General features: G+C 59.5%; 96 protein-coding genes and 13 pseudogenes. 63 read left to right on the top strand and 46 right to left on the bottom strand.

Features of this window, described 5'->3' with window-relative positions:
• Positions 1-392: 392 nt before the first annotated feature.
• The 10 genes and pseudogenes from NKJ67_RS15165 to NKJ67_RS15120 form a co-directional block, all read right to left on the bottom strand.
• Positions 393-905: pseudogene (locus tag NKJ67_RS15165) on the bottom strand (beta-barrel domain-containing protein); the annotation flags it as partial.
• A 612-nt stretch (positions 906-1,517) separates the two neighbouring features.
• Positions 1,518-1,779 (bottom strand): annotated as a pseudogene (locus NKJ67_RS15160) (hypothetical protein); the annotation flags it as partial.
• A gap of 30 nt (positions 1,780-1,809) precedes the next feature.
• On the bottom strand, positions 1,810-2,760 hold the full coding sequence (locus NKJ67_RS15155; protein ID WP_023766917.1) for a LysR family transcriptional regulator: 951 nt from the start codon (positions 2,758-2,760) through the stop codon (positions 1,810-1,812).
• A gap of 66 nt (positions 2,761-2,826) precedes the next feature.
• On the bottom strand, positions 2,827-3,615 hold the full coding sequence (locus NKJ67_RS15150) for an ABC transporter permease (RefSeq protein ID WP_023736275.1): 789 nt from the start codon (positions 3,613-3,615) through the stop codon (positions 2,827-2,829).
• A gap of 3 nt (positions 3,616-3,618) precedes the next feature.
• Entirely contained in the window at positions 3,619-4,530 is a 912-nt protein-coding gene (gene nodI, locus NKJ67_RS15145) for a nodulation factor ABC transporter ATP-binding protein NodI (protein WP_023766916.1), read from the bottom strand.
• 4 nt (positions 4,531-4,534) lie between these two features.
• Positions 4,535-4,819, bottom strand: a complete 285-nt coding sequence (locus NKJ67_RS15140) for a carbamoyltransferase N-terminal domain-containing protein (protein WP_352581814.1) — start codon at positions 4,817-4,819, stop codon at positions 4,535-4,537.
• Between the two features lie 35 nt (positions 4,820-4,854).
• Positions 4,855-5,463: a nodulation methyltransferase NodS gene (gene nodS, locus NKJ67_RS15135; protein ID WP_023736278.1), complete on the bottom strand. Its 609-nt coding sequence runs from the start codon at positions 5,461-5,463 to the stop codon at positions 4,855-4,857.
• A gap of 35 nt (positions 5,464-5,498) precedes the next feature.
• On the bottom strand, positions 5,499-6,857 hold the full coding sequence (gene nodC, locus NKJ67_RS15130) for a chitooligosaccharide synthase NodC (protein ID WP_352581813.1): 1,359 nt from the start codon (positions 6,855-6,857) through the stop codon (positions 5,499-5,501).
• Positions 6,858-6,871: 14 nt separating this feature from the next.
• Entirely contained in the window at positions 6,872-7,531 is a 660-nt protein-coding gene (gene nodB, locus NKJ67_RS15125) for a chitooligosaccharide deacetylase NodB (protein ID WP_023766912.1), read from the bottom strand.
• On the bottom strand, positions 7,528-8,121 hold the full coding sequence (locus tag NKJ67_RS15120) for a NodA family N-acyltransferase (RefSeq protein WP_023736281.1): 594 nt from the start codon (positions 8,119-8,121) through the stop codon (positions 7,528-7,530). Before NKJ67_RS15120 ends, nodB begins: the two co-directional genes overlap by 4 nt.
• A gap of 238 nt (positions 8,122-8,359) precedes the next feature.
• Here NKJ67_RS15120 and NKJ67_RS15115 point away from each other — a divergent pair, with 238 nt between their 5' ends.
• Complete coding sequence (locus NKJ67_RS15115; RefSeq protein WP_023736282.1) at positions 8,360-9,385, top strand: LysR family transcriptional regulator; 1,026 nt, start codon at positions 8,360-8,362, stop codon at positions 9,383-9,385.
• Between the two features lie 504 nt (positions 9,386-9,889).
• Here the strand turns inward: NKJ67_RS15115 and NKJ67_RS15110 are convergent.
• Positions 9,890-10,921 (bottom strand): LacI family DNA-binding transcriptional regulator, encoded by a 1,032-nt coding sequence (locus tag NKJ67_RS15110; RefSeq protein ID WP_023736284.1) that lies wholly within the window; start codon positions 10,919-10,921, stop codon positions 9,890-9,892.
• Positions 10,922-11,223: 302 nt separating this feature from the next.
• Positions 11,224-12,552: a dicarboxylate/amino acid:cation symporter gene (locus NKJ67_RS15105; protein WP_023736285.1), complete on the bottom strand. Its 1,329-nt coding sequence runs from the start codon at positions 12,550-12,552 to the stop codon at positions 11,224-11,226.
• 1,281 nt (positions 12,553-13,833) lie between these two features.
• Between NKJ67_RS15105 and nifA (NKJ67_RS15100) the strand changes: the two genes are divergently transcribed.
• From nifA (NKJ67_RS15100) to NKJ67_RS15090, 3 genes are all read left to right on the top strand, one after another.
• The gene (gene nifA, locus NKJ67_RS15100) at positions 13,834-15,600 is read left to right on the top strand and encodes a nif-specific transcriptional activator NifA (protein ID WP_050591526.1); all 1,767 of its coding nucleotides are present in this window, start codon (positions 13,834-13,836) and stop codon (positions 15,598-15,600) included.
• A gap of 218 nt (positions 15,601-15,818) precedes the next feature.
• Positions 15,819-16,958: a histidinol-phosphate transaminase gene (gene hisC / locus NKJ67_RS15095; protein ID WP_352441435.1), complete on the top strand. Its 1,140-nt coding sequence runs from the start codon at positions 15,819-15,821 to the stop codon at positions 16,956-16,958.
• 89 nt (positions 16,959-17,047) lie between these two features.
• Positions 17,048-18,088 carry an LLM class flavin-dependent oxidoreductase gene (locus NKJ67_RS15090; protein ID WP_023736289.1) on the top strand — a complete coding sequence of 347 codons (1,041 nt, stop codon included), beginning with the start codon at positions 17,048-17,050 and terminating at the stop codon, positions 18,086-18,088.
• Between the two features lie 600 nt (positions 18,089-18,688).
• Here NKJ67_RS15090 and NKJ67_RS15085 read toward each other — a convergent pair.
• The 7 genes from NKJ67_RS15085 to nifB all read right to left on the bottom strand — a co-directional run bounded on the left by NKJ67_RS15085 (position 18,689) and on the right by nifB (position 25,721).
• Positions 18,689-20,581, bottom strand: a complete 1,893-nt coding sequence (locus NKJ67_RS15085; RefSeq protein WP_352581875.1) for an ABC transporter ATP-binding protein — start codon at positions 20,579-20,581, stop codon at positions 18,689-18,691.
• Positions 20,582-20,603: 22 nt separating this feature from the next.
• A complete protein-coding gene (locus tag NKJ67_RS15080) occupies positions 20,604-22,448 on the bottom strand; it encodes an ABC transporter ATP-binding protein (protein WP_352581812.1) in 1,845 nt (614 codons plus the stop codon).
• A gap of 72 nt (positions 22,449-22,520) precedes the next feature.
• Positions 22,521-23,426: an SIR2 family NAD-dependent protein deacylase gene (locus NKJ67_RS15075; protein WP_352581811.1), complete on the bottom strand. Its 906-nt coding sequence runs from the start codon at positions 23,424-23,426 to the stop codon at positions 22,521-22,523.
• A gap of 33 nt (positions 23,427-23,459) precedes the next feature.
• Entirely contained in the window at positions 23,460-23,672 is a 213-nt protein-coding gene (gene nifT / locus NKJ67_RS15070) for a putative nitrogen fixation protein NifT (protein WP_023813715.1), read from the bottom strand.
• Positions 23,669-23,986, bottom strand: coding sequence for a nitrogen fixation protein NifZ (locus tag NKJ67_RS15065; protein WP_352581810.1), 318 nt, complete (start codon positions 23,984-23,986; stop codon positions 23,669-23,671). The genes nifT and NKJ67_RS15065 overlap by 4 nt, the downstream gene beginning before the upstream one ends.
• 96 nt (positions 23,987-24,082) lie before the next feature.
• The gene (locus NKJ67_RS15060) at positions 24,083-24,277 is read right to left on the bottom strand and encodes a 4Fe-4S dicluster domain-containing protein (protein WP_023672218.1); all 195 of its coding nucleotides are present in this window, start codon (positions 24,275-24,277) and stop codon (positions 24,083-24,085) included.
• Positions 24,278-24,308: 31 nt separating this feature from the next.
• On the bottom strand, positions 24,309-25,721 hold the full coding sequence (gene nifB / locus NKJ67_RS15055) for a nitrogenase cofactor biosynthesis protein NifB (protein ID WP_352581809.1): 1,413 nt from the start codon (positions 25,719-25,721) through the stop codon (positions 24,309-24,311).
• Here nifB and NKJ67_RS15050 point away from each other — a divergent pair.
• A complete protein-coding gene (locus tag NKJ67_RS15050) occupies positions 25,636-25,809 on the top strand; it encodes a hypothetical protein (protein ID WP_352581879.1) in 174 nt (57 codons plus the stop codon). The two genes, nifB and NKJ67_RS15050, sit on opposite strands and share 86 nt — an antisense overlap.
• Before the next feature lie 217 nt (positions 25,810-26,026).
• On the opposite strand, the gene nifA (NKJ67_RS15045) is transcribed toward NKJ67_RS15050, so the two are convergent.
• From nifA (NKJ67_RS15045) to NKJ67_RS15005, 9 genes are all read right to left on the bottom strand, one after another.
• The gene (gene nifA, locus NKJ67_RS15045; RefSeq protein ID WP_502905222.1) at positions 26,027-27,790 is read right to left on the bottom strand and encodes a nif-specific transcriptional activator NifA; all 1,764 of its coding nucleotides are present in this window, start codon (positions 27,788-27,790) and stop codon (positions 26,027-26,029) included.
• A gap of 179 nt (positions 27,791-27,969) precedes the next feature.
• Positions 27,970-28,269 (bottom strand): ferredoxin family protein, encoded by a 300-nt coding sequence (locus tag NKJ67_RS15040; RefSeq protein WP_023678245.1) that lies wholly within the window; start codon positions 28,267-28,269, stop codon positions 27,970-27,972.
• Positions 28,270-28,280: 11 nt separating this feature from the next.
• A complete protein-coding gene (locus tag NKJ67_RS15035) occupies positions 28,281-29,588 on the bottom strand; it encodes an FAD-binding protein (protein ID WP_023813709.1) in 1,308 nt (435 codons plus the stop codon).
• Positions 29,589-29,597: 9 nt separating this feature from the next.
• Complete coding sequence (locus NKJ67_RS15030; RefSeq protein WP_023766900.1) at positions 29,598-30,707, bottom strand: electron transfer flavoprotein subunit alpha/FixB family protein; 1,110 nt, start codon at positions 30,705-30,707, stop codon at positions 29,598-29,600.
• Between the two features lie 17 nt (positions 30,708-30,724).
• Positions 30,725-31,576 carry an electron transfer flavoprotein subunit beta/FixA family protein gene (locus NKJ67_RS15025; RefSeq protein ID WP_023795975.1) on the bottom strand — a complete coding sequence of 284 codons (852 nt, stop codon included), beginning with the start codon at positions 31,574-31,576 and terminating at the stop codon, positions 30,725-30,727.
• Between the two features lie 188 nt (positions 31,577-31,764).
• A complete protein-coding gene (nifW, locus tag NKJ67_RS15020; RefSeq protein WP_352581808.1) occupies positions 31,765-32,145 on the bottom strand; it encodes a nitrogenase stabilizing/protective protein NifW in 381 nt (126 codons plus the stop codon).
• A complete protein-coding gene (nifV, locus tag NKJ67_RS15015) occupies positions 32,142-33,350 on the bottom strand; it encodes a homocitrate synthase (RefSeq protein WP_352581873.1) in 1,209 nt (402 codons plus the stop codon). Before nifV ends, nifW begins: the two co-directional genes overlap by 4 nt.
• A 25-nt stretch (positions 33,351-33,375) precedes the next feature.
• On the bottom strand, positions 33,376-34,542 hold the full coding sequence (nifS, locus tag NKJ67_RS15010; RefSeq protein WP_352581807.1) for a cysteine desulfurase NifS: 1,167 nt from the start codon (positions 34,540-34,542) through the stop codon (positions 33,376-33,378).
• Positions 34,543-34,985: 443 nt separating this feature from the next.
• On the bottom strand, positions 34,986-35,306 hold the full coding sequence (locus NKJ67_RS15005) for a HesB/IscA family protein (protein ID WP_352581806.1): 321 nt from the start codon (positions 35,304-35,306) through the stop codon (positions 34,986-34,988).
• Positions 35,307-35,758: 452 nt separating this feature from the next.
• Here NKJ67_RS15005 and hemP point away from each other — a divergent pair, with 452 nt between their 5' ends.
• From hemP to NKJ67_RS35145, 6 genes and pseudogenes are all read left to right on the top strand, one after another.
• A complete protein-coding gene (gene hemP / locus NKJ67_RS15000; protein ID WP_352581805.1) occupies positions 35,759-36,001 on the top strand; it encodes a hemin uptake protein HemP in 243 nt (80 codons plus the stop codon).
• A gap of 27 nt (positions 36,002-36,028) precedes the next feature.
• Positions 36,029-37,096: a hemin-degrading factor gene (locus NKJ67_RS14995; protein WP_352581804.1), complete on the top strand. Its 1,068-nt coding sequence runs from the start codon at positions 36,029-36,031 to the stop codon at positions 37,094-37,096.
• A gap of 860 nt (positions 37,097-37,956) precedes the next feature.
• A complete protein-coding gene (locus tag NKJ67_RS14985) occupies positions 37,957-39,174 on the top strand; it encodes a cytochrome P450 (protein WP_352581803.1) in 1,218 nt (405 codons plus the stop codon).
• Between the two features lie 40 nt (positions 39,175-39,214).
• Positions 39,215-39,415, top strand: coding sequence for a ferredoxin (locus NKJ67_RS14980; RefSeq protein WP_352486899.1), 201 nt, complete (start codon positions 39,215-39,217; stop codon positions 39,413-39,415).
• A 331-nt stretch (positions 39,416-39,746) separates the two neighbouring features.
• Positions 39,747-40,355, top strand: coding sequence for a nitrogen fixation protein NifQ (locus NKJ67_RS14975; RefSeq protein ID WP_352581872.1), 609 nt, complete (start codon positions 39,747-39,749; stop codon positions 40,353-40,355).
• Positions 40,356-40,619: 264 nt separating this feature from the next.
• Positions 40,620-40,808, top strand: a pseudogene (locus tag NKJ67_RS35145) (ABC transporter permease); the annotation flags it as partial.
• A 385-nt stretch (positions 40,809-41,193) separates the two neighbouring features.
• On the opposite strand, the gene NKJ67_RS14965 reads toward NKJ67_RS35145, so the two are convergent.
• Positions 41,194-41,574: a hypothetical protein gene (locus NKJ67_RS14965; protein WP_023760385.1), complete on the bottom strand. Its 381-nt coding sequence runs from the start codon at positions 41,572-41,574 to the stop codon at positions 41,194-41,196.
• 727 nt (positions 41,575-42,301) lie between these two features.
• Positions 42,302-42,796 (bottom strand): hypothetical protein, encoded by a 495-nt coding sequence (locus NKJ67_RS14960; protein WP_031213832.1) that lies wholly within the window; start codon positions 42,794-42,796, stop codon positions 42,302-42,304.
• A 56-nt stretch (positions 42,797-42,852) separates the two neighbouring features.
• On the opposite strand from NKJ67_RS14960, the gene NKJ67_RS14955 reads away from it, so the two are divergent.
• Both NKJ67_RS14955 and NKJ67_RS14950 read left to right on the top strand, forming a co-directional pair.
• Positions 42,853-43,044, top strand: coding sequence for an NUDIX domain-containing protein (locus tag NKJ67_RS14955; protein WP_224660785.1), 192 nt, complete (start codon positions 42,853-42,855; stop codon positions 43,042-43,044).
• 202 nt (positions 43,045-43,246) lie between these two features.
• Positions 43,247-43,483, top strand: coding sequence for a hypothetical protein (locus NKJ67_RS14950; protein WP_023814011.1), 237 nt, complete (start codon positions 43,247-43,249; stop codon positions 43,481-43,483).
• Between the two features lie 150 nt (positions 43,484-43,633).
• On the opposite strand, the gene NKJ67_RS14945 is transcribed toward NKJ67_RS14950, so the two are convergent.
• Positions 43,634-44,569: an ImmA/IrrE family metallo-endopeptidase gene (locus tag NKJ67_RS14945; protein ID WP_352581802.1), complete on the bottom strand. Its 936-nt coding sequence runs from the start codon at positions 44,567-44,569 to the stop codon at positions 43,634-43,636.
• 239 nt (positions 44,570-44,808) lie between these two features.
• Between NKJ67_RS14945 and NKJ67_RS14940 the strand changes: the two genes are divergently transcribed.
• The 3 genes from NKJ67_RS14940 (at position 44,809) to NKJ67_RS14930 (ending at position 47,718) form a co-directional block, all read left to right on the top strand.
• A complete protein-coding gene (locus tag NKJ67_RS14940) occupies positions 44,809-44,952 on the top strand; it encodes a hypothetical protein (RefSeq protein ID WP_155930622.1) in 144 nt (47 codons plus the stop codon).
• 1,588 nt (positions 44,953-46,540) lie between these two features.
• Positions 46,541-46,927 (top strand): hypothetical protein, encoded by a 387-nt coding sequence (locus NKJ67_RS14935; protein WP_031260607.1) that lies wholly within the window; start codon positions 46,541-46,543, stop codon positions 46,925-46,927.
• Between the two features lie 68 nt (positions 46,928-46,995).
• Complete coding sequence (locus tag NKJ67_RS14930) at positions 46,996-47,718, top strand: thermonuclease family protein (RefSeq protein ID WP_352581871.1); 723 nt, start codon at positions 46,996-46,998, stop codon at positions 47,716-47,718.
• Between the two features lie 571 nt (positions 47,719-48,289).
• Here the strand turns inward: NKJ67_RS14930 and NKJ67_RS14925 are convergent.
• From NKJ67_RS14925 to NKJ67_RS14915, 3 genes are all read right to left on the bottom strand, one after another.
• On the bottom strand, positions 48,290-48,424 hold the full coding sequence (locus NKJ67_RS14925) for a hypothetical protein (RefSeq protein WP_023760395.1): 135 nt from the start codon (positions 48,422-48,424) through the stop codon (positions 48,290-48,292).
• Positions 48,421-48,858, bottom strand: a complete 438-nt coding sequence (locus tag NKJ67_RS14920; RefSeq protein ID WP_198032244.1) for a toxin-antitoxin system HicB family antitoxin — start codon at positions 48,856-48,858, stop codon at positions 48,421-48,423. Before NKJ67_RS14920 ends, NKJ67_RS14925 begins: the two co-directional genes overlap by 4 nt.
• 475 nt (positions 48,859-49,333) lie before the next feature.
• The gene (locus NKJ67_RS14915; protein ID WP_502905221.1) at positions 49,334-50,497 is read right to left on the bottom strand and encodes an IS256 family transposase; all 1,164 of its coding nucleotides are present in this window, start codon (positions 50,495-50,497) and stop codon (positions 49,334-49,336) included.
• Positions 50,498-51,661: 1,164 nt separating this feature from the next.
• On the opposite strand from NKJ67_RS14915, the gene NKJ67_RS14910 reads away from it, so the two are divergent.
• Complete coding sequence (locus tag NKJ67_RS14910; protein WP_352581801.1) at positions 51,662-52,216, top strand: hypothetical protein; 555 nt, start codon at positions 51,662-51,664, stop codon at positions 52,214-52,216.
• 129 nt (positions 52,217-52,345) lie between these two features.
• On the opposite strand, the gene NKJ67_RS14905 is transcribed toward NKJ67_RS14910, so the two are convergent.
• From NKJ67_RS14905 to NKJ67_RS14895, 3 genes are all read right to left on the bottom strand, one after another.
• A complete protein-coding gene (locus tag NKJ67_RS14905; protein WP_050589558.1) occupies positions 52,346-53,137 on the bottom strand; it encodes a hypothetical protein in 792 nt (263 codons plus the stop codon).
• A gap of 561 nt (positions 53,138-53,698) precedes the next feature.
• The gene (locus tag NKJ67_RS14900) at positions 53,699-54,157 is read right to left on the bottom strand and encodes a Ros/MucR family transcriptional regulator (RefSeq protein WP_084025495.1); all 459 of its coding nucleotides are present in this window, start codon (positions 54,155-54,157) and stop codon (positions 53,699-53,701) included.
• A gap of 184 nt (positions 54,158-54,341) precedes the next feature.
• Complete coding sequence (locus tag NKJ67_RS14895; RefSeq protein ID WP_352581800.1) at positions 54,342-57,104, bottom strand: UvrD-helicase domain-containing protein; 2,763 nt, start codon at positions 57,102-57,104, stop codon at positions 54,342-54,344.
• 274 nt (positions 57,105-57,378) lie between these two features.
• On the opposite strand from NKJ67_RS14895, the gene NKJ67_RS14890 reads away from it, so the two are divergent.
• Together NKJ67_RS14890 and NKJ67_RS14885 are read left to right on the top strand one after the other, a co-directional pair.
• Positions 57,379-57,924, top strand: a complete 546-nt coding sequence (locus NKJ67_RS14890; protein WP_352581799.1) for a DUF6650 family protein — start codon at positions 57,379-57,381, stop codon at positions 57,922-57,924.
• Positions 57,925-57,995: 71 nt separating this feature from the next.
• Positions 57,996-58,985: a hypothetical protein gene (locus tag NKJ67_RS14885; RefSeq protein ID WP_352581798.1), complete on the top strand. Its 990-nt coding sequence runs from the start codon at positions 57,996-57,998 to the stop codon at positions 58,983-58,985.
• Positions 58,986-59,150: 165 nt separating this feature from the next.
• Here the strand turns inward: NKJ67_RS14885 and NKJ67_RS14880 are convergent, their stop codons facing one another.
• Entirely contained in the window at positions 59,151-60,881 is a 1,731-nt protein-coding gene (locus tag NKJ67_RS14880) for a hypothetical protein (protein WP_023760404.1), read from the bottom strand.
• Positions 60,878-62,599, bottom strand: a complete 1,722-nt coding sequence (locus NKJ67_RS14875) for a HEAT repeat domain-containing protein (protein ID WP_352581797.1) — start codon at positions 62,597-62,599, stop codon at positions 60,878-60,880. Before NKJ67_RS14875 ends, NKJ67_RS14880 begins: the two co-directional genes overlap by 4 nt.
• A 401-nt stretch (positions 62,600-63,000) precedes the next feature.
• Between NKJ67_RS14875 and NKJ67_RS14870 the strand changes: the two genes are divergently transcribed.
• On the top strand, positions 63,001-63,411 hold the full coding sequence (locus tag NKJ67_RS14870) for a tyrosine-type recombinase/integrase (protein WP_352581796.1): 411 nt from the start codon (positions 63,001-63,003) through the stop codon (positions 63,409-63,411).
• A 348-nt stretch (positions 63,412-63,759) separates the two neighbouring features.
• Here the strand turns inward: NKJ67_RS14870 and NKJ67_RS14865 are convergent, their stop codons facing one another.
• The 4 genes from NKJ67_RS14865 to NKJ67_RS14845 form a co-directional block, all read right to left on the bottom strand.
• Positions 63,760-64,155: an XRE family transcriptional regulator gene (locus NKJ67_RS14865; protein ID WP_023760408.1), complete on the bottom strand. Its 396-nt coding sequence runs from the start codon at positions 64,153-64,155 to the stop codon at positions 63,760-63,762.
• A gap of 811 nt (positions 64,156-64,966) precedes the next feature.
• Complete coding sequence (locus NKJ67_RS14855) at positions 64,967-66,184, bottom strand: MFS transporter (RefSeq protein WP_352581795.1); 1,218 nt, start codon at positions 66,182-66,184, stop codon at positions 64,967-64,969.
• A 57-nt stretch (positions 66,185-66,241) separates the two neighbouring features.
• Positions 66,242-67,678 carry an RNA polymerase factor sigma-54 gene (gene rpoN / locus NKJ67_RS14850; protein ID WP_352581794.1) on the bottom strand — a complete coding sequence of 479 codons (1,437 nt, stop codon included), beginning with the start codon at positions 67,676-67,678 and terminating at the stop codon, positions 66,242-66,244.
• Between the two features lie 69 nt (positions 67,679-67,747).
• Positions 67,748-68,281 carry a peroxiredoxin gene (locus tag NKJ67_RS14845; RefSeq protein ID WP_352581793.1) on the bottom strand — a complete coding sequence of 178 codons (534 nt, stop codon included), beginning with the start codon at positions 68,279-68,281 and terminating at the stop codon, positions 67,748-67,750.
• Positions 68,282-69,917: 1,636 nt separating this feature from the next.
• Here NKJ67_RS14845 and NKJ67_RS14840 point away from each other — a divergent pair.
• The 31 genes and pseudogenes from NKJ67_RS14840 (at position 69,918) to NKJ67_RS35135 (ending at position 98,231) form a co-directional block, all read left to right on the top strand.
• On the top strand, positions 69,918-71,120 hold the full coding sequence (locus tag NKJ67_RS14840; protein WP_352581792.1) for a cytochrome P450: 1,203 nt from the start codon (positions 69,918-69,920) through the stop codon (positions 71,118-71,120).
• Positions 71,121-71,208: 88 nt separating this feature from the next.
• Positions 71,209-72,498: a cytochrome P450 gene (locus NKJ67_RS14835; RefSeq protein WP_352581869.1), complete on the top strand. Its 1,290-nt coding sequence runs from the start codon at positions 71,209-71,211 to the stop codon at positions 72,496-72,498.
• A pseudogene (locus NKJ67_RS35140) lies at positions 72,482-72,625 on the top strand (ferredoxin); the annotation flags it as partial. The gene NKJ67_RS14835 and the pseudogene NKJ67_RS35140, both read left to right, overlap by 17 nt.
• Positions 72,626-72,793: 168 nt before the next feature.
• Positions 72,794-73,636 carry an SDR family oxidoreductase gene (locus NKJ67_RS14825; protein ID WP_352575295.1) on the top strand — a complete coding sequence of 281 codons (843 nt, stop codon included), beginning with the start codon at positions 72,794-72,796 and terminating at the stop codon, positions 73,634-73,636.
• Positions 73,636-74,979, top strand: a complete 1,344-nt coding sequence (locus NKJ67_RS14820) for a cytochrome P450 (RefSeq protein ID WP_352581791.1) — start codon at positions 73,636-73,638, stop codon at positions 74,977-74,979. The genes NKJ67_RS14825 and NKJ67_RS14820 overlap by 1 nt, the downstream gene beginning before the upstream one ends.
• A 147-nt stretch (positions 74,980-75,126) precedes the next feature.
• Entirely contained in the window at positions 75,127-76,116 is a 990-nt protein-coding gene (locus NKJ67_RS14815; RefSeq protein WP_352446510.1) for a polyprenyl synthetase family protein, read from the top strand.
• Positions 76,117-76,262: 146 nt separating this feature from the next.
• On the top strand, positions 76,263-77,813 hold the full coding sequence (locus tag NKJ67_RS14810) for a hypothetical protein (protein WP_352581790.1): 1,551 nt from the start codon (positions 76,263-76,265) through the stop codon (positions 77,811-77,813).
• Positions 77,810-78,712: a terpene synthase family protein gene (locus NKJ67_RS14805; RefSeq protein WP_352581789.1), complete on the top strand. Its 903-nt coding sequence runs from the start codon at positions 77,810-77,812 to the stop codon at positions 78,710-78,712. Before NKJ67_RS14810 ends, NKJ67_RS14805 begins: the two co-directional genes overlap by 4 nt.
• 28 nt (positions 78,713-78,740) lie before the next feature.
• Entirely contained in the window at positions 78,741-79,844 is a 1,104-nt protein-coding gene (fni, locus tag NKJ67_RS14800) for a type 2 isopentenyl-diphosphate Delta-isomerase (RefSeq protein ID WP_502905223.1), read from the top strand.
• Positions 79,845-80,086: 242 nt separating this feature from the next.
• Positions 80,087-80,346 (top strand): annotated as a pseudogene (locus tag NKJ67_RS14795) (transposase); the annotation flags it as partial.
• 189 nt (positions 80,347-80,535) lie between these two features.
• On the top strand, positions 80,536-80,718 hold the full coding sequence (locus NKJ67_RS14790) for a hypothetical protein (protein ID WP_352575244.1): 183 nt from the start codon (positions 80,536-80,538) through the stop codon (positions 80,716-80,718).
• Between the two features lie 86 nt (positions 80,719-80,804).
• Positions 80,805-81,392, top strand: a complete 588-nt coding sequence (locus tag NKJ67_RS14785; RefSeq protein ID WP_352446515.1) for a hypothetical protein — start codon at positions 80,805-80,807, stop codon at positions 81,390-81,392.
• 355 nt (positions 81,393-81,747) lie between these two features.
• Positions 81,748-82,074: a helix-turn-helix domain-containing protein gene (locus NKJ67_RS14780; protein ID WP_352581788.1), complete on the top strand. Its 327-nt coding sequence runs from the start codon at positions 81,748-81,750 to the stop codon at positions 82,072-82,074.
• 111 nt (positions 82,075-82,185) lie between these two features.
• Positions 82,186-82,344 (top strand): annotated as a pseudogene (locus NKJ67_RS14775) (type II toxin-antitoxin system HipA family toxin); the annotation flags it as partial.
• 145 nt (positions 82,345-82,489) lie between these two features.
• Positions 82,490-83,301: pseudogene (locus NKJ67_RS14770) on the top strand (type II toxin-antitoxin system HipA family toxin).
• Positions 83,302-83,780: 479 nt separating this feature from the next.
• Positions 83,781-84,674, top strand: a complete 894-nt coding sequence (gene nifH / locus NKJ67_RS14765; protein WP_023763052.1) for a nitrogenase iron protein — start codon at positions 83,781-83,783, stop codon at positions 84,672-84,674.
• Between the two features lie 98 nt (positions 84,675-84,772).
• Complete coding sequence (nifD, locus tag NKJ67_RS14760; RefSeq protein ID WP_352581787.1) at positions 84,773-86,275, top strand: nitrogenase molybdenum-iron protein alpha chain; 1,503 nt, start codon at positions 84,773-84,775, stop codon at positions 86,273-86,275.
• Between the two features lie 126 nt (positions 86,276-86,401).
• The gene (gene nifK / locus NKJ67_RS14755) at positions 86,402-87,943 is read left to right on the top strand and encodes a nitrogenase molybdenum-iron protein subunit beta (RefSeq protein WP_352581786.1); all 1,542 of its coding nucleotides are present in this window, start codon (positions 86,402-86,404) and stop codon (positions 87,941-87,943) included.
• Positions 87,944-87,999: 56 nt separating this feature from the next.
• The gene (nifE, locus tag NKJ67_RS14750; RefSeq protein WP_352581785.1) at positions 88,000-89,490 is read left to right on the top strand and encodes a nitrogenase iron-molybdenum cofactor biosynthesis protein NifE; all 1,491 of its coding nucleotides are present in this window, start codon (positions 88,000-88,002) and stop codon (positions 89,488-89,490) included.
• A 9-nt stretch (positions 89,491-89,499) separates the two neighbouring features.
• Complete coding sequence (gene nifN, locus NKJ67_RS14745; protein WP_352581784.1) at positions 89,500-90,882, top strand: nitrogenase iron-molybdenum cofactor biosynthesis protein NifN; 1,383 nt, start codon at positions 89,500-89,502, stop codon at positions 90,880-90,882.
• Positions 90,848-91,345 carry a nitrogen fixation protein NifX gene (nifX, locus tag NKJ67_RS14740; RefSeq protein WP_352581783.1) on the top strand — a complete coding sequence of 166 codons (498 nt, stop codon included), beginning with the start codon at positions 90,848-90,850 and terminating at the stop codon, positions 91,343-91,345. Before nifN ends, nifX begins: the two co-directional genes overlap by 35 nt.
• Before the next feature lie 17 nt (positions 91,346-91,362).
• A complete protein-coding gene (locus NKJ67_RS14735) occupies positions 91,363-91,842 on the top strand; it encodes a NifX-associated nitrogen fixation protein (RefSeq protein ID WP_286461356.1) in 480 nt (159 codons plus the stop codon).
• Between the two features lie 27 nt (positions 91,843-91,869).
• The gene (locus NKJ67_RS14730; RefSeq protein WP_352545596.1) at positions 91,870-92,655 is read left to right on the top strand and encodes a response regulator transcription factor; all 786 of its coding nucleotides are present in this window, start codon (positions 91,870-91,872) and stop codon (positions 92,653-92,655) included.
• Between the two features lie 100 nt (positions 92,656-92,755).
• Positions 92,756-93,643, top strand: coding sequence for a universal stress protein (locus NKJ67_RS14725; protein ID WP_352581782.1), 888 nt, complete (start codon positions 92,756-92,758; stop codon positions 93,641-93,643).
• 885 nt (positions 93,644-94,528) lie between these two features.
• The gene (locus NKJ67_RS14720) at positions 94,529-95,809 is read left to right on the top strand and encodes a TlpA disulfide reductase family protein (RefSeq protein ID WP_502905219.1); all 1,281 of its coding nucleotides are present in this window, start codon (positions 94,529-94,531) and stop codon (positions 95,807-95,809) included.
• A gap of 357 nt (positions 95,810-96,166) precedes the next feature.
• Positions 96,167-96,500, top strand: a pseudogene (locus NKJ67_RS14715) (DUF269 domain-containing protein).
• A 25-nt stretch (positions 96,501-96,525) separates the two neighbouring features.
• Positions 96,526-96,726, top strand: a complete 201-nt coding sequence (locus NKJ67_RS14710; RefSeq protein WP_352581781.1) for a CCE_0567 family metalloprotein — start codon at positions 96,526-96,528, stop codon at positions 96,724-96,726.
• The gene (gene fdxB, locus NKJ67_RS14705; RefSeq protein ID WP_352581780.1) at positions 96,726-97,043 is read left to right on the top strand and encodes a ferredoxin III, nif-specific; all 318 of its coding nucleotides are present in this window, start codon (positions 96,726-96,728) and stop codon (positions 97,041-97,043) included. The genes NKJ67_RS14710 and fdxB overlap by 1 nt, the downstream gene beginning before the upstream one ends.
• Positions 97,044-97,071: 28 nt before the next feature.
• Positions 97,072-97,395: an exopolysaccharide production repressor protein gene (locus tag NKJ67_RS14700; protein WP_352581779.1), complete on the top strand. Its 324-nt coding sequence runs from the start codon at positions 97,072-97,074 to the stop codon at positions 97,393-97,395.
• Between the two features lie 298 nt (positions 97,396-97,693).
• A complete protein-coding gene (locus NKJ67_RS14695) occupies positions 97,694-98,044 on the top strand; it encodes a pyridoxal-phosphate dependent enzyme (RefSeq protein ID WP_502905217.1) in 351 nt (116 codons plus the stop codon).
• A 46-nt stretch (positions 98,045-98,090) separates the two neighbouring features.
• The gene (locus NKJ67_RS35135) at positions 98,091-98,231 is read left to right on the top strand and encodes a hypothetical protein (protein WP_502905216.1); all 141 of its coding nucleotides are present in this window, start codon (positions 98,091-98,093) and stop codon (positions 98,229-98,231) included.
• Here NKJ67_RS35135 and NKJ67_RS14690 read toward each other — a convergent pair.
• Positions 98,228-99,168 (bottom strand): annotated as a pseudogene (locus NKJ67_RS14690) (IS3 family transposase); the annotation flags it as partial. The gene NKJ67_RS35135 and the pseudogene NKJ67_RS14690 overlap by 4 nt on opposite strands.
• 752 nt (positions 99,169-99,920) lie before the next feature.
• Between NKJ67_RS14690 and NKJ67_RS14685 the strand changes: the two are divergent.
• The 12 genes and pseudogenes from NKJ67_RS14685 to NKJ67_RS35130 all read left to right on the top strand — a co-directional run.
• Complete coding sequence (locus NKJ67_RS14685) at positions 99,921-101,021, top strand: GHMP family kinase ATP-binding protein (protein WP_352581778.1); 1,101 nt, start codon at positions 99,921-99,923, stop codon at positions 101,019-101,021.
• A 24-nt stretch (positions 101,022-101,045) separates the two neighbouring features.
• Positions 101,046-102,104, top strand: a complete 1,059-nt coding sequence (locus NKJ67_RS14680; RefSeq protein WP_352581777.1) for a cysteine synthase family protein — start codon at positions 101,046-101,048, stop codon at positions 102,102-102,104.
• Positions 102,101-104,830: a lyase family protein gene (locus NKJ67_RS14675; RefSeq protein WP_352581776.1), complete on the top strand. Its 2,730-nt coding sequence runs from the start codon at positions 102,101-102,103 to the stop codon at positions 104,828-104,830. The genes NKJ67_RS14680 and NKJ67_RS14675 overlap by 4 nt, the downstream gene beginning before the upstream one ends.
• Positions 104,831-104,905: 75 nt before the next feature.
• A pseudogene (locus NKJ67_RS14670) lies at positions 104,906-106,170 on the top strand (IS256 family transposase).
• Positions 106,171-106,521: 351 nt separating this feature from the next.
• Positions 106,522-106,668 (top strand): hypothetical protein, encoded by a 147-nt coding sequence (locus NKJ67_RS14665; protein WP_352581775.1) that lies wholly within the window; start codon positions 106,522-106,524, stop codon positions 106,666-106,668.
• 265 nt (positions 106,669-106,933) lie between these two features.
• Entirely contained in the window at positions 106,934-108,169 is a 1,236-nt protein-coding gene (locus NKJ67_RS14660) for an ATP-grasp domain-containing protein (protein WP_352581774.1), read from the top strand.
• Between the two features lie 340 nt (positions 108,170-108,509).
• A complete protein-coding gene (locus NKJ67_RS14655; protein WP_352581773.1) occupies positions 108,510-108,737 on the top strand; it encodes a transposase in 228 nt (75 codons plus the stop codon).
• A 234-nt stretch (positions 108,738-108,971) separates the two neighbouring features.
• A complete protein-coding gene (locus NKJ67_RS14650) occupies positions 108,972-109,199 on the top strand; it encodes a transposase (RefSeq protein WP_352581772.1) in 228 nt (75 codons plus the stop codon).
• Positions 109,200-110,352: 1,153 nt separating this feature from the next.
• Positions 110,353-111,288: an ATP-binding protein gene (locus tag NKJ67_RS14645; protein WP_352581771.1), complete on the top strand. Its 936-nt coding sequence runs from the start codon at positions 110,353-110,355 to the stop codon at positions 111,286-111,288.
• Positions 111,289-111,414: 126 nt separating this feature from the next.
• Positions 111,415-111,885 (top strand): annotated as a pseudogene (tnpA, locus tag NKJ67_RS14640) (IS66-like element accessory protein TnpA); the annotation flags it as partial.
• A pseudogene (gene tnpC / locus NKJ67_RS14635) lies at positions 111,886-113,202 on the top strand (IS66 family transposase); the annotation flags it as partial.
• A 187-nt stretch (positions 113,203-113,389) separates the two neighbouring features.
• A pseudogene (locus NKJ67_RS35130) lies at positions 113,390-113,533 on the top strand (helix-turn-helix domain-containing protein); the annotation flags it as partial.
• 82 nt (positions 113,534-113,615) lie between these two features.
• On the opposite strand, the gene NKJ67_RS14625 reads toward NKJ67_RS35130, so the two are convergent.
• Positions 113,616-114,086, bottom strand: a complete 471-nt coding sequence (locus NKJ67_RS14625; RefSeq protein ID WP_352581769.1) for a GNAT family N-acetyltransferase — start codon at positions 114,084-114,086, stop codon at positions 113,616-113,618.
• A 294-nt stretch (positions 114,087-114,380) separates the two neighbouring features.
• Entirely contained in the window at positions 114,381-114,809 is a 429-nt protein-coding gene (gene panD / locus NKJ67_RS14620) for an aspartate 1-decarboxylase (protein ID WP_352581768.1), read from the bottom strand.
• Positions 114,810-115,343 lie beyond the last annotated feature (534 nt).

The raw sequence follows: 115,343 nt of genomic DNA, 5'->3' as shown, positions 1-115,343 counted from the left end.
TCAGCGATGAATGGGGGCCGGAGACGGTTCCTTCCCCGACACGCATGCTGCTACCGCGCAACAAGGGGAGGGCAATTTGCCGCCAATGGTCTCGTGATAGCGCCTTTCGCCGACAGGCTGTCGAAGTTGACCGAAGCCGAGCTGAAACGACAACTGACGGGTCCTCACAGCTGCGTTACGCATTCGCTCACCGTCAAGCCGGCCTCGGAAGAACAGGCATAGGGCTGTGTTGCCGAGTATCTCGCCAGCACTGCCCATTGCGAGCAATGGAACATTAGGGAGCGCGTTCGCGCGAGCCGAGAGTTCAAGGATCTCGGAACGACAGCTTCCGCACGTCGGCCGCACGGGCTCTACGCGACGCGGCCTACGCCAAGCTAACAGAATTACTTTCATTACTCGTGGAATGCCCGACTGATTTGGTCCGACAGCGGCTTCACAAAATAGGAAAGCGCCCTAGGCTCGCCCGTCTGGACCATCGCTTCGGCCGGCATGCCGGGCACGAGCGTCAGGTCCTTGAGCTTCGTCAGTTCCGCATGCGGAACCGATAGACGCACCAGGTAATACGAAATGCCGTTTTTTTCGTCCGTCGCCAGATCGGCTGCGATCCGGCTGACATATCCGTTCAATTCCGGCGTGGTTCTCAGATTGAAGGCTGACATCCGCAGCACGGCCTTGTGACCAAGCTGGATTTGGTCGATGTCCTTCGGGGTGATCCGTACTTCCAGCGCAAGATCGTCGCCTTCCGGCACGATTATCATGATCGGATCGGCGGGCGTAATCACTCCGCCGAGCGTATGAACTGCGAGTTGTTGAATGGTGCCTGACTGCGGCGCGACGATATCGATCCGTCGCAGTTCCTGTTCAGCCGCCACCTTGCGCTCACCATACTCCCCGACCTGCGCCTCGCTGGACGAGGACAAGTTCCGCTGGCCGCGGGTGGAGAACGGCGTGATCCGGCTTGCCGCGCCCAACTGATGGCGCTCGTCGAAGGCATGGACTGGCGCGCTTAAGCCGAACGGAGACGGCGTCCGACGTCGGCCGGATAGGCCGTGGCGAAGTGACTCAGGCGCAAAAGGCGGGCCTCTGGCCGTGCAAAATAAGCTTTTGTCGGCGTCATGTAGAGAAGCGCTTTGGCCCGTCTCCACGAAATCGTTCCGCTCAAGGCGATATTCGTCCCCATGGCGGCGGAGAAGGCCGAACTGCAACAACTCCGGAGCGAACACTCAAGGCCGAGATCGTCCGGATGGCGACACTCAACGAGCGTGCCCAGGAGAGGCTCGCCGACCTTCAGGGATCGTCAAGCAGCTGGAGCGCGGCGCTTCGGTCGCAGCTCCGAGAAGCTCGAACGTGCCCAGCAGGCCTTCGCCTTCGAATCCAGACCGGGCTCGGCGCGATTGAGTCCGAACTCGAGGCCGCAAGGCCGCAAGACCGACAGGCGAGCCGCGACGTGCTGCGCGACCGCGCAAGGCGTTCCCGGTGCATCTGGAGCGGGTCGAGATCGTCATCCGGCTCGACCCATGGGGGAAGAAGCGCTCCCGCAGCCAATCGTCCAGTCCGTCAAACGCCGTCGGCCGCAGGGGCTTGCGAAACGGAACAGTCCCGCCCTCGCTTAGATGCCGATGCACGGTGTTGCGCGCGCACCCGAATTCCTTCGCCCGTCGGTTCCCCGCCAACCTCATGCCGCCGCAGCATCGCTGCCACCTCTTCAGGCTGAAGGATCTGCTCTCCCTGCATCGTTCTCGACAATGCAGGAATCGCCCAATCCCAATCGCCATCCATGCCTCCTCTCATAACCGAGGGGTCAGTTTCTCAATTCGGCCGACAACTGAGACGTCCGGTGCTATTAGGCAGGGCAATCATACGAGATGCCTCCTGCAACATCATTTCCCGCATCCATAGGCTTGCCGGATCATTATTGTGAAGCGCAGGCCATTGGACGGCCTCCGTGAATGCGGCAGGAAGTGGCGGCGGAAGTTCGACAATCCGCAAGGGTGTTAATTTCGCGAAATGCTGCGCCAGCCGCAACGGCATAGTCCCGATGCGGCTGGTGCCTGATAGAAGGGGCGGGATCATGCTAAAGCCGTGTACGACGACCTCGATACGTCTCTCGAAACCGTTCTCGAGCAAATACCATTCCTCGATGGAGGGCTGCCGGGTGTCCCCGAATTTAAGCACAACCTGCCCCATCGACAAGTATCGGTCGAATGTAAGTGGCTCTGACAGCTGCTTGTTCGTGCCGCAGCCTACGCATACGAGCATATCTTCGAACAGGGCTGCGCGAGGATGTTTCGACATGAACACTTCCGGCATAATCAGAAAATCAACGTCGCCGCGCCGGAGAAGCTCCTCGGGGTCGTCGGAAATAGGCAGACATTCGAAGCGGACGGCGGGAGCTTCCCGCGCAGCACGCTTTACGATCTTCTTAAAAAATACGAGTGTGAGGTAATCGGAAAGGATGATGCGGAAGCGACGATCCGATCCGACCGGGTTAAAGGGGTCCCAGGAAATAATCGACAGCTGGATGTGCAGCAATGCCTCCCGGACTGCTGTGGCGAGCCCCTCCGCGCGCGGTGTCAAAATGAGTTCGCGGCCGTTCATCGTAAATAGCTCATCGCTGAAATAGGCGCGTAACCGACCGACGGCGGCGCTCATGGCCGGCTGACTCAGGTTAATACTGCGGGCTGCGGCGGTGACTTTACGCTCCCTGATCAAAGCGTCCAGCACAACGAGGAGATTTAGATCGAGTCCCTTAAAACGCATGCATTGACCTATCCGACACGTGGATGGGTATCGCCAAAACAATCAATTTCACGAATGGTGAGAGCGTCAACGCATCAGCCGACGACGAAACAGAGCAACCGATAGGAAGAACGGCAAAACCGTGTATATGCAAAGCGCGCCGATATGCAGGCCCATGCTGCCGGCGGGACGGCCAAGCATCGCCGGACGAATGAGGTCAATTGCATGTGCGAGCGGCAACAAGGAGGCGACGTCCTGAAAAGCGCCGGGCAATTGGTTGACCGGAAACATCGCGCCGCAAAGGAACAGCATGGGCGTTATAACAAGCGTATTATAAAATATGAAATATTCATAACTGGGCGCAAGCGCCGTGACGACCATCGCTAGACTCGCGAAGGCGAGGCCACTGAGAGCGATGACTGGCAGCAAGCAGAGGATGGATGGCCACGATGCGTAGCCTAGCGTGGTCGCAACAATAGTGATTGCTGTGCCCGCCATCAGGGCCTTGGTGGCTGCCCACGCCAATTCGCCGAGTAAGATATCGCCGAGCGTCAGCTGAGTGCATAGCATTCCTTCCCAGGTGCGCTGGTCGCCCATGCGGCCGAAACTCCCGTAAACCGTTTCAGCAGTCGCCGATGCCATCGCGCTTGTGGCAACCATGCCAGCCGCGAGAAACGCAATGTACGAAGTGCCCTCAACAGGACCTATCATTGTTCCGATTCCAAAGCCGAGACCGAACAGATAGATCATCGGATCGGCGAGGTTGCCGAGCACCGATGCAAGCCCGATTTTCTTCCATCCAAGATAGTTGCGGCGCCAAACCGCGACCCAATTCCACGCATTGGCGGGCATGCCCGCCGCATAACGTTCGCCCATTGTTCAGTCCTCCATCTCGCGCCCGGTTAGCCGCAAAAACACATCCTCGAGATTGGGAGGACGCTGCAGAAGGCGTAGACCCGCGCGCCCGCGTAGCTGCGCCAGCACCTGCTCCGGATCGGGTGCATAGCAAAAAAGCGTCTCACCGCTCACCTCAATGCGCTGTGCGTACGGCCGGATCAGCGCACCCAGTTCATGCGGATTGCCGCCGTAGACCTCGACCACGTCACAGCCGATCTGCTCGTCAATGAGTGCGGACGGGCGGCCTTCGGCGATCTTGCGCCCCTCCTCCATAACGCACAGCCGATCGCACAGCCGCTCGGCCTCTTCCATGAAATGGGTAGTCAAAAGAATAGTCTTGCCCCGCGCCAGCAGCGATCGCAGCCGTTCCCAGATCAGGTGGCGGGCCTGCGGATCGAGGCCGGTGGTCGGCTCGTCCATCACCAGCAAGTGCGGGTCATTGATCAGCGCACGCGCGAGCGTCAGGCGCCGCTTCATGCCGCCGGACAGTTCGGCGACGCGCGCATCCGCTTTGTTCTCGAGGCGGGCGAACTCAAGCAGCGATGGTATGACCGCATCGATCTGGCGTCTGCTCATCCGGAAGTAGCGCCCGAACACCAACAGGTTCTCGCGTACAGTGAACGTGGTATCAAGATTGTCGAACTGCGGGACCACGCCGATGCGCATACGTGCCAAACGCGCGCGCGCCGGCACTGGAACGCCGAGCACAGTAATCTTCCCCGCATCGGGCGATGTCATGCCGAGGACCATACGCGCAATCGTGCTTTTGCCCGCGCCGTTCGGTCCCAAGAGCCCGAAGCATTCCCCCGCCGCAACGCGGAACGACAGTCTGTCGACAACGAGCTTGTCATAAGTTTTGCTTACGTCAGTAAGATCGATCGCTACCATGGACATGGGTTCATTTTACCGAGAGGGACGCCAAGACTGCCGGTTGCTTGGTTGCCTGCCGGACCTGAAACTGTGACTCGTCTTCGCCATCCCAGCCGTCGATAACGAACTGATCGACATCACAAGGATTTAGCCCCTGTTCCGGTAAAGCGGCGACAATTGCGTATAAATTATCGATGGCTTGGTAACGCGGATCGTTGTGCCGCTTTTCCTGGTCAACGCAGAAGACGAGCCGTCCATCCTCGACCAGGGCGATCGCCCCATCATGGGTCAGCTTGATACCAAAGATGCGCATAGTGTCTCCAGGTTAACGGCGATAGATTCGATTCATCAGGAAGCGGAAAGCGGGTTTCGGAAACGGACGAGCAAGCAGTCTTCGTTGACCGACTCGCCCCGACACTCAAGACGCTCTACCTCGATCAACGTTTCGTTCAGCATGGCGATGACCGGCTCAGCACCAGCGGCGTGACCCCAGCGACGGCAATTAGCATCCCTTGCCGATCCGAAGATCAGATGCCCGCCAGGCGCAAGCACCCGCACCAGGTTTTTGACGGCCTCGCGCATCTCGGCTATGTCTTCGAGATAGTAGAGGACCTCCGCCACAACGATCAGGTCAAACAACTCGTCGGTCGAAAACTGTTGAACATCGGAGACTATCCAGTTGATGCGCGACGGCTCGTTTATCCGTTGACGTGCTCGAGCAATCGCTTGCGCCACGACATCGATGACGGTGAGCCCTTGGCAGTAGGGGGCTAGTTTTTCCGTGAATGCGCCGGCAGCGCACCCGACTTCGAGGGCATTTGAAATGGAGCCTTGGGCAAGCGCCAGCTGGAGCATTTGCGTGTGGCGCTTCCGCTCGAACGGATTGCCGTCGAGAAGCCACGGATCGTCTGCGGCCAATTCCCGATCAAGCAACTGATGATTCACGTTCTGGGTCAAACTCGTGCACCTCTCGTCCACTAGGTAATTAGCGATCACTCGTCGCCGCAAATGTTGCCCGACAGCACTAATTCCGAAGAATCCCGCGCAAGATTGAGCCTGCGAAGCGGAGCCGCATGCGGCGAGAATTCTGCCCTGCTGGAACCAGTGATCGGAGTTTGGGTGGGGGCCTGTTTTCCCCCAGTGTTCGATGTAGCGACAGCAGAGCCTCGCGACAGCCAATCGCTATTGCTCAATGTACACAGCGCGTAGGCTTTCAACGGAAGCAAGAGAAAGATGTTGATGAACGTGTGCAGCGAAAAGCCCAGAAATCGAAACTGTCGGGCACGAAATGCTACCACGCTGCATCGGAGCAGGGTCATGGACACAATCATCAGTCCTGTCCACCAAGGCACAGAGCCTGTCAGTGCGAAATGTGCGAGGCCCGTTAATACCGATATGGCGAGGAGTAGCGCGCCGAGATTCTGTCCGACCACGTCCAACGTGAGATAGCTATTCAGGCTGGGCAGCAAGCGCAGCCCAAGCAGCGTGTCCCGGAATGTGCTTCGTGCCCAACGGAGTTGTTGGCGCAGATACGGTCCTAGTCTGTTCGGGACGACTGTGGCCGCGATGGCGCTCGGAACGTACTCGGTTCGAAAGCCTGCTTTCAGCATCAGGATAGTAAGATGGCGATCCTCACCGAAGTCGCTTGGCTTGCCCCGAAAAAACTGCGACTCGTACTGGTCCAGTAACAAAAGGAGCGCAGACCGGCGGTACATGGCACATGGGCCGCAACAGCACATAACAGCACCGAAGCGAGCCTGCGCCGCGCGCTCCTCGTTGCAAGCCAGCCAGTACTCCATGTCTATCAGCCTGGTCAGCCAGCTCTCGGTCCGGTTACTGGCCGTCAACTGACCCATGACTGCGCCGACCGCTGAATCTCGCATCTTCGGTACAAGCTTGGCAATGACGTCGGACGCGAGTAACGTGTCTGAATCAACGTTAAGCACCAGATCCCCTGATGAGCGGCGTATCGCGGCGATCTGCGCCTTGCGCTTTCCAACATTCTCGGGAAGCAAAATGATGTCGAACCTAGGGTCGCGCGCGTAGGTTTCGTGGACAGTTCCTAAGGCTTCGCGATTTCCAGAACCGTCATCAACCACATAGACCCGAAGTCTTCCGGCGTATTCTTGGTCGGCAATGGAAGCCAGGCACTCTGAAAGCGTGCGCGGATCCTCGTTGAAGCAGGGGACGATGACATCCACGCTGGGCAGTTGATCGGAGCCGACGAGAACCTCCAACGCCGATGGGTCGTTTGTCGGCAGAGCATAAAGCCCCTGCATGCTCTTATAAGCAGTCGAGAGCAGCGCATAAAGCGATATGGCCACAGTGCTGGTTGTACCAAGAAGAGTCATGGGATCTCGTTTGTTCAGTGATGTTGAGGAAGTGAGCGGATTACAAATCCGCGCTCACGCAATGCTGGAATCAGCCGGGACAGCGCCGTGACCGTCTGGTCGCGCAGACCGGCGTGAGCGCCCCGGCCCAACTCGCCGGGAGGGCATCCGTCGTGCAAGAGTACGATTGCGCCCGGCCGGACAGAGGCGAGCACTTTATCGATAATCGCGTCGACCCCAGGGCGAGACCAATCTCGAGGGTCGACGGACCAATGGAGGGCCGCCAGCCCGGCGATCTGTGACGCTGTGAAGACTTCTTCACTCCAGGCGCCGTAGGGCGCGCGAACATAGCGCACGGAGGCCTGCGGGCACGCTCTCATGATGGCGTCGTTCGCTTCAAAGACCTCACGTTGCACTTCGCCGAAACCGCATTGGTACAAATCCGGATGAGACATCGTGTGGTTGCCTACCTCGTGCCCTTCTGCGATCATCCGTTGGATTAGATCTGGGTGCTCTAAGGCGTAGGCGCCGATGACGAAGAAAGTCGCCGGCACCCGCTGCTCTGCCAGCACATCGAGAATCTCCGGTGTGAAAAGTCGATTGGGACCGTCGTCAAACGTCAGATAAACGCTGCGACGGCCGGTGCCGTCAGAGCACTCACGGCGCACTTCGTACAAGCAATCGGGACGGCTCATAGCTCTGGTCCGTTCCGATCTATCATCGTGCCCGTGGGCCATTCGCTGATCGGCCGTCCAACCGGCAGAACAATGGTGAGTGCGTCATCGATGCGTGTGGGCGGCAGGTCGAGGCGGGCCTCTGGTCGGGTGGAGCGCACGCGAATTCCCGACAAAACGGCCAAAGGCCTGTATCGCCGCCCGAACCTCTCAACATGATTCCGCAGCGCGTCCCGGACCGTTCCGAAAGCGAATGGAACGCCAAGCTCCTGCAGTATTGGAAGCATGACATGGATTGAATGGGCGATTCCGAGACCCTCAAGGTCCGGGCGTACCCCGTACAGGCCCAGCTCAGCCACCAACAGGTCGACCGCGTCAACCTTGATGAAACGGCGCAGTATGCCCATGTGAGCCGCTACACCACTTGAATCATAGGCGATCACGCGGAGTTCAGGCCTGGCTCCGGCCCAGCTTCGACTACCTTCGAACGGTTCTGCGTTGGACGCCCCAGTCGGCCCGTACGTATCACGAAAGAACTCGGCGAGCTCAACGTGATCGGAGAGCTGCAATTCGTTTTCCCAGCACAACTTCCACTGCACCTGATGGCGCATTCAGGACCTCTCTTCATATTAGTTTTTTGCGGCCGCATTACCCGATTAAAGCGGCGCTGTTGGCTGCATTCAGCCGTTGTCGTTGGCGAAGGTGAGCCAGACGCTCTCTCGAAGTTACGGCCCGTGTCGTCGATTTGAGCTTGACGTCGCTCATTAACGTTCCTCTAATGCATGGCTCGTAAATTCGTAAAATTGATTGTTTGAATGATACGCATCCACGCGTTGGATAGAACATGACATGCGTTTCAAGGGACTCGATCTAAATCTCCTCGTTGTGCTGGACGCTCTGATGAGGGAGCGTAAAGTCACTGCCGCGGCTCGCAGTATCAACCTGAGCCAGCCGGCCATGAGCGCCGCCGTTGCTCGGTTACGCGCCTACTTCAACGATGAGCTATTTACGATGAACGGCCGCGAGCTCATTTTGACACCGCGCGCCGACGGGCTCGCCACAGCAGTCCGGGAGGCATTGCTGCACATCCAGCTATCGATTATTTCCTCCGACGCTTTCAACCCAGCGCAATCGGATCGTCTCTTCCGAATGATGCTTTCCGATTACATCACGCTCGTATTTTTTAAGAAGATCGTAGAGCGTGCTGCGCGGGAAGCTCCCGCCGTTCGCTTTGAATGTCTGCCTATTTGCGACGACCCCGAGGAGCTTCTCCGGCGCGGCGACCTTGATTTTCTGATTATGCCGGAAGTGTTCATGTCGAAACATCCTCGAGCAGTCCTGTTCGAAGATATGCTCGTATGCGTAGGCTGCGGCACGAACAAGCAGCTGTCAGAGCCACTTACATTCGAGCGATACTTGTCCATGGGGCATGTCGTGCTCAAATTCAGGCACACCCGGCAGCCCACCATGGAGGAATGGTATTTGCTCGAGCACGGTTTCGAGAGACGTGTCGAGGTCGTCGTACAGGGCTTTAGCCTGATCGCGCCCGTCCTGTCAGGCAGCAACCGCATCGGGACCATGCCCTTACGGCTGGCGCAGCATTTCGCAAAAACAACACCCCTGCGGATTGTCCAACTTCCGCCGCCACTTCCTCCTCCCGCATTCACGGAGGCCGTCCAATGGCCTGAGCTTCACAATACTGATCCGGCAAGCATGTGGATGCGGGAAATGATGTTGCAGGAGGCATCTAGCCTGGCGCCTTTGCCTGAAATCAATGAGCGTCTCGGGCACGCCGATCCGACCTTGCGGTTGTTGGTACCGACTGCCACCTCGATTTCGCGTGCGAAGTCCCGGAAGATGTTAAGCCCCACTTAAACACCGGGCCTTTGCCCAGCAGAGCGGCGCAGTTGATTGTCAAGTACGAGGGCCAGGAACGAGCAGAACACACGCCCGGGGTTGCTACTGAATTGACTGCCGCCTCCGATTTTGCTTGCGGAGTCCCAGAAGATGCTCAGCCCCACTTAAATGCCAACGTCGCAGGCCTTGCCGCGGCTTTTCACGCGCGGCCAGGCGAGGAGATGGCGGTCCACGTGGTCGATCATCTGTGCCAGCCTCGCTCGGCTACTGGCGTCGACGACAGTCCCCTGCACCGAGAAAGTCGGGCACTTGGCAATGAAGCCGGTCGAGCTTGACGCTGCGGACCCAGGCAATTGACCCCGCGCTTCTGCCTGAACGCGTGGCCGATCCGTTCATCTAATCGGCGCTACATTCTGCCCGGCTGAGGTCCGTGGGTGCGGCCACCCCGCGGGATGGGATCATCATTCAACTTTCTCTCGTTTATGAAAGGAAACTCCCCGCTCACGATAGAGTCCATGAGTTTCATATATTTTCCGGCAGATGGATGTCGAACGGGAGAAATGTCTGTCCGGGTGTTTCAGCGGTGCCGGTCTCGATAGCCCGCGTCATCAGCGTTATCAGCTCCCGGCAAAGTCGGCGCATTGGCGTGGCGACCGCCATCGTGACGATATTATCTGCGAGCGCCGCCCGAGACTCCGGCGTGATTTCATTCACGATCGCGACGAGATCGCGACTTTTGCCCTCTTCTCGGAGCGCGGAGATGGCGCCCTCCATGCCGCCGCCGGCGACATAGAAGCCGACGAGCTCGGGCTCTCGCTGCATGAGATCAAGCGTTGCCTCGTAGGTGATCTGCCGTTTCTCGAGGTTCATGACAGGATCCAGCACCTCGAACGTGGGCGCGTTCTCACGGCAATAGGAGCGAAAGCCGACGTCACGGAGCTCGTGCCCCTGGAAACGATGGCTGCCGACAAAAACCGCCACTTTGCCGGGCCGTTTTGCGACCTTCGACACCATCCAAGCGGCCGTGCGCCCCACCTTGCGGTTGTTAAGGCCGATATACCCCTGTCGCACGCCGGCGGCGAAGTCGGAAAGCAGCGAGAAAACCGGAATGCCTTTGGCCTTGAGGTCCTCAACCGCTGCTGTAATTTTCGGGTGGTCCGGTGCCACCATCGCGATCGCATGGCAGCGTGCGCCCAAATCCTTGAGCCGCGCGATCAGGTCGCTCGGCATATGTGACGGGGCGAATTCGACGAGCGGAATGCCGTGGAAGGACTGGGCCAAATTGACCGATGCTTCGACCTCGCGCGCAAAATCTTGGTAGAAATGCTGGGCCGGTTTTCTCAAGATGAAGCCCAGACGGTAGTGCGGTAGGTCTCGCCGCAAGCGCTGCTTGATTAGCCCGGCAGCATGATAGCCGATCGCGTGGGCGGCGTCGTGGACCCGCCGCGCGGTCTCCTCGCGCACCGGATGGCGGGCGTTCAGAACCCGATCGATCGTTGCTACGCTGACTCGGGCTTCGCGGGCGAGATCGGCAATTGTGGGGCGCTTGGTCATAGGTCCTATTCTGATCTTTTTGACGCCGGCCGGCTCTCTGTCGCCTAACGGGTTTCGGTTTCGGGTGGCAAAGTGAAAACGTCCCATACGAACGGCCAACAGCGTGTTGGACGAACATCATTCCAGACGTAAACCGGCCGGGTATACTGAAAGGCTCATTCGCTTAAAGGGCGGTGACGGTTTGCACTCACACATTTAGCGCTTCGGCTACATGGTCCGTGAGGAGCCGTTTAGAGGCTGCGGGTCGGTCGTTCAGTTCATGTGACCAGCTAGGCGACTTAACAGGTCGTGGACCGCCCACCTTACTTGGAGGAGGGTAGCCGGTTTGATGCCTTGGCAAGCTGATGACCGCAGAAGGCGGCTTTCATCTGTGCTCGGTCCAATTCTCCTTCCCAGCGGGCGACGACGAGGGATGCCACTGCGTTGCCGACGCAATTCGTCAGCGCCCGGCATTCGGACATGAAGCGGTCGATGCCGAGTATCAGTGCCATCCCAGCAACGGGAACACTCGGAACTACGGCGAGCGTAGCCGCCAGGGTGATGAAGCCCGCGCCTGTGACACCTGCAGCGCCCTTGGAGGAAAGCATTGCTACGAGCAGCAGCAGCACCTGATCGCCGATGGACAGATCCGTGTTCGTCGCCTGCGCGATGAAGAGGGCCGCCAGCGTCATGTAGATATTCGTGCCGTCCAGATTGAATGAGTATCCGGCCGGGATGACGAGACCCACAACCGAACGCCTGGCGCCCGCCTTCTCCATTTTCTGCATCAGCGAAGGGAGCGCCGCCTCCGAGGAGGACGTTGCGAGGACAAGCAGCAGCTCTTCCTTGATGTAGCGAATGAGAGAACAGATCGAGAAGCCGTTGTAGCGACAGACCGCGCCGAGAACCCCGAACACGAAGAGGAAGGCGGTGAAATAGAACGTCGCGACCAGCATCGCGAGGTTGACCACCGAACCGATGCCATATCTGCCGATGGTGAAGGCCATTGCGCCAAAAGCGCCGATCGGCGCGGCCTTCATCAGAATTCCAACGAGCTTGAAGACAGGCGCGATGAGCGCCTGAAGGAAGCAAACGACAGGCTTGCCCGGCTCGCCGGCCATCGCAAGCGCCATGCCGAACAGAACCGAGAAGAACAGCACCTGCAGGATGTCGCCTTCCGCGAAGGCACCGACGATCGTTGGCGGGATGATGTTCATCAGAAAGCCGGTGACCGACTGCTCGCTGGCTTTTGCGGCATAGGTATTCACGGCCTGGACATCGAGCGAGGCCGGATCAATGTTGAGGCCGGCGCCAGGCTGGACGACATTGGCGACGATGAGGCCGACGATCAGCGCGAGCGTCGAGAAGGTGAGGAAATAGACCATTGCTTTACCGGCGACCCGGCCGACCTTATGAAGATCGTTCATGCCGGCAATGCCGGTGGCAATTGTCAGGAAGATGACAGGCGCGATGATCATCTTGACCAGCTTGATGAAGGCATCACCCAGCGGCTTCAGGCTCTCGCCGGTCTCCGGATAAAAATAGCCAATTGCGACGCCGAGCGCGATGGCGGCAAGCACCTGGGCGTAGAGCTTGGTGTAGAAGGGTTTGCGGGGCGCGGGACTCGCGCCGCGGACTTGTGCAGCTGACACTGTTTCTCTCTCCCTGACCGGATCGAGGTGGCGTGACTTCTCCCGGGCTTCTCCCTATCGCGGCGCTCCGGTCGAACGCTGCACCAACGCCGCCGCAATACCCATGCCAGATGAATCCGCATGACCTGAACTGACGTGGGCTCGCCAATGATGGAGGAATGCGGTGTCAGACCAGCGGGATGGCCGCGGTCCGGCACGCCCTTGATGGGCTCTGGCAGAGTGCTGCCGGTCGATCCCTCTGGCTAGCGGTTTTGCTGCACAGAGCGTGGTGGGGTTCCTCGTTTTAGCCGGCTTTGGACCGGGCCGCATCGCTGGCGCCAGCGCGTACCAAATAGGTCGCCTGTTCATAAGCCCGTCCAGATGACAGGCTAACTTACCCCTGTTCGGAAGCGCTGTGAGAGGCGAGTTCCTCTCGCCGGAACGCCTGCGCCACATGACGAAATCCGTTGGTCTAGAGGAGGCCGAGAGCTTCGCTTTCCCTGACTAGCCGTGGCACCCATGATGGAATGAATGCGCTGGCACAAGGCGGGAACGACGAGGGTCCAGCACGACCCGTTGATGTTCACTGACAGAGTGCTGCCAGTCGATCCCTCTGGCTCGCGGTTCATCGGTGGCATCAGAGCCGAGAATGGCTGTGCTCTTTGCAGCGCTCCCGCTGCATGAAAGCCACGTCGAGACGTAGAGATTGACGCCCTTGGCGCTGACCACGACGATGCGATCTGGAAATTGCGAGCACCGCCTACCAAGCCGTACTCGACGCCAGCTTCGCGCCTTCACACGCGACACCGCCGCCGTATGATCAACTCGAGCAAAATGGCGGTTGCCGCAAACGACCAGTGCCGTTGGCGGTTATTATCACTTCCGCCCCTCCGTCGCGGGCGCTGGTGAATGGCACGGCCCGGCTTTTACACTCGGCGCGGTCAGCCGCTCGGGCACCGCATCGCCGGCGCAAGTATTTCCGTCGTTCAACGGCAAAAACAGAATTGATGAATTCTATCATATGCCGCGAGGTTTCCTTTCACGAATGAAAGAAAGCTCGATTGACTATCCCGCCTCGCTCCAGTCTGTTGAAAACAACGTGTGGTTGCCTTGGTGCAAGCCGAGACCATGGCCAAGCTTCGTGGAGGGGAGAGCCAAGCGATGCATCAGGGTTCGATCCGCTTTGCACTCGACCAAACGGCGGCGGCACGAGTTCACGTCGGAGTATTTTCGCGCTTGCTCGCGACGTCGCGGGCGCACATGCCGCCGGCCTACGTTTGATGGCGCGAGATCGAGGATCACATGCACCACAACATTCGCAAATCAGAACAAAATGCCAGCGAGTGCGGCATATCGCTGCCGGATGCGATAAGGGGTTGTCCAACGTCCGAGACGAATCCTGCGAATGGGGCATTGCACGAGCGCGCCCTCACCGGAATCTTCGAAATATCGAAAATACTCACCGGTCCCGCCCGGCTCGAACTCACGTTGGCCAAGGTCGTTGATCTCCTGCACTCGTTAGTGCAGATGCGGCACGGCATCATCACTCTCTGCGATGCCGAGGCCGGACTGGACATCACCGTGGCCAGCGACTGCGACACGAACAGCAATGAGCCCTCCCGGTCGCGCGTGCCGCGCAACGCCATCGATCAGATTGTGACGACGGACACGCCGCTCATCGCCGAGGACATAGCGATGCATCCGGCCTTCACTGCCGCTGACATTGAGGTGCTTGGGGCCTCCGACACCGTGTCGTTCATCGGCGTTCCCATTCGTGTTGATGGGAACGCCGTAGGCGCGCTGACTGTGGACAGGGCTTTGGAAAGCAGGTCAAGCTATCGGCTCGATTACGATGTCCGACTGCTCACCATGATTGCCAACATGGTGGGACAGACAGTCAAGTTGCACCGCTTCTGCGCGGGGGACCGCGAGCGACCGCCGGAGTTGGAAGATCGGCTGCAGACGAAATTTTCCGATGTTAAGCACCCTGCACCCCGGCGCAAAAAGGTTCATGTCGAGGGGATGATTGGTGACAGTCCGGCGATAAGCGCGCTGCTGGAGAAGATCGCGATCGTAGCCAAGGCAAAAACCACGGTTCTGTTGCGAGGCGAGTCCGGTACCGGGAAGGAGCTGGCTGCCAAGGCAATTCACGAGTTGTCGCCGCGCGCCAAGCGGCCCTTCGTTAAACTCAATTGTGCAGCGCTCCCAGAGACAGTCCTGGAATCCGAATTGTTCGGTCATGAGAAGGGTGCCTTCACAAGCGCATTCAATTCCCGCAAGGGGCGCTTTGAGCTCGCTGACAAGGGGACGTTGTTTCTGGATGAGATTGGCGAGATCTCGGCCTCGTTCCAGGCAAAGCTGCTGCGCGTGCTGCAGGAGCAGGAGTTTGAGCGCGTCGGCAGCAATCAGACCATCAAGGTCGATGTTCGCGTGATTGCCGCCACGAACAGGAACCTGGAAGAGGCGGTTGCAAGGAATGAGTTCCGCGCCGACCTATACTACCGCATCAACGTGGTTCCCTTGCTGGTACCAGCATTGCGCCAGAGGCGCAGCGATATTCCGCTGCTCGCAGCTGAGTTTCTCAAGAAGTTCAACGACGAGAACGGCTGTACGCTTACCTTCGATCCGTGTGCGATTGAAGTGCTGATGAAATGTGAGTTTCCCGGCAACATTCGCGAGCTTGAAAATTGCGTGCACCGGACAGCGATCCTGGCCGAGGGACTATCAATCGGGAGAAACGACTTTGCCTGCTCCCAAGGCCAATGCTTTGCCGAGGCGCTGTGGAAGTGCAGATCGGGCAAGGCCGCGATGCAACCAGCGCCGATCCTGCCGGAGTCAGCGAATCCGGCCACGCCGCCGGATGCGGCAGCCTGTTCGGCCGCGACCACAGTCCCGCGTGCCGGCGCAACACACCCAATTGGTGCGAGGACCCCCGACATAGAGCGCGTCATTGCTGCCATGGAAAGATGTGGCTGGGTGCAGGCAAAGGCAGCGCGCCTCCTTGGACTGACCCCGCGCCAGATTGGCTACGTGCTGAGGAAATACGGCGTCGAGATCAAGCGTATCTGAAACCGAGGAGATGAGCTGAGCTGCTTAGCGCCTTGCGGCAGCGATGCAGGTCCGCGTCCGCTTCCACTCGATTCATCGAGGACAGCCTGGCCGAATTCCCGTGTCTGCGTTGCGACCATCGTGTGAGAGGCAACGCTTCCATCGTCAATCCTGTCCGCCATGTTGCTCTCGTTGCGAGCTCATACGGATGCCCCTGGTGACTAAAACGGAGTTAAAATATGTCCGATGCAAAACTGCAAACTGTGCTTTCGGCTCTTCCGCCAGTGACGCGACAGTTAGATGCTCTGCCGTCCAACGGACCAGCACCGGACGGAAATTTTGTCAAGCTGAATACGAATGAGAACCCGTTTCCGTTGCCGCCAATCATAATGCAAAGTGCAGTGGCGGCCCTCAAGTGCCAGTATCTATATCCGGATGACGATAACATCAGCTTGAGGGAAGCGGCGTCCAGCACCTATGGCGTTTCCAGGGATCAGGTCATCGCAGGCAACGGGTCGTCTGAACTGCTCGGACTGATCTACAGAGCTTTCCTCGCGCCTGGCGACAAGGTTGCGATGATGTCGCCAGGGTTTTCGTTCAACCGCAAACTTGCCATGATTCAGGGCGCCGAGTTTCTCGAAATCGGATGTCAAGCTCATTCCCTGCCAATGGAGCAATTGCTTTCCGGTCCGGCAAAAGACGCCAAGTTCATTATGTTGGCCAATCCAAACAATCCGACCGGAACATTCCTCCCGATAAGCGATATCGAACGCCTCGTAGCACAATCAGACCGCTTGGTTGTCCTTGATGAAGCCTACGTCGACTTTGCACCCGATCATGGCCTGCGCCTCATCAACCAGTATCCGAACGTTCTGATCTTGAGGTCATTCTCGAAAAGCTATGCCGCCGCCGGCATTCGCGTCGGTTTCGGTTTCGGTCACCCTGAAATTATTGGCAGGCTGCGAAACATCCAGAACGTCTTCAACATGAACGTCATCGGGCATGCCGTTGGTATCAGCGTGCTTGCGCATCGCGGCGCCTACGCAGAGAACCACAAGCACATCAAGGATGAACGAGAGCGAGTGACAGTCGCGCTGTCGCAACTCGGATTTTCCGTAACGCCCTCCCGCGCAAATTTCTTGCTGGCCCGTGTGCCCGCGGGACAGGACGGCTCATGGTGGCAAGCAGCATTGGAAAGGCAAAAGATACTTGTCGCGTTTTTTCCGGACAAAGGCTTGGAACACTGCATCCGCGTCAGCATCGGCACAAAAGAGCAGATGGATGCATTTCTTGCTGCCGCTGGCGACATTGCTGGAAGCTTAACGGTGCCAAGCTCCAAGGGCAGGGAAGCGTCAGGCTCTGCTTCTTCGTTACGCTGACGTTAATCGGCGATCACACACATCTCTTCCGACTTGCTTGGTCATCCCAACAAGAGAACAGCCTGCTTTTAAAATCGGGGACTTATCGAGTGACAAACGTCTTTCCTTCAAACCTAGCGTTCGGCATCTTCGATCATCTGGACGAGGATGGCCGCGACATCGGTCGGCAGTACGAAGATCGCCTGATATTAGCAGAGGCGTGCGATCAGCTAGGGTTCTATGCCTATCATCTCGCAGAACACCACTGTACTCCCCATGGGAGAGGTCCATCGCCGAATCTGTTCTTATCGAGCGTCGCCCAGCGCACCCGGCGCTTGCGTCTCGGACCCTTGGTGATGCTGCTTGCGCTTTATCATCCGCTGCGTGCGTTCGAAGAGATCTGTATGCTGGACCAGTTGAGCGGTGGCAGGCTCGAACTGGGCATAGGGCGCGGTGCTCTCCCGATCGAATTGGGCTACTTCGGGATTGGTGCGGACGCGGTGCCGGGCCGTTATGCTGAAGCCAGCGAAATCCTCATGGAAATACTTGTTAATCCGATGAAGGTCGGCACGCTATGCTATCAAGGCCGCCATTTTGATCTCAATGACGTTCCTTTGACGCTAAGACCTCATCAGCGTCCACATCCGCCGACATGGGTCGCTGCCAATCGACCCGAGTCCGCAGCTTGGGCGGCTGCGAATGGAACCAATATCGCGTGTGTAGGACCTTCCTCTTCTGTTCGCAAAACTACTGATGCGTTCCGCGCCTATCGAGAGGACAACGCTGGCGCGGGGGATCAGGCGCAATTTATCGGATTGCTCCGCATGGTCGTGGTTGGGCGTTGTGACACACATGCCTATTCGCTCGCGGCACCTGCTTACGAACGCTGGCTCAAGAGCTTCCAATTCCTTTACGAGCTTAACGCTATCCCCACTCCACCAAACCTGCCGCTGACCTTCGATGCGGCAGTCGAGAGTGAATTGTGCGTGGTAGGATCAGCAGAATCTGTGCGAAAAGCTCTGTTAGGTCAGTTGGAAGAGGCAGGTGCCAACTACCTGCTTTGTCAACTGGCATTTGGAAATCTGCCGCTAGATGCTTCCCTGTACACTGCGACGACCATCCAATCCGAAATCATGGCTCGACTTGGCTGACCATGAAATTCGCAGTCTGAGGTTGAATCGTTGTACAGCGCTCCCTCACATCCACGTGCTCTAGCGTGCACGTGGTGGGGACGGGCAATCGGGAGGGAGGCCAAACTGACGACGAGCCGGCGGCACAGAATACCAGGTTTGTGCGTTGGCTGGCGTCTGGGCCATCTTGTGAACCTGCATGATCCTAAGGAGATGATGGCCGAGCGCGTCACAATGCAGGCACGCGTCTGCTCGTCGCGCTCGCGCTAGCCGTTGCCCATAGCCCGCCGCAGAGGTTCTTCTCGCCCGGGGCGGCGTCGGTGCGGCGCCTCCAGCTTCATCAGCGGCCCGGCGGTAGCAAAGCCGCCACTCGCTTCGGCGCTGTTGAGGGCGCGCTCGCGAGCGGCTTTGCTACGCCCAGCCACCACCAGGAGCGAGCTCGCCCGATGATGGGGTGCACTGCGGTCGGGATACGATGCTGGAGGAAATCGTTCGCAGCCGGTCTTCACGAACTGCGAGGAGTGCTTGTCCTTGAATGCTGCCTGCTGGCCGTCTGCGGTGCCTGAGTGGTCCGCCGACACGCCCGAAAGTCAACGCCACTACCACAAGGCCGCCAAAAAGTCAGGTCTGGGAGCCAGCTTGCACGGTGGTCTCGTGTTCGGGGATGTCGTCGAAGGAGGCATAGTTGAGATAGTAGAGTTTGGAATACAGGCCGCCCATGGCTATTAGCTCATCGTGGTTGCCAGTCGCAACAACTTGGCCATTCTGAAGCACGATGATGCGGTCGGCCCCCCGGATCGTGGCGAGGCGGTGGGCGATGACGAGGCCAGTCCGCCCTTCAAGCAGCTTGATCAGAGCCTTCTGAATCTGCAATTCCGTGTAGCTGTCGATGTTGGCGGTCGCTTCGTCGAGCACGAGGATCTTGGCGTCAGCGACGAGGGCCCGGGCGAAACTGATAAGCTGGCGCTGGCCAAGAGATAAGTTGTCGCCGCGTTCGCCAAGTTGGGTCTCATACCCGTCGGCGAGGCTCATGACGAAGTCATGCGCGCCGACCGCCGTCGCCGCCTCGATCACCTTGTCGCGCGTGGCTTCCGTCTTCTGGTATCGAATGTTCTCGAAGACCGTCCCGGTGAACAGGAATGGCTCCTGCAGCACCATGGCGACCTGGCGGCCGAGCGATTCTTGGGTGAGGTCGCGCACATCATGCCCGCCGACCAGCACCTGACCCTGCTGAACATCATAGAAGCGGTGGACCAGGGCCATCGCACTCGATTTGCCAGAACCGCTCGGTCCGACCAGTGCGACCGTCTCGCCGGGGTTGACCCTGAAGGAGACATTTTTCAGAACCGAACGGTTCGGATCGTAGCCGAATGTGACGTCCCTAAACTCGACCGAGCCGTCCATTTCGGGCGAAAGTACCTCGGCATTGGGTTTGTCCTGAACATCGATCTTGACATCGAGCACATCGGTCAGGCGCTTGCCTGAGGCCATGGCGCGCTGCATGATCGAATATTGCAAGGTGAGTGAGCGGATCGGGTCAAAGAAGCGCTGGATGTAAAACAGGTAGGCTACCAACACGCCCACATCTATACGGCTATTCACGACCATCGAGCCGCCGACCACAATAACGGCGGCCAAGGCGAGGCCCGTGAGGCCATCGACGATAGGCACCATGACCAGTGCATATCTGGCAGCGATCAGTTGGGTCCTGAGGTTGGCATGGGCCCGGTCGTCGAAAAGAATGAAATTCACCTGCTGGCGATCCATCGACTGTATGGTCCGCACGCCGTGAATGGCTTCGGCCAGCGCGCCATTGACGACGGAATTGGTTTCGTGTGCAGCCATGAAGGCGTCGCGGGCACGCGGCAGCCAGACAATGCGGACGATCACCAGGATCGGCAGAACCGACAGCGTCAGGAGGCCGAGGCGAAAGTCGAGCCACAGCATTACGAAAACGATGCCGAAGAGAAGCGCAACATCGCCTAGGGAATATACCGAGGTTTCCAGGAACTCCTGTATGGAGTTAACGTCGCCTTGCAGCCGCGACATCAGGCGTCCGACCTCAGTCTTGTCCATGAAAGAGAGCGAAACCTTTTGCAGATGGCCAAACATGGCGCGGCGGATGTCGAACAGGACAGTTTCGGCAATTTTCCCATCCAAGGTTTCCTGCATGTAACCGGCGGCGAAATTGACCAAAATCGCCGAAAGGAACGCGCCGACGGCCGCAAGCTGGGCTGAGCGATCGGTCCCTGCCGGGTTCATGCCGTTGTCGATCGCGTAGCGGATGATCAAGGGGATGAGAAGCTGCGTCCCGGTGAAGATCAGCATCGCGACAATCGTGACAACTACCTTTGCCCGATAGGGATGGACGAAGCCCCAGATCCGGCGGAGGATGCTCTTGTCGAAAGCCCGGCCGAACATCTCCTCCTCGATCCGGTGCGAGCCGACGACCGCGCGCGGAGGGCGTCTGCCGTCGTCACGGTCGGCTTCGAGTTCGCCGGGGCCCTGGTCCATCAGCGGGCGCCCCCATACTGGGTCATATGCTATCACCTGGGCGCGTCTGGAGATCGTAAAGGGCCCTGTAGCGTCCCCGCTTCGCCAGAAGCTCTTCATGCGTGCCGCGTTCTACGATTTCGCCGTTATCGACAAAAAGGATCTGATCGGCATGCAGAAGCGCACTCAGCCGGTGCGCGATGATGATCGTCACCCGATCCTTGGCGAAGCGCCGCGTCGCCGCGCGAATGCGCTGCTCGGTGCCGGCATCGATCGCGGCCATCGAGTCGTCGAAAACGACGACAGAGGGGCGCAGCATCATGGTGCGAGCAATCGTGAGACGCTGGCGCTGGCCGCCAGAGAGAGAGACGCCGCGTTCGCCCACGACCGTCTCATACCCTGCTGGGAGCCCGAGGATGTAGTTGTGGAGCTGGGCGAATTCGCCAGCGCGTTCAATTCGCTGTCTCTTCGCCCAGGGGTCGCCATAAGCGATGTTGTTCTCAATCGTGGTGGTGAACAGGAACGCATCCTGCTGTACAACGGCAACCGCCTTGCGAAGGCTCTCGAGGGTGACATTGCGTATGTCCTGGCCGTCCAACGTGATGGCGCCACCGGTCACGTCGTAAAAGCGGGGGATCAGATGAGCCATCGTCGATTTGCCGGAACCCTGCGGACCGACGATCGCGATCGTCTCGCCTCTCCGGGCCTCAAAGCTGAGGTTCTTCAGAATGGCGCGGTTTTCGACATTGGGGTACGCAAATGAGACATTGTGGAAGCGCAGAGTGCCGTCGCTTATCTCAAGCGGTCTGGCCTCGAGAGCATCCCTGATCGTGATCTCCTGATCGAGGAGACCGAAAAGCCGCGAACCGCAGCTGGAAGCGCGGGCAAAGGCATTGACCATGAGGCCGATCTGGCGGACTGGCATTTGCAGGATGGTCATGAAGGTCAGGAAGGTCGCCATCGTTCCGACGCTGATCTCGCCAGCGATGAGCTTGTTGCCACCGATCCAAAGCACCAATCCCATTGCGAAAAAGAAGGACAAGGTCATCGCCGACGTGCTGGGTACGTAGATGTCAACGAGATCGTTGGCGAGGCCGAGCGCGGTCTTGGAAGCGCGGTCGAACTTCAGCATCTCATAGGATTGAGCCGCAAAAGCGCGGACCACGCGGATGCCTGCGAGATTTTCCTTCATCACGCGGCTTAGTACCGAAAGGCGCTCATAGAGGTCGAGCCAGGTGGCGCGCAGCCTAAGCTGTGTGGTCGATGAGCGCCAGGCGACAAAAGGCACGAAGCTCAGCGCGACCAGGCCGAGCATGAGATCGATCGAGATCATCATGTAAGCGCCGATCCCGATCAGCATGGTGAGCAGGACCACGCGAACGAGCGCGGTGGAAAAATACATCCGCACGCCTTGGAGATCGAGCATTCCGATGGTGATCAGATCGCCTGAATGGACCCGATCGTGAAAGGAAAAGCTGAGACGCTGGATCTTGTCGTAGTAGGCGAGCCGCAGTTCGTACGCGACATGATGCCCGACGGCTTCGGCAAAATAGTTCTGCGCCATCGTGAAAAGGCCGCGTAGCGCGCTGACGGCGAGCAGCAGGAGAGCCGGGGTCCAGAGCGCTTGTCCTGCCGCGCTCCCGGCGACACCGCCCCCGATGGCTGTCTGGGCCTGGTCGACAGCCCGGCCGAGAAGCTGGGGAATGAGCAACTGGAGGATTGCCGCCATGATCGTCGAGCCCATAGCGAAGGCGACCTGCCAGGGATGCCGAAAATTCATACGCGTTATGCGCAACAGCGTACTCAAATCCCGGCCCCAGCGCGCCGCTTCAACATGGGTCAACGAATTCAGAGCGTCCGTTGCGCTGCCGACAGCATCACTGTTCACGGGTGTATTCCCGACTGCATTTTGCGCCTTCGAGGAAAGCCGAAGGACGCATCATCAAAGGCGACCGCCATTTTAATCCTGTCCACAACCTGCAGCCTTGCCCGTTCCCAGAAGCCGAGCCGCCGCTTGACTAAGTGGCATGTCGATCACCGTGATTCCGCTTGCCGCAAGGAAACGCGCTTCGTTTCTGGTCAGGGTTTCCGCGTCCATTACGGTGCAATAGGGACCGCGGGAGCGCTTCATGATCTGTCTGGCGTAGGTGCGCAGCATCTGATCGTTGAAGCGGCAGCCAACGAAGAAAAATCCACGGGTGATGCGCCGTTCCTTCACCACGTCAGGGATAGGTGTCTGGATATCAATTTCGGTCAGGACTTCGACATAGTCGGAATCTGCGACGAGAAAGTTTTGCGAGGGCCTACTACTCCCGTGAGGTGCATAGAGGACCGTCTTTGCCCCCGATCGGGCGTCGAGCTCCCTCCCGGACAAATCGTAGGTTTTTGTCCAAATGTTGCCGATTTCGTTCGCCCGCGTGACGCCTTGTATCTCAACGACGTCCGTTCGGCCGCTCTCCACGAGAGCCGTGCGCATCGCGCTGTCATACCAGCTGTCGATGATGAGGGAGAGCGGCAACCTTGCGAGCCAGGCGTGGAGGAGGGTTGGCCTCACCGGCGCTGCGAATATCTCGGTCATCCAAGCTTGAAGCGTCCGGCGATGCCGGCGCTGTTCGATGAACTGCGCAACCGACCACATATTGGTGCGGATCCTGGAAGGGGCGGGCGCCCGTGCATTGAGTGCCGCGGCAACGACCTCCGGATTATGCGGCACAGGCGGTTCCGCACAGTTGAACCCAAGAAGACCCGGACCGAGATAGGGGATCACCTCATCGGCGGCGAGCGCTGCCTTCGCCAGGTCAAGCAGCTTATCGGCAAAACTGTCCCGCACTATGACAAGGTGGCCCGATGTCAGGATCGTATTCATGCTCGTTTCCTCGCGACGCACTTAGCGGCAGCATCAGTCCTCTTCGGAAACCTTCCTGGCCTCGACAGTGATCGGCAGACGCGTATCCCGTGGGAGATCGGGTAAGACGAGCCGCCACCCGTTCCGGAGCGTGATAGTTCCGCCCCACAACTCTTCCTTCTCAAGCTTGATGATCGGCTCTTCGAGGTCTTTTTTGGGGACATACGCCGACAAGCCAGCATCGGTCCTGCGGATCATGACTTTCATCTGGCCGTCCCTTCATTGGAATTGCTTGCAGCACTGCAGGACTCGGCTTTCTCGAGGCTCATCAGTTCACGCGCTCGCATGCCGACGACGGTGCCACGGTCGATCCACTCGACCGCATAGATGAAGAACTGCTGGAGAAAGGTGCCGATGTCGCGCACATATCCCTCGTCGCCCTTGCGCACGAGATTTTCGCCGATCTCCCTGCCAGGATAGGTGCCGTCATTCTTTATGTGGCGAGTGGCACGTACCCGCTCTCCCGGCATGAATCGTGGAGGCCTGCGGATTTCGATCTCCTCTTCGCGTCCGAGCGACATGTCCGTTCCCTGATTTCTCTTGCGGCTGCAGGTTGTGAACAAGGCGTTGCAGGCGTCCTGCGTAGGCAGCCCCGCCCATGTCGGCAGCCCATGTGGTCACGCAGGAACGCAGGTCTTCGGCACCGGACATACCGAGGCACATTGCTGCGCATCGAAGACCCCCTCGCATTCGGTGCACTTCTGTGACTCGATCACGTAGCTCTCGCCTTTGAACTTGATCGCGCCGGAAGGACATTCGAATTCGCAGGCGCCGCATTGGGTGCATTGGGATGCGATGATCTTGAAAGCCATTTTAACTCCTGGTCCGAATGGATGAGACAGCTCAGGCCGTCGCCGCGAGTGCGGGGGCCCCTGACGCGGCGGTGTAAATCGCGCTGATTGCCGTCTCGATATAGTCATGGGCACAAGCGTCGGTGGCTCTGATTCCAGCGTCCGCGAGCTGATCCTGCGGGCAAGTTCCAATCCTGGCGCACAGCACGATATCTATGCCTTGAAGGGCTGCGACGATGCCACCGAGGGCGGCTTCCTTGCCCAAGCCGCCGAGGCAATACTTCTCCACCTTGCGATGCCCGACAAAGCTGATCCCTCTCGGCGAGGCTTCGTAAACCTGGAATTCCTTCGCATGGCCGAAATGTTCGTTGACGCGGCCGCCGCCCTTGGTCGCCACCGCGAAGAGGACGGCTTTGCCGGGCCTCGCTGCCTTGACCAATCCGATCGCTTCACTTCTGGCCGCCACGTGATCACGGCGCTCCTGCGCGACCAGCTCCCGATAGGCGTTACGCTTGCTGGCATCGTAGGTGACCTCGCCGGGAATCCGGTCGGCCCTGAATTCCTGGCCACGATCCTCGCCAAGCATGCCGACGGCATCTGCCCGGCACTGCCGGCAGTGGCGCATCAACTGGGCGCCGCCTTCGAGACGATCCTGAAGAGCCTTCAGCTCCATTGCGTTTGGGCCGCGCTGCCCACTCAGTCCGTAATGCGTGCCGTGCGCCGGGTCCGAAATCAGCGGCATGAGGTTGTGCAGGAACGCGCCTCGCTCCTTGACCCATCTATTCACCTCGATCAGATGCTCATCGTTCACGCCAGGAATCATCACCGAATTGATTTTGGTGAGGATGCCGCGCGCGGTCAGCATCTCCAGGCCCAACATCTGCCGCTCGTGCAGCATCCGGGCGGCTTCGAGGCCGACGTAGCGGCGATGGTCGTAAAAGATCCAAGGATAGATCTTTGTACCGACCTCAGGGTCGACCATGTTGATGGTGATCGTCACGTGATCGACATTCATGTCGGCAAGCTCATCGACATGGTCCGGTAGCGCGAGCCCATTCGTGGAGATGCAAAACTTGATGTCTGGGATTTCCCTGGCGACCCTGGCGAAGGTCGCCTTCGTCTTCTTCCAGTCGTAACAGGCATCGCCCGGTCCGGCGATGCCGAGCACGGAAAGCTGCGGCACCTCGCTGGCGACCGCGATCACCTTGCGTAGCGCCTGGTCGGGCGTCAGCTTTTCAGAGGCCACCCCAGGCCGGCTTTCGTTGGCGCAATCATATTTGCGATTGCAGTAGTTGCACTGGATATTGCAGCCCGGCGCGACCGCGACGTGCATGCGCGCGAAATAGTGATGCGCCTCTTCTGAAAAGCAGGGGTGATCCTTGATCTTCTCCCAGACAGCCGGATCCGTGTCGTCGGGCTTTGTCGACGAGCCGCAGGACGAAGAGGCGCAGCCACCAGCTTTCATGGTGCCAAGCAACTGGTCACCGAATGTCGTGCTGAGGCTCTCAAGCGAAATTGCCGGTGCGGACATGAACGGCTCCGTTGCTGCGTGATGTCGCAGTCCAAAGCGCAAGAGCTATGCCAGCTCAAAGAGCTGTTTCGGTTCACGAATAGGCTTGTCGTGTCAGATTCCTTCGGATTGCTCCGACAAACCTTTGTCGGGCTTACGACAGTGGACACGCAAATAGGGTCGCGAGGCTAGCAGCCTCGGGCGCGCAGAGTGTGAGCGAGACCACTCCGGGCTGCTTACGGTTGACGTCATCACGACGTCTAGAATTTCTTCACCACGATACCATGCCGGCGCAGGGCGTAGCCGACTTGCCGCGGCGTGAGGCCGAGGATACGAGCCGCCCTGGCCTGGACCCAACCGGCCTTGTCCATCGCGTCGATCACCCGGTCGCGTTCCGCCAGACGCGGGGGACAAGCGGGATCGTTCGGATCGCCGGCCGTAAGGGGAGATATCTTGCCTGCGGAGGCACCGATGCAACTGGCCGGCAGCCGCAATCCGACCGGCACTGCGTTGACCCGTGCGAGATCGTCGATGGCATTGCCGCCATTCGAGCGGTCGGCTCGCTTCCAGAGGAGCCAGGAAAGGCACTGGCCCTTCTTACAGGCGAAATCGGATGGAGTGATCGTCCTTGAGCGCGCAAGTGTGGCCGTCCTTTGGACGCAGTTCTCCAGCTCGCGGACGTTACCAGGGAAGTAACATTGCGAGATCAGGTCAAGCGCCGGCGCCGCGAAGGCTAGTGCGCGATCGTTCTCCTTGTTGAACCGGTTGAGGAAGGCGTTCGCAAGGCGTGGAATATCGCCGGTTCGCTCTCTGAGCGGAGGCAGGATAATTGGCACGACATTGATGCGGTAATAAAGGTCGGCCCTGAACTCCCCTTTTATGACGGCCGTCTCGAGGTCCTTGTTGGTGGCGCATATGAGGCGCACGTCGACCTGTAGCGTTTTGGTGCCGCCGACTCGCTCCAACTCGCCTTCCTGCAAGACACGCAACAGCTTGGCTTGAAAGGCCGGCGAAATCTCGCCGATTTCATCAAGTAGCAGCGTTCCCTCATTTGCCAATTCAAAACGACCGGCGCGCTGGGAGATAGCACCCGTGAAAGCGCCCTTTTCATGCCCAAACAGTTCTGACTCCAGAACGCTTTCAGACAGTGCGGCGCAGTTCAATTTGACGAAAGACTTCTTCCTCCGACGTGAGAGCTTATGGATGGCCTGCGCAAAGAATTCCTTGCCGGTGCCGCTTTCACCCCGAAGAAGCACGGTGGAATTGGTCCCTGCTACGACCGAGACGGTTTCGAGCACCTGCTTGAGTGCGGGGCTTTCCCCGATGATCCCGTCGATTTTGGCATCCGCATGCCGGGCAGGGTCGTAGGTCCTCCCCTCGTTGGGCGATTTCTCCGGTCCCGATTGCTCATGGCCACACCGCTGACGATCTGTACTCAGGGCGCGATGGAGGCGGATGGTCCGGCCGACAAGGTTGGCGACCATCGTCAGGAAATAAATGTCCTCGTCGTCGCGAAAGTCGGTGGCGCCGTCTCCGGCGCGGTCGATCGACAATGTCCCAAGGATATCATGATCAGCCTTTAGCGGGATACCGATAAAGGCAATTGGGATGGTTCCGATGCTCGAAGACGTTTGAAGGTCAGCCTGAAATAGTTGGGACTTGCGCACGTCCGGTATGAAGAGCGGCGTCCCCGTAGCGACGATTTGATCTGTTACGGCCTGTGGTATGACGCGGCGAGTGCCTGATTGACGTACGTGGGTATTGCCGGCAGTCGCGGCAATCTCCAGCTCTCCTTCAGCGTCCAGGACGACGATTGCTCCGTGACGCATCTGCAGAAATGAAGGCAGGACGTTCACGACATTGGCGAGCGTAATCTCCAGCTCGCTGGGGGCGGTCAGCACCTTCGATATCTCGTAGAGTCCTCTGAGCGCGATATCTGATTGGGGCATGCTTTTGATGGGCGGTTCAGGGCGGGTCTCCCGAGGTCCAACCTCGTCGACCCGATCTTGCGGTCCGTGGGTCATGGAAACACCTCAGGGGTTGTCGTCCAGAGTGCTCCTCCTTTTTTATCTGAATTCTGAAAGCACAGTATTCACGAGCTTCTCTTCGTCGAAGCGACGATCGAAGCAACGAAGATAGACTTGGCGTTGGGCGAGACCTAAACTGTATCAAGATCAACCCTCTTAATACGTGCGTGCGTCGGTCATCCGAATTTGAAGAGGACTCCGAAACCGCCGCGTGGATAGTTCCACTCGATCTCGCCACTGGTCTCACACAAAATCCGGCAGGTGCCGCACTCCATGCAGCCGTCAGCAGTGATCTCCACTTGACCTTTGTCGTTCAACTCATAACATTTCGCCGGGCAGACGTGGGTAAGCGCGAGCAAGTTCGCGCTTGGCCTCTCGTGCGGTCGCACTTTGATATGCGGGCGGCCGGAATCCACCAAGTAGCGGTTCTGGTAAAGCTTGTCCTCGACACGTGACTTTGTCACTGCGATCGTCATTTCGTCTCCCTTCAGCGCCACGCCAATGCAAGGCGGACCGCGTCGCTGACCAGCCCCCAACGCGAGCGCGCCTTGATGAAGGCCGCCGTGGTCGCCTTTTCCTTCTCGATCTTCGGCGTGCCGTCGACACGCATGAAGTTCTGCGCGGCTTGCGACATCAACCGCGGATAAGTTGTGAAGTAATTGCAGGAATTGGTGTGGAGCAAGGCCGGCATATCTTTGTATTTCTTTAGGTCCTTGACCACGAAGGACTTGTCCAGCATGGCTTTGTAAAGAGCGAGATTTCGTTTGGTCATAGGAGCGTTGCGGCTGTTGACCTCGATGATTGCCTCAGCCGCGATGCGGCCGGAGGTCATGGCGAGGTTCGAACCCTCGCGGTGAATGGCGTTGTTCAGTTGCGCGGCATCGCCGACCACGACCCAACCATCGCCAAACAGCTGCGGAATAGCCTTGTAGCCGCCTTCGGGAATGAGGTGTGCGGAATATTCTTTCACTTCCGAGCCGGCGATCAGCGGCCGGATCGAAGGATGGCTCTTTAAGGCATCAAGGAGAACGTAGGGGCTCTCGACCATCGCGGCAAAATCGGAGACGAGGCAGCCAATGCCCAGTGAGATCGACTCCTTGTTGGTGTAGAGGAAGCCGAGCCCGGCCATGCTGCGGGAGGTCGTGCCCACCGCCTCGATCACGCAGCCTTCATCGCCCTTGACGCCGAACCGCTGCTCAATGACCTCTTCGGGCAGGAAATGCATTTCCTTAACGGCGAGCGCCACGGTTTGTGGCTTCGGCATCTGGCGCAGGCCGGCTCGCGTGCCAAGCAGTCCGCAGACACCTTCTGCGAGAACGACCACGTTCGCGTAGATGGCTCCGCCGGCCCGATCTGTGCGGACGCCGACCACCCTGTCCTTGGCGTCACGGATGAGCTCCGTCACGGTCGTCTCGCACAGAACCGTCGCGCCGGCCTCGCGCACCTTACGCGAAAACCATTTGTCGAACTGGGCACGGATGATTGTGTATCGGTTGGGCTTGGCCTCATTGAAGTCGTCCGACCGATAGTGAATCCCGGTATGGGATGTGTCGTCCATCACCCAAAGCCGCTGTTCAACCAAATGCCGCTCGAGAGGCGCATCGTCCCTGAAATCCGGGATGATCTTCTCCAGCATGTTCGCGTACATGATGGCACCTTGGACATTCTTGGAGCCCGGATATTCACCGCGCTCCAACTGCAGCACCTTTAGGCCATGGCTGGCCATGGTGTAAGCAGCTGCGTTTCCGGACATGCCTGCCCCAACAACAATGGCGTCGAAGTTTTCCTCGATCATGTCCGTCCCTTAGCTCGCAAGCTTATCGCGACTGTGGGGCGACAGCCGCCGCGTGAAGGCTTCCGTCAGTGCGGGCAGGAAGCGGATCGCGTCGGTGACGATTCCGAGGTGAGCGAAATCGAATATCGGCGCGTTCGGGTCGGTGTTGATGGCCACGATGAGATCCGCCCCCTCGACGCCAACCCGATGCTGGACGGCGCCGGAAATCCCGGCCGCTATGTAAAGCTTCGGCCGGATGGTCTTGCCAGTTTGGCCGATCTGCCGATCAGCTGGCATCCAGCTCTTCTGGACTAACGGGCGCGAACAGCCATGCTCGGCGCCGATTGCTCGCGCGAGGTTCTTCACAAGCTGCAGGTTCTCCGCCGCGCCAAGACCAAGGCCTCCCGCAACCACGACGTCGGCATAGGCAAGGTTTGCCTTTGCCGACTGATTGTCCGGCAGGAAGCCGAGGACTTTGGTAGCGATCTCGTCCTCGGCAAGCGAGAGCTTGTGCCGGATGACACGCCCGACCGGTTTATCCGTCCGCTGCGGCATGGGCATGACTCTTGGCCGCACTGTCGCCATCTGAGGGCGGAAATTGAGCGTATAGATCGTGCACAACAAGGAACCGCCGAAAGTCGGACGCGTGGCGGCGAGCGAACTGTCGGTATCCACATCGAGTTCGGTGCAGTCGGCCGTGAGCCCTGTCTGCAAGGTCGTCGCCACGGAGCCGGCAAGATCCCTGCCGAGTGTGGTGGCACCGAGAAGAAGGATTTCGGGTTTGTGGGTATCGACCAGATCCGTCATCGCCTTGGTGAAAGGCTCGTTCCGATAGTCGGCGAGCAGGGGCGCCTCGGCGATGTAGACAAGGTCAGCACCATAAGCGAATGCCTCGGCAACGGCGTTCCCGACGGCCTCTCCCGGCGGTCCGAGCACGACGCCTGCAAGCTGGACCTGAAGCTTGTCTGCTAATTTGCGGCCTTCGCCGAGCAGCTCGAATGATACGGGATGGACCTGGCCGCGTTCGAGCTCGATGAAGACCCAGACGTGCCGGTAGTCCTTGAAATGGGCGGGCAGCTCCTTCTTTATGCCGGCGCGGCCGGCGGCAGGGCGAGGGGTTTCTCGGTTCGCGGTCGACATCGTTTTGCTCCTTGCCGTCACGCGCCGCCGTTAAAGGCGAGCTCATGTTCCAGCGCCGGCTGGCGGGTGAAGATTGCGGTGATGAGTTCGTCAGCGACATCGCGCAAGGCCTTCTCGGCGGTGTCGATTAGTGCCGCCTTTTCAGCTCGAGCAGGAGGGGCGAAAACACGCTTGACGACGGTCGGTGAGCCGCGCAGGCCGCATTTGGTGAGATCCTCAATGCCGGCGTCGGCCGCACTCCATTTCAAGACCTGGCTGCGCGCGGCGCACAAGGCGTCGTGGATCGAGCCCCGGCGGATCTCGTTTGTGCCTTCCAGCATGGTGATGAGGCAAGGCAGCCTGCTCTTCAGCATCTGTGTGCCGCCTTCGGAGCGGCGCTCGACCTTGATCTCGCCTGCAGCAAGATCAATAGAGGGGATCTTCGCGACATAGGTCAGCTGCAGGAGTCCGAGGCGCTTGGCGATGCCGGGCCCGACCTGGGCCGTGTCGCCATCGATCGTCTGCTTGCCGGTGAAGACGAGGTCTGGCGTGCCGAACGTCTCGCCGACCTTCGCGATTGCCTGGGAAAGGGCGAACGAGGTCGCCAGCGTGTCGGAGCCGGCAAAATAGCGGTCGGTCAAGAGCACCGCTCGGTCGGCGCCGTAGCCGAGCGCCTTGCGCAGCGCGTCCTCTGCCATGGGCGGACCCATGGTGAGCACAGTGACTTCGCCGCCATAGGCATCGCGCAGTCTGAGCGCTTCTTCGAGGGCGAACAGGTCGTAAGGGTTGATGATGGTCGGAACACCCTGGCGCATGATTGTGTTCGTCACCGGATGGACCCTTATCTGTGCCGAGTCCGGCACCTGCTTGATGCAGATTACGATGTGCATTGGCGGTTTCTCTAGGCTCCTGTCCGGTTGCGGGGCATTGCGGTTATCTCCTTGATCCGCATAATTCGTGCCAAGTCTCTTGCGCTGCCCCTTTCCTACAACTTCGGCTGGTTGCTTCTGACGGCGCTGTGGTGATGACCGGATTTGTCGGCTGCTCGACATTGTCGCGTCGCAACCCTTGTCGCCGCTCATTCTCGTCCGAACCGCTTCAGTACCGAGTCGAACGGGATAAAGGTGTGACCCGGCGCGGCAGGTTTGTTCGGATCGTGGTCTTTGAGCACCTTGAAGACCCGATGCGTGAGCGGCGAGGAAATCGCAAAGTCCTCGTAAGCGCGTTCGAGCGTCGCGCGCACCCTCGCGGCAATCACCTGGTCGGGCAGACCGGAGAAATCTTCTTCGGCAAGGTATTGGCCCACGCGCTTCATTATATGGAGCCGCGAGACATTCAGCACCTTGGGGTCATAGGAGACGCCAAGGACTGAGAAGAACTCCTCCGCGGCCGACAGGCGCTTCAGTCGTGCGAGGATGTCTGTGACATCGATGGGGCGGCTGTCAGCGGAACAATTCATTGCATTCTCCCTGGTCGCAAAACTGTGGCCTTTGCGCGCGCGCGCACGGCTGACCTGGACCCGCACAGCTCGAAGAGGGACGCCTCGCTGCACATTTTATCGTAGAGCTCGACCAGTTGAGTTGCAGTGAGCGTCGATTTGGTCTCGGCCGCCTCGCGCCGGACGCGGGCCACCATCGCGGCTGCCAGATCCGGGTCGAGATCGCGACCGCTTTCGCTCAGCACATGGGCAATCGCAGTGGCGCCGGAATGCTTGCCGATGACGATGCGCCGGCAGCGGCCCACGAGAGCCGGATCAAGCCCCTGATAAGTACGCGAGTCCTTCAGCAGCCCTGCGACGTGAATGCCGGATTCGTGGGTGAAAACATCGGCGCCGACGACCGGCTTAGTGGCCGCGGTCTGCCGGCGGGCGGCCCAAGCCACCTCGGCGGCGAGGCCGGGCAATGCGGTCAGCTCGATGCCGGTATCTGCGCCGCCGAAGACCGCCATCGCGGCGGCCACCTCTTCCAGCGCGGCATTGCCCGCACGCTCGCCGAGCCCCAGGACGGTGACGGAGGCATGGCGCGCGCCTGCGCGGATTGCGGCTAGCGTGTTGGCGCCAGCAAGTCCGAGATCGTTGTGCGCATGAAATTCAAGGTCGATTGGAGACTGCACCACCAGCTGGGCGACAAGTTCGAAGGTTGAAAACGGGTCGAGAACACCGACTGTGTCGGCCAGCCTCACGCGGCTTGCGCCGGCGCGTGCGGCCGTCTCGATGACGCGGGCGAGATGATCCCGATTGGCCCGCGAGGCATCCTCGCACCCCACCGCGACGAAGAAGCCGGCGGCGGCGGCGCGCCTGACCATATCATCGATGACCTGGAGCGCTCCCGCCTTGTCGAGGCCGAGCTTGGCGGCAAGTTGGATGTCCGACGCAGGCAGCGACAAATTGACGGCTTGGACGCCGCTCTCGATCGCTGCATCGAGATCCAACGACGTCATCCGGCACCAGGCCATGAGGCGAACCGGAAGACGCCGCGCTACCACGGCGCGAATTGTTTCGATCTCGTCGACGCCCATGACCGGCGTGCCGATCTCGATCTCTGTCACGCCGGCCGCCGCAAGAGACTCAGCGATCTCCAGCTTTTCCGTCGTGGTAAAGGCGACGCCCGGCGCCTGCTCGCCATCGCGCAAGGTCGTATCGTTGAGAGAGACATGACGGGTCATGACCGGCAGCCTGTTCTTCTGCCGCTCACGCATAGACCGGATTACCCGGCCCAGAACCGAAAAAGCTGCGCAGCTTCCCCACGATTGCCGGCATGACCTCGAGCACCCGGTCGATATCCTCTTCGCTGTTGTCCCGCGCCAAGGAGAAGCGGACTGCCGCGTGCGGCGTTTTCATCGCGCTTAGGACATGGCTTGGTTCCAGAGAGCCGGAGGTGCAGGCCGAGCCAGAAGAACACGCGATGCCAATGCGGCTGAGGAGAAGTGGAATTCCATCACTGTCGACATGTTCGAAGGAGATGTTTGCGGTGTTGGGCAACCGTTGCAGGGGATCACCAGTGACACAGGTGCTTGGGATGCGCTGGAGGATCCCGCCCTCCAGGCGATCGCGGAGCGACTTTACCCGTGTGGTCTCGTCGTCCATGAATTTCAAGGCGAGTTCGGCCGCCGTGCCGAGCCCGGCTATGCCGGGCGTATTCTCGGTGCCAGCACGCCGGTTGTGTTCTTGGTGACCCCCCTTGATCAGCGAATGGAAATTGACGCCACGTTTTACGAAAAGCGCGCCGATCCCTTTCGGCCCGTGCAGCTTGTGGCCGGAGAGCGACACCATGTCGATTGCGGTCGACTTCAGGTCCATCGGAAGCTTGCCGACCGCCTGCACAGCATCCGTATGGAAAAGGGCGCCCACTTCCTTGGCCAACTCGGCAAGCCTGGCCACGGGGAAGATCACACCAGTCTCGTTGTTCGCCCACATTATGGAAACGATTGCCACCCTTGGGGTCAGGGCGGCCATATAGGCGTCGAGGTCGAGCCGGCCACGGCAATCCACCGGGATCCTATGCACCTTGACGCGGCGGGTCTTTTCAAGATGCGCGCAAAGCGTCAGCACGGCGGGATGCTCGACCGCGGACGTAACGATCTCGGTTCGGTTGGGCGCCGCCTCGAGCGCTGAAAGAAGCGCTGCATTGTCGCTTTCTGTCCCACCTGAGGTGAAGGTGATCTCATCGTCGAACTCCGCGCCGATCAGCGCTTGCAACTGCCTCCGCGCCTTTCTCACCGCCGCACTGACTGAGGCGCCAAGAGCGTGCGCCGACGAAGGGTTGGCGAATTGATCCCTAAAGAACGGCAACATCGCTTGCAGGACCGCAGGATCGACCCGTGTGGTTGCGTTGTTGTCGAGATAGACAGGCTTCATAGGTGCGATCCTCAGTTAACCAGAATGACGCGAGCGCGGACCGACTCGTTGAGCCTCTGGCGCATGCCGTTGATGATCATGGGGCTGAACTGGCAGCCCGCGCAGACGCCCGGAGTGTTTGACGCAGACCGGATCTCCGTCGAGATGGACATGTTCGCAGTGGCCGCCGTCAGCCCGCAGGTAAGGACGCCCGAACGCGACAACGTTATCGATGAGCCGAATTTGGCACAGCAGCGCGATTTGTCCGCAAGCAGCTCGGGTGCCACCAGGGCCCGAGCTGTTTCGGGAGGCAACGTTCTTTGCATCCTAGGGAAGCGAATGGCTGTCCCGAAATCGGCTTTGACCTTACCTTGTTCTTTAGGACGGGGACATCTGTCGTGCCGGCCATATAAGTCTCCTCTGCCGCAAAATCAGTCCGACGGCCGCATAGGCGCTTCGGGCGTTTAACTGAAGGACTTGCCGCAACCGCACTTCTCGCGCGCATTGGGGTTATCGAAGACAAAGCCGGAAGATTCGAGCCCGGTCAGGAAGTCAACGGTCATGCCGGCGACATGTGGTTGGGAGCCCGCGTCCACGAACAGCTTGATCCCATTTGTGTCAGTGATCGCGTCGCCCTCGCGCGACACGCTCTCCAGGCCCATTAAGTATTTGAAGCCGGCGCAGCCGCCGGCCTCGACCATAATGCGAAAGCCTTCCGCCGGCTCGCTGGCGCGGGAAAGAGCAGTCTTGAAGGCGGCAACAGCGTTGTCGGTGAGCGTAATCATGGCTCCATTCTCCTCAGTCCGGGACCTGCTTGCGCATCACGTCGCATGCACCGTGCCAAAGCGAAAAAAACGTTTCAACACAGCGCGGCATCTCTGACACTGCCGTGCTTCTTGTGAGTGCATTGCTGCGAAGCTGTCGGCCAACGGACACGTCCTGTCGGGTTTGTCGGGTCCGCCCCACGGGGTGTGAGGCCCTGAGTTCTGGGCTGAATTCACATCAAACCAATGACCATCGTACAGAAGACTTCTTCTGAGCTTGCTTCGGCGCAATTGGCACGGTTTTTGAACCTCCATTTAGCGAGGCGGCAACGGACTGCCGATCCACAATCATGCCGTGGGTGCCCTCGCGATCGATGGGGCGAAGCAAGGGAGCAACATGTCAGGACCGGGTCAGATGCGCTTTGTTTGGCAAAGCAGCGGAGCCCGTGGCATCCGAATGCCGGATTGGCCGAGTGCGACGACACCCACAATCGCTCACCAGCGCCCAGTGGCCGCCGACCGGCTCGATTTCCATCGGCATGTGCCTGCTGGTGTCACTCGGGTCTCACCGCTCCGGCAGCACCCCCCGGTCTTCGCGCGGGTGCGACGACGCGCGCATGCTGTCCAGCGACACTTTGTTCACGGGCCAGCAGCAGATCAGGATCGAGCATTTCGGCGCGCCCTATCGGCTGAAGATTCCCGGGCAGGGCAGATGATCCTCTCGGTGGAAGCAGGGGTAAGACATGGACCAGCGCGAGAAACCGTCGCCCGACGAAATTCGGCGGGCGTGCAAAGACAATCCGAAAATCCGGGAGCATGATCTCGCAGCTCGATTGGGCATTTCGGAAGCCGAATTGGTCGCGGCGCATTGTGGTCACGGCGCGGTGCGCATCGAGCCGCGCGTCGATGATCTGCTGACCGGCCTCGAAGCGGTCGGCGAGGTGATGGCGCTCACCCGCAACGAAAGTGCCGTGCACCAAAAGATCGGCGTCTACGACAAAGTGGTCACCGGCAACCAGCATGCCATGGTGCTCGGCGACGAGATCGACCTGCGCATCTTCCCGAAAGCGTGGGCGTATGGCTTCGCCGTCGAGAAGCGCGAGGGAGCCGAGATCCGCCGCAGCCTGCAATTCTTTGATGCCGCCGGCGAGGCGATGCACAAAGTACATCTCAGGCCCGCCTCGAACCTGCACGCCTATCAGGATCTGACGGCAGAGCTCGTATCCTCCGACCAGGAGCCGATCATATCGGTCGAAGCGGGCGGTGCGCGCGATAACGCAGCGATTCCAGACCAAGCCGCCACGGCCGACGACCTACGCGAGCACTGGAGCCGGCTGAGCGACGTGCATCAGTTCTACCATATGTTGAAGACACTGAAGCTCAGCCGCTGCCAGGCAATGCGTATGGCCGACGAAGATTACGCTTGGCTGCTCAACAATGATGCCGTTGGCGCCCTGTTCCAACAGGCGGCCGAAGACGAGATGCCTATCATGTGCTTTGTCGGCAATCGTGGTTGCATCCAGATCCATTCCGGCCCGATCAAGTCGGTCAAGCAGATCGGGCCGCGGATCAATGTGCTCGACGAGACCTTCCATCTGCATCTGAGGACCCATCACATCCGCGAGGTCTGGGCCGTGCGCAAGCCGACGAGGGACGGTCACGTCACGTCCATTGAAGCCTATGGCGCCGACGGCAAGATGATCATCCAGTTCTTCGGCACGCGCAAGGAAGGCGAACGCGAGCGCAGCGACTGGCGGTTTCTGGCCGAGAGTCTGCCACGCATTCCCGGTCCGAGCGACAGGGATGTATAGAGTGCCGACAGGCCCTCGGATTGAACCGGCCGCCATAGGACTCGGCACCACGTTCCGACAGCGGCTCGCGAGGTCGTAGCGCATACGCGCGGTCACGTGATGCACGCCGGAACGGACCGCATCGATACAGTCAAGGTCGTCGCCGGCCGGACTGCTGCGCACGAGTGCATCGCCGTCTGACCGAAAATCCTTGCAGCGCCTGCGAGCGATAAAACGCATACGCCATCAACGCCGAACCGAAGCGCGGCTCGACCTTGTTGATATTCCGATCATCGCGCGCAAGCGCCGTCGGGTCTTGTCGGACCGCAGCCGATCCTTGCGCTGGATCGCGTCGTTGCTCAATCCGGGCCGTACGAGCGATCTCCTCGCTTGTCGACCGGAACGCTGTGCAGCAGCAGCCAGGCCGAACAGCTTGATGTCGCGGACTCGACAAAACCGATCACGGATGTCGGTTGTCGGACGTTGTCCTAAGAATGATGGACAGGTGATCCCAGCGGCGGGCCCAGTGCAGGCTGGCATCGCTTGGTGCAGCGCCATCGGTACGCCTATCCGGCACGCGACTTGCTTCGACAATTTGGTCAGCGGGGCGTCAGCAGTGCGTCACGGAGCTCAGCGGTGATTGACCACCTCTCAACCCTATCGGGGATAAGCGGCGGCTTTGCTTCATGACCGCAGAGCGGCGGAGATGCCCCTTCTGATCGACTTCGCAACCGATCTCATCCGCGCTGGTGCAGGTGGGCTGTATCAGGCGACAGAATCTAGAAGGCGCCCGACAAGAGACGTGCCCATGCTGGAAATCGACTTTATGAACAGCCGTGCAATCTCAATCGAGCCATGAACGCCAATGTAGAGAAAACAAAATGGCGACCAACCCCGTTCCAGATCATGTCCCACCCGAAATGGTGAGGGACTTCAGCCTGTTTACATCGCCAGGGATGCCACCAACACCCAACGGGGACCCACACGCAGCTGTCGCTTGCGTACATGACGGGCCTCCGATCTTTTACTCCCGCTACAACACGCAAGATGGCCGGGGTACCTGGGTCATCACCCGTGCCGCGGACCAGCGGAGGGTGCTGCAGGACGCAGAGACTTTTTCCAGCCATCGCAGCATCTTCTCCTCCATACTGGGTGAAAACTGGCCGACGATCCCGCTTGAGCTCGATCCACCGGCCCATGGCGTCTTTCGCTCACTGCTCAATCCGCTGCTTTCGCCAAAGCGGGTGTTGGCTTTGGAACCGGAGGTCCGCGAACGGGCGGTCGAGCTGATCAAAAGGATCGCCGCGTCGGGCACAAGCTGCGACGTGATGAAGGATTTTGCCTTTCCTTTCGCGGTGAGCACCTTTCTTCGCTTTCTGGGGTTGCCTGATGACCGACTCGATACATTCGTCGGCTGGGGGAAAGATCTGCTCCACGGCGACGATAAGGAACGACCTGTGGCTGCCCGGACGATCGTGGCATTCATCGACGAACTTGCAGCCATGCGCCGCCAGGAGGCGGTTGACGATTTCATGACCTTTATCGTGCAGGCACAGGTCGAGGGCCGCCGGCTGACGGACACCCAAGTCCGCGGCATCGGCGTGCTTGTCTTCGTCGCTGGGCTCGACACAGTCGCAGCAGCTATAGGCTTTGACTTGGCCTACCTCGCACGCAACCTCAAAGATCAGCAATTGCTGCGGAGCGAACCGGACCGCATCCCGCTCGCAACCGAAGAATTGCTGCGGGCCTATCCGCCCATTCAGTTGATCCGCGTGGCCACGAAGGATATCGACTTCGAAGGCGCGCCGATCCGGAAGGGGGACTATGTTTCCTGCGCCACCATGATTGCCAATCGTGACCCGGCGGAATTCGAATGCCCCAACACGATCGATTTGGAGCGGGAGGACAACCGCCACGCCGCCTTTGGTTATGGTCCCCACCGTTGCCTTGGCTCACACCTTGCCCGGCGGGAGATTGTCATTGGCCTGGAGGAGTGGCTGGCGCGCATCCCGGCTTTCAGGATCAAGCAGGGTACGGCACCGATAACCTCTGGCGGCCATGTGTTCGGGATCGAGAATTTGATCCTAGACTGGTCCTAGGCCCGCCCCGAGCCGGGGCACCGACAATGGAGGCAGCGCCATGCGCATCATCGTCCAAAATGCCAAATGCCAGGGTCACGCGCGATGCGCGGCGCAAGCGCCGGACATCTTCAAGCTTGATGACGAGGGTTACATCCTGCCTGGTGACATTGAAGTTGCGCAAGGGGAGGAGCTGCCTGCATCGCGAGGCGCGCGATCCTGTCCTGAACGTGCGCTGGAACTCACCCGCTGCGCGTTTTGAATCGGACTCATTCAACCGTGAGTCTGGCGGCTTGAACCATGTGGCCGCACTCAGCACGCGACCTCTGTCCCGCACGGTTCACGTCCAACTCTGCGGGGGCATTCCGGCGCCTGTGTTCCCCGTGAGGCGCAAACGGCAGGGCCGGGGTTCGCGAAACGCCTCCTTCCAATCACAGAATTTGCGACAGAGCCGAGTGGACCAGACGAAAATTTCCGAACTACTCGACCGCGAGGCGATCCGCGACTGCGTACACCCGAAGAACTGCCCGACCCATGTTGCGGCAGGCCGGGTCTCTGCATGAATTGATAGGGACAAACCAGGAGAACGCACCATATTTGCTCAACATTATGCCCGGCTCAGCACCGGCCAATCGCCGCAGATCGAGCTGGACCAGCATGTGCTTGCCTGTGTGCTTTCACGTGCGCTCGAGGAGATCGAGGCCGGCGAGGCGACTGTGACGGAGGCAACCGGACTTTCGCGCGCCGAGCTGCGCGATGTCCTGTCCCGCTGTTTTCCTGCTATTCCTATCAACGCGTTTGCCTTGAAAGAGGTGAGCGAGCCCGAGCCGGATCTGGAGGAAGAACTGCTGCATGGACTGCTGTTGGCGCATGCCCGTCCGGGGGACAAGGCGAGCGCCCGCTTCGCCAGGATCATCGCCCGGCGTGCCATGCGCAATGACCACCTCTGGCAGGAGCTTGGCCTTTTTAATCGGACCGAGCTCGGCCGCCTGCTCGCCTGGCATTTTCCGACGCTGGCGGCCGGCAACACCCAAAACATGAAATGGAAGAAATACTTCTACCGCAAGCTCTGCGAGGCCGAAGGTTTTTCGCTGTGCAGCGCGCCCAGTTGCCGGGAATGCAATGATGTCGAAAGCTGCTTCGGCCCGGAGGAAGGCGAAAGCCGCCTCACACGGATCAAGAACGGCATCGCCTCGGATTGAGAACCGCTTTCGTCTGTCGTACAGCCGCAGCGCTCGCGCCGCGCCATATGTCTCTTACGAACGTAGACTGACGCCTTCGGGGATTGAATGCTGTGCCTGCTGTCCGATTAGTCGCCATACTCACTTCGGCGGGCGCCGTCATGATGGCGGTGCGGGATGCGACCCGCACCATCGCCGCCGAGCAACTGGTGTTCTCCGGGCCGTTGCTGCTCGCCTGCCTGGCGGTTGCGGCGCCTGGGCGGCCGCGGTTCACCGCCGTCATTGTTCGCGCTGGTGCACAGTTTCGCCTCGATCACCCATTGGGGCGGCCAGATTGTCTCCGGCGTCGCCATCAATTTCGTTGCTGCCGGCTCCGCCATCATTCTCGGCCAGGTTCCGGCGGCGCGCGCGCTGGGGTTCCTGGAAGCTTTTCGAACTTTCTGCCTTGCGCCTCCAGCTGAATTTCGCGCGCTCATGAAGGAAGTTGACGGCCCTGGACATACAGTGATGCAAGCATGATCGAACCGCTTATTCGGGGGTTCGAGTCGGGAGAGGGCTACCGCCAATACAGCGCTGTTGTTGAAATAGTCTGCTAACGGACCATTCGCGGTGAGTTAATGCGATTAGATCTCGTTTTGCTTCAACCGAGTTGATGCGCTGATATCAAGGGGTTCAGATAGCCGCATCGGCAGAATTGCCTCTGTCCGCGCACCGTTCAGCTCGTTGCTATCTCATTCGGATGTGTAACGAGCGCCTACTCATCAAGGTTGGCCATGGAGCCTATCGCGTAACGGATCAGGAGGCGACATGACCAAGGTTCGGGGTGACGCGCAAGCAGCCAACGTGACGGCGACAGGCCCTAGTGATCGGAGCGAGCCGTGGGGATGAGATCCAGAGGCATCAGAAATTCGAACTCGTCCAGACAGCTATCGAAATCGCCATTGAAGGTTCGAACTGCTCTATCTTTGCCCACCAAGACGATCTGATATGCGTTCTCTGCCGGGTCAAGCGCCCACCAATAGCCCTCGCGAACTGTCGATGGATCGACGGCGCCCTCCGTTGGCCAGAGGCTGGCATCAAGCCATTGCAGTAGCTCGAATTCTATCAAGTCGAATGGATCGGCATCCCCAACACGATTGGCCATTTGGCCAAAGGAATAAGAACCTACGTCGATGATCTCGGGCCGATCATCCTCCTGCCGAATGCTAATCGCCCACCAATAGCCACTCTGTATCCGCATGACTCCATCTCCAAACGTGTTCGTTCGGCCGCCGACTGCGTGAGCAGGTCAGCGGGCCAGTTGATGTGTTCAAGGAGTTTTGTTGGGCAGCCGTGCTGCTCGTTGTCTACGACGTAAGGGCTCCCCCATCGTCGGTTATCACGCGGCTTAGCCAAGATGCCCAGGGCCGCTTCTCTCAAGGCACGGCATGGAATTTATCCGGCGCGGTCAGGCAGTCAAGAGCGCTACAAACCTAGGCTATGAAGCCAGGGTTAGCTGTCGCTTCGTTCCACAGCTTTCATCCACCGGCACACCTGACCAGTCCTGCCCACCCCACCCGAATCCATGATCACTGGAATGTAGCCAAAGTTAGACTCGCACTTCTGGACGTCGCTCAATATCTGTTGGCAGATCTCGACCGGTACGGGGGTAAAATCGAATGTTGGTCGCTCTAAGACGATGTACCCAGGTGCATTCTCATCTAACCAGTTTTGGAAGCTGAAGCCCTTTTTGTCGAACGAGTAGAACGACCATTCACTCATATGACCTTTGGGCTTTGTGCCAAGCACCGAAATAATGACCCGGCATGCTAGAGGCAAGCCGTGAAGCCAATCGATAATCTGCTGATCGGACACTTTTGCCGAGGCCGACGCCTCGTTCCCTGTTCGACCTGGTCGGGCAGCCGTACAAAACCTGGCGCCGCCGTGGGTCTGCGGGAGTTGCCAGTGCCGAAGCCGAAATGGTCTCCTCATGCTTTGGCAAACGATCCGTTTAGTGGACTTGCCGATGGTCGTTCACCATACACAGCCTCGATGCCCGTCTTCCGGATAGCCAGACCGACGGCTTTCTCTATCTCCCAAACCACCAGCCGCAATCGCTCCATGGTTCGCGCAGTCCTACGCGGCCCGTCCTTGTCAAGCTTGTAGTCGTATCGGATCTGCGTGTATTCGTTCGCGACCGTGCGCGAGCGGATGAAGTCTTCTACCTCGCTCGGCATCTCCAACCCGAGGTGTCTTCCTTCGTCCAGCATGTCCAAGAAATGATGCTGATAGCCCCGGATGTCAGCCGGTGTTTTTCCTTGGAGAAGGAGGAAGCTTCGCAGGTAGTGCTCTAACGCTTGAAAGTAGAGGAATCTGCGAGGATGATCGGAAATGCTCGGCCGAATTTGGGGGGAGACCAAGGCAAGAGCATCAGCGTTCGCCCGATACGTTTGGGCGAAAAGAAAGACGCCGAACGGCGTCATTCCCGATCCATATACCTTCGGCTTTTTGGCTGCACCGTCTCCCATGGTCAGCGAAGATGCCGCCTTCGGTCGCGGAGGGCAAGTCTCTCTCGAGTAAGCACAATCTAAAGGCGCGCTCGCGGGGCAGAGCTACTGGGCGACGCCCGGTGGAGGCTTGCAGCATGGGGGAGACGTTCGAACAGGCCGCAATCCGCGAACTGCGCGAGGAAACCGGAATCCTTGTGGATCGCGTCGCGCCCCAGGTGTGAGAGCGAGAATTTGTGCTTCATTTGCCCGACGGCGAACATGTCATCGCCGAGGAGCGATTCTTCCTGATACGGGCCGATAGTTCCACAGCCGAGCGGGAGTTCATTTGCGAGAGCAGCTAAGGCAGCTTTGAGTCTCTTGGTGCTCGGTGCCGTGGCGCCGCCAACAGGATTGGCGTAATCCGCATTGCGACGTGGGAACGATATGCCTGCTATTATCAGAGCCGCCACTATTGCCGACTTGCCGCGCATGGTCGATCTCTTGTTGGAGGATGCTAGGCAAAGACACGCTCTCAACCCGACACTCTGGGCGATTGCAGATGATGCACATGAGAGGGTGGAGGAGGCGGTGAGATTCGCTTTGGAGGCGGACAAGCAGCCATTCCGGCAGAAATGGCTCGTTGCCGAGGGGGATGACGCGCTCGCCGGTCTCCTTCTTTGACGGCATCGAAAGGTCAGGGGAGCTAGAAGGCGCTATTTTGAAGTTTGTAGTAGGGTCGACATTTCCCGACCGGCTTTGCACTGCCTAAGCGTAACTGCGAATCGGAACCTTGTTGAACCACGCGCCGCTGGCGGTCGACGGGTGGCATCGTTAGGGTTTGGCGAGACTCACTTTCTTTCCAATATGATCGCGCCATAAGCCGAGCCGCTTTATTCGATATTCAACAAGTTCCGGTGAGGTCCCGAAGAAGGATGCGATCTCGGGGGCACTTTTGCCATCCGAGACCATACGCTTGATCGCGTCTCGTGGAAGCAAAGTTGCCGATGCCAAGAAATAAGCGTCGTGCTCTTCAGCGCTATCATATGTTCGACCGAAGCAGCCAGCAATCTTAGCTATCTTGGTTAGCTTGTGCCCGGCAAGAATATGCCAATACTCCTCAAGTAGCGTCACTCTTTGTCTCTCAACGGTATGGTAGTCGTTTAAAAAGACAACCCAGCTATCCTGATCGGAATTCAAGGGAACGCTCATAGCGGACCACTCGCCGCGCGACGGTCCAACAAGCGTGTTTTTTGCCTTTCCGGAAATACAGGTGGATTCCCGCAATCGTTCTACCGTAACAGAATCAACAACCAAATAAAATGGATCCAGCGGATCGCTTTTCTTCAACCCTAACTCTTTTCGGAAATCTTCGGCCGTCTGCTCTAGCTCCTCCTTAGACATGGCGATAACTTCAGCATCTATCGGCGCGCTGCTCGGTTCTGATATATCACCCTTAGTGTAGTGCTGACGAAGACACACGGCTGCGTGCAGTAGGGTTTGCACAGTCCCGGAGGACGCGTTTTTGCCAGCGCGGAAGTGGACGAATGCCACCCGATCAAAGCCAAGCTCGTGTTCATCGGCATCAGGGCCGAGCCACTCGAGCAGCCTAATTTTGGAATTGTTGTCGGGCGATCCGTCGCCCCGCTCGATGCGGGCCAGCGTGGAGAAGCTGATCCCCACAATCCCCGATAATGCCCTTATACTAAGACCTTCGCGTTCCCGCTTCTCGCGGACCGCCCCGACGAGCTTTTCTTCGAATTCGTTCATGTTCACCATTGTGCGATCAGCACACCTTGACACACTCCGCTCCAGAATGCATCCTGTGCTGGTGACACAGACTCGCACATCGGCAAGCAAAATGGAAGTGTTGTTGACCAACGATGCGCGGGCTGAGTTGCAGCGGATTGGCGACGGTTTGGACGCGCGCCAGCCCGTGGGGGTAAGGGACCGGGGAATCGTAATTCTCGGCCCACAGCCCACATCACCGACTGTCCAGGAGAAAAGTAATGAGCAACAGCAAGGAGCGGGAGGACCCGCAGCCCGATCACGGCAAGGGTCCACCAGACGGCAAAGGTCGTCCGATCGATCACGGGCGCCCCGTGCCGGATCACGGATCGTCGGCCTCGCCGGCAACTACGCCGGGCAGCTAGAGAATGTGCAACGGGCATACCCCGGAGCAACTCTCCTCCCCGATGACCATGGAGTATGGCTTCTCGCTCGCAGCCAAGTCATAGATGGTTTAGCGCGAGAAGCCATATTCCTTATTGCCTTACCAGAAACACCAGCGGTCGAGCCGCGTGGATGGGCGTTCTGGGAGCAAGATGGGCAGGTCGAATGGATCGGCCCGCGACATACCAATTTCCCTGACGGCTCGGTCTGCGCTTATCACCCCATGCTCGACAAGGCTTGGTCGCCAGGTGGTGATTTGTGCACGTTGCTCGACCTTTATAGCGTATGGGCGCTTCGTCACCTTCATTTGGTGGTGTTTGATCGGTGGCCGGGACGCCAGTATGCGATGCCTGATGAACTGGGCCAATCTGATCCCTATTATCGGCTAACTCAGTTTAAGGAGGCCGAGCTTTGCAGCTGCGGATCAAATCGGCGCTATGGCGAATGCTGCCGGCCGCATGACCTGAAACTGCCCTTTCTGTCAATTCTGCACGCCTTCAAAAGGCGTAATCTCGGTCTCGGCATCCTTGGTCGAGCGCCCCCCGCCGAAATTCCAGCGTTGATCGCCCAAGGAGGACAAAAACCTCCACCTTCCATGTTAGAGGTTCACTCTGCTCTGCGGGCGCATGTCGCGGACGTCAGCCGGAATCCGTAGCTCTACATCCCGTAAGAGATGCACGATCGGGTCAGAGGGGGAAGCATGCCGCTCCTGACGAATCCCCAATGCCAGGTGCCGACGACTTCCGAGCCCTCGAACCAAGTCGAAAAGTTCAGCTTCGGAAAATGCAGCACGCGGGCCGCCCATCATATTTTCTCAATATCGTGGTCGCCTGGACCCTTTGCCCATGGGGTCCAGCCCTTGCATAGCCGTTGCGCCAATTCGCTGTTTCGCATCTTCATTCCTACGGAATGATGGATAAAATAACGGGGTATATCCGTCGGAATAGGGAAGTCTACGAACTGCCAGCAGGTGGAATTTGGCAGAATTTACCAGATTTGTTCATCACTCTTGCACCAAATTCAACTTTAGGAGATGCTAACTCGGCCTTGGGAGGGCTGGGGGATGAGAATAAAAGCATTTGTGGCACTTGGTGCCACGGCAGCGCTGGGCGGCTGCCAAACAAGCAATCAAGCTGACTACATGCAAATAGGCTACGGGCCTAGTTTCGACGTCGCCCACGCTCAATGCGAAATGCATAAGGGGTCGGTTGACCAAGGCTATATTGCTATCGGGTCCCCGGGCTTTGTTGCGGGGGCCGGAATCGGCAATGCCCTCGGCAACTTGGCTGCCGAAGACCAGTATATGAAGAACTGCCTCATCCTAAGCGGGTGGAAGCGTGCCCCGCATGGCCAGAGTGCCACGGCAGCTCCAGCCGTTGCTGGTGGCGCGCCACCGACACCCTATGGGATCCAGCGCGCACCTGGCAGCTGGATCAATACGGCGCTGCTGGACTGGTCAGACGCGAATAACAAGTGCGTCGCCGGCGACAAGGCCGCGTGTGGGACTCGAGCGAAGCTTGGTGCGCAACTGAGAGCCGCCGGCATAAACCCGGCGCCGGTCTAGGGGCCATGCAGTGGAACCTGGCGATCTGCCTTGGCATCGTTCTAGCATTGAGCGGCTGCGCAGCGGATTATCTCAATCACTACGACAGCGTGACGCTCTCTGCCGGCGACGCCAATCGCGCCAATAGCCTCGCCCAGACAGTCGACCCGTTCAACCCGAACAGTCAGAACACGCATATCGAGGGCGACGGCCAGCGAACAGCTGGAGTCATCCAGGCCTTTCGCGGAATCCCGCTGACACCGCCAGGCCAAGGTGCGCGCCAAGGTGGCGGCGGGGACTCTGGCAATCATCCATGCGATCTGCGCAATGGGGTTGACAGCCTAGGCCGGGCTTGCGGTGAACGTGCCGCCGAAGCGAAACCGGGCGGCCGCACCGGACATGAGGCGAACTAGCAATGCTGCGTAGAATGCGATCGCCTCGCCGGAGGCCACTTGGCGTGGTGCAAAGGCGCCTGATCTTGGTGACGGTGGCCGCGGCTGGCGCTCTGGCTGCGCAAACGGCCATGCAACACAGCGACCGCATACCTGAGTTCCATCTGCCGAACTGGACCACCGCGGGCTTGGCGACGATTGCCGGCGTGGCATCCGTCATCGACGGCGACACGATCGAAATCCACGGACAGCGCATCCGCTTCAACGGCATCGACGCGCCGGAGAGCCAGCAGCTTTGTAAAAATGCGAGCGGGGCCGACTATCCCTGCGGCCGGCGATCGGCACAGGCGCTTGACACCTTCCTGGCCGCGTCGAAGCCAGTGCAATGCACATTCGTGACCTGGGATCGCTATCACCGCTTTGTCGGCGACTGCCAGCGTGCCGATGGCGCCAGCGTGGGCGCTTGGATGGTCGAGCACGGCCAAGCGATCGACTGGCCCCGCTACAGCCATGGTGCCTATGCAGCGCAGCAGGGGAAGGCGGAAGCGGCGAAGGTCGGGCTGTGGGTCGGAAAGTTCCAAGCGCCGTGGGAATGGCGGGCCGGGCATGGAGACAATGCCCAACCGGCGGTGAGCCAACCGCTCGGCACCATCAGCCGTCAACAGGTAGCGCAAAGCTACTCATGCCAGCCGCGGCGGAAATGCTCGCAAATCAGCTCGTGCGACGAGGCTCAATGGTATCTCAGTAATTGTCCGTGGGGCGGCAAGCTCGACCGGGATGGCGACGGGCAGGCGTGCGAAACCTTATGCTAGGAATGGCGACGATGACAGCGAGACTAATTGGACTGGCTGTGGCTTTGTGCCTGCCCTTTCCGATGGTTGCGCTTGCGGCGGGAGAACCGACTGTGGTCTCCTGCAAGTTTGAGCACCTGCCTCCGATGCTGCTAACGTTCCGTGGCGGGATGGGAGCTAACGACAATACTCTGCAAGTCGGACAAACCCCGCCCGTTTCGTTAAGCGTCGGATCAAGTTTGATGGTTGCCGAAATAGGGGCACAGGAGCTGACGTTTTCCCTTCGAATGCCCACCTCTGTTTCAATAGCCGCGCCTGGGAATGACGTCATCACATACTACGGAGACTGCATTAGCTCCCTACAACCGCGAGGATAACCGGTGCGGCTACTTCTAAGGGCTGATGGAGCCGAGCGGCGCAACTGGCTGGATTTATTCTCGGCTCCGTTCGACCCTTCCGTTGAGGTGCTTAGTCAGGACGGGCAAGAGCATCTTGTTTTGAATGTGGCGCGGTTGGAGTCAAGCTCACGATCGAAGTGTTGTGAAAAAGCGGTGTGGCTCATTGGGAGCGACCCTCGGATGTGTGATGAAGCTTATGAGATAAGCCGATAAGCGCAATACGCGCCTATCGCGACTGCCGCGATGGCAATGATTATGGCGACCGCACCTTCGGCCGTCAGCCTGACCTTGAGGCTGGCACGCGAGGCAGAAATCTCAATCTTGCTCACGGCTTGTCTCCATCGCCGGCGCAGCCTTCGAGGCAGCGCACCATCCAGGCATTGAGGGACTGTTTGTTTGCCTCAGCTTTTGCCGCTAACCGCGTCCTCAAACTCTCCGGCATTCGCAAAGTGAATTTCACCTCGCCCGAGCCGGCTTCAGGCATTTCACCGAACAGTTTCTCTATGAGCTCGGGGTCCCAGCTCATATTCTTTTCGAGCCACTGACGGGCCTCGTCCGGAGTCAGCGGTGTGATCGTGTCGTGATCATCTTCGTTCTGACCATCCATGAAATTGTAGCGGAAGAATGCACCATGGCGGGTCTGGTAAAGGTAATCGCCATAGCTCCACCACTCCTCATTGGAGGTCCAACCGCCGATCTGGGTTGCCGTTTCGGTGTTGTAGGTTTTGCCATCGATAATCCGCTTACATTTTATCGGACGCATGAAGCGCTCCATCAGTTGCCGTCAACTGATAAGGTAGGTGACTTGCCGTCACCTGTCAACACTTGCCGTCACCTGATTTAGCATGACTCAATGTGACAATGTCCTTTATCAGTGATTGTGCGCGTAAAGTTCAACGCCGCTCTATCGTCTTAATGGTCCGCGCCATCTCTCGTTCTCACAGCATTGCTGCGCTTCTAAGCCATGCTGCAAAGGCGGGCTGGGGCGGAGCCACCGACACCAAAACCGGAAACCATACCTTCGGGCGACCGTCGACCGGATGAGGCGACGCTCGATGAAGTCAAGCGCTACTCATACAGAACTCTCGATTGCGACTAAGTTGCTTGCCAGGCAACGAGAAACCCCTGATAGAATGGTCAGGGGGATCAAAGTCATGCTTGAACGAGGGGATCGTGTCCCGCTGCGTGGTGTAGCTGACGGCTTGGTCGCCGCGCTCTCCGGCATGGGGCCGGGCTGATCAGCGTGCCACGGCTGGCAGGCTGATCAGAGGATCATCGCTCATTTGGCTGATGGTTTCCAGCGTCATGTATCTGGCGCGCTGCACGGCCCATTCGTCGTTCTGTTCGAGCAGGATAGCGCCAACCAGGCGGACGATGGCGCCATCATTTGGGAAGATGCCGACGACCTCGGTGCGCCGCTTGATCTCGCCGTTGAGGCGCTCGATCGGGTTGGTCGAGTGCAGCTTGGCGCGGTGCTCCTTGGGGAAGGTCATGTAGGCAAGCACGTCGGGCTCGGCGTCGTCCATGATTGTCGCCAGCTTCGGCACCTTCGGCCGGATCTGGTCGGCGACGGCGGGCCATTGCGTGCTTGCGGCCCCGGGCGTTTCCTGGGCGAAGGCGGTGGCGATGAAAGCGGAGACGACGCGGCGCCCGCTCTTGCCGGCATGGGCCAGCACGTTCCTCATGAAGTGGACGCGGCACCTCTGCCATGTCGCGCACAGCACCTTGGTGACGGCCGCCTTGATGCCTTCATGGGCATCGGAGACGACGAGCTTGACGCCGCGCAGGCCACGGCGGGTCAGCTTGCGCAGGAACTCCGTCCAGATCGGCTCGGCCTCAGACGTGCCGACCTCCATGCCCAGCACCTCGCGTCGGCCGTCCGCATTGACGCCGACAGCGATGATGACGGCGACCGAGACGATGCGGCCGCCGCGGCGCACCTTCAGGTAGGTGGCGTCGATCCACAGATATGGCCAGTCGCCCTCGATGGGTCTTTCAAGGAACGCTTTGACCTTGCCGTCGATCTCTTCGCAGAGCCGCGAGACCTGGCTTTTGGAGATGCCGCTCATGCCCATGGCCTTGACTAGGTCATCGACCGAGCGGGTCGAGATACCCTGGACGTAGGCCTCCTGGATGACGGCGGTCAGCGCCTTCTCGGCCATGCGGCGCGGTTCAAGGAAACCGGGGAAGTAGGAGCCCTTCCTGAGCTTGGGGATGCGCAGCTCGACGGTGCCGGCCCGCGTCTCCCAGTCGCGCTCGCGATAGCCGTTGCGCTGGGCCGTGCGCAACGGGTTCTTCTCGCTATAGGCGGCGCCGGTGGCGGCCCCAACCTCCAACTCCATCAGCCGCTCGGCGGCAAAGCTCTTCTCCACGAGCGGCAGTGAGGTAGCGGATTGCGGCAAGCTCAGAGCGCGCAGATCGCTTGAGCCGGCCGCGCGTTTTGCGCGGCGCGGCCGTTGCCGGGCTAGATGCGACGCTCATATCCGGCGGAAAATGCGCCTTGGCATTGGCCGGGATGAGGGTCTCTTCGAGAGTAACGGTAGTCATTTCAACTCCTCCGTAGAAATAACAAGTGTTGCTCGGAAGGCGCCAACCTCAAGAGGTTAGAAATGCCTCCGGGGGGCTTGCCGACCATAACGCTGTAGGTGATCGAACGGCCTCGGCCAAGGGACGGCGGCAGTCTTTGTGCTGTGCAACTACAGGCCGCATTGCGTTACGGATACACCTAAATGGGTCACTTTCTGTGAATGTACCCATCACCCACCACATGTGGCAACCGATTCGCTTGACGACACATTATATGGTACAGATGTCGCGAGAATCAGTTTTCGCGAGGTGCATCGAATTGAGTGCCGCGACACAACTCAACAAACCTATCGAGCCGGCAGGCCGCTGGGGTCGGCTTTCTGACGAGGAACTCCTCCGGATCAGGTTCACCACCGACGACCCGGAAGGCCTGGAGGGGCTGATCCAAAGTGTTCCCCCCGTCGATAGCCGGCCTTTCGTGGAGTTCGGATACGATTTTCGAGGCTCAAAGCGGTCAATGATCCGGTGTGCACATTGCAAGTACCCCAATCATCTCGCGGGATTTGTCATCCGCGTTGACGATGGCAGCCGCTTCCTATGTGGCCATAGGTGCGGGGCCAAGATCTATGGTGTAGACTTTGAGGCGTTGCACCGGGATTATTCCCAGGCGAGAGATCGTGCATCCCTTCTCCATAGAGTAGCGAAACTCAAACAGGCCTTGCCTGGGTTCGTTCGCTATCTGGCAGACCTGAAGCGGGATTCCGCCTTCCAGCAGTATAGCGATACCCGGCAAGCCCTGCGGAGCGGCATGCAGAGGCTATGGGGCGGCCTACGGGCAGCGACCGAGCGCAGCGGAGGTATCCTCCACATAGAAGAGCGGGTGCGCGACTTCGAAGCCGAAGCGCGGGATGAAGCCCGTTATGAAAGGGAGATGGAAGACTGGCAGCAAGCCACATTAACAGAGCGGAAGCGCTGGCGCCGGGAAGGTGCGGCGCCGCGGAAACCGCAGACACCAATCTATAAGACAGTACCCCGCCCGATTGGGTCAGTCGACTTTCTTCTCGTCTACCAACGCTCCGCGTCGCGATCTGGAGGACATCGCCGCTCAGTTCGAGAGCCTTGCCGTTGACCCGGTCAGTGCAATGTCGGCATTCGAGAAGCTGCATTATTTCGGCTACAATGCCAGGAAGGACGCCCGTGGCAGCTTCATGCGGTTGGCATTTGGGTTTGGCGACACCAGCAACAAAGGCATGGCCACGCTTCTCAAGCAAGTTTCCGTGCTGCTCGAGAGGATTGAGGAACAGATCGACCGCCTCGCCGAATTGCCTGCCTTCTTCCAACCTGCGAAGCTTGAATTGATTGCCAATTGGGGGACGGCACACCATCTTGGCGGACATTTCCGGGCCGAGCGGAGAACCTTGATTTTTGAGCACGATGCGGGGTCTATCCATCAAGTAGGGCTACCGGCAGGTTATAGCGTCCCCAGCAAGGCTGGCATCGAACTCTTGCGGGCTACGATGAGCGACAAACAGGGATTAGCTGACGGCATGGGAAGTCTCATCCCCGACTCTCCGGGACACGGTGATCTAACATAATGGATATTATGCGAGTTAAGTATTTGATCGATTTATAGCTTTTCGATCGGCGGTGTACTCTGTCACGATGCCATGAGCGGCGCCGAGCTTGCTGAACAGTCTGCGGGACTATCGGGCAGCGCCTGGTCGTCAGCCAAAAACGCCCACATTCGCGGCCGCCGAAGTGGCTGAATCACGGTTGGCATGCAACGTTCTGAGCCTGCTTGCGAGAGCATTTGTGAGAGCCGCTAGCCCTTCACCATTGTTGAGATAAGGAAGAAACCGATGGTGACGTAGGTCGAAAGGGATATCGTCGGCAGACTGGGTGATCGGAATGACCTGCTTACCCAGCGTGTGAGCAATCCCAGCTTCATAAAAGACGTTGGGATTTTTGCCGGTGAAATCGCAAACGACAACGAACGATCGGTAGATGAGACCGAAAATGTCCTGGATGACGGCCGACTCCTTCCAGATATTGTCGGCCCGTTCACAGCTCATGCCGCTTTGGCTGCAGGCTTGCTGAATCGCACTATATACGCCATTCAAGCCGGCGGAGAACGGCATCATCACCGAAACCAGATAGGGGTCTGGTAATTCGGCCGGCAAAGTGAAGGCAGATGGCTGAAAATAGATGCGAGGCCCGGTGTTGGCGGCGCTCGAGATCGTTTGGCCTCCGCCCCCAAATTTGCCGCCGATATAATTGTCAACTTCGGAAAAGTTGGCTTCCTCACGTTCAACAATGCGCATCAACACCTCCAAGGCACAGCCAGCGTAGTCGTCGTCCCCGAAGCTGAGGCTGCGCAGGAGCCGGGAGTGCGAGCTGATCAAGTCGTAGCAGCCCGTGAGAGTGCCAAGCTCCAGCCAGTTTTCATGCTTGAAGTGTTCAACCGCCACATCTTTTAGGACGAGGACTTTCCGTCGTGTTTGTGCGTCTACGTACATGGACTCGATTCTGATGTGAGAAGCCGGGATGGAGCACTACGCCGTGGATATACCAGAAAGGCAGGGCAATCTGCTCTAGATATCAAATTTAGCTCAATAGGCGCCAGCTACATGGCTTGCGGACGCAAGCGGCGCCGGATTCCAATCTGCTTGAAGGTGGCGGATACCCGATATCGGTCTAAGCTATTGACTTAAATGCATATTCCATAGCAAAACTTCTGCCGTTTTAGGGTAGGAAAGCGAATCCGAATCGACTGGGGTTGTTGGAAGCTTTCGAACTTTCTGCCTTGAGCCTCCAGCCGAATTGCGCGCGCTGATGAAGGAAATTGGCGGGTCTCGATCCGCAGTGTTGCGACTTTGATCGAAGCCCTTATCTCGGCGTTCCAGTCGTTCAGACCGCTACGTCGCGCGACCCACTATCGAGGAAGCACTCTTCTGCTATCGGGGACGCTCTGCATAGCTCGCAACGTCGCCGAAGATCGCTCGAAATTGGGTGCCATGGCCCACGTTCTCGATAGGCTAATGCCCATCGCGGCGCGCCCGAGGTTTGACCCGCCGCCTTTACGAAGCCCTTGGCTTTCGTTTTGCAGGCGCCTTTCGGGTCGGGGTAGGTTGCGGTTTGCGTCCAAGCCCCGCCGCCTTTGCTAGCGTAGATCTTTGGGCCGCGTAGTTCGGCGCAACCATCGGGTAGTCTGGCTTCAATCCCCACTTTTCGCGGTATTCGTTTGGAGTGAGTCCGTAGTGTACCGCGAGATGGCGTTTCAGCGATTTGAATTTCTTCCCGTCTTCAAGGCAGATGATGTGATCTGGCGTCACCGACCTTTTCGGATTGACGGCGGGTTCATGCTGAGACGGCTCGGGCACATTCGGCTGACCAAGGCCTGTAAGCGACGAATGTATCGACGCGATGAGGTCCGGCAACCCAGCGACGGGCAGGGGGTTTTGGCTGACATAGGCAGAGACAATGTCTGCAGTCAGCCCGACCAGATCAGCCGTTACGGCTTCGTTTTGATCACTCAAGTATTCGCTCCTGGTATGGGGTCAAATCCGCATCGCCCACTTTTCGTATATCGCAATTTTGAGCGATGCCGAGATAAATCTACCAGCCCCTCCTTTCCCCGTCCGGCCACATCTCAGCTCAATGGTCGTTAGGAGCGCGAAGTCGTAAAGGGTCCCTGTTCGCCGTCACAATGAGTGCAGGCGGTTACCGTCTACGGACTACGCTTTTCGGTTCAGTGTGTTTGCAATCCGGGAATTGATTGCACCCACGAAACTTCGATCCGTCTTCGTTGCGCCGCTCCACCAATTGGCCGACGAGGCAGGCTGGACATTGGCTCAATTCCGCTCCCTCAACCGTCTCGAAGCGAACTTCGTCGCCGGCGATCTCGCAAAGCTCCTTAATATAGCGGGATGGCTGACGGCGATTGGTAAGCATGTAGACGCCTCGGCTGGCACGCGTGAGCGCTACGTAGAACAGGCGTCGTTCTTCCGCGTAGGCGAAGGTCTCGGGTCGGGGAATGACCAAGTTCAGCAGCTCATCGTCTTCGATGCGGCTTGGTACGCCGTAATTGCCCTCGCTGACGTCGAGCAGGACCGTGTAGTCGGCCTCAAGGCCCTTTGCCCGGTGAAACGACAGCCCGGCCACCTCAATGTTGGCAAAGGACGGCGGCCTTCCTTCAAAAGGATCGAGGACGTTGTAGCGCCACAAAACCAGAACCTTAAGCTTGTCGCGCTTTTCGTCGCGCCACCGGTTGGCAATACCCCCCAGAGCGCCATCAAGCCGTTCGAGCAGGCGCTGACATGCCACCGCAAAGTCCGGCTTGTCGCGTTTATCATCGATGGGAATTACACGGATTGATCGCGAGACGGCCGGACGCGTCGAGCGGACGGACTTCTTGATCTGTTCGGGATTGCGCTGGACGAACTTGGCGGCTGTCTCGGCAATGAGCTGGTTACAGCGATACGTCTGCTCCAGGCGCCCCTGCCAACTGGTCCCGAAGTTCGCCTCGAACCGTGTGAAGATGGTGATGTCCGATCCGGCAAAACGATAAATTGACTGCCAGTCGTCTCCGACCGCGAACACCTTGCTGAACGCCTTTTGCTGTTTGAGCGCCTTGACGAGGTTAGCGCGAGGCTCGGAAATGTCCTGAAACTCGTCCACGAGAATGAGGGAATAGGGGCTTCGATACCGTCCGCTCTCAACCAACTGCACCGCGTCCGCGATCATCGAATCGAAATCGATCCGCCTGGTTTCCTCGAGCTTTCGGGAATATCCCTGGGTGATCGCCCAGACCAACCGAGCGAATAGCTTAGCGCGCTCCTTGTCATGCAGGGTCTTGGCGCGTTCGAGCAGCATGTCGAGCGTGAGGTGGCTAGCACGTATGTGCTTCAAGCAGGTCGATATCAGCTGGTGATAATGCTTGATAACGACCGGATCGAGCGCCTTGGTGATTTCGGCATAGCTCTTTCGCTCGACAGGTATTGAGCGACGCGCCAGTTCGGATTCTAGCGTGCTGAGCAGCGTCTCGTCGCTGGCTTGAGCCGAAGTGGTCTCGAAGAAATCGATCTCATTGCGGCGATATGCCTGCCGCTTGTTCTCGGCGTGGTTGGCGTAGTCCGCAAGGGGTGAGCATCCGTCCGCATCGAGCGCGAAATGCTCATGCACGGTTTCGGTCTGCGGATAGTAGAAATCTGGATGTAGATGGCGGACGCTGCCATCGTCTTCCTCCACCGCAATTTGCCGTTCGTATTCGAAGGCGACTGAATGCAGCCAAAGCCAGTTGGCGATCTTCTTCTCCTGCAACGACTTTACGATCACCGCGGACAAGGAACCGATCGTGGCGCTATCCTTTCCAAGGGTGTCCGATACGTAGCGCCGGTAGTCGGCCTCCCCGTCAAATACCTCTATCGGGATGTCGGCCTTGGGATGCACGACGAGAAGCTCGGCCCACATCCGGGCAAATTCCGGATCGCTCTCGACAAGGTTCTGGATTATCGCTTCGATAACCCTGGTTTCGCCTGCGGGATGATCCACCCAGTTGGCGAGCTGCGGCGGCCGACCCTCGACCTCCTCAATGATTCCGCGTCCCAGCGCATGAAATGTAGTGACCCGACACTCCAGGGCGTCCTCCGCGACCTGTAACTGGGCGGCGATCCTTGTCCTGAGTTCATCGGCTGCGTTTCTGTTGAAGGCCAGGAGCAGAATCTCGTCGGGCCGATAGAGTTGCTTGTCCAGGACGTATGCGACCTTGCCGACCATCGTCGCGGATTTGCCTGACCCTGCCGAGGCCACCAGCAGGTTGTTGTCCTCTAGGCGAATACAGGCCTCGCGCTGCTGGTTGGAGAACGAGCGCCGGTCGAGATCGTCGAAGAACGACTGGAACTTGATAAATTCCGAGCGGACGAAAGCCTCGTTGTAGGCATGGCGGACGCCTGGGTCGGTTATCATCGCGAACGAGGCCGGAAGGGAGGCCTTCAGTCCTGCCGGGATCATGTCCGGGTTTAGAAGCGGGTGAGATAGGGCCGCCGCTGCGGCGCCAGGGACTTCGGCGACAGCCCTGCCCAGATCGACCTGTGCAAGATACTGTCTGTTGCCTTCGGTAAGCTCACGAAGCCTTTCGTCGACCTCGTGCAGGCGATCCTTCTCGGTGGCGATCAGCCCAAAGAGGTGAGTGTTGATGAAGGAATGAAGGTCTGCGGCCAGTTGTGTGGCCGCGTCACCCGACAATGCCGATAATGAATCTGTTCTGCCACGAGCGCGAATCTCCACTGTGTGCCACAAGAGGGCCTTGCTTACGGAAATCGACACAATATCGAGGCAGCTAAGCTCTACCTCGCTATCTTGAGCCAGCCGGAAACGTCCCGATTTTTTCGGGTCTAGGGTCAGCTTCCATTTTCCCGCCGGAAACAGCCGCGCAAAGAAACCTGGGCGGTAGATCCGCGAGCGAGTAGATAGCAATTTGGTCAAGGCCACGTTCAATACGCTCGGTCGGCAAGAGCTCCTCAGGAGCGAATATCAGCAACAGATTGAGATGTTCCAAATCATCGTGGTTGGACATTGCTCGGGCCGCGATGCAAGCCGCGGCTCTCTTTCGTCGACCATCAAGGGAAACAACGCAACCTGGTCGGCGCGTCAACGGTCTCACTAGATTGTTGCGGCGAGTTACACCCTACCAAACGCCGGACTTTCATTTTACGTCCTGCCGCGCCAATGATGCGAATCTGGAGTGGAGGGGCAGTAGATGGCAATCGTTCGGCGAAGCTTCGACGCCATTCGCAGCAGGCTCACCGGCATCGGGTTCCTCAGTATTAGCGCGAGCTGGAATCCGCCAATCGCACAACGGACCGTGATCTTGCGGCTGTTCAATTTCTTGGAGAATCGGCGTGTGCTCTACGTTCCGATGCATTTCGAGGTTCCGGACCAAGTGGATCAGTCTGTGATTCAGATTCGCAATGAACTTACGCAAATCTTGAACGACCTTCCCGAGAATTCGCCAGCTGCACGGCGCGTCCGGCATCTACGCACAGCGTCCCGGCGTTTTCTGGAGGATGCGCCGCCTGACTACCGAAACATCGCCTATCGCCTGCGCAACGACGTCGATCATGGATTCCCGATCCGGCTGCATAACTATGGCGAGCGCCCGTTGACGCCTGGATATTTCGTTGCGCTGGGGGAGTTGCGGGCAATCTTCGGATTGCAGCTTTCGGCGCTCGCCGCCGAATTCGAGATAGACGTGGAGGAAGACCTTGCGTCAATCTTCCCCGATGCGGTCGAGCGTGACGATTGAATTTATAGCGCTAAAAGACTGACGCCATGCTGGCATGTGCGTGCGGATAAACGTCGAGCCTGGGGGATTATGTGACCGAACGCAGGGGTAGGGATACGACCGGCGAGTGGCCAGCTATTACCGAAAAGCATTGGTATGTGTTGTCTATCGTCAGTGCGATGTTCACGGCGGTCGCTATCGTAGCCGCTTTTCTGTTCATTTTCGGTGACGGTTTCGATGGCGAGCATGATACCCGCTTGGCCCAAGCTCTTGCCCCTTTCGGTGTTGCACTGTTCGCGCTGGTAACTTTTTGCACTGTTAGCTGGCGATGTTCCATTAGCGTTAGGCAGGCCAATCAAGCTGAGAACGAAGGGCGCGCAAGACTCCTTCAGGAGGGAGCTAAACTTTTGAGCGAGCCAAGCAAACCATCTCATGTGTCTGCCGGTGTCGCTACTCTAAGCGTGCTCATTCATAGCGGGCAAGGGGACTACGCTTGGAGTGCAATGAACCTGCTCGCTGATTTTGTCGAAGATCACATGCGCAGCTATCATGGCAACCGTCATCGAGAAGAGATTTCCGGCGTCATGCGGTCCGGAGATGAGGCGGGTTTTAACACCGGTCGAAGCATCACCTTCTGCGTTGTGGAACCCGAAGAGGATTACCACTACGACGACGATCCTGTATACTGGCACTACATTCCAGGATTTGCCTCGGTAAAATATTTTGGAGGGGAATTTCCGTTCGATGACGAATACGAAATTGATCGACTGGAAAATGCATCATTTAACGGCGTAACAATAGCGCGATGGAATCGCGTAACGATCGATGGTCGATTTGATAGGTCGACGTTCAAGAATTGCGCTATCACTCGTGTCGACTCGGTTGATTCACTAAACCATCATGCGAATTATAAACATGCTTTCGAGAAGTGTGATTTCTCGAATTGCATATTCGCGGATGAGAGAATGCTCGCGGTGGATTTTCGAGAGGGCGAAAATTACTTTCGTGCTGATGCCCCTCCTACACTCGCTGGCGGAACTGCCGCAATCGACTGGGCAGCGTTGCTGAACCGCAGAGAATGACTGAACATCTCGCTTCAACCCGCTAAACGACTGTGTGGCAACGAAATAATGCCGCTTCCCCCTTCGAGGCCCCGACAAAAACGATATCAGCGCACGTGATATTAGCAGTGTTGTAGAGAGGTGGAGATTGACCAAAGTCGGCGCACAACTTCACTTTTGTTTGGACTAATCGGAATCATTGCCCGAAGTGTCAATGGTGCTCTCATCCGGAAGCAGTGCCATCGTCCAAAAATGGGGTGGAATCGGCAATCGATATGTCAGGCAAGCCGTGAGAACGATCGGCCATAGTCCGTACCTCATTGCTGAAAGCCCATTGAATTCCTCACAGGCGATGATCTCCTTGCGAACCTGTTCAAGTAAAGCGTCCGGACCGTTGGTCGGCCCGAGGTGTGCAATACAAGAACCATGTACCTCCGAGTTCAAATATAAGTGCTCTTCTGAAGTCGTATCCGGTATCCATAGCTGCCAGGTACTGTGCGCCATGTCTTTAGCGTGGAAATCAGCCAAGATGGCGAAACTCTTCGCGTCTTGAAAGATCGCCAACCAAACGCCGAGTGTCGGATAAAGGATGCTGCCCAGCGTCGCTTCCTCTCGATAACCTTCGGCCGCTCTCGGGTGCATTGCAAGGTCGGCATACTCGCGGAAGACGCAGGGGTATTTACCGTTGGCTCGATAACTGAATATCGAAGACAGCGTGATTTGCTCAATCCACCGGCGTAGAAAATCAAAAGCCTTGCATTGCATTAGAAACAGGCCAACGACCGTAATCTCGATTGCGTGATCGTCTCGCAACGGGGTGTAGAGAGCTGGGTTATTTTGGATCGTTTTACAGATAATGTTCAGCGATTTCTGCAACTCGGAATCTAACGCGGTTTGAAAAGCTTGGTCAATTCCTTTGTACGTGAGGGATTTTGTATGAATTAGCCACAAGCCATTTATGGCCAGGCGCCCTAGTGCCTGAAACAATTTCAGATTGATGTCTACGCTAGCTGGAGATGGCACGGAAACGCCGAGACCATCATCAATAGCACAGTAGGGTAAGACATGGCGCTCTATGAACAATGCAGCTATAACGCGGTTTAGATGCATCATTTTTTGCACCACCTCCGCCAAACGTTTAGCGAGCTTGGACTTGCCGAAATGAGCACGACATAGATGCCACATTCGCAATGTGGCGATGGCGCTTGTCGAGTAGGCTGCTTCGAGGTTTTCCGCATCACGGCACCAGACAAAGACCGTCCAACTCGCAAGGTAAATTTGACGCACTAGCCGCAGACGATCGAGAAGGTTTTTCGGCTGTGTTTCGGCCAGTTGCCGCAGCAGGGCGTCGAAATGCGCTACACAGACGGTTGGCTCATCGACCATTGCGACGGCCTTTCGAAATGATGTCTGCATGGTCTTCGGGAATATGTTCTCGCGAAGCAGGCCTGTGGCGATCAGGTCAGCGATGTGATCGCCATTCCACTCCACGAACTCAAGCTTCCCGAGTTTTGTCTTCGTTTCGATAAAGCCTTCGACCTGCGGCCTCACATCCTCTTGCATGTCCCCACCGAAACAAAGCGCGACTATGACCGGCAAGTCCATGTAACGAAGGGGAACATGCTTGGGGATGTAGACTTCGATGATCTCTTCAAGCGAGGGGCGCAGTGCCTGATTTCCCCTTGTCCAGTTGTCCCGGGTCAGGTCGCCAGACTTGATCGAAAGGAGAAATAGCGACTTGTCGCCCGTTTGAGGATGGGGGCCAATCGCTGCCACATCTACGCCATATTGGCGAGTTCCGCGCTTAGGGCGTGAGACCACCGTGTAGCCGACTTCGCTCATGATGTCTGGCAATACCACGTCGAGTTCGTCCCTCTCATTGAGGGACGCCAGATATTGTTTCAGAAGAAGCTTCACTTCGGGCGCTCCTCGACGCGAAGCCGATAGATGAGATAGTTCAGGCGCGCCGGATAGAGAACATCCATATGTGGCAATGCGGATGATGTTTCAAAGCTTTGCAACTGCATCACATGCCGGATGGGCTCACCGGAGCTGTCGGGATAGACGTAGACGACAGATGAGCGCCCGTAGAGAAGGGTACTCTTGTGGAACAACCCTGCGAAGATAGAGCTTTCTTCGGCTATCCGGCCAATCTGTTTGCTGCGTTCGTGCGCGATTTCAGCTTGGACCCGCTGCTCCAACATGGACGGCTGCATCGCCCTATTTTGTGGCAATGCACGTAGCGGCGTTTGGTAGCTAGCGACCTGTTGCTGCATTCGTTCAATCGAGGCTTTGAGACCCTTGCCCGGATAGGCATTGTGAATTTCGTCAAAGAGGTCGAGGTCGGTTGGATAGTTGCGAAGCCAGAAGGATGTGATGTCCTTCTCTAGTAGCTTTCGTTTCTGCGGTTTCAAAGACGTCAGACATGCTGACAGAAGCGACACAGCTGGCCCATGGTTGAACATCAGATATGCATATATTTTATGTGCAAGATAAAAGACCTCAGCGTCTCTGAGCTTGAATTCGTGGATTTGAAAATCGTAAATTGACTTGTCCAAAGGGGGAAAGAATGCGTCGAGTTGGCTGCAGATTTTATAATCACCATCCAGCAGCCAACGTGTGACATACCAGCCGTGTGCATCACCAGCTGACGTTTGGATTTTGTGCACCAGCGAATCGAATTTCTTCAGAGGAGGAGCAGCCCTTTCCTGACTTAAGATAGCAGTCAATGTCTCGAAAACGAGATGGCGGTCCCGATCAATATCCATGCTGTAGAGTGCAGCGTCGGTCAGGTCGAGCGTCCTGGCATCGTCGCTTTGGACGGACTTCATCAACGCGAGTACCTTTTCTTTGAGTAAGGGAGGAAAGGCAGCGGGATGATAGGCAAGCCCAGCAATCAACTCGTTACGGGCATTTTCGTTTGATCGATCGGCTGCCTCTTCCAGTTTCGCGACAAGCAGAGCTGACTTATCGGTCTGCCTCTCAAGCAGGCGGATAATTGCAAAAGCAGCAGCGCGCTGGTCTTGGGGATCATCCGACGACATCAAATCAGCGAGCCGCTCGGTCGCAAGCGTGTCGTCTCCGTCAGAAGAGTCAAAGAAGCCGAGCACATAAGTCGCTTGGCGTCTAATGGAGGGCCATTTGCTTTTGGAGAAGGAAATGGCTGCATTCAGCGCTTCAGATGGTGCTGTCGCCCTCCACGCTTGGAGGACTGTGCCCAGGAAGTCGCTGTCCCGGTCTGTTTCCGTGATGATATTTGCCACTTGGTGAATTTGCGCTGGATTGGCCGCGCCCCATGCTTCGAAGCCTTGGGCTATATGGTAGGCGAGGTCGTCAGACGCCTTGTCCCCCAACGTATGAACAAGCGAAACCACGCGCTCCGTTGTATCTTGAATCTTGCTTAGAAAGCCCTCAATGACCTGCGCTATTCGCGATCTGTCTCGGTTTGAGAATTCCGCTACAGGAAGTGCCTCAAAGTACGAAATTCCGTCGAAGGTGTCATCATTGTGCATGTCCGCAAGGGCCGTGCCGACACCCCTGAGGGAATCGAAACTCACTGCCGACACTGTAGGCCAAAGCGAGCCGTCCGACACTGCCCGCTTCAGTTGTGCAATTGTAATAGGGTGATCACTCATTGGCTTTGTTCAACGTAAATTGGTTCTGCTGACCGCTAGGCGCACCGTCAGAACACGAGCTAAAGAAGAGGTTTCGAACGAACGTCGCAGTGCGCTATCGGTGATCGCAAGCTACCACACGGCTTGAACCGCCTGTTGGTCGAAATTGTCGGCAAAGGGTAACTGTACAGACTTCTAACATTTTGGATCTGACGGTCCTTCTAGGCGCCGTGCCGCTATCGCTGCTTTGAACTTCTTAAGGGCCTCGGCCTGAGATGGCGCGACTGCCATTTGACTTGAGCGGGAAGAGGCGTCGATCTGACCATGGAGTTCCGTTCAACGAGAGGAACTCGCCATGGCTACCCTGTCGACCGATGCACCAATCTCTCCGCTTCGCCAGCGCATGCAGCACGACATGCTTCATGCGTGGCCTGGGCTCCCATACCCAGCAGGACTACGTTCGTCACGTCCGGCGCTTCGCTGTGTTCCTTGGCCGCTCGCCCGACACGGCGACGGCTGCGGACATCCGTCGATTCCAGCTGCATCAGCATGAGAGCGGCGTCGGCCCTGCGACGATCAATGGCGCGGTCTCGGCACTGCGGTTCCTGTTCCTCGTGAGGCTGAAGCGGCGGGATCTGGCGCGTGCGCTGGTGATCATGAGGTATCAGCGCAAGCTGCCCGATGTGCTGAGCGTGGAGGAAGCGGCGCGGCTGCTCGAAGCCGCACCCGGCATCAAGTACAAGGCCGCGCTCGGCGTCGCCTATGGCGCGGGCCTGCGCGTGTTCAAGTTGCGCACCTCAAGATCGACGAAATCGACTCGACACGCATGCTGATCCGCGTCGAACAGGGCAAGGGACGCAGGGACCGCAACGCTATGCTCTCGCTGCAACTTCTGGAACTGCTCCGGCTGTGGTGGCGCGAAGGCAGGTGGCGCGGGGTGATGCTCCCCCATGGCTGACTGTTCCCCGGGGCGCAGCTTCACCGCGCCGATCTCATCGAGGCAATTACACCGCGCAGTCCAGGAGGCAGCCAAAGTCGCCGGCATCCGCAGCTCACACCTATGTCGGCCTCCGTTACCTTGCCGCGAGCTGGCTTAACTAGGACGTTGCTCATACCTCCTACTCCTCGCATCGACGAGACCATCTCGCCCATCGGTAGTCTTTAGCCGAAACAGAGTGAGGTCAGCCGGCGCGTGCGGCTTTTGTGCGATTACGTCCACCTGCCGCTCTTTTGACGCTATGCACGGAGACGGCTTTGGGAGCCACCACGTCGCCGAGCCGCTCTATACGGAGGGCCGCGCGTGAGGGAAGGCGAACGACGAGTTCGAGTTGCCCCCCGATCGCCTCGACGTAGCTTTTAAGAGTAGACAAGTACATGTCGGCTTGTTTCTCGATCTTCGAGACCGAAGGCTGCTTGATCTTGAGGACCGAAGCGATTTCGGCCTGGGCCTTTCCAGCGGCACGCCGCAAATCGCCGAGACTCTCGACTTCTCCCCTTAATTCTTCGAAACGCGCGTCGACCCGCTCCCGACGATCCTCGGGGAGCGCAGCGATTAGGTCGTCAAGCTTGCGTCCCATCACTTCTTCTCCTTCTTCGCCGCCCCCAAACGGTCGAGATGCCCTTGATAGCGCTTGTCCGCCTTGGCGATCAGACTTTTATAGAAGCGCTACTCACTCACGCCCGACTTATCGCCGGCGACGAGCAGGATCCTTCCGCTTCCGGTCGAATGCGAACGCAACCCGCCAGACACCATCATCAGCGTCGAAGCGAAGTTCTTTCATGTTCGCGAACGACGAGTCATTCAAGGTCCGCATGCGGTCGCCCCAGCTGGGGCCCGAACACACCGAGCAGCTTAGCCGAGGCCAATAGCTCATCTTGGACTGTCTGGTGCAACGCCTCGACTCCCCGTCGAACTCATCGCCAAAAACGGCTTCGCAAGTCATATATAGCTCCTAGGCTATGTGGTCAAGATCACAAGCTGCCGAACGATAGTCTGCGGCCGAAACAAGGTACGCGCGATCGACGATAATCCGGCCGCCGTTGACACGACTGGCAATTCGCGACCTGTCTGCGCTATCGAGCGGCATCGTCACCGGCGTTCTGACGGGCATGGCCGGCGCGTAGCTGTCGCTTGCCCAGAATGCCGGCTTGTCGTGAAAGGTATGACCGCCAGCAAGGGTTCCATCGCGCCGGCAGCGCTCACCGTCGCCAAATGGAAACCGGTGCCGGCGAGGTTCGCGTGTCTGGCGGCGAAGGTCGCCATGGCCCGGAGGTGAAGCCGGCGAGGCATCTGCGCTGGTCCATGCGTAATCGTGTGGAGAACCGCGCCGCGCCGTGCATCGCATCTCTCGTCCCGCTGCGCTGCTGAGGCCTTTTCTGTCAGGCGGTCTAGGTTTCGCGCTTCGGGCCGACCAGGAACACTATGAGGGCAGCGACGAACGTGGCAACAGCACTGTAGGCAATGGCGCTTGTAATCCCCGCATTCTCCACCAATAGTCCGCCGAAAATCGCGCCGGCTGCGATTGCCACTTGGAATACTGTGACCAGCAGCACACCGGCGCTTTGGGCCTGCTCGGGAACGGCCCTCCGTACCATCCACGTCTGCAATCCCACTGGCACGGCGCCGAAGGCAAACCCCCACGCGGCAACAGCAATCGCCGAGGCCAAGGCCGATGCTCCCGCCGTCAGCAGCGAAACAGCGGCTATCGCTATGAGCAGCGGTGCAAGGGCCGCGACTGCCTTGAGACTGTACTCGGCCAGAAGCCCGCCGGCCAGATTGCCGAAGAATCCGCTGATGCCAAAAGCCAGCAACACAAGCGAGATCGTCTCGACATCCAGCGCGGGAATCTTCTCGAGGAAGGCGCGGATATAGGTGATTCCGGCGAAGTGGCCGGAAGCGACCAGCAGGACGACCAAAAGCGCAATTTTGACCATCGGAATCTTGGCCACATCCAGCAGGCTTCGGAAGCTAGCCACTCCAATCGGAGGCAGTCTCGGAATGGTTATGAGTTGCACGAGCAGTGTAGCGGCGGCGCCGGCTGCGGCGAGCATGAAGGCGCTTCGCCATCCCCAGATATCGCCGACGTAAGCGCCGATTGGAGCTGCGCAGACGGTAGCTACGGAAACGCCGGTAAGGATGATCGACATAGCGCGCGGCAGGAGGTGGCTTGGAACGAGCCGCATCGCCAGTGCTGCCGACATCGACCAGAAGCCTCCGAGCGCTATGCCGAGCACGACGCGTGCAGTCAGGAGAACCGCCAGCGACCACGCGCCGGCCGCCAGAACGTCCGACAGGATCAGCAGCAGCGTCATGGTCCACATGACGGTCCTGCGGTCCAGGCGCTTTGTGATGATCGCCACCGTCGGCGCCGAGATCGCCCCGACGATAGCTGTCGCCGTCATCGCCTGTCCAGCCGCTCCCTCGCTAATACCGAGATCATGCGCGAGGGGCGTGAGCAGGCTGACAGGCAGAAACTCTGCCGTGACCAGCCCGAATGTGCCCAAGGAAAGCGAAATGACCGCACCCCATGCGGGACCAGACGGTGGGACGGGCTTTTCTGGGTCGTGCAGAACAGCGTCCATGACGCCTGCTGCGGATTGGGTCATGAACGAAGTCTCCACTTTGATGCAATGCAACGTGATGTTGGCTGCCTTGACCCAAATCTAAAAACACAAGCGCATTTCCCGGCGGCGTTGCACGGAGGAGGGGATGTTCATTGCTTCGCGATATTTTGTGACGGTGCGGCGCGCAACATCGATGCCGGTTTCCTTCAGCCGGACAGCGATGTCCTCATCGGAAAGCACGTCGCCGGGAGATTCTGCGGCAATGATCGCTTTGATCCGATGCCGGACAGCTTCGGCGGAGTGCGCATCGCCGCCTTGGCAGGACGCGATCGCGACGGTGAAAAAATACTTCAGTTCAAAGACTCCGCGCGGGGTAAGCATGTACTTGTTCGAGGTCACCCGGCTTACTGTCGACTCGTGCACGCCGATCGCGTCAGCGACGGTTCTAAGATTGAGAGGCCGCAGGTGGGTGACGCCATGTTCCAAAAAGGCATCCTGCTGACGCACGATTTCAGCCGCAACCTTAACAATCGTCTTGGCGCGCTGATCGAGGCTGCGGATTAGCCAGTTCGCGTTTTGCAAGCATTCGTCGAGAAATGCTTGATCTTTCGAATTTTGGGCAGTTTGACGCGTGACTTCGGCATAGTAGGTTTGGTTGATCAGCAGCTTCGGCAGCGTGGCGGGATCAAGTTCGATCTGCCACCCGCCTTGCGGCGAGGGCGTGACCCAGACGTCGGGTATGATTGATTCAGACGCACCGGATTGGAATCTGTTCCCAGGCTTGGGATCGAGCGCCCGAATCTCATGCATCATGTCGAGAAGGTCTTCTTCATCGACGCCGCAATGCTGCTTCAGCGCCTCAAAATCGCGTCGCGCAAGCATTTCAAGATTGGCAACCAAAGCTGCCATTGCCGGGTCGAGCCGGTTTCGCTGGCGCAATTGGATCTCGAGGCATTCTCTGAGATTTCGCGCAAAAACTCCCGGTGGATCAAATTGCTGCAACGTCCCGAGAACCCGTTCCACAACAGCCTCACGGACATTCAGGCTCTCGGCCAGCTCCAAAAGGTTTGCCCGAAGATAGCCAGTGTCTTCCAGATCGGCGGCAAGCTGGCCAGCGATCAGCCGCTCCTGTGGTGTGAACGCAGTGAGGGCGATCTGACGAGCGACATGGTCGTGCAATGTTTCGGCGAGGGTGGCAAACTCGTCGAGGGAAGGGCCATTGCCCGGCGGGTTGTTGGTCGTGTTGCGAAGTGATTTCCACTGCCCGAGCCGTTCAGGCGACCCTGGCCCGGTCGGTCCTTCAACGGAGTTTGCGCCAGGGCCGATGGGTTGATCCGATCCCGAAATCGAAACATCGTCAAAAGGCCCGCCATCGTTTGATGCAGATTCCAAGAGCGGGTTCTTCTCGATTTCCCGCTCCACGAACTGATGCAGTTCAGTATGCGCCAGTTGCAGCAGGCGAATCGACTCAATGAGTTGAGGCGATGCGACCATGGATTGCTTCTGGCGCTGAAGCAGGCTTGCTGAGGATTGCATGGTGAGCGCGATAATCCTGTCGAGGAGCCTCTTGGGGCCGGCACTGGCACCAGTGAGACGTTTTCTAGGTCAAGCGGCGGCTTTCAGCGTTTCGAGAACGTTTTGCGGGGATGAGACGCCATAGGGGTCGGCCTCGCAGTTGTCGGAGAAACCTTCCTCCTCGAACCAGTGCTCCACCACGCCATTGTTGATCAGGGCGGCGTAGCGCCAAGAGCGCATCCCGAAGCCGAGATTGTCCTTGGCGACCAGCATGCCCATTTTGCGTGTGAACTCGCCTGAGCCATCGGGGATGAGCTCGACCTGCTTCAGGCCCAAGGACTTCCCCCACGCATTCATCACGAAGGCGTCGTTGACTGAGAGGCAGTAAATCGCGTCAATTCCCTCCTTCTCAAACTCATCATAGAGCTCTTCGAACTGGGGCAATTGGTAGGTCGAGCAGGTTGGTGTGAAGGCGCCAGGCAGCGAGAACAGGATGACCCGCCTGCCGGCAAAGTAGTCGTCAGATGTCTTTTCTTCCCAGCGATATGGATTTGGCCCCTGGACTGACTTATCGTGAACGCGCGTGAGAAAGGTGACGAAGGGAACTTTCTTTTGAACTGTCATCAAGTTGCTCCTAAAGAAGAAAACTGCCGTTGAATTCTGGCATAGGCTGGCGCAATTCCGAGCAAAGGCTCGTATGCTCGGGCACGGAATGAGGGCCTCGGCGGCTCGCAACTTCCTTTTCCATCCCGACGTATGGGAACGTCTTGGCGGCTGGTCTTGGCCACGCGAACGCAATCGATCTGAGCGAGCTGGAGACCGTCGAGCCGCTTGCTTTCCACGGCTATGGCGCCGGAAGCGGGATCGGTCACCCGCGATCGTGCCCGGGGAAAAGGGATAGCGGCCGGAAGTAGCCAATATCGCAAGCATGTGGCGACCTGAAATGTCACTTCACGCAGACTCGGGTCACTGGACTGGTTCAGCGTGTTGTCGATATGTGGCAGTGACCCGCCGGCCTTGGCTTGGGTGACCCTTTGACGGGGCCCTTGGGCACTCCCATGCTGAACAGAACCGGTAAACGGCATTTGCGCGAGCGGCCCGTGTTGGCGTGCCGGCATCGGACCAGCCATGCGCAAAGCGGCCACCGAGAACGGCCTTCCGGAGGAGACGATGTCCCGATGTTCAGCGGGAACGGGCACCGTCTCCTCAGGCCACTGTCTAGAGCTTCGCGCGTCGGGCATGGTGCAAGTCGCTTTCATCGTAATTTGATGGTGCTCTAACCAGGAGCAGCAAGCGGCGTGCCATTTCAAATAGAGGTGCTGTTGGACCGCGCCCTTCTTCTCGGAGGCCGTGTCTTAGAAGACCGGGAGCGCGCTATGCCGCCTCGTCACATAGGCAACAACGATGCTGTATGGTGCGGATATTCGGCGCTTCAGCCCCGGCTGGGCAAAGAAGAACCGGAAGCCGAGCCGATGCACCACCTGAGGCTGGCGGGCACTCCAGTCGTAGCGTGTGCCGCTAGCGTTCATGGGTGCGCAGCACGGCTATCGCGAACACGCGCCTCTCGCAGCAACATGAGCGCGCGCTCTTGGGCAAGCGCCTTGGCGCCGTGAGGATCGAATTCCCCAATCGTGTCTGTTTGCCGCCCTCTTATGTTCGAAACTGGACCAGAATGTCGCAGGCCCGACCTAAAGGTCGCCCGAGGCGTTCTGTCCGACACTGTTCCGTCGCCTTTGTTGGGCCGCGACACCGGCTTATTTCGCCTAGTTCTTCTCTGGCCTCAGGCTAAGCCGCTGAGAAGCTGCCACGATTTTTTTCTGCTGCGGCCAAATTGGCACGAGATTTGAAGCACCTTCGTTGCGGGCCGGGAGCCGCCGACCGACTTTCATTTCGTGGATGACACGAATGGAACGAAGAAAGAAAAGCAAAATGTCAAATCTGCGTCGGATAGCGTCTATGGGCAGGGGGCCTCGGCGAAAGCCCTTACCCAACAGCTCGCCGCCCTTGTCGACGCTTGCGCAGGAAATCTTGACCGGCGGCGAGTCAAAGGCCCACCACACGGACTTTATCCTGACCTCGAAGGTACAGGATAATGTTCTGCATCTCGCCGCGCGATGTGCCTAGACAGTTACGCGTTAGCCGATCTTGATAATCGGTCTGCCTCCGGACGACGTCGTCTACATGCCGTCTTAGGTCTTCGCTGCCGCAGCGTCCGCCGGTCACCTTCCGCCCTTCCATCGCTACCGAGTGAAGTGCCATCATGCCCGAAGAACCTTTGCCGACGCTGCCGATGTGGCGCGTCGATCACATTGAGCCCTCGACCGAGATGTTGGCGCTGCGGGCCAACGGTCCGATCCACCGCGTGCGCTTCCCGTCCGGGCACGAAGGCTGGTGGGTCACAGGCTATGACGAGGCCAAGGCGGTGTTGTCCGACGCGGCGTTCCGGCCCGCGGGAATGCCGCCGGCCGCATTCACCCCGGATTCGGTGATTCTCGGTTCGCCAGGATGGCTGGTCTCGCACGAGGGGGGCGAGCATACACGGCTACGCACGATCGTGGCGCCGGCCTTCAGCAACGGCAGGGTGAAGCAGCTCGCGCAGCAGGTCGAGGCGATCGCCGCGCAGTTGTTTGAGACGCTGGCGGCCCAGCCCCAGCCCGCCGATCTGCGGCGCCACCTCTCCTTTCCGCTTCCGGCCATGGTCATTGGCGCGCTGATGGGCGTGCTCTACGAGGACCACGCCTTTTTCGCCGGGCTGTCCGACGAGGCGATGACGCACCAGCATGAAAGTGGCCCGCGAAGCGCGTCGCGCTTGGCCTGGGAAGAACTCCGCGCCTACATTCGCGGCAAGATGTGGGACAAGCGCCAGGATCCGGGCGACAACGTGCTGACGGATCTGCTCGCGGCGGTCGACCAGGGCAAGGCGACCGAGGAAGAGGCGATCGGCCTGGCGGCGGGCATGCTGGTGGCGGGGCACGAGAGCACCGTCGCGCAGATCGAATTCGGCCTGCTGGCCATGTTCCGCCATCCGCAACAGCGCGAACGCCTGATCGGCGATCCATCCCTGGTGGACAAGGCGGTAGAGGAAATCCTGCGCATGTACCCGCCGGGCGCCGGCTGGGACGGCATCATGCGCTATCCGAGGACCGACGTGACCATCGCGGGCGTGCATGTTCCCGCGGAGAGCAAGGTGCTGGTCGGCCTGCCGGCGACGTCGTTCGATCCGCGCCATTTCGACGACCCGGAAATCTTCGACATAGGACGTGACGAAAACCCGCACCTGGCGTTCTCCTACGGGCCGCACAACTGCGTCGGCTTGGCGCTGGCCAGGCTGGAACTCAAGGCGGTGTTCGGTTCGATCTTCCAGCGCTTTCCCGCGCTGCGCCTGGCCGTGGCGCCCGAAGAACTGAAGTTGCGCAAGGAGATCATCACTGGTGGGTTCGAGGAGTTCCCGGTGCTCTGGTGATGCTCGGATGCCACCAGGAATCGCGATGTTCTCGAATTGCCGGCGCGCCTGCCGCGCGATCAGATCAGCCAGCCAACAGGTGACCAAGATGGACGTGCAAGAAACCACGGCAGCATGCCGGGATGCCTTCGCCGAACTGGCGTCGCCAGCGTGCATTCAGGACCCGTACCCATTCATGCGGTGGTTGCGCGAGCACGATCCGGTACATCGCGCGGCGTCGGGCCTCTTTCTGTTGAGCCGCCACGCCGACATCTACTGGGTGCTCAAGGCCACGGGCGATGCTTTTCGGGGGCCGGCGCCAGGCGAACTGGCGCGCTATTTCCCCCGGGCGGCGACCAGCCTGTCGCTAAGTCTGCTGGCGTCCACTTTAGCGATGAAGGAACCTCCAACGCATACGCGTCTGCGCCGGCTGATCTCGCGCGATTTCACCATCGGCCAGATCGACAAGCTGAGGCCGACCATCGCTCGCATCGTCGCAGCGCGCCTGGACGGCATGGCGCCCGCGCTGGAGCGCGGGGAGGCGGTGGACCTGCATCAGGAATTCGCGCTGGCCTTGCCCATGCTGGTTTTCGGCGAACTGTTCGGCATGCCCCCGGATGACATTCTCGGGCTCATCACCGGCATCAGCGCCATTCTGGAAGGCCTGAGCCCGCACGCCAGCGATCCCCAGCTCGCCGCGGGGGACGCGGCCAGCGCCAGGGTGCAGGCCTACTTCGGCGACCTCATACAGCGCAAGCGCACCGATTCCCGCCACGACATCGTGTCAATGCTGGTCGGCGCACACGACGACGATGCCGAGACGCTGTCGAATGCGGAATTGATCAGCATGCTTTGGGGCATGCTGCTGGGCGGCTTCGCCACCACTGCCGCGGCCATCGGCCATGCGGTCCTGGCGATGCTGGCGTATCCCGAACAGCGGCACTGGCTGAAGGGAGATGCCGTGGGGGTGAAGGCTTTCGTCGAAGAAGCCCTGCGCTATGACGCGCCCGCCATGTTCAGCTCCATTCCGCGTATCGCCCAGCGCGACATCGAACTGGGCGGCGTGGTGATCCCGAAGAACGCGGACGTGCGCGTGCTGATCGCGGCCGGCAATCGCGACCCGGACGCCTTCGCCGATCCCGATCGCTTCGATGCCGTGCGGTTCTACGGCACCAGTCCTGGCATGTCGATCGACGGGAAGATCATGCTGACCTTCGGCCACGGCATCCACTTCTGCCTTGGTGCGCAACTGGCCCGGGTGCAGTTGGCCGAGAGCCTGCCGCGGATCCAGGCGCGCTTCCCCACGCTGGCATTGGCCGAGCAGCCGACCCGGGAGCCCTCCGCGTTCCTTAGGACGTTCCGCGCGCTGCCGGTACGGCTGCATGGGCAGGAGGGCTGAGATGCGCGTCCTGGTCGATCAGGATCTGTGCGGAACGACCGGGCAGTGCGTGCTGACGCTGCCGGGCACCTTTCGCCAGCGCGAACCGGACGGCGTGGCCGAAGTGTGCGTTGCGACGGTCCCGCAGGCGCTGCACGCCGCCGTGCGGCTTGCGGCGAACCAGTGCCCGGTCGCCGCCATTCGGGTCATCGAAAGCGACGCTGGCCATGACGAGTGCGCCAGCGCCGACCCGGCGCCTTCTCCGACGCAGGCCCAGCGGCATGCCGCGAAAGACCAATGCAATTCAGGAGACACGATGGGAAGGTTTGAAGGCAAGGTGGCCGTGGTGACCGGCGCCGGCGCCGGCATCGGCAAGGCATGCGCTCTCGCCATCGCGCGCGGAGGCGGCAGAGTGGTGGTGGCCGACATTGATGGCCCGGCGGCCATCGCCTGCACCGCGCAGATCGCGGCCGAAGCAGGCCACGCGCTGGCCATAGCCATGGACATCGCCGATGAGCAGGCGGTGGCAGCGCTGTTCGAGACGGCGGAGCGGCACTTCGGGGGGGTCGAGCTGCTGGTGAACAATGCGAGCGCCATGCATCTGACCCCGCGCGACCGCGCCATCCTCGACCTGGACCTGGCAGTCTGGGACCAGACAATGGCGACCAATCTGCGCGGCACGCTGCTCTGCTGCCGGCAGGCCATCCCACGGATGATCGCCCGTGGCGGTGGCGCAATCGTCAACATGTCGTCGTGCCAAGGGCTCAGCGGTGACACGGCGCAGACGTCCTACGCCGCGTCGAAGGCGGCGATGAACATGCTCTCGGCTTCGCTCGCCACCCAGTACGGTCACTCTCAGATACGCTGCAACGCGGTTGCGCCGGGTCTTATCATGACCGAGCGTCTCCTCGCCAAGCTGGACGAGTGCATGCAACGGCATCTGCGCCGGCACCAGCTCCTGCAGCGCGTCGGCCGCCCCGAGGATGTGGCCGCGCTGGTGGCGTTCCTGCTCTCCGACGATGCTGCGTTCATCACCGGCCAGCTCGTGTGCATCGACGGCGGCATGCTGGCGCATGTCCCGACATATGCCGACGGTGGCAACAGCTGCGCCGCGCGCCCTGCAGGCGACACCGAATCGGCGGCGGCGGCGCGCTGCTGATGGACATGCTGCTCAACCCACTCAACCGCCGGCACCGGCTGCGATGCGACATCCCGGTCATGCCTGGCGCTTTCCCCCTGGTCGGGCATCTTCCCGCCATTGTCTGCGACCTGCCGCGCCTGCTGCGGCGCGCGCAACGCACGCTGGGCAGCCACTTCTGGCTGGATTTCGGCCCTGCCGGACATCTCATGACCTGTGTGGATCCGGACGCATTCTCACTGCTCAGGCACAAGGACGTGTCCTCGGCGCTGATCGAAGAGATCGCGCCCGAATTGCTTGGCGGAACGTTGGTTGCGCTGGACGGCGGCGCGCACCGGCAGGCGCGCGATGCCATCAAGGCAGCGTTCTTGCCCAGGGGGCTGACCCAGGCCGGGATCGGCGACCTGTTCGCGCCCGTCATCCAGGCGCGGGTGCAGGCATGGCGCGCCCGCGGCGAGGTACTCATCCTGCGCGAAACCGGCGACCTGATGCTGAAGCTCATCTTCAGCCTCATGGGAATCCCCGCGCAGGACCTGCCGGGATGGCATCGCAAGTACCGGCAATTGCTGCAGTTGATCGTCGCGCCACCGGTCGACCTGCCCGGATTGCCTTTGCGGCGCGGCCGTGCCGCCCGCGACTGGATCGACGCGCAGTTGCGCCAGTTCGTCCGCGACGCACGCGCGCATGCCGCGCGCACCGGGTTGATCAACGACATGGTGAGCGCCTTCGACCGCAGCGACGGTCCGCTCTCCGATGACGTCCTGGTCGCGAATATTCGCTTGCTGCTGCTTGCCGGTCACGACACCACTGCCTCGACGATGGCCTGGATTGTAATCGAGCTGGCGCGGCAGCCTGTGCTGTGGGACGCCCTGGTTGAGGAGGCGCAACGTGTGGGCGCGGTGCCGACCCGGCACGCGGACCTGGCGCAGTGTCCGGTCGCCGAGGCGCTGTTCCGCGAGACACTGCGCCTGCATCCGGCGACCACGCTCCTGCCGCGTCGCGCGCTGCAGGAATTGCAACTCGGCCAACGGCGCATTCCCGCAGGCACCCATCTATGCATCCCGCTGCTGCATTTCTCGACCTCGGCGCTGCTGCACGAGGCGCCTGATCAGTTCCGCCTGGCGCGGTGGCTGCTACGCACAGAGCCGATCCGGCCGGTTGACATGCTGCAGTTCGGTACCGGCCCACACGTCTGCATCGGCTACCACCTGGTATGGCTGGAAATGGTGCAGTTCTGCATCGCCTTGGCGCTGACCATGCACAAGGCCGGGGTGCGGCCGCAGTTGCTGAGCGACGTCGAAAAAGGCCGGCGCTATTACCCTACCGCACATCCGTCAATGAAAATTCGAATAGGCTTTTCATGAGCTGGCACGGCATGCCCTGTGTGGCAAGGCAGCGGCGCCGGCGGGGCGCGGCATTGCTGCACTCAGCGCACGCACTCGTGTGACGCCGGCAACACCGTGACGACTTGCGCTCGCCGTGGCCGTCTCAGCTACAAGGACATCAACAACATGCAGACCGGTTCCACTCCACGCGACCGAATTGGCGTTTCCGCATTCGGCGGATTGGGCGCGCAGGCGCGCGGCGCCTCTGGCGGGCTGCTCCCGGAGATCTGGATGCAGGACGGCGCAAAGCGGGTCGAACAGGCTCTGGGGCGTCTGCTCTGCGCCGAAGACGACGGTAAGACAGAGCTGATGGCGGCCATGCGCTACGCCACCTTGCATGGCGGGAAGCGCACCCGCGCCTTGCTCTGTCTGGCTGCCGGCGCACTGGCGGGCACGCCGGCGCACATGCTCGACGACGTCGGCGCCGCCATCGAGATGATGCACGCCTGTACCCTGGTCCACGACGACCTGCCCGCGATGGACGACGACGTGCTTCGCCGCGGCCTTCCGACCGTGCACGTAAAGTTCGGCGAAGCCACTGCGATCCTGGTCGGCGATGCGCTGCAGGCCCACGCCTTCCTCACCCTGGCGAGCCTGGATGCGCCGGGCGACAACCGTATCGCGCTCGTGCGCGAACTGGCGCAGGCGGTGTCCGCCGAGGGTGCCGCAGGCGGGCAGGCCATCGATCTGTCGCTGGTCGGAAAGCACGCCGGGCTGGACAGGATCCTGGCGATGCACGGGATGAAAACCGGAGCGCTAGTGCGCGCGTCGGTTCGCATGGGCGCGCTATACTCCATCGCGGAGGATGCCGCGCACGCTGCGCTGTATGCTGCGCTCGATCGCTACACCGCCTGTTTCGGCCTGGCGTTGCAGGTGGCCGACGACATTCTCGACGCGACGGCGGATACCGCGACTCTTGGCAAGACCCCCGGTAAGGACGCGGCGGCGCAAAAGCCGACCTGCGCGTCGATCATGGGGCTGCAGGCTGCGCGCCAGTTCGCCCTGTACTTGTTGCACGACGCCGGGGAGGCCATCGCCCCTCTGGGGCCGCGTGCGGAAGGGTTGGCGCAGATGCTGCAGCGGGCCAACGTCTATCTGTCCGCGCCATACGCATGAGCGGGCCCATCCGTAAGGACTCGCCCCTGTGCTGCTGCGATCGGCCGGCGGGCGCAGCATGCTGCACTGTGTCCGTGTCGGCGGCGACGTGCGCGGCGTCTGCCCGTTTCTGTTCTCGTTAGCCCTCTGCAGAAGGAACATACCGCGTGAACGCGCTGTCCGAACAGATCCTTTCCGAAATGCGCCACCTGCTGAGCGATATGAGCGACGGCGGCAGTGTCGGTCCGTCCGTCTACGACACGGCGCGAGCTCTGCAGTTCGACGGCAACGTCACCGGTCGGCACGACGCATACGCGTGGCTCATCGCGCAGCAACAGGCCGATGGCGGATGGGGAAGTGCGGACTTCCCGCTGTTTCGCCATGCGCCCACGTGGGCGGCGTTGCTGGCATTGCAGCGTGCCGATCCTCTTCCTGGCGCTGCCGACGCAGTCGAGGCTGCAACCCAATTCATCGAGCGCCAGCCCGATCCCTACGCGCATGCGGTGCCGGAAGACGCGCCCATCGGCGCGGAGCTGATCCTGCCGCAGTTGTGCGACGAGGCCGCATCCTTGCTGGGTGGCGTGGCGTTTCCGCGCCACCCGGCGCTGTTGCCGTTGCGGCAAGCACGCCTGGCCAAGCTGGGGCCAGTTGCGACGTTGCCGAGCGGCCATCCGTTGCTGCACTCCTGGGAAGCCTGGGGGACGTCGCCGGCCACCGCATGCCCGGACGACGACGGCAGCATCGGCATTAGTCCGGCCGCCACCGCGGCGTGGCGTGCGCAAGCCGTGACACAGGGAAGAACGCCGCAGGTCGGGCGCACCGACGGGTATCTGCAGGCGGCATCGCGGGCGACGCGCACCGGCATCGAAGGTGTCGTTCCCAACGTCTGGCCAATCAATGTGTTCGAGCCATGCTGGTCGCTGTACACGCTGCATCTGGCCGGTCTGTTCGCGCATCCCGCGCTCGCCGAGGCGGTGCAAGTGATCATCGCGCAGCTCGACGCCCGCCTCGGCGTGCGCGGTCTGGGCCCGGCCTTGCACTTCGCGGCCGATGCGGACGACACCGCCGTTGCATTGTGCGTCCTTCGCCTTGCAGGCCGCGACCCGGCGGTCGACGCGTTGCGCCATTTCGAAACCGGCGAGCTGTTCGTCACCTTCCCCGGCGAGCGCAATGCCTCGGTGTCGACCAACATCCATGCCCTGCATGCGTTGCGAATGTTGGGAAAGCCCGCCGCCCGCACCAGCGCCTACGTCGAGGCCAATCGCAACCCGCACGGTCTATGGGACAACGAAAAATGGCACATTTCGTGGCTGTATCCAACCGCGCATGCGGTCGCTGCGCTCGCGCAAGGCAACCCCCACTGGCGCGACGAGCGCGCGCTGGCCGGGCTGCTGCGGACGCAGCGCGACGACGGCGGCTGGGGCGCGGGTCGCGCGTCCACATTCGAGGAAACCGCCTATGCGCTGTTCGCGTTGCACGTGATGGACGGGAGCGAAGCGCCGGCAGGGCGCCGGCGCATCGCGCAGGCGGTGGCGCGTGCGCTGAAGTGGATGCTCGCCCGCCACGCAGCGCACGCACTGCCCCAGACACCGCTGTGGATCGGCAAGGAACTGTATTGCCCCACTCGGGTGGTGCGCGTGGCCGAACTCGCCGGGTTGTGGCTGGCGCTTTGTTGGGGGCGGCACGTCTCGGCCGAGGGAGCAGGAGCGGGGCCATGATCCAGACCGATCGCGCGCTGCAGCAGGTGCTGGAGTGGGGGCGTTCCCTGACCGGGTTCGCCGACGAGCATGCCATAGAAGCGGTCAGGGGCGGCCAGTACATCCTGCAGCGCATCCAGCCGAGCCTGCGCGACACCAGCGCCCGCACCGGCCGCGATCCGCTGGACGAAACGCTGATCGTGGCGTTCTATCGCGAACTGGCGCTGCTCTTCTGGCTCGACGATTGCAACGACCTTGGCCTGATCGCGCCGGAGCAGCTCGCCGCGGTGGAGCAGGCGCTGGGGCAGGGTGTGCCGTGCGCGCTTCCCGGATTCGAGGGCTGTGCTGTGCTTCGCACTTCGCTCGCCGCGCTCGCCTACGATCGTCGCGACTATGCTCAGCTTCTCCACGATACCCGGTGCTACTGCGCGGCGCTGCGCGCCGGACACGCGCAGGCGGCAGGGGCGCAGCGCTGGTCGTACGCCGAGTACTTGCACAACGGCATCGATTCGATCGCCTACACGAACGTGTTCTGTTGCCTGTCCTTGCTGTGGGGGCTGGACATGGCGACCTTGCGCGCGCATCCGGCGTTTCGCCAGGTTCTGCGGCTCATCTCCGCGATAGGGCGCTTGCAGAACGACCTGCATGGACGCGAAAAGGATAGATCGGCCGGCGAGGCCGACAACGCGGCGATCCTGCTGCTGCAGCGCTATCCGGCCATGCCTGTGGTGGAGTTCCTCAACGACGAGCTGGCCGGCCACACACGCATGCTGCACCGGGTGATGGCGCAAGAACGCTTTCCCCCGCCGTGGGGACCGCTGATCGAAGCCATGGCGGCCATCCGCGCGCAGTACTACGAGACCTCAACCAGTCGCTACCGCAGCGACGCTGCGGGCGGAGGCCAGCGTGCGCCGGCCTGAACGCGCGGGAGACGGCGGCGTGAGCGCGCTGCCGTCGGTCCGATCCGACGCAACGCCGTCGCCCGATGACGCGGAAGGAGCGAGCATCAGCGACACCAACCTGAGCCGGCGCAAGGACGACCACCTGGACATCGTGCTGGATCCGCGAACGGCACGGGCCAAGGCCGCTGGCTGGGAGTACATTCGTTTCGAACACTGTGCATTGCCCGAGTTGGACCTGACGCAGATCGACCTCAGCGCCTCGCTGCTGGGCAAGACCATGCGCGCGCCTCTGCTGATCAGCTCCATGACCGGCGGCATGCCACGCGCCGAGGCCATTAACCGCCATCTGAGCGAGGCAGCGCAAGCCTTGGGGATCGCCATGTGCGTCGGTTCGCAGCGCGTAAGCCTGCAATCCCGCAACTCCCAGGGGCTGACGCGCGCGCTACGCCGCCTCGCCCCAGACGTTCCCTTGCTGGCCAATATCGGCGCCGCGCAACTGCGCCAGCCCGACGGCCTGGACCTCGCGCGCCGGGCGGTGGATGCACTGGAGGCCGATGGACTCATCGTCCATCTCAATCCGCTGCAGGAAGCAGTACAGCCGGAGGGCGACCGCGACTGGCGCGGCGTCCTGGCGCAGATCGCTCGCGCCGCGCGCAGCGTCGGCGTGCCGATCGTGGCCAAGGAAGTGGGGTCGGGCCTGTCCGCCTCGGTGGCCTGTGCGCTCGTCGAGGCGGGCGTGGCGGTGATCGATGTCGCCGGCGCCGGCGGCACCAGCTGGGCCGCGGTGGAGGGCGAGCGCGCCCCCGATGCCGCCGACCGCGCAGTGGCAATGGCATTCGCGGATTGGGGGATTGCGACCCCGGCCAGCGTGCAGGCGGTCCGTCGGGCCCTGCCAGCGGTGAAGCTGATCGCGTCGGGCGGGATCAGCGACGGCGTCGACGTGGCCAAGGCCATCCGCTTGGGCGCGGACATCGCCGGGCAGGCAGCCGGCGTGCTGCGCGCGGCTACGCAATCCAGCGAGGCCGTTGTCGCGCATTTCGAGATCGTTATCCGCCAGTTGGCCGTCGCCTGCTTCTGCACCGGCTCGGCTGATCTGGTGGCGTTGCGTCAGGCGCGCTTGTTGGCCTCGGCGCATCTGCCCGCCGGTTGATGTCAGCCTCGATCGCACGTGGCGACGGGCGCCTAGTCTCACTGAGTCAGAAAGTCTCGCGCGCTGGTCGCGGGCTTGTTCGGGTGCTGCTTTGTGATCAGGGAGGCGCCCCGCCGTAGCCGACTGGGGCATCTGAGAGTGAAGCCGCATTCGACGCCATGTCGCGCTTTGATCGGGGTGATCGGTCACTCCAACCGAGTTGAGCCCCTGAAGGGGCCGGGGGTGCTGGAGGCCGGCTACGCTTGGACCGCATCAACCACTCGGAAAGCTACAGCGACGGCCACGGCAAGCATACCAACATGGTGGAGAGCTATTTCAGCCGCCTTCGCCGCATAGTCGCCGCCGGCACCACCCCGTTTCGCACCGCTATCTCTACCAGTACGCCATCATGCAGCATGGCTGGAAGATCACCCTCGCAATTCCAACGGTGATAACGCATTTAGGCTGCTTGGCGGAGCGATGCAGCATGGAGTGGCGTACGTGGAAACGTTATTGGCAGCGAAACGTGGACAAAAATAATTCGCAAATTCCCGCATTTCGCCAAATTAGCAACCAAATTGCTACGTACGCATTTATGACGCACCAGATTGCACGTTGCATGTTTGCAGAAAATTGACAAATATGTGCGTTGCTTGTATGGCGCGCCCAACTAGCATTTACCCCGCTGGGCCAGGGAACGGGAGAACGACGCATGATGATGGAGAAAGGTGTAAAGCCGAAGATCGCTGAAAGATGCGCTCTTCCGCGTGACATTTCAAGATTCAAGAAACTGCACGAAAACGGTCGCGCGGTTATCAAGCCGAATCCTGACAAGACTCTCGGTTATGTGTCTACCGCTGAATTGGTGAATGAAACGGTGAAAACCGCTTCGTAACCCTGATTTCTATTTGCTTTTAGAGGGCGAAGGTTTACCAACCTTCGCCCTCTTGCTGTTTGGGGCGGCTGGGAGTTCGATTTGAAATGATTCCGTTTGATGAGACAAAATTGGATGAATGGCTCTCCGACTACGAGTCGTTCAATTACGCGTTCCGTCAATTTTGCTACGCGAATTTCAAGGTCCATGAGCTCGACGCGCAATTCATTCCCAACGTTATAAAGCAAATTCACGCCCAGTGGGTCAGCGACAACGAAAAGTGGCTGAATGAAGAGACGCCCGAACATACGACTAGGCTATCGCACGTAAAAATTCTCGCCTTGCTTCTTTATAATCTGAACGCGGAACCGTTTCTCGGCAATTTCTTCGATCACGAATATCAGGAAGACGTCCCTTACGCTTTCAAGGGAACCGACGAGGAAAAGGCCGCTGCGCGCCGCGATCTCATAGATGGCCGTGAAGCAATTTTGGCTTTGGACTTCTGCCTTCTGATCATCAACTGGTTTGAGAAGAACCGGATGGATCGCGCGATCCCGTACCGACAGCCGATGACGCCCGACATGCGCCACGATCTTCTCGGGTACCTTTTGAATGGCAGCGTTGACCGCAAGGCCCTTTACCTGATTTTGAAGGCCATGTATCTTCGGCCAAGCAAGGGCGGCTCCGCCAATTAGCAATCCTTCCCTCTTTTAACGCTCTCCGCTGCCTTGGCTTTCCGCTTCCGCGAACCTTCGTGGAATTGACGCCCTGTCTAATCGGCTCGACAAGGAACGCGTCCGTCCCAGCCCTTCGGCCTGAACGACCCGCTGGGCCGTCTCTTTGTTTGACTTGCTGCCTTCCGCCGCGGGCTTCATGATAACCCTGCAAAGCTCTCCGCCGAAGCGCTTGGGTTTGCGCCGCAATGGCCTGATCCGTGACGGGTCGCCCGTGGCTATATGATACGCGAACAGATCATAGAAGTTGTGACTTGCTTGTCGGAGATACCTTTGCGTATCATCGCGCATTCGAAAAGATCGTTTACGTATCATAATGGATTCTCAATCGGAAATTCTTCTCGAAATTGGTGGGCTTTTCAGGCAGGCTAGGCTGGCGGCTGCGATGACGCAGGAGCAGGTCGCTGATTTGGCGGGTATATCCCGTCCCCGATATCGCGACATCGAAAAGGGAGCCGCAGCCGCGCGTGCGACAACGCTCATGAATATCGCTCGAGCGCTCGGTCTGGAAATGATGCTGGTTCCGCAAGCCATGGTGCCGGCTGTTCAGGCTCTATTGCGTCCGCATGATAATGACGATCGACCGGCCTTTGTTTCTCAACCTGACGATGACGATCATACCTCCAGTCTTTCGCGCACCTAAGACGATCCCGTCGCTGGACGTGCTCTTGAAGGCAGTGAAGATCGGCACAATCGTCAGGACGCCGGGCGATATGCATTCAACTTCGATGAGGCCTACTGCGCGACGGGCGGCTTTCCGGTTGTCAGCCTCTCGTTTCGGGCAGCGACGGGAGTATTGCGGAAAGATCCGAAGCCTGTGCCAAGCGCCTTGCCCGCTTTCTTCGCGAACCTCCTGCCGGAGGAGAAATTGTGCGAGGCGATGGAAAGGCACCACGAAGGTAATGTGCGGCCAGGCAATGATTCCGACCTTTTAGCGGCGCTGGGCGCCGATCTGCCGGGAGCCGTACGGGCGTTGCCCAGTGACGGCGCGATAGCGGGTTTCGCAGGATGCTTCAAAGGATCAGCCCAAGGCACGGTTCTCGCTTGCCGGCGTGCAGATGAAGCTGTCGGTCATGAAGAACATTGGAAAAGGCGGCGGCCTTACCTTGCCGATGGACGACGAGCAGGGCCGGTACATTGCCAAGTTCCCTTCGACGGCCTTCCCGGGCTTTTCCGAGAACGAATTCGCCAACCTGGCGCTGGCAGCAGCAATCGGCATGGACGTTCCTGAATGCGAACTGGTCGAGAAGTCCGATTTTGAGGGCGTTCCCGAAGAATTCAACACGCTGTCTGACGGCAAGGTCCTTCTCGTCAAACGCTTCGACGCGGCGCCGGTGGCGAGAGGATACACATCGAGGATTTCGCTCAGGTCTTCGGTGTCTACCCCTCGCGCAAATATGAGGGGGCTGCTTATCACGACATAGCCTTGGCTCTTGGCGTGGCCGTCTCGCCTACGGCGGCTCTCGAGTTCGTCCGCCGCCTGGCACTGACCGTCATCACCGGCAATGGCGACATGCACCTGAAGAACTGGTCTTTGATCTATCCCGGTAACGGCGACAAGCCGGCGCTTGCACCAATCTACGACCTCCTATCCACCGTGCCATATATTCCCACCGACGCCATGGGGCTGTCGCTTGGAGGAGAGCGCTCGTTCAAGGCGCTAGCAGCACCGCGATGGAAAGCATTTGCGAACCGTGCACGGCTTCCGGAGCCAGCAGTCCTGAAGGCAGTGGTCGAGACGGTCAAACTCGTCAACGAGTACTGGTGGCATCTGCCTGAGCGCGACGTTGTCGCAGCGAAAGTGCTCGAGCGGATCGACGAACATGTGAAGGCGATGACGCCGATACTGAACTCCTGTGCCGACAAGTGAGCCGAGACCCCGCGAATTGCTGATATAGCGGGACCATCCGCCTGTGGCACCGGATGAGTGGCCGCGGACCGATGGTATGCCAGCGTCGCGCGCAGGATTCTACGCAGTCTCGACGAGGACACGCGAGACGAAGCACGTCAGCTCGCTGGCACAAAAAGTTTCGCAGCTTCCCGCAAGTAGGTTGAGATGCTGTTCGTCCACTTCAACACAACGACGCGGTGCAAACGAATTCGGTGACTGAGGATCGCGATCCGACGCTTTGTGTCGCCAATGTCGCGTCCGCTACACGGGCTGTTCCGACGATCCTTTCTTGGAACTCAAGCTAAATCCCTGAAAAGCAACCATGAAATTATTCTTCGGTTGGATCAGCCAAATTGGCATGAGTCTTGAGATCCTTAGGTGCGAGGCGGCTACAGCTGCCCGACCGGCATTCAAGTCGCGGCAGCCGCGATGAATGGGAACGAAGGAAGGAAAGCTACATGTCAGGTTTGCGTCAGATCGCCTTTTACGGCAAGGGCGGCATCGGCAAGTCCACCACCTCCCAAAATACGCTCGCAGCCCTGGTCGACCTCGGGCAGAGAATCCTCATCGTCGGCTGCGACCCCAAAGCCGACTCCACCCGCCTGATCCTGAACGCGAAGGCGCAGGATACGGTCCTGCATCTCGCGGCAGAGGAAGGTTCGGTGGAAGACCTGGAACTCGCGGACGTGCTCAAGGTCGGCTACAAAGGCATCAAATGCGTGGAGTCGGGCGGACCGGAGCCAGGTGTCGGCTGCGCCGGCCGCGGCGTGATCACCTCGATCAACTTCCTCGAGGAGAACGGCGCCTACGACGATGTCGACTATGTCTCCTACGACGTGCTCGGGGATGTGGTGTGTGGCGGTTTCGCGATGCCGATCCGCGAGAACAAGGCCCAGGAAATCTATATCGTCATGTCCGGCGAGATGATGGCGCTCTATGCCGCCAATAACATCGCCAAGGGCATCCTGAAATACGCCCATTCGGGCGGCGTGCGGCTCGGCGGCCTGATCTGCAACGAGCGCCAAACCGACCGCGAGCTCGACCTCGCCGAGGCGCTTGCTTCCAGGCTCAATTCCAAACTTATCCACTTCGTGCCGCGCGACAACATCGTCCAGCACGCCGAGCTCAGGAAGATGTCTGTCATTCAGTATGCGCCGGACTCCAAGCAGGCCGGGGAATACAGGGCGCTGGCCGAGAAGATTCACGGGAATTCGGGCCAGGGCACCATCCCGACCCCGATCACCATGGAGGAGCTCGAGGACATGCTGCTCGACTTCGGCATCATGAAGACCGACGAGCAGATGCTTGCCGAGCTTCAGGTCAAGGAAGCGGCCAAAACTGCCGCACAGTAGCGACTGCTGCCGACATGAGGCGCCGCCTTACCTGGTGCGCCTTTCAAAGAACGGCGCCTCGTCGGTGAGGCGTCACCCTGAACCTTGAAAGGGGTCCCATGAGCCTGGAATACGAGAATGACGGTGGCCTCCATGCGAGGCTTATCGAGGAAGTGCTGTCGCAATATCCTGACAAGTCGGCGAAGCGCCGCAAAAAGCACCTCAGCGTCGCAAAGCGCGGCGACGAGGCTGGCGAGGAAAGCGAGGTCCTTTCCGAATGCGAGGTCAAATCGAACATCAAGTCCATCCCCGGCGTGATGACGATTCGCGGCTGCGCGTATGCCGGCTCGAAAGGCGTGGTGTGGGGTCCAGTCAAGGATATGGTCCATATCTCCCACGGCCCGGTCGGCTGCGGACAATATTCCTGGTCGCAACGCCGAAACTACTACGTCGGCACGACCGGCATCGACACATTCGTCACCATGCAGTTCACCTCCGATTTCCAGGAGAAGGACATTGTTTTCGGCGGCGACAAGAAGCTCGAACGGATCATCGACGAGATCGAGGAACTGTTTCCGCTGAACAAGGGCATGACTGTGCAATCCGAATGCCCGATCGGCCTGATTGGCGACGACACCGAAGCTGTGTCCCGCAACAAGGCCAAGGAGCACGAAAAGACAATCGTGCCGGTGCGCTGCGAGGGCTTCCGCGGCGTCTCGCAATCCCTCGGCCACCACATCGCCAACGACGCGATCCGCGACTGGGTGTTCGAGAAGAAGGAAGTGGAGTTCGAGGCCGGCCCGTACGATGTCAATGTGGTCGGCGACTACAATATCGGCGGCGACGCTTGGGCTTCGCGCATCCTGCTTGAGGAGATGGGCCTGCGCGTGGTCGGCAACTGGTCGGGCGACGCTACGCTGGCCGAAATAGAGCGGGCGCCAAAGGCGAAGCTAAATCTCATCCATTGCTACAGGTCGATGAACTACATCTGCCGGCACATGGAGGAAAAGTATGGCATCGCCTGGATGGAGTACAACTTCTTCGGCCCCTCCCAGACCGAAGCCTCTCTGCGCAAGATAGCCAAGCACTTCGGGCCGGAAATCGAGGCCAAGGCCGAGGCGGTCATCGCCAAATACCGGCCGCTGGTCGAAGCGGTCATAGCCAAGTACCGGCCGCGCCTCGAAGGCAGGACGGTGATGCTCTATGTCGGCGGGCTGCGCCCCCGTCACGTCGTCACGGCATATGAGGACCTGGGCATGGTGATCGTCGGCACTGGCTACGAATTTGGCCATAACGACGACTATCAGCGCACCGGCCATTACGTGAAGAAGGGCACGCTGATCTATGACGACGTGACTGGCTACGAGCTGGAGAAGTTCATCGAGGGGATCCGTCCTGATCTCGTGGGCTCCGGCATCAAAGAAAAGTACCCGGTCCAGAAGATGGGCATACCGTTCCGTCAAATGCATTCCTGGGATTATTCCGGCCCGTATCACGGCTACGACGGCTTCGCCATCTTCGCCCGCGACATGGATCTGGCCATCAACAACCCGGTCTGGAACCTCTACGACGCCCCCTGGAAGAAAAAAGCCGAGCCGTCGGCAGCGATCGCAGCCGAATGAAAACCTGGCCTCCCGTAAGCCGGGAGGCCGTTAAACGCCTGTGGCCCTTGTCCGCGGGAGACTTGAAACGTTTCGACGTCCCTGTGCCGCCGTATGGCGGGCCAGATGGAGAAGAGGTAACCACCCATGCCGCAGTCGGCTGAAAAAGTTCTCGACCACGCACCCCTGTTCCGCGAGCCGGAATACAGGCAGATGCTTGCCGAGAAGAGGCTGAATTTCGAATGTCCGCACCCGGACCAGGTCGTTACCGACCAACGCGAATTCACCAAGACGTGGGAATACCGCGAAAAGAACCTTGCTCGCGAAGCGCTTGTCGTGAACCCCGCCAAAGCGTGCCAGCCGCTCGGCGCGGTGTTCGCGGCCGCAGGCTTCGAGCGAACCATGTCCTTCGTCCACGGCAGCCAGGGCTGCGTGGCCTATTACCGCTCGCACCTGTCGCGCCATTTCAAGGAGCCTGCTTCGGCGGTTTCCTCCTCGATGACCGAGGACGCGGCAGTGTTCGGCGGCCTGAAGAACCTGGTCGACGGGCTCGCCAACACGTACCAACTCTACGACCCAAAGATGATCGCCGTCTCGACTACTTGTATGGCGGAGGTCATTGGCGATGACCTGCACAGCTTCATCGAGAACGCCAAGGACGAAGGCTCGGTCCCGCGCGACTTCGACGTCCCATTCGCCCATACGCCGGCCTTCGTCGGCAGCCATGTCGACGGCTATGACGTTGCGGTCAAGGGCATTTTGGAGCATTTCTGGAAAGGCGAGGAGCGAACGGAAGCCGAGGGGACCATCAACGTCATTCCGGGTTTCGACGGCTTCTGTGTTGGCAACAACCGGGAACTCAAGCGCCTGCTCGATCTGATAGGCGTGTCCTATACTTTCATCCAAGACGCCTCTGACCAGTTCGACACGCCGTCCGACGGCGAATACCGCATGTACGACGGCGGCACGAAGATCGCAGACGTGAGGAAGGCACTCAACGCCGAGGCGACACTTTCGCTACAGCATTACAACACCCGAAAAACACTGGAGTATTGCGAGGGGGTAGGGCAGGCGACTGCCTCGTTCCATTACCCGCTCGGCGTTCAGGCGACCGACGACTTCCTAATGGAGGTCTCCGCGATTTCCGGCAAGCAAATCCCCGAGGCAATCCGCCTGGAGCGCGGCCGACTTGTTGACGCCATGGCGGACAGCCAATCCTGGCTGCACGGCAAGAAATACGCCATCTACGGCGATCCAGACTTTGTCTACGGCATGGCCCGCTTCATCATGGAAACGGGCGGCGAGCCGACCCATTGCCTCGCCACCAACGGCACCTCGGCGTGGGAAGCAGAGTTGAAGGAGCTGCTTGCATCATCGCCCTTCGGCAAGGGTGCTCAAGTCTGGGCGGGCAAGGACCTCTGGGCATTGCGCTCGCTGCTCTTCACCGAGCCGGTGGACCTGCTGATCGGCAACTCCTATGGCAAGTATCTGGAGCGCGACACGGGCACGCCGCTGATCCGGCTGACGTTTCCGATCTTCGATCGCCACCATCACCATCGGTTTGCGCTGATGGGCTACCAAGGCGGGCTGCGCGTACTGACGACGATCCTGGACAAGATCTTCGACAAGCTCGATCGCGAGACAAGCGAGACGGGCGCGACGGACTATTCGTATGACCTCACCCGCTAAGCTTGACGGTCGGCTTTGGCCGATCGTCTTCCCGAGGGACTTTGGAGACCGACGCAATGTCCTCGCTCAGAGCCAAAATCCAGGATGTCTTCAATGAGCCCGCCTGCGAGCAGAACCGCGACAAGGTTGCCAAGGCGCGCAAAAAGGGCTGTTCGAAGCCACTGACCCCCGGAGCGGCGGCCGGTGGCTGTGCCTTTGATGGCGCCAAGATCGTACTGCAGCCGATCACCGACGTCGCACACCTGGTCCATGGGCCGCTCGCCTGCGAGGGCAATTCCTGGGACAACCGCGGTGCGGCTTCCTCCGGGCCAACGCTGTGGCGCACAAGCTTCACGACCGACCTCACCGAACTCAATGTTGTGATGGGGCAGGGCGAGCGGAAGCTCTTCAAAGCGATCCGCGAGATCAAGGAAGCGTATGGGCCGCCGGCGATCTTCGTCTATTCGACCTGCGTGACGGCGCTGATCGGCGACGACATCGAGGCTGTCTGCAAGCGCGCGGCGGAAAAGTTCGGCTTGGCCGTTGTGCCGGTCAATGCGCCGGGCTTCGTCGGCTCCAAGAATCTTGGCAACAAGCTTGCCGGCGAGGCGTTGCTCGAGCATGTCATCGGCACGGCCGAGCCCGACGATGCCGGCCTTTACGACATCAACATCCTTGGCGAATTCAACCTCTCCGGCGAATTCTGGCTGGTGAAGCCGCTGCTGGATCGGCTCGGGATCCGGGTGCGCGCCTGCATTCCGGGTGACGCACGTTACGTCGACATTGCCGGCGCGCACCGCGCCCAGGCGGCCATGATAGTGTGCTCGACCGCGCTCATCAATCTCGCCCGCAAGATGGAGAAGCGCTGGGGCATCCCGTTTTTCGAGGGCTCCTTCTACGGCATCACCGACACCTCTGAAGCGCTCCGACAGATCTCTCAGCTGCTCGTGAAGAAGGGTGCCGATCCGGAGATCCTCGGCCGCACCGAGGTATTGATTGCCGAGGAAGAGGCGATCGCTTGGAAGAAGCTAGCCGCCTACCGGCCGAGGCTCGAAGGCAAGCGCGTGCTGCTTAACACCGGCGGCGTGAAGTCCTGGTCGGTCGTCCATGCGCTGATGGAGATCGGGATCGAGATCGTCGGCACCTCTGTCAAGAAGTCGACCGTCGAAGACAAGGAGCGGATCAAGCAGATCCTCAAGGACAACAAACATATATTCGAGCAGATGGCAGCGCGCGAGCTTTACGCCATGCTCTCCGAACACAAGGCCGATATCCTGCTATCAGGCGGGCGCACGCAATTCGTCGCGCTGAAGGCCAAGACACCTTGGCTCGATATCAACCAAGAGCGCCAACATTCTTACGCCGGCTATGACGGCATGGTGGAACTCGTACGCCAGATCGACATCGCCATTCACAACCCGATCTGGGGGCAGGTGCGGGAGCCGGCACCATGGGATTGCCAGCCTGCGGTGAGGGAGGAACGGCCGCGCACGAAAACCGAGACCGTGACCTTGCATGCTGTCCAGGAATTCTCCGGCACGACAGCCGCTGATTTCGGCGAGTGTTGAGGAGAGCCGATGGTCCGCATCCTTCCCCAGACCAAAGCGGCGGCGGTCAATCCGCTGAAGTCATCGCAGCCCTTGGGTGCCGCCTTGGCCTTTCTTGGCGTCGACGGCGCGATGCCGTTGTTCCACGGCAGCCAGGGCTGCACCAGCTTCGCCCTCGTGCTCTTCGTGCGGCATTTCAAGGAAGCCATCCCCTTGCAGACGACGGCGATGGACGAGGTGGCGACGATCCTGGGCGGGGCGGACCATCTGGAACAGGCGATCCTCAACCTCAAGGCCCGCACAAGGCCAACACTGATCGGGGTCTGCACGACGGCGCTGGTGGAAACCCGGGGCGAAGACTGCGCAGGCGATATCGCCAATATCAGGCTGAAGCGCAGGGAAGAGCTCGCGGGTACGGAGGTGGTGCTAGCCAACACACCGGATTTCGACGGCGCGATCGAAGAGGGCTGGGCCAAGGCTGTCACCGCGATGATCGAAAGGATTACGCGGCCCGGCGAGCAGACGCGGCAGTCCAACAAGATCGTGATCCTGCCTGGCTGGAACCTCACTGTGGCTGATATCGAGCATTTGCGTGAGATGATTGAAAGCTTTGGACTCAAACCGGTAATTCTGCCGGACATCTCCGGCTCGCTCGACGGTACGGTGCCCGACCGCTGGGTCACGACCACCTATGGCGGCACCAGTGTCGAGGATATCCGTGAGCTTGGCACGGCCGAGCAATGCATCGTCATCGGTGAGCATATGCGCCGCCCGGCCGAGCTGCTGCAGAGGTTGACCGGCGTGCCTTACGTGCTGTTCCGGTCGCTGACTGGACTGAAGGACGCCGACCGGTTCGTCTCGCTGCTGTCCGCAGTTTCGGGCGCGGCAGCGCCGGCCGGGGTGCGCCGTCGCCGGGCGCAGTTGCAGGACGCGTTGCTCGACGGACATTTCCATTTTGGAGGCAAGAAAATTGCGATCGCTGCTGAACCAGACCAACTCTACCAACTCGCGAGCTTCTTCATCGGCATGGGCTCCGAAATCGCGGCGGCGGTCACCACGACCGACATGTCGAACATTTTGGAGGAAGTACCGGCGCAGTCGGTTCAGATCGGCGATCTCGGCGATTTGGAAGCTCTTGGCGCCGGCGCTGATCTTCTCGTCACCCATTCCCATGGCCGCCAGGCGGCGCAGCGCCTCGGCATTCCGCTCATGCGGGTCGGCTTCCCGATCTTCGACCGGCTCGGCAGCCAGCACAAGCTCACAATCCTCTACCAAGGAACCCGCGACCTAATCTTCGAGGTCGCCAACATTTTTGAAGCCAACCGGCACGCGCCGACGCCTCAGGCGCTTGATCCACTCCGTAAGCGAGAAATGCCAGATGAGCTCCGTTCGTCGCCTCTCGCTCGTCACTGACGAGGTTCACGCACCGACGCCGGAACGCCAAGCCGGCGCATTGCGCGTGGCGATCGCCACGCAGGACATGAAGAACCTCAACGCCCATTTCGGGTCGGCCAGGCGCTTTGCTGTCTACGACGTGACGCGCGAGGAGTGGAATCTCGTGGAAGCCGTGGCCTTCGATGACGTTTCCGACGAGAGCGGGAAGCACCGAACCGAGGGCGATGACCGCATCACCCCGAAGGTGGAGGCGCTGAAGGGCTGCCATTTGCTGTTTTGTCTGGCGATCGGCGGACCTTCGGCAGCCAAACTTGTTTCCGCAAAGATCCATCCGATCAAAGTGCCGCAGCCCCAGACCATCCAAGAGGCGTTGTTGCGCACGCAGATGATGCTCAGGACGTGTCCTCCCCCTTGGCTGCGCAAGGTGCTGGCGCAGGCAGGTGTCGCTGAACAGAAACCCTCCTTCCAGGACGAGGACTGAATTGAGGAGTAGCCGAAATGTTTGAAGCCGCTGTTAGCCCTGCCGCCACCGAGGACGAGGCGGCCCTTGCCACCCCGTTCGTCAAATGCCTCGTGCGGTTGATCCGTGCCAATGATTCCCACGGGTCATGGGAAGGCAAATCGGACCCCGAGCTGCTGGGCGACTTCATCATCACCAGGGAACAGCGCCGTGCAATTCCAATCATCGGCGATCCCGATCCGGACGTGCTGTGGAGGCTCGATAAGTTCTACACCGCCGTCGGGCTTGCGATTGAGGAGCGCACGGGCCTGATGGCATCGCCGATGATGGAGATGAGCCATGAGGGCTTCGGGCGCGTGCTCTTCACAGCCGGGCGGTTGGTCGTTCTGTCAAAGACCCTGCGCGACGTCCACCGGTTCGGTTTCGAGACGTTCTGGAAGCTCGCCGCGGCCGGTACCAAACTGGCCGGCGATGCCACCGCAGCCATTGAGGCTCATCCCGAGGTGGCGCGGGCGTGATGCAACCGACTTTCGATCGAGGGGATCATGTCAGGTCTTGAGGACATGCGGTGGCCAGCCCTCTCAATTGAGGCGGTCCAGGCCGATATGGTTCTTGGGGTAGCGCTGATGAAGCCAGGGGTACTGATCTGTTCGCAAGATGCGGAGTTGTATCTGTACTACAGCCACATTCTGGGGGTGGATGGCTTCAGGATTGAACTGGCCAGAAGCGTGGAGGAAGCGCTGGCATTAGCCAGTGAACGGGAGCCGCAGGCCGTGGTGCTGGACTGCCAGCCGGCAAGCTCGACAGGGTCTACCATCTGTGCCCAGCTCAAGGCGGAGTTCCGGAACAGAGGCCTGCTGGTTATTGCGCTGATCGCGCCCGGCGCCGAAAACCAGCAGCTCGATCTCTTGAAGGCAGGTATTGACGAGAGCTTTGTGCGGCCCTTCACGCCGGCGATGCTGCTCGACTATCTACGCACGAAGCTGGCGCTACCGAAGCCGGGTTCAAACGGGATCGAAAATGGCAGCTGGCTCTGCTGCGGCAGCCTTGAGATGAAGCTCGATGCCCACCGAGTTCGCGGCAATGGCCACGACATCCACCTCGGACCTCTCGAATTCAACCTGCTGCGGCAATTTCTTGAGGCTCCCGGCAAGGTCTTCAGCCGAGACGAGCTGATCGACGCGGCCTGGCCGGACAATATCCATGTCGGTGAACGCACTGTCGACGTCCATATCAGCCGGATCAGAAAGGCGCTGAAGGCGGCCTCGCCAGGTAGCGTCATTCGTACTGTCAGGTCTGCCGGCTACTCGCTCGAGAAGCTGGACGACTGAATCGCGAACGGATGGTGTGCCACTCTCCGTCTTCGTTGGAAGGCAAGTCTTGCGGTTCGAAACGCGCTACGGGCCCGACATCTCAGGGGGAAGCAGTCAGATGGCCTTCAAGAAAATACTCAGTGTGACGGGAGCTGACCATTCCGATCAGGACGTCGCAATAGCTGCTCGCTTGTGCGCCGAGGTCGGCGCACATTTGTCCGTCCTGATTTTGTCGCCTCCGCCTCTCGTTATGTCGCCTCCGCCGCTAAGCGATGGCACCTCCGAGTGGCCTAGACAACGCGCGCACGCCATTGCCGCACTGGAACAACGGTACAGCCAAATCGAGAGATTTTCACAGGACGCGGCCAGTCTGGAAAAAATATCCAGGGAAATTCACAAACTGCTGAGAGCCACGTGGCGGTGCTATGATGTCGATGTTGTCAACTGCGATCAGGCCAGCGTCGGTGACGCAGTGCGAGCGCGGGCGCTCTGCAACGACCTGACAATCGTCGGCCCCGCACTTCTCAACGACATTAACGTCGGTCCCCTTGTTATCAACGGCAGCCTGTTCGACACCGGAAAGCCGGTGCTTGTCGTGCCGGAGGGCGCTGAGGCGACTCTGTCGCCACGGCGCGTGCTGGTCGGCTGGGATTCGCGAGTCGAGGCGTCCCGTTCGGTTCGCGAAGCGCTGCATCTGCTAGCCGGTGCTGAGGAAGTTCGTATTGCCCTCGTCGATCATGAGGCGACCTGCACCGGAAGCGGCGCCGAGCCGGGGGCCGACATCGCTACCTATCTCACTCGGCACGGTGCTCGGGTCTCGGTTGACCTGCTGGCGAGCGCCGGCAAACCGGTGGCCATGATACTCGCGCAGCACGCAATCGACACGTCTGCCAACATGATTGTCATGGGTGCCTATGGCAGTCGCCGACTGCGTGAGCGGCTCTTCGGTGGCGTGACGAGATGGATAGTTGGGAAGCCGCCATTGCCGCTGTTTTTGGCCCGCTGACGGATTCCAAAGCAGCACCGACGCTGTTCGAAGCTCTACTCACCCGGTCACTATCCTGATGCCAAGTCGGAGAAAGATCGCGGCAAACGTGCAAGCTTCGCGAAGCTTCTCGGAGCCAATCTGCACGCGCGCCCGAGAACATCCGCGCACGCCTCTGACGCGCGCGCGGGGGTGGTTCTGCTCGCCCGAGTTGGTCCGTGATGCTGAGACCAACGGCCGGGCAGAGGTATGGGCAGTCCTCACTGCAGCCACGAACAACGGCGCAGGTCGGCGTCAGGTCAAAGAGAGTCGTTCAGCGCGGCAGGCCGAGTTCGGACCCGTAGCGGCATCGTATGCGCGGAGATGACCGGCTTCGTCGTGAAGAACTCCTGCGTCGCCAGCCAGGAATTCAATCGCAAGCGGAAGAGGTAGGGCAGAGGCGATGCTCGGAGGGAGCGGCCCCTGCAATCGCAATGGCGTTCCGCTACCACCTGAGCGACCGATGATGACGAGCCTGGCGGCAGTCAACGCAGTCATGATGTCCATCTGCTCGTCCGTCAGCCCGAATATATGTCGGGTCGTCCGTGGCCACGCTTCTCTGGCGACGAAGCGCGTGATGCGTGTCCAAGACCTGACAGTGGCAGAAAACATGTCGCGTCCAATACAACCGGCTATCTTGGGCACCCGGAGGTTTTTTAAGTGTAATCCAGCGTTTACTGCGCGCTGAGCGCGTTGGCACGGTCTTTGCGACTTGAGAGTCAGCAACACTGAGTGAAGGCTGACTGCACGTAGATGCGCAAGACGAGCGATGCTCTCCCTTCCTTGAACCCTCGTGCCCCGTCTCAAAGGGGGAACAAGCTCGCGCATAAGGTCACCCAACCTTTGGCAACAGCTTTGGAGAGCAACGTGGTATTGCAGATGGGGGCACCGGCTCCTTCGATCAAAGTGGAGGACTGGCTGCGTGGCGAGCGCCTTGCGAACTTCCAGCCCGGCAAAGTCTATATCGTCGAATTTTGGGCAACTTGGTGCGAACTATGCATCGCGGAGATGCTCGATCTGATGCGGCTCCAGGAAAAATACATGAACGGCGGACTTGAGGTCGTCGGCGTCGCGGCTGATGAAGACACTCCAACGGCCACTGAGGCTCGAACCAAGTTGGACGCGTGGTTGACCGAAAAGTGCTCGCATCTGAACTTTCGGATCGCGTTCGACTACACAGGTGAAATGAAGAAGCCTTGGAGGGAACCCAGCTTTTCTGTTGGGATTCCGACCTCGTTCGTGGTCGACCGAGACGGCCACATCGCCTTTATCGGTCATCCGAGCCAACTCGATGAGGTTTTGCCGAAAGTGCTTAACGGCAGCTGGCGCATCAGCGATAAAGCTAAAGCCGCCGATACGGAGCGGATCGCCACAAGCGAACCCATAGCGCGCGAACAAGCGTTGAAGCAGCCGATCGATGACAGATTCTGGGCGGCGGTGAAGTTAGAAGATTGGAAGACGGCGCTCTGGGCGACCGAAGAGGGCATCGCCTTGATGCCCGACGACATCAATTTTCGCCTGGCTCATGCGCATCTGGTGCTTCACAAAATTCAAGACATGTGGACCGGCTTGCCCGTAATGCGCCAATTGGTTCGCGACGCGATCGACAAAAACTCCGAGGACTGGATGGTTTCGGCGCTAGACCAACTTTTCCACCCGGCTAATGACTATTCGCGCCTTCCCCCTGCCGAGCGCTTCGCGATGGGCAAGGAACTGTCCGAACACATTCTGGCACTGAATCCCCCGCAAGGCGACAGCCCTAAGTACCGGTCTTATCCGGCTGTCGCCCGGTACTATCACGATAACGGCAACAACGATCGCGCGATCGAGTTGGTCGAATTGACACTGAAGTCGCTGGACTGTCCGCAGCCTATCCCGGACGAACTGAGAGAGCACCTTCGGATTTGCTGCAGGCCCTGGCCAACTACAGAGGCGGGAAGGTTTGTAACGGCGCTCTCTGTGCGGCTCCGCAAAACAAGCTTCACGGAGGTGCCAAAGCGCGGCCGGGCGAGAAGAATACTTAAGAAGGGGGGTGGTCGGAATGTTTACTGGCCGGTTCATCGATTTACCTGGCGTGGCGGCGGCAAGCAGGCATGCAGCACAGGGCGGATCGGTTGCAGCAGGTTCGAGGTTCGTATCTTGCGATGACCTGCGGCCGCATCGCGGCGGAAGTGATGTTCGACGCGAATTCTGGCCGTGGTGGAAGACCTCACAGTCGAGGACGCGTCCAAGGTCGGCAACAGGAACGTCAATTGGGTGGAATCGGCCGCCCCGAGCCGGGCGTCGGCTGCGCAAGTCTGCCCGAAGTAGGCGTCTCCGAAAAAGGAAATGGTCCATCGAGGAAGAGGACTGCAATGAGGAGAATATGAAATTCCTGAAGCCGCGGTCAGCCCTGCTGTCAACGAGGACGAGGCGGCCCTTGACACCCCGTTCGTCAAATGCCTCGTGCGGCTGATCCGTGCTCAGGAGTCCTAAGGCTCATGGGACGGCAAATCGGACGCCGAGCTGCTGGCCGACTTCATCGTCACCAGAAAACAGCGCCGCGCGATCCCCATCATCGGCGATCCCGAGCCGGACGTGCTGTGGAGGCTCGACATATTACACCGCTGCCGGGCTCGCGATCGAGGAGCGCTCCGGCCCGATGACACCGCCAATCATTGAGATGAAACCCATGGGGGCTTCGGACGATTGCTTGTCACGGCCGGGCGGTTGGTCGCTCTGTCGAGACATCCACCGGTTCGGCTTCGAGACGTTCAGGAAGCTCGCTGAGGCCGGTACGAAACTGGTCGACGATGCGACAGCAGCCATTGAAGCCTATCCCGGCGTGGCGCCGGCGTGATGAAACCGATTTCGAGGAAGGATCTATGTCAAACCTAGATGAGATGGGGAAGAAAGTCCGTAAGCTTCAGCTGCGCGCGGGTATTGCCAAGATGAAATTGCGCGACCTTGCAGAGGATCTCCCGGGAAAATGGACGGAGATAGAGGAAGTTGCCGAGGAAACGTCGGCAGTTTTTGCCGAGTTGGATCGTGCCAAGAGAGAGCTCGCTGCAATGAAGAAGTTATGATGACGAGCACATTCACCACCCGCGACGGCTCCGGATGGGTGCCGGAATATCTCACCGCTATAGACGGCACGACCTGCATCGGCTGCGGCCGCTGTTTCAAAGTCTGCTCGCGCGAGGTCATGCATCTTTACGGCGTCGATGACGCGGGTGAAATCCTCGGCGCCTCCGACGACGAGGATGACGATTTCGACGGCGAGCTCAATCGCATGATCATGGTCGTCGACCATGCCGGCCGCTGCATTGGCTGTGGAGCCTGCGGCCGCGTCTGCCCGAAGAACTGCCAGACCCATGTTGCGGCCGACCAGGTCGCAGCATGATCTGAGGAGACAAAACCAGGAGAACGGCGTGCCCTTTAGAATCTTTTGTCGCGTCCTGGGGCTGGTGCTGTGCAGCACCGCACTGACTGTCTACTTCGCTTCTCATTCCATCGGCACAGTGGTCGTCACGACGCTGACATGTTCGCTGCTCCTTCAGCTGGCGTATTTCGCAAGCGTGCTCTTTCTGATCTGGCGGTCTGGCTGCGTTAGCCGAGCTGGCCAAAGGGCTGAGCATTTCGACAGTTGCAAGGAAGTTGGATCCGAGCCGCCAGACCTTGATGAGGTGCCGAATGAATCCGCAGATTTGCTCCAGCGCGATCAAATGCTGGCCATATCTCTGCTGCTGTCTTGAGGCGCCATGACAAGATCAGTGCTCAATTTGGCGCCACTTTGGACCAACCATAAACATTGAGCAGATATTAGAACGAATACGGTGATTGAGAGTCGATGGTGACCGCAATCCGATCATTCTAGTTAATCCAGGAGATGCAGTTCTTGAATGCCATACGCATTGGTAGCCTCTCGCAGCACGTCGGCGTGCGGTCGCAATTCTCAATGACGAACAAGGCGCTGGAAATGGTAATGGGACTCTTCTGGCGCCGGATAACGCAGACGAGGTCAAATCAAAGATGCCTCTAGAATGACAGTGAATGGCTAATTCAGCTCAATCGCGTGTTGCCGAAGAGAAAATGCTGGAAAACTTCGAACGCTATCCGCTCACCTTTCGACCCACGCCCATCGAGAAGCTCGACCGCCTCTCCAAGCATCCGGGGGCAAGATGGAAATCTACGCCAAGCGAGGACTGCAACTCCGGTCTGGCGTTCGGCGGAAACAAGCTCCGCAAGCTCGAATACATCATTCCCGACGCGATCGCGTCAGATGCCGATACGCTCGTCACCGTCGGCCGTGTGCAGTCCAACCATACGCGCATGGTCGCCGCGGTCGCCGCCAAGATCGGCATGAAATGTCTACTGGTTCAAGAGAGCTGGGTACCCCCATGAGGATGCCGTCTACGACCGGGTCGGCAATATTCTCCTGAGCGGCATCATGGGTGCAGAGGTGTGCCTGGTCGACCAGGGATGCGATACCGGCATCCGCCGCAGTTGGGAACAGGCGCTCTACGAGATAAAAGGCAAGGGGCGGCAGACCCTGTGGAGTGCTCCCCGTTTCACCGGACAGTCGGCTTAGGTTGAGATAGCCCTGATGAACTGCCGAGGGGAAGCCATCTTGAGCGCGGAGTGTGGATGGATTTCGTTATAATCGTCGATCCATCCGTCGATCTGCCGGAGTGCGGTTTCGGCATCCGGAAGGGGTGAGATGCGGACGTAGTCCCGCTTGAGGGTTTTGACGAAGGCTTCTGACATGCCGTTGACTGGGGCTGGCGACGGGTGTGAAGCACGGCACAAGGTTCAGGGCCTGGGCGAACAGTCTCGTGTCCCTTGCGGTGTAGGCCGAGCCGTTGTCGGAAAGGTGCTCGATGGCGTGTGGCGCCCGGGTTGCGCCGAAGCGTTTCTCGACGGCCTCCAGCATCATATCGCGGACATCGGAGCCGGATATTCCGGCGTTGGCGACAGCCGCCCAGGCGATGATCTCCCTGTCGAAGGCATCTATGATGAAGGCGAGCCGGATCAGCTCGCCTTCCAGCAGGCAAACTCCAAACCGTCGGAGCACCAGCACAGGTTCGAGCGCATGACCATGACCTTGCCATCATGGACACGGCCCTTGCGAACGGCGGTGTGTTTCTCCACGAGCATGGCGTAGTTGCCCATGATGCGGTGGATACGCTTGGCGTTGACGGGCGCCTGATCGGCGGCTCGCCTTTCCCGGTTGAGAAGGGCGGCGATCCGCCGATAGCCATAGGTCGGTCGTGCATCGACCAGCCTGCGAATGGCTGACAGCAATTCAGCATCCTCGGCCTTGCGATAGGGACCACGCGGCTTCGACTTGCCCTTCAGTCGTTCGGCCAAATTGGCGCGGGAAACACCCAGAGTGTCGGCCACCGTCTTCATCGGGAACCGTCCTTCGGCAACAAGATCGGCCGCGAGATCTGTTTTTTTGAGTGAGCTTTCGAGAGGGCCTCGCGCAGAATCTCGACTTCCAGCGTCTTGCGGCCAAGCATGCGGTCGTCGGTCATCGGTGGTCCTTCCGAAATGGGTTGGCGTCAACAACCAAACCCTACCGGAAAGCGCCGATGACCACCGAAACGCCGCTCACTCGCTACAGCGCTACTAACGGCGCGCTCGCGAGCGGCTTCGTAACCGCCGAGCTACACCACCTGATGGACACGACCCAGCGTTCGACGAGGCGCGGCTCTCGTGGAGAGTCTTCGGCCCTGCGCGCGGATGGCCGAGGTGGCACGCAGGCACGGGGCCCGCCGCTGCCAGGTCTATGACTGGCCCGAGCGGCCTAATCGGAAGGCACGGCTCGCGTTGCCTTAAGGCATGGCCTCGGCCACCGGCTTTGCGGCGCTTGCGATGGAAGAGCCGGCGCGGAACCACGCGGCGGAGGCTTGCATCGAGAGCGTCTTGGGCGACGCCGTGATCTGGGCGGGGCATGACGTCGATGCCGGGCATCTGTCGCGGATGATCCGCGATGTACGTGGGGGCCCAACGATCCCGCCGGACTGCCAGATACCAGCGTATGCAAAGCAGGATCACTGAATGCTCAAACCGGTGTCCCTTGAACGTCGCCAACTCGCTGAGACGTTCCATACGGCGCCGCCGGCAATCAGGGGTGCAACAGATACTACAAGTAATTTCATAGAATCTTTGCAACCGCAAATCACTGCCAATGGTACGTTCACCCCAAAGTCTGAGGCCAAACAGTTAGGCACCTAGGTACTTGAAAGTATCCAAATGAAAAACGACCCGCACTCCGATGATCCAAGTCTCATCTCCTGGCAGCAAATCGAATGACAGCGCACGTTTTTGGGGAAGTGATATGCCGATCCAGCATTACACCTATTCCATCGACCCTGCAGGAAGCAGGGGGAGCGTCACGACTACAGAATTTCTAGAAGCCGCCGCCGATGCAGTTTGGATGCCATACATGTGCCACCAGACGTTCGGAGGCACGGCTGAGCTTATCGCCGAGGATGGACAACAGCCAGGAATTCATTATGGCGAGGCTCTTTGTTGCGGCACATTCGGCGAGCTGCTCCAAGGCCAGTTGCCGACCGGCTCCCTTCCCGGCGATCCTCACTTCTTGGTCACGATGCCCATCGCGGTCTTTGCGCGAGCTCACTTTATGCCGATTGCAGGCACACGATCCGTAACCGTTTATCCACCACATAAACTCAAGGCAAAACGACTAGCTGAGAATCTCGTGATTGCTCTCGGTGTCTCAGGAGGAAGCCTCCTTTTGCAATCCGAGCTCCCCGAAGGCAAAGGGCTGGCGAGTTCGTCTGCGGATCTTGTTGCGGCTGCACGGTCAATCGCCTGCTGCTTCAAGCGGAGAGTCCGGACATCATTGATTGAGAAGCTAATGGCGGAGATAGAGCCATCCGACGGGGTGATGTACCCAGGAGTGGTCGCATATCAGCAGCGAGCATGTAGCCTTCTCTCCTTCCTAGGTCAAATGCCGCCGCTTGCAATCGTTGGTATCGATGAAAGAGGGACCATCGAAACCGTCGACTATGATCAACGGCGAGGTGAAATCCCCACCAGTCGCAGAGCAGAATATCACCAATTACTCGACCGCGCACGGATAGCAATTCCGCGGGGGGACACGGCCACGATAGGCAGAATAGCTATGGCCAGCGCGCTCCTGCATCAGGAGCGGGCTCCAAAGGAGCATCTAAACCCGACGCTGAAAGCATCCGAGGCCGTTGACGCTCTCGGGGTCATAGTCGCGCACAGCGGCACAATGATTGGAATCCTGCTTGATCGAATGGCGTCTGACTTTCCACGAAAGCTTAGGTCCGTGCTGGCGCATGTATCGCCGCACGACAACTCGCCAAAAATATATCTGACCCTGTGACTGGCCGCCGGTGAGGTAAGCCATATGGACGCTGTTCGCAAACGTCTGCCATTCTCCAGCTATTCCGATGCCTATGTTCTCCCCAGCATTATTAGGTGTGAGACAAACCTCTATGTAGCGCAGTTCGCGTTCATGAAGCTTCTCCCTGCCAAGTACATCATTGAGCAGGCCCTGGCTCGAGGGACTTTGACGCACGGCATGAAAGTTCTCGAGACCTCGAGCGGAACCTTCGCACTGGGTTTGGCCGTAGTTTGCCGGGAACGTGGATTCCAGCTTGAAATCTTCACGGACCCCGTGATGGACAAAGGCCTCGAAAACAGGTTGATCTCCTTGGGGGCCAAAGCCTTCATAATAACTGAAAAGGCGAAGCAGGGTGGTTATCAAACAAGCCGCCTCGACGCATTACATGCCAGGATGAGACAGTTGGGCCGCTCCTGTTTCTGGCCCCGGCAATACGAAACACCCGACAACCCCGCAGCCTATAAGCTCTTCGCCGATCAGATATCGGAGATGTTGGACGCCGACGTAACGTTGGTCGGTTCTGTGGGATCAGGCGGCTCTACTTGCGGAACGATCGAGCGCCTCCGCCAAAAAGCCCCTGGCGCGCGCCTTATTGGAGTGGACACTTTCAATAGCGTCATTTTTGGCCAACAGGATGGCGAACGGAAACTGCGGGGGCTGGGGAACAGTCTTGTCCCCAAGAACGTGAGGCATGAACTATATGACGAGGTGCATCTCGTCTCGGCTCCGCTCGCATTTGCTGCAACGCGAACCCTCCACGAGCGGTACGCCGTTTTCGCCGGTCCGACCTCCGGAGCAAGCTACATCGTCGGGTGTTGGCGCGCTCGACAGTATCCAGGAGAGACCGTAGTCGTCATATGTCCTGATGAAGGCCACCGCTACGTCGAAGCCGTTTACGACCACGGGTGGCTTAAGCAGAACGGATGTCTACATGCAGGTGTTCTGCTGGACGAGCCGGCAACCGAAAATCACCCTTCGACCGCTCTCCCGCCATGGAACCGATATCTCTGGAAGCGGAGAAGCCGGGAAGCTGTCCTAAACGTTCTGGAGGACGCGTCATGATGAACCGAGGTAGCTTCCTTTTCGTGGAAAGCAACACGACGGGCACTGGCGAACTGTTGATAAACCGGGCCCGACTCCTAGGCTTTGAGCCCTACCTCGTCACGCGCGATCCTGCGCGCTATCCATCTCTTAAGGACTCGGTCGCCCAAGTGATCGAAGCTGAGACCCGCAGCCCGGATGAACTCATCGGGGTCGCCGCCAAATTAGGCAGGCTGGCAGGTATATACTCGTCGTCGGATTATTTTGTGGAAGCAGCGTCACGTGTCGCGACGGCGATGGGGCTACCAGCAGCGAATTCGGAGGCCATCGCCACATGCCGCAACAAATGGAAGCAGGCGGCCGAATTGCGGCGACAATCAATCAGGGTCCCTGAAACTCGGCTGGCCACTTCCGCCAGCGACGTCGAGAATATACTTGCCCAAGCCACTCTGCCGGTGGTCGTCAAGCCAGTGTCCGGCAGTGGTAGTAGCGGCGTGAGGTTGTGCGACAGTGCCGCAGCCGCCATCAAGGCGTTCGAGAGTGCAAGGGGTGCACTGCTCGATCAAGTGGATCTGCCCAGTCCCGACATCCTCATCCAGCAATATGTCGAGGGTAAGGAATACTCTGCAGAGATAATTGCGTACGATGGGACGCTGCATTGTCTTGGAATTCTTGCCAAGCACAAAGGGCCGGCTCCCTGCTTCGTCGAGGTAGGGCACGACTTCCCGGCCCCGCTACCGGAGCCATCCCTCAAGGAATTGGCTTCTTTTGCCGCAGGCGCGGTGTCGGCCCTGGGCCTGAATTTCGGACCGGCTCATGTGGAGTTCGTGATAACGGAGTCGGGCCCCGTCATCATCGAGGTCAATCCCAGGCTGGCTGGAGGAATGATTCCAGTGATGCTCTCCCACGCCCTGGGAACGTCAATCCTTGACATGGTGATTAGACTTTACGCGGGAGAAGGGTTCACGCCTCCACGCGCGAGCGCAAGGGCGGGAGCCATCCGCTTCCGACTTGCTCACACGTCCGGCAAGCTCAAACGCCTCAGCTTTTCTCGAAATCCAGACCCGACCGTGCCCGAGGCGGGGCTACTGAAATCTGAGGGAGGCGACGTTCAAATAAAGGGCGACTTCAGAGACAGAGTAGCCTATGCGGTCGCCGTCGCTGATGAACTCGATGCCGCCGCCGCGGCAGCTGATCGGATGATCGATTCCATTGTGATCGATATCGAGACGGCCGCTGGCGAATCGGACAAGCAAGACCCTGGGTCGAGCGAGGGCAGGTGGACCCTGCATCCCGAAGCGATGAAGTTGCTCGCCCCGCCTATAGATATCTCGCGCGATGGCCGCCTTCTGCAGCACCAGGCGGCCGTAGACGAAGCACATCTGGTCATGCTGGCAGACCAGGGCTTGGTCAGCCAGGCAGCCGCTGCCGATCTCCTCAAGCACATCTTGAACCTTCAGGACGAGGGCTTTCAGTCTTTGGAGGGCCGCGAGGCTCCGCGTGGGCTCTATCTTGCTTATGAGGCCGAACTTGCCACCAGAGCTGGCCCGGAAAAGGCCGGCTGGCTGCACCTTGCGAGATCCCGTAACGACTTGAACGCGACCATTTCTCTTCTGGTCCTTCGGGAAGCCGCGTCTTCCATCTCTCAACAGATAGGAATTGCACAAGGTGCCCTGCTTCAGCGAGTGGAGGAAGCATCGAGCCTTGTGGCTCCGTTGTACAGTCAGTACCAGATCGCACTCCCCGGATCGCCAGGGCACTATCTGCTTGGCGTCTTTTTCGCTCTGGGGCGCGAGCGCCAGCGCCTCCATAGCCTTCTGGAAGACATCAGGAACTGCCCTATGGGAGCTGGTGCCGGCGGAGGCACCAGTATGCCGATTGATCCTTCGAAAACCGCAAGTCTTCTAGGATTTGAAGAGCCGTCGTTCAACTCTCTTGATGCGGTCGCGAGCCGCGACCATCACCTGCACGGGCTTTCAATCTTTGCTAGCATCTCAACCTTGCTCAGTCGTGTGGCCCAGGATCTGCAGGTCTGGACAACACGCGAGTTCGCTCTCATCGATGTTCCCCGAAATCTTGCCGGCGGCTCTTCCATGCTGCCGCAAAAGAAGAACCCGTTCCTGCTTGAACACATCAAGGGGTCGGCAAGCACCGTAATTGGCGCATACGTCTCTGCGGCAACGGCTACCTGCAAAGCGCCTTTCAGCAACTCGATTGAAGTAAGCAACTACGGCTGCTCTCCTCTCAGGCTTTCAGAGGAGGCCCTGCAGAGGGCCATCATCCTCACATCGCTTATCGTGAAGTACATGTCGTTCAACGTGAGGTCGATCCGCGATCATCTCGAAGACGGGTCATCAATGACGGCCATCGCCGCCGAACGGATGGCGTCGCGAGGCATCCCTTTCAGGGAGGCCCACACACAAATTGGCGAGATCGCCCAGCGCCTGTCTCAGGATAGCTGCGCCACACAGCGCCGAAGCAAGCTTGCCAGCCAACTCGCTGGCGTGTTCCCGGCGAGTCTTGAAGAGTGCAGGGATGCTCTGCAGTTCGGAGGAGGACCCGGAAGACGATCAACCGATGACCAGCTTTCCGTAGCAAAAACGCATTTTCGGGACATGGAGCTGAAATGCGCCGAGATATCGGAACGCTGGGCGCACGCCGAGGTGCACTGCAAAGGGAGGGTGAAAGAACTGATAGGCGCTAAACCACCTGGAAGATCGGATAGAGCTATGGCGGAAACTGGGTGATGACGGTTTGAGGAGAGCGGCGTATCGAGGCGGGTGATGAAGCCTGCCAGAACCTCTCAAGGAGAGCGATACGCCATGAATGAGACTACCAATGTCTTGCGTCTTCGTCAGCCTGACGAGTTTGATGATCCCCTGACGGATGTGCTTCGCACCGGGGCGCGCAAATTGCTGGCGCAGGCGATTGAGATCGAGGCCGAGACGTTTCTTGCCGAGATGCGGGATCTCAAGTTCAAGCTTGCCGATGGCCGTGACCGGATTGTCCGCCATGGTCACGGCCCGGAGCGGAGCATCCAGACGGGCATCGGTCCGGTGCAAGTCAGCCGGGTGAAGATCCGGGATCGCGGCGCGAATGGCGAGGTTGATCGGGTCCGGTTCGCCTCATCGATCCTGCCGAAATGGGCGCGTCGGACGCGAAGTCTGGATGCGTTGCTTCCCGTTCTCTACCTGCGCGGTGTTTCGACGGGCGATTTTCAGGAAGCGCTGAGTGCGCTTGTGGGCAAGGACGCGCCGAACCTTTCACCCTCGGTGATCACGCGGCTGACGGCGGAGTGGAACGCCGATTACGAGCGTTGGCAAAAGCGCGATCTTTCGGCGCGCCGCTATGTCTATGTGTGGGCGGACGGGGTCTACCTGCAGGCGCGGATGGAAGACCAAGCCGAATGCATGCTGGTCCTGATCGGCGCCACGCCCGAGGGCAAAAAGGAACTCGTCGGTTTCCAGACCGGCGTTCGCGAGAGTGCGCAAAGCTGGCGCGAGCTGCTGGTCGACGTGAAGCGGCGTGGCCTGAAGATCGCGCCCGATATTGCCGTCGGCGATGGCGCGCTTGGCTTCTGGAAGGCGCTCGACGAGGTCTTTCCCGGCACCAGGCACCAACGCTGCTGGGTGCACAAGACCGCCAACGTCCTGAACAAGGTGCCGCTCTCGGTGCAGGCCGACATGAAGACGGATTTGCGCGAGATTTACGGCGCGCCGACACGCTCAGCAGCCGAAATGGCGATCGATGTGTTCGCCGAGAAATACGGCGCGAAGTACAACAAGGCGGTCGACTGCCTGAAGAAGGATCGCGAGACGTTGCTGGCGTTCTACGATTTCCCCGCCGAACACTGGGATCATCTGCGAACGTCGAGAGCCTCTTTGCCACCGTTCGCCACCGAACGGTGCGCACAAAGGGATCCCTGTCGTCGAAGACCGCCAGGCTGATGGTCTTCAAGCTCGTCATGGCCGCCGCCAAATCCTGGCGTCGATTGAAGGGTCAAAATCAGTTGCCGAAACTGCTCGCAGGTGCCAGGTTCCAGGATGGATCAGCAGTCATCGAAATGAAGCCGCAAAGCGCGGCTTGATCAACCCCCGTCACCCAAAATCCATCATAGCTCGATCGGATATAGGGACAAGGTGATCAACGAGGAGGCACAGTATTCAATTTGGTGTGCGAACCAGTAAGCGCCGTTCGGCTGGCGCTCTGTCGGGCTTCGTCGGGTCAAAAAACTTGCCTCGATCATTTGAAGAGATGGATCGACACGATGCTTTCGGGCCAGCTACTACTCCCGCTCTGATTATAACAGTCGCGTCACCTTCCACTTTCACCAAATCGCAACCAACCGACGTTGCCCGGCTCGGCCTTGTCGACCAGATGGTGAGGCGTATGAGGTTGGGCATGCAGTTGATGTTTCAAAACGCGCGACGCATCGCTGATGTCCGCGAAAACCGTCACGCTCAATCGCCTCGCCGTTTATCTCGGGATCAAGGTGTGCGAACAGAAGGGAATTGTGCAGGTTCATTGCGTGTGGCGCGATGATATCTCCATCGCCACAACGGTTTCGAACCCTCCGGCCGAGTGATTGACGATAAATGGCTCGATTCGCCTCGATTTAATCCAAGGTACGCTCCATTATTTATCGCCTGTCATGTTGGTAAGGGGGAGCGCTACAATAAGCGGAAAAAATATCAGTGTTAAAAGGATATTCTAGAATATTCATGAATTCTTCACACCCGCAAATAACTGACACTGGTACGATCACCCTCAGAGTCATGGCAAGGTTGGCTAAAGAAGCGCGACCGATGTAGGTTTAGGCCGCCACATTGATCTTACTGAGGAAAACGCTAATGGCAAGAAGACGAGCGCTCATCCTGATTGAAGGTCATAACACTAGTGGTCTGCCATATGTGCAGGCGGCTAACCGCCTCGGACTTCACGCAGTTAACTTGGTGTCAGATCCAGGCTGCTACGACTATCTTGCGGCGGAACAGGTTAATGCAATCCGTGTCGACAGAAATGACCTCGATTCACTGATCCGCGAATGTTCGGGGCTACGTGCGACCTATGACATTGCCGGCATTACTGGATTTGCGGACTTCGACGAGTCCACGTCTGCCACAGTTGCAAAACTCTGCCGGCACTTCGATTTGCCGGGACCGGACCCCGTGTCTATTGAACGATCCTGCGATAAACTGACTCAACGTCAGCTCCTCGCCCACTCCGGTGTTCCAGTGCCAGCTTATCGCTTAGTAGCGGATGCGGCGGAGGCGGAAAGCTGTGCTGCGCAGATCGGGCTGCCGGTGATTGTCAAGCCGACCGTTGGCAGCGGCAGCAGTGGTGTCCGATTGTGCTGCGACGTCGATGAGCTAGTCGAACATGTTACACATCTGTTGGGCGGGAAGCACGTATGGCGATCTTCGCCGAAAATACTGGTTGAAGAGTTCGCACAAGGCCCCTTCTATAGCGTCGAGATCATGGAAAATCAGGTCGTTGGGATTGTCGCCGCTGACTTCGGCGCACCACCGCATTTCGTGTTCCGGCAGACGAACTTTCCGGCTCCGCTGAGTGCTGATGCATATAAACGTATTTCCGACGTTTCGTTGAGCTGTTTGCGAGCTCTGGGCCTTAACTGGGGGCCAACGAACATAGAACTTCGGTGGACGAAGCATGGCCCGATCGTCATCGAAGTCAATCCGCGCCTTGCTGGCGCGCTTGAGCCGCAATTGGTCCGTCTGGCTTACGGTATTGACCTCATCACGGAGCACCTCAAGCTCGTTATCGGGCAGGAATGCGATTTACGCAGAAGGCATTCGCGGTCTGCCGCTGCGCGATTCTTAATTCCTGATCACGAAGGCACCCTTGATTGGATCAAAGGCGACGATCGGGCTGCTGCTGTATCGGGTGTTATGGAGATCAAATTGTATGTTCAACCCATGATGCCGATCGTCAGAAGGGGCGATTACCGAGACTGCATTGGACATATCCTCGCGGTTTCACCCAGTCTTGCCCAGACGGAAACGATACTTCAGCGTGCCGCCGGTTTAATTCACTGGTCGATAACCCCCAAGCTTGTCGAACAGTAACAGTCATCCACCGTTAGCCGCAGCGCCTCGAGGCAAGCCGCGGCGAAACGATAAGTGGCGATTGTCGTTAAGGAATAATGAGACCTGTGCGCGGGTGGCTGGACCGGCGCATTGATCTGTGATTCCCTCGATCACGTCGGCGCATAGGTCAGGAAAAGTTCGGTTTCGCCGTTGATGGCGGCCGACATTCGTCTTTGGACGAGCTTGCCAGACAGATTGACTGGGCGTCGATCGAGCGCCACCTGGCCGTGATTCCTGCGCGGCCAAGGGCGAGCCCGCCTGGCCGCCAACGGCCTTGTTCAAGGCGATGCTGCTGTCGATCTGATACGATCTGTCGGACGTGAAGCTTGCCGAGGCGTTGGACGACAGAGGATCGTTCCGGCGGTTCTGCGGGTTCTCGGCTTGGGAGCCTACACCAGAGCGGACGGCTTTCGTGCGTTTTCGAAAAGCCCTTGCGGCCATGGTCTGGACAGGACTCTGTTCGACGAGATCACCCGCCAGCTCAAGGCCAAAGCGATCCGGGTTAAGACTGGCACGCTTGTCGATGCGACAATGCCTCGGGCAGTGAGAATGATGACGAAGGCCATTGGGTCAGCATAAGGGCCGACCAGCAGTCCATGGCTTCAAAGCCCATGTGGGTGCCGACGCCGATACTGCTTTGGTCGAGGAGATTGCGATCACGCCCGCCAACATTAACGACGGCAGATCCCGGCGAGGTGTTTGCCGACAGCGCCTATCGAGGCAATCATTTCGGCGACGCAGTGCGGGCAAAGGGCGGGACCCCTCGTGTGTCGCCACCGGCATGTGGGGTCGGGACGAAGCCGAAATACGGGCACGTCTTGAGGCTTGGAACCAACCGATCCACCGCATTCGTGGTCGCATCGAGAAAATCTTCGGCACATGGAAACGAAGCTATGGTCTTCGCCGGATGCGATGGCGAGGGCTTGCCAAGGCAGGCGTTCAAATTCGCCTCACTGCCATCGCCTACGATATGAAACGTAGTTTGAAGGTCATCGCTATGGCTGGATAGCGGGTAAAAACACCGCTGGCGCTCCCACAAGAACGCCGAAAGCCACAGCCAACGACATTGGCCTTGATATCTTCCCGCCCATGTCCTGATCTGCCGACAAAACCAACAAATCAATGCAATGCGCGTCCCGCACACAGGTCTCACGACGGTCTTGGCTGCTGACTCTTTTGTGATTTTGGCAGATTTGCGCGCGGGAATTCCCTGTTGCCGAAGGAGATTCGGCGATTGGATCGGCGGTGAAAGTTGCGGACGGACCTTTTGTGAACGGTCGTCAGGAAGTGCGCATAAATGGTGCCAGCAGGGAGATACAGGGTTCCGCGGGATCGCATAGGGGACCTCGCCCCCGCAGCGCAGCGTAGCGCGGACCGCGCGTAGCGAAGCTGCGGGGGCGGGGTCCGGGAAAATTTTTCGCCGATGCTTTTTCGGTGAAGCGCGTGGGGCGCTGGCGGAGCCGCAGCGCGTGCTTTAATCTTTTCCCAGGTCGTTAAAGCAGGCGCGGCGCCGACCCAACCTTGCAAGTTTACCCGGCGCCGCACCCTACACCGTGCGGAACACGAATGCCGGGCTATTATGGCGCAGATGACACCTCGCGTCCACGTCATGGACACCGCCACAGGGTGGCAGAAGAGGATACCGGGCGCTTCTTCCTTGTTGCCGGGCTCAAACACTGATCTAGATGTTGCGACCGTGGACAGATCTATTGTGCCGGTGGTTGCGCGTGTGTTGCGCGTGCCGAGCGGCGACGGGATGTTGCCAGGCGTGTCAATGACCACGGAATCGGGACCCTGTTGTTTCGCGCAAAAGGTGGACGAAAATCACCCCTCAAACAGGGTCCTCATTCCATGAAAAATCACAGCCGCTCAGAACGGTCACTCCTTGCACTCTGCCGTCATCGGACTGAACCGACTGCTCGAGCACTACGGAGCCAATGAGCTTCAGGCCGGGATCCTGGAGGTCCTGGCACTCGAAGGGCCAGCGCCCCATCCCAACGCTGTGCAGTTGATCCTTGAGCGCCGACGTGAACGGCGGCGCCAACCCCCGTTGCTGCATGTCGCGCTGCCTCAGCATGTGCAGGACAAGGACAGTCCCGTCAGGCCCGCCCGCCTAGGCTAGGCTAGGCTAGACCTCTACGACCAACTCAAGGAAACCCCCGATGACCACTCCTGATCCGCAAGACGGGCGTGACCGCGCCGCGCGCCTGCATCTGCACGGGCTTGTGGCCCACTGGCAGGACGCCACTCAAGCCGGATGGGCGCTTACGCTCCTCGACTGGGAAGAGGACGAGCGCGCCAGGCGCAGTCAAGACCGGCGGTTGAAGGACGCCAAGATCGGTCGGTTCAAGCCGCTCTGCGACTTCGACTGGTCCTTTCCGACCCGATGCGACCGACAGGCCATCGAGGCTCTGATGAGGCTCGCCTTTATCGCGACGCCGGCAACGCCGTCCTTATCGGACCCAACGGCGTCGGCAAGTCAACATTCGCCCGGAACAATCGCCTACCATGCTGTCCTGAATGGCCACAACGCCCTGTTTACACGCGCCGGACAGCTTCTCGGTGATCTGGCCGCCATCGACAGTGCCTCCGCCCTGCGCCGGCGTCTGGCACATTACGCCGCCCCCACGCTTCTCGTAATCGACGAGGTCGGATACCTGTCCTATACCAACCGCCACGCCGACCTGCTGTTCGAGCTCATCAGCCGACGCTATGAGACCAAGAGCACTCTCGTCACCACAAATCGAAACTTCGCCGACTGGCACGAGGTCTTTCCCAACGCAGCCTGCGTCGTGTCCATGGTCGATCGTCTCGTCCACAATGCCGAGGTGATCGCCATCGAAGGCCAATCCTACCGTCTCAAAGACGCCCGAACGCTCCGAACAGCGCGCCGTCCAAAGAAGGCCGGCAAAGCCATGACAGCACCTGCAAAACCAGGCTTGCCGCTCTTCTTCCCGCTAGACATCCCAACGCCATGGACACCCGACCAGGCGCTCGCCGTCTTCGAGCTCCTCACCGAGCTGCGCGACAAGATCTGGTCATGCTACGCCATCGACATCCAGCAGGAGATCCAGAGCCAACAGGCCCCAACTGACTAAACCCAATCAGCAGCCCCTACCTCTCTCACAGGAAACCCCAAACGCAAGCGCGAATTTCCCCGCACCTTTTGCTGTTGAGTGCTCTGATGCATGCAGGTGTCCACCAAAATAGGTGGACACCAGGTGATGGACGAAGATGAGCAGAAACTGCGGGTGAGGCTTGTCGGTAGGGACGGGCGACGCCGATACGACCCCGCATCGAAGGACCGTCTTGTCTTGGCCTGCCTTGAGCCTGGCGTGTCGGTATCGAGGCTTGCGCTCGAACATGGGGTCAATGCGAACCTTCTTCGGAAGTGGATAAAGAGGCGCGCGGAGACCCAGTCCCTCCCACAGCCCCCACCATCGGCGTTCATCCCGGTTCAGATTGAAAGCACTTCCGATCGGGCCTTGCTGCGACAGAGCAGCATGGCTGCGGTGGATTTGCCGGGGACTTGCGATGGGGCACGTAGGTCGGCATCGAAAAGGACAGCGCCTTTTTCCTCTCCAGCCAAGGTGAGCGCGTCGCTGCCGAACGGCGTGACGTTGACGCTGGAATGCGGTGATGTGGATGCGTTGGCAGCGGTAATCGGAGCGCTGGGTCATGTTCACACTGGGCGGACGGGCTTGCCGGCGAGCGAAGGGGCGACGGGAAAGAAGCGCGGCCGCAGGGCCTTGCCGGAAAACCTGCCGCGCGAGCGTGTTGAGTATGACCTTCCCGACGCCCAGAAGACTTGTCCTTGCTGCCGTCACCAGATGCATCGCATGGGCGAGGCCGTTACCGAGCAACTTCATATCGAGGTGAAGGCGAAGGTTCTGCAGAATGTGCGGTTCAAGTATGCTTGCCGTCATTGCGACCGTACCGGCATCAACACGCCGGTCGTGACCGCGCCGATGCCCGCGCAACCCTTGCCGGGCAGCATCGCCACGGCCTCGACGCTGGCCTTCGCGCTCGTTCACAAATACGTCGACGGCACACCGCTCTACCGCCTGGCGCAGGCCTTCGAGCGCGCAGGGCGTTCCTGTCAGCCGTGGCGCTCTGGGTCACTGGGTGATCGGCTCGAGCGAAAAGCATCTCGCCCGCATCTATGAGGTCTGAAGCTGCGGCTCAGATCGCAGCCCCTCATCCATGGCGACGAGACCACGGTCCAGGTGCTGAAGGAAATGGACAGAGAGGCCACCAGCACCTCGTACATGTGGGCATACCGGAGCGGCCACGACAGTGACGAGCCGATCGTGCTGCTCGATTATCAGCCGGGTCGCGGCCAGATACACCCGCAGACCTTCTTGGGCGACTACCGCGGCATCGTGATGAGCGACGGTATCCGCCTGGCGCACGCTGGAAGGAGCAACGCATCTTGGCTGCATGGCCCATTCGAGGCGGCGCTTCGTCGATGCCCTAAAGGCGAGGAAGAAAGGCGGCGGCCCGCCGGAACAGGCGCTCCGGTTCTTCGAACAGCTCTATCGGGTTGAAAGGCAGGCGCGGAACGAAATCCCCGATGACGGCGAAACGCGGGATGACTGCATTCGCCGCTTCCGCCAGCAACATAGTGTCCCGATCCTCCAGGCTCTCAAGGCATGGCTCGACGACATCGCCCTAAAAGTCTTGCCGGACAGCAAGCTCGGCGACGCCGTCTCCTACACCCTGAACCAATGGGGATATCTGACGCGTTACACCGAGGACCGATCGACAACAATCTTCTCGAGCGTGACATCAGAATCTTTGCCACTGGCCGGAAAAGTTGGCTGTTCAGCGATACCGTCGACGGAGCCAGGGCCAGCGCCGTCATCTACAGCCTGACGTTGACCTGCCGCGCCTGTGGCGTCGAGCCGTTAGCGTGGCTGCGCCACGTCCTCACCGAGTTGCCTCAACGCGCTGTCGATACTGATATCGACGACCTGCTGCCCTTCAACTTCGCCAAAGCAACAGCAGCCTGATCAGACCAGATACCGTTCCCGATTCGAAGGCCATCCGTCGAAAGCCCCCGCGTCAACGTGCAGCGAAAATAGCGCTTACCCCCAAACAGCACATGGCACCGTTTATGCGCACTTCTTGACGACCGCTAACACCTTTCGCCAGGGGAGCTTCGCTCATCTTGCCCGGAACTCAATGTGCCAGAGCAGCCGACTGTTGTCGATCGCGGCGGTCCTGGACGGTATGAGCCGGACCGATGCGGCGCGGATCGGCCGGACGGATCGCCAGACGCTACGCGACTGGGTGCATCGCTTCAACGCGGCCGGCCCCGATAGTCTTGTCGACCGGTGGGCACAAGCTCGGCTTCTCCCACATGAGTGAGCGGGCGCGTCATCCGGCCCCATGCCAGAGAGCACGGCGACCAAATGCCAGTCAGCTACACCACGTCAGTGGGCACGATCGAACGCCCCCGACACTCGCTCTCAGGGAATTCCTTCCGCAGGAAATATCGCCGGGATCCTCGTGGATAATTAGACAGGTGACCAAACGTCTCGTATCCGAGAGACTGATAGAATGCTGGCGCCTGAAACTCGAAAGTGTCTAGCCACACGCCGACACATCCGCTGCGAAGAGCCCAACGCTCTGCAGACCTTACTAGCCGCGCGCCGATTTTCCGACCCCGCAATTCCTTGGGTACAAATATCAATTCGATGTACACCCAGTCATAGTAGCCCCTTGCCCAAAGTCCACCCGTGGTTTGGCCGCTTCCGGGATCCTTGATGAGGACAGCAAAGGCCTTGGGGTCGTAAACAGCGCCCATGCTTTCGTTATAGATATCTAATTGGTCCAAGATGGCTTGCCGGTCCGAGTCGTCCGGCTGTTCTTTTATCTGGATCAATTTAGCCATTGTGATTGTTCCTTCGAAGACAGGGTGTTGCGTCTTGGCTGAGGCCCTGACGCGAGACTGCTAGTCTAGTAAATGGCAGGGCCCACCGAAAAACCGGCTCTGAAAATGATAAGTCCTCTTCTGCCGAACAACCTGACTGCTCGACGCACGACCGCCATGAATGACCACCCCTTAAACAAAGATTCCCTTCGGAACGAGCTTCGCCCTGGAATGGAAAAGCAGTTGTTGACGGGACCGACCCCCATTCACCTGCTGCCTGCGCAGACGCTATCGGCGCTCAACCTGACTCGACGCTTAGACGATTCCGCCAGGAGAACCGTCGCGAACGGCGAACGTCTTCGTTCCATCTTGACTGATCTCAACATCGTAGAACATGCGGTCGCGCACAGAATTGTCCCTGTCGAACGTGAGCACCCGCGGCTTGATCTCTGCGATCTGATGCTCGCTAATATATGCGGAGGAGCAAACGATTATCTCATCGCCGATCTGGCAGGTGCGAGCAGCGGCTCCGTTCAGCACACAGCAACCAGACCCCCTCTCACCGTAAATCACATACGTACTGATCCGCGCGCCAGTCGCTTTATTCCATATCTCAACGAACTCCAACGGAAGAATGCCTGCCTCGCTGCAATGATCCGGGTCCAGAGTTATTGAACCGTGGTAGTTCAAATCTGCTCCGGTTACGGTGATGCCGTGCAACTTGGCGGCGACGATTTTCCTCATTTGCAGGTCCTCCTTCAGCTATAGACCCACCACCCGACGGGCGACTGCAGCGTTTGGTCGAGGGCAGGAAGTGCCCGATATGTGAAGCCTCGGAACGATCGACGCAAACCTCGTGCCGATTTAGCTCATCAGCGTAGGACGGAATATTATGGTCCCATTCAGTCACTTAGTCTCGGCCAACCACAAAGTGGCCAACAAGCCTGTCGAGGTCCCGACAAAGCGGACACGAAGTGTCGGCACAATAGGTTGACATTGGAGGCCGGAAGCAAATACCGCCTGGGGAATGACTTCTCCGTAGGGGCGGCTCACGAAGGCATTGACGCGTCGGTTGCGCGACGGCTTGACAGGGCTATTCGGCTGTCAGGAAGTAATCGAGGGGGAAAGCACTAGTACACCTCGGCTGAAGTTACGACTCGTTGGGTTCCGGCAGCGCGCATTTGGTGATTGAACTAGGGTCGGGACCCATAAAAGGGGTTCCTCTGACGGCGGGATTGTGATTCACGGGTCTCTGAGGGGGACCACTCATGAATCGCG

This window comes from Mesorhizobium sp. M0088 (assembly GCF_040322895.1).
Lineage (GTDB): Bacteria > Pseudomonadota > Alphaproteobacteria > Rhizobiales > Rhizobiaceae > Mesorhizobium.
This window is presented reverse-complemented; position numbering and strand designations above follow the sequence as displayed.

Bases quoted from the DNA above. Each gene is read 5' to 3' on its own strand.
- NKJ67_RS15110 (WP_023736284.1), bottom strand. From the start codon at position 10,921: ATGACCAAGCGCCCCACAATTGCCGATCTCGCCCGCGAAGCCCGAGTC.
- NKJ67_RS14665 (WP_352581775.1), top strand. From the start codon at position 106,522: ATGTCCGCGAAAACCGTCACGCTCAATCGCCTCGCCGTTTATCTCGGG.
- NKJ67_RS15060 (WP_023672218.1), bottom strand. From the start codon at position 24,277: ATGGCTTTCAAGATCATCGCATCCCAATGCACCCAATGCGGCGCCTGC.
- NKJ67_RS15030 (WP_023766900.1), bottom strand. From the start codon at position 30,707: ATGTCGACCGCGAACCGAGAAACCCCTCGCCCTGCCGCCGGCCGCGCC.
- NKJ67_RS15140 (WP_352581814.1), bottom strand. From the start codon at position 4,819: ATGCGCATCTTTGGTATCAAGCTGACCCATGATGGGGCGATCGCCCTG.
- NKJ67_RS15075 (WP_352581811.1), bottom strand. From the start codon at position 23,426: ATGAATACGATCCTGACATCGGGCCACCTTGTCATAGTGCGGGACAGT.
- NKJ67_RS14710 (WP_352581781.1), top strand. From the start codon at position 96,526: ATGTCAAACCTAGATGAGATGGGGAAGAAAGTCCGTAAGCTTCAGCTG.
- NKJ67_RS14735 (WP_286461356.1), top strand. From the start codon at position 91,363: ATGTTTGAAGCCGCTGTTAGCCCTGCCGCCACCGAGGACGAGGCGGCC.
- nifW (WP_352581808.1), bottom strand. From the start codon at position 32,145: ATGAATTGTTCCGCTGACAGCCGCCCCATCGATGTCACAGACATCCTC.
- nifA (WP_502905222.1), bottom strand. From the start codon at position 27,790: ATGACCCACGGACCGCAAGATCGGGTCGACGAGGTTGGACCTCGGGAG.
- NKJ67_RS14935 (WP_031260607.1), top strand. From the start codon at position 46,541: ATGCAGTGGAACCTGGCGATCTGCCTTGGCATCGTTCTAGCATTGAGC.
- NKJ67_RS14685 (WP_352581778.1), top strand. From the start codon at position 99,921: ATGATCCAAGTCTCATCTCCTGGCAGCAAATCGAATGACAGCGCACGT.
- nifK (WP_352581786.1), top strand. From the start codon at position 86,402: ATGCCGCAGTCGGCTGAAAAAGTTCTCGACCACGCACCCCTGTTCCGC.
- NKJ67_RS14855 (WP_352581795.1), bottom strand. From the start codon at position 66,184: ATGACCCAATCCGCAGCAGGCGTCATGGACGCTGTTCTGCACGACCCA.
- NKJ67_RS14675 (WP_352581776.1), top strand. From the start codon at position 102,101: ATGATGAACCGAGGTAGCTTCCTTTTCGTGGAAAGCAACACGACGGGC.
- nifV (WP_352581873.1), bottom strand. From the start codon at position 33,350: ATGACCCGTCATGTCTCTCTCAACGATACGACCTTGCGCGATGGCGAG.
- nifB (WP_352581809.1), bottom strand. From the start codon at position 25,721: ATGAAAGCTGGTGGCTGCGCCTCTTCGTCCTGCGGCTCGTCGACAAAG.
- NKJ67_RS14985 (WP_352581803.1), top strand. From the start codon at position 37,957: ATGGCGACCAACCCCGTTCCAGATCATGTCCCACCCGAAATGGTGAGG.
- NKJ67_RS14730 (WP_352545596.1), top strand. From the start codon at position 91,870: ATGTCAGGTCTTGAGGACATGCGGTGGCCAGCCCTCTCAATTGAGGCG.
- NKJ67_RS14960 (WP_031213832.1), bottom strand. From the start codon at position 42,796: ATGACGCCGTTCGGCGTCTTTCTTTTCGCCCAAACGTATCGGGCGAAC.
- NKJ67_RS14805 (WP_352581789.1), top strand. From the start codon at position 77,810: ATGATCCAGACCGATCGCGCGCTGCAGCAGGTGCTGGAGTGGGGGCGT.
- NKJ67_RS14890 (WP_352581799.1), top strand. From the start codon at position 57,379: ATGGCAATCGTTCGGCGAAGCTTCGACGCCATTCGCAGCAGGCTCACC.
- NKJ67_RS14645 (WP_352581771.1), top strand. From the start codon at position 110,353: ATGACCACTCCTGATCCGCAAGACGGGCGTGACCGCGCCGCGCGCCTG.
- NKJ67_RS14725 (WP_352581782.1), top strand. From the start codon at position 92,756: ATGGCCTTCAAGAAAATACTCAGTGTGACGGGAGCTGACCATTCCGAT.
- NKJ67_RS15085 (WP_352581875.1), bottom strand. From the start codon at position 20,581: ATGGACCAGGGCCCCGGCGAACTCGAAGCCGACCGTGACGACGGCAGA.
- nifT (WP_023813715.1), bottom strand. From the start codon at position 23,672: ATGAAAGTCATGATCCGCAGGACCGATGCTGGCTTGTCGGCGTATGTC.
- NKJ67_RS15035 (WP_023813709.1), bottom strand. From the start codon at position 29,588: ATGATCGAGGAAAACTTCGACGCCATTGTTGTTGGGGCAGGCATGTCC.
- NKJ67_RS14940 (WP_155930622.1), top strand. From the start codon at position 44,809: ATGAGCAACAGCAAGGAGCGGGAGGACCCGCAGCCCGATCACGGCAAG.
- NKJ67_RS15040 (WP_023678245.1), bottom strand. From the start codon at position 28,269: ATGACGATCGCAGTGACAAAGTCACGTGTCGAGGACAAGCTTTACCAG.
- NKJ67_RS14945 (WP_352581802.1), bottom strand. From the start codon at position 44,569: ATGAACGAATTCGAAGAAAAGCTCGTCGGGGCGGTCCGCGAGAAGCGG.
- NKJ67_RS14965 (WP_023760385.1), bottom strand. From the start codon at position 41,574: ATGCGGATACAGAGTGGCTATTGGTGGGCGATTAGCATTCGGCAGGAG.
- nifE (WP_352581785.1), top strand. From the start codon at position 88,000: ATGTCCTCGCTCAGAGCCAAAATCCAGGATGTCTTCAATGAGCCCGCC.
- NKJ67_RS14660 (WP_352581774.1), top strand. From the start codon at position 106,934: ATGGCAAGAAGACGAGCGCTCATCCTGATTGAAGGTCATAACACTAGT.
- nodI (WP_023766916.1), bottom strand. From the start codon at position 4,530: ATGTCCATGGTAGCGATCGATCTTACTGACGTAAGCAAAACTTATGAC.
- NKJ67_RS15005 (WP_352581806.1), bottom strand. From the start codon at position 35,306: ATGATTACGCTCACCGACAACGCTGTTGCCGCCTTCAAGACTGCTCTT.
- NKJ67_RS15025 (WP_023795975.1), bottom strand. From the start codon at position 31,576: ATGCACATCGTAATCTGCATCAAGCAGGTGCCGGACTCGGCACAGATA.
- NKJ67_RS14870 (WP_352581796.1), top strand. From the start codon at position 63,001: ATGCGTGGCCTGGGCTCCCATACCCAGCAGGACTACGTTCGTCACGTC.
- NKJ67_RS35135 (WP_502905216.1), top strand. From the start codon at position 98,091: ATGGGTGCAGAGGTGTGCCTGGTCGACCAGGGATGCGATACCGGCATC.
- NKJ67_RS14650 (WP_352581772.1), top strand. From the start codon at position 108,972: ATGTGGGGTCGGGACGAAGCCGAAATACGGGCACGTCTTGAGGCTTGG.
- NKJ67_RS14835 (WP_352581869.1), top strand. From the start codon at position 71,209: ATGGACGTGCAAGAAACCACGGCAGCATGCCGGGATGCCTTCGCCGAA.
- NKJ67_RS14820 (WP_352581791.1), top strand. From the start codon at position 73,636: ATGGACATGCTGCTCAACCCACTCAACCGCCGGCACCGGCTGCGATGC.
- nifD (WP_352581787.1), top strand. From the start codon at position 84,773: ATGAGCCTGGAATACGAGAATGACGGTGGCCTCCATGCGAGGCTTATC.
- NKJ67_RS15065 (WP_352581810.1), bottom strand. From the start codon at position 23,986: ATGTCGCTCGGACGCGAAGAGGAGATCGAAATCCGCAGGCCTCCACGA.
- NKJ67_RS14680 (WP_352581777.1), top strand. From the start codon at position 101,046: ATGGACGCTGTTCGCAAACGTCTGCCATTCTCCAGCTATTCCGATGCC.
- NKJ67_RS14955 (WP_224660785.1), top strand. From the start codon at position 42,853: ATGCCGCCTTCGGTCGCGGAGGGCAAGTCTCTCTCGAGTAAGCACAAT.
- NKJ67_RS14875 (WP_352581797.1), bottom strand. From the start codon at position 62,599: ATGAGTGATCACCCTATTACAATTGCACAACTGAAGCGGGCAGTGTCG.
- NKJ67_RS14695 (WP_502905217.1), top strand. From the start codon at position 97,694: ATGGCTAATTCAGCTCAATCGCGTGTTGCCGAAGAGAAAATGCTGGAA.
- NKJ67_RS14920 (WP_198032244.1), bottom strand. From the start codon at position 48,858: ATGCGTCCGATAAAATGTAAGCGGATTATCGATGGCAAAACCTACAAC.
- NKJ67_RS14790 (WP_352575244.1), top strand. From the start codon at position 80,536: ATGATGATGGAGAAAGGTGTAAAGCCGAAGATCGCTGAAAGATGCGCT.
- nodB (WP_023766912.1), bottom strand. From the start codon at position 7,531: ATGAGCCGTCCCGATTGCTTGTACGAAGTGCGCCGTGAGTGCTCTGAC.
- NKJ67_RS14865 (WP_023760408.1), bottom strand. From the start codon at position 64,155: ATGGGACGCAAGCTTGACGACCTAATCGCTGCGCTCCCCGAGGATCGT.
- fdxB (WP_352581780.1), top strand. From the start codon at position 96,726: ATGACGAGCACATTCACCACCCGCGACGGCTCCGGATGGGTGCCGGAA.
- NKJ67_RS14950 (WP_023814011.1), top strand. From the start codon at position 43,247: ATGCCTGCTATTATCAGAGCCGCCACTATTGCCGACTTGCCGCGCATG.
- NKJ67_RS14785 (WP_352446515.1), top strand. From the start codon at position 80,805: ATGATTCCGTTTGATGAGACAAAATTGGATGAATGGCTCTCCGACTAC.
- hisC (WP_352441435.1), top strand. From the start codon at position 15,819: ATGTCCGATGCAAAACTGCAAACTGTGCTTTCGGCTCTTCCGCCAGTG.
- NKJ67_RS14845 (WP_352581793.1), bottom strand. From the start codon at position 68,281: ATGACAGTTCAAAAGAAAGTTCCCTTCGTCACCTTTCTCACGCGCGTT.
- NKJ67_RS14780 (WP_352581788.1), top strand. From the start codon at position 81,748: ATGGATTCTCAATCGGAAATTCTTCTCGAAATTGGTGGGCTTTTCAGG.
- nifX (WP_352581783.1), top strand. From the start codon at position 90,848: ATGAGCTCCGTTCGTCGCCTCTCGCTCGTCACTGACGAGGTTCACGCA.
- NKJ67_RS15150 (WP_023736275.1), bottom strand. From the start codon at position 3,615: ATGGGCGAACGTTATGCGGCGGGCATGCCCGCCAATGCGTGGAATTGG.
- nifS (WP_352581807.1), bottom strand. From the start codon at position 34,542: ATGAAGCCTGTCTATCTCGACAACAACGCAACCACACGGGTCGATCCT.
- nifA (WP_050591526.1), top strand. From the start codon at position 13,834: ATGCACCACAACATTCGCAAATCAGAACAAAATGCCAGCGAGTGCGGC.
- nodC (WP_352581813.1), bottom strand. From the start codon at position 6,857: ATGACTCTTCTTGGTACAACCAGCACTGTGGCCATATCGCTTTATGCG.
- rpoN (WP_352581794.1), bottom strand. From the start codon at position 67,678: ATGCAATCCTCAGCAAGCCTGCTTCAGCGCCAGAAGCAATCCATGGTC.
- NKJ67_RS14825 (WP_352575295.1), top strand. From the start codon at position 72,794: ATGGGAAGGTTTGAAGGCAAGGTGGCCGTGGTGACCGGCGCCGGCGCC.
- NKJ67_RS15115 (WP_023736282.1), top strand. From the start codon at position 8,360: ATGCGTTTCAAGGGACTCGATCTAAATCTCCTCGTTGTGCTGGACGCT.
- NKJ67_RS14815 (WP_352446510.1), top strand. From the start codon at position 75,127: ATGCAGACCGGTTCCACTCCACGCGACCGAATTGGCGTTTCCGCATTC.
- NKJ67_RS14980 (WP_352486899.1), top strand. From the start codon at position 39,215: ATGCGCATCATCGTCCAAAATGCCAAATGCCAGGGTCACGCGCGATGC.
- NKJ67_RS15120 (WP_023736281.1), bottom strand. From the start codon at position 8,121: ATGCGCCATCAGGTGCAGTGGAAGTTGTGCTGGGAAAACGAATTGCAG.
- NKJ67_RS14995 (WP_352581804.1), top strand. From the start codon at position 36,029: ATGGACCAGCGCGAGAAACCGTCGCCCGACGAAATTCGGCGGGCGTGC.
- nifH (WP_023763052.1), top strand. From the start codon at position 83,781: ATGTCAGGTTTGCGTCAGATCGCCTTTTACGGCAAGGGCGGCATCGGC.
- NKJ67_RS14625 (WP_352581769.1), bottom strand. From the start codon at position 114,086: ATGGCTAAATTGATCCAGATAAAAGAACAGCCGGACGACTCGGACCGG.
- NKJ67_RS14840 (WP_352581792.1), top strand. From the start codon at position 69,918: ATGCCCGAAGAACCTTTGCCGACGCTGCCGATGTGGCGCGTCGATCAC.
- NKJ67_RS14905 (WP_050589558.1), bottom strand. From the start codon at position 53,137: ATGTACGTAGACGCACAAACACGACGGAAAGTCCTCGTCCTAAAAGAT.
- panD (WP_352581768.1), bottom strand. From the start codon at position 114,809: ATGAGGAAAATCGTCGCCGCCAAGTTGCACGGCATCACCGTAACCGGA.
- nifN (WP_352581784.1), top strand. From the start codon at position 89,500: ATGGTCCGCATCCTTCCCCAGACCAAAGCGGCGGCGGTCAATCCGCTG.
- NKJ67_RS15155 (WP_023766917.1), bottom strand. From the start codon at position 2,760: ATGCGTTTTAAGGGACTCGATCTAAATCTCCTCGTTGTGCTGGACGCT.